This is a genomic window from Aliifodinibius sp. S!AR15-10 (assembly GCF_031569985.1).
Lineage (GTDB): Bacteria > Bacteroidota > Rhodothermia > Balneolales > Balneolaceae > JAMQKA01.
This window is the reverse complement of record NZ_JAMQKA010000015.1, coordinates 1-115,343: the sequence shown is the minus strand read 5'-3', so window position 1 is coordinate 115,343 and position 115,343 is coordinate 1. Positions and strand designations below refer to the sequence as shown.

The 115,343-nt window shown below is 46.3% G+C and carries 91 protein-coding genes, 1 tRNA gene and 1 riboswitch (1 of these 93 running past the window's edge); of the genes, 36 read left to right on the top strand and 56 right to left on the bottom strand.

Annotated elements, in window-relative coordinates; all coding sequences use genetic code 11:
- The 5 genes from NC796_RS12055 to NC796_RS12035 form a co-directional block, all read right to left on the bottom strand.
- Positions 1–957, bottom strand: partial view of a PVC-type heme-binding CxxCH protein gene (locus NC796_RS12055; RefSeq protein ID WP_310684695.1) — the beginning only. It extends 2,091 nt beyond the left edge of the window; the window shows 957 of its 3,048 coding nt (coding positions 1–957); it begins with the start codon at positions 955–957; its stop codon lies beyond the left edge, outside the window.
- A gap of 247 nt (positions 958–1,204) precedes the next feature.
- Positions 1,205–2,998, bottom strand: coding sequence for a RagB/SusD family nutrient uptake outer membrane protein (locus NC796_RS12050; RefSeq protein WP_310684693.1), 1,794 nt, complete (start codon positions 2,996–2,998; stop codon positions 1,205–1,207).
- Positions 2,999–3,010: 12 nt separating this feature from the next.
- The gene (locus NC796_RS12045) at positions 3,011–6,322 is read right to left on the bottom strand and encodes a TonB-dependent receptor (RefSeq protein ID WP_310684692.1); all 3,312 of its coding nucleotides are present in this window, start codon (positions 6,320–6,322) and stop codon (positions 3,011–3,013) included.
- A 149-nt stretch (positions 6,323–6,471) separates the two neighbouring features.
- Positions 6,472–7,527 carry a FecR domain-containing protein gene (locus NC796_RS12040; protein ID WP_310684691.1) on the bottom strand — a complete coding sequence of 352 codons (1,056 nt, stop codon included), beginning with the start codon at positions 7,525–7,527 and terminating at the stop codon, positions 6,472–6,474.
- Between the two features lie 201 nt (positions 7,528–7,728).
- Complete coding sequence (locus NC796_RS12035; RefSeq protein WP_310684689.1) at positions 7,729–8,316, bottom strand: sigma-70 family RNA polymerase sigma factor; 588 nt, start codon at positions 8,314–8,316, stop codon at positions 7,729–7,731.
- Positions 8,317–8,692: 376 nt separating this feature from the next.
- On the opposite strand from NC796_RS12035, the gene NC796_RS12030 reads away from it, so the two are divergent.
- From NC796_RS12030 to eboC, 3 genes are all read left to right on the top strand, one after another.
- Positions 8,693–9,598: an EboA family metabolite traffic protein gene (locus NC796_RS12030; protein WP_310684686.1), complete on the top strand. Its 906-nt coding sequence runs from the start codon at positions 8,693–8,695 to the stop codon at positions 9,596–9,598.
- A gap of 43 nt (positions 9,599–9,641) precedes the next feature.
- Positions 9,642–10,577 carry a TatD family hydrolase gene (locus tag NC796_RS12025; RefSeq protein ID WP_310684684.1) on the top strand — a complete coding sequence of 312 codons (936 nt, stop codon included), beginning with the start codon at positions 9,642–9,644 and terminating at the stop codon, positions 10,575–10,577.
- 79 nt (positions 10,578–10,656) lie between these two features.
- Positions 10,657–11,580, top strand: coding sequence for a UbiA-like protein EboC (gene eboC / locus NC796_RS12020; RefSeq protein WP_310684683.1), 924 nt, complete (start codon positions 10,657–10,659; stop codon positions 11,578–11,580).
- A 46-nt stretch (positions 11,581–11,626) separates the two neighbouring features.
- Here eboC and NC796_RS12015 read toward each other — a convergent pair whose 3' ends face one another.
- From NC796_RS12015 to NC796_RS11995, 5 genes are all read right to left on the bottom strand, one after another.
- Positions 11,627–13,654 (bottom strand): plastocyanin/azurin family copper-binding protein, encoded by a 2,028-nt coding sequence (locus NC796_RS12015; RefSeq protein WP_310684682.1) that lies wholly within the window; start codon positions 13,652–13,654, stop codon positions 11,627–11,629.
- 19 nt (positions 13,655–13,673) lie between these two features.
- The gene (locus NC796_RS12010; RefSeq protein WP_310684681.1) at positions 13,674–15,560 is read right to left on the bottom strand and encodes a family 16 glycoside hydrolase; all 1,887 of its coding nucleotides are present in this window, start codon (positions 15,558–15,560) and stop codon (positions 13,674–13,676) included.
- Positions 15,561–15,703: 143 nt separating this feature from the next.
- Positions 15,704–16,555, bottom strand: a complete 852-nt coding sequence (locus NC796_RS12005; protein WP_310684680.1) for an RnfABCDGE type electron transport complex subunit D — start codon at positions 16,553–16,555, stop codon at positions 15,704–15,706.
- Positions 16,556–18,364, bottom strand: coding sequence for a CRTAC1 family protein (locus tag NC796_RS12000; protein ID WP_310684679.1), 1,809 nt, complete (start codon positions 18,362–18,364; stop codon positions 16,556–16,558).
- 11 nt (positions 18,365–18,375) lie between these two features.
- Positions 18,376–21,807: an FG-GAP-like repeat-containing protein gene (locus NC796_RS11995; protein WP_310684678.1), complete on the bottom strand. Its 3,432-nt coding sequence runs from the start codon at positions 21,805–21,807 to the stop codon at positions 18,376–18,378.
- Between the two features lie 549 nt (positions 21,808–22,356).
- Here NC796_RS11995 and NC796_RS11990 point away from each other — a divergent pair.
- From NC796_RS11990 to NC796_RS11980, 3 genes are all read left to right on the top strand, one after another.
- Positions 22,357–23,361, top strand: a complete 1,005-nt coding sequence (locus NC796_RS11990; protein WP_310684677.1) for a LacI family DNA-binding transcriptional regulator — start codon at positions 22,357–22,359, stop codon at positions 23,359–23,361.
- Between the two features lie 226 nt (positions 23,362–23,587).
- Entirely contained in the window at positions 23,588–24,589 is a 1,002-nt protein-coding gene (locus tag NC796_RS11985) for a LacI family DNA-binding transcriptional regulator (protein WP_310684676.1), read from the top strand.
- Between the two features lie 118 nt (positions 24,590–24,707).
- On the top strand, positions 24,708–25,097 hold the full coding sequence (locus NC796_RS11980; RefSeq protein WP_310684675.1) for a hypothetical protein: 390 nt from the start codon (positions 24,708–24,710) through the stop codon (positions 25,095–25,097).
- A gap of 11 nt (positions 25,098–25,108) precedes the next feature.
- On the opposite strand, the gene NC796_RS11975 is transcribed toward NC796_RS11980, so the two are convergent.
- Positions 25,109–28,573 (bottom strand): methylmalonyl-CoA mutase family protein, encoded by a 3,465-nt coding sequence (locus NC796_RS11975; protein ID WP_310684674.1) that lies wholly within the window; start codon positions 28,571–28,573, stop codon positions 25,109–25,111.
- Positions 28,574–28,682: 109 nt separating this feature from the next.
- The gene (locus tag NC796_RS11970) at positions 28,683–30,302 is read right to left on the bottom strand and encodes an Ig-like domain-containing protein (protein ID WP_310684673.1); all 1,620 of its coding nucleotides are present in this window, start codon (positions 30,300–30,302) and stop codon (positions 28,683–28,685) included.
- A gap of 242 nt (positions 30,303–30,544) precedes the next feature.
- Here NC796_RS11970 and NC796_RS11965 point away from each other — a divergent pair, with 242 nt between their 5' ends.
- The 4 genes from NC796_RS11965 to NC796_RS11950 all read left to right on the top strand — a co-directional run bounded on the left by NC796_RS11965 (position 30,545) and on the right by NC796_RS11950 (position 34,653).
- On the top strand, positions 30,545–31,408 hold the full coding sequence (locus NC796_RS11965; RefSeq protein WP_310684672.1) for a uroporphyrinogen-III synthase: 864 nt from the start codon (positions 30,545–30,547) through the stop codon (positions 31,406–31,408).
- Positions 31,409–31,483: 75 nt separating this feature from the next.
- Positions 31,484–32,929 (top strand): nicotinate phosphoribosyltransferase, encoded by a 1,446-nt coding sequence (locus tag NC796_RS11960; protein ID WP_310684671.1) that lies wholly within the window; start codon positions 31,484–31,486, stop codon positions 32,927–32,929.
- 3 nt (positions 32,930–32,932) lie between these two features.
- Positions 32,933–33,544: a bifunctional nicotinamidase/pyrazinamidase gene (gene pncA / locus NC796_RS11955; RefSeq protein WP_310684670.1), complete on the top strand. Its 612-nt coding sequence runs from the start codon at positions 32,933–32,935 to the stop codon at positions 33,542–33,544.
- A gap of 14 nt (positions 33,545–33,558) precedes the next feature.
- Complete coding sequence (locus tag NC796_RS11950; protein WP_310684669.1) at positions 33,559–34,653, top strand: FAD-dependent oxidoreductase; 1,095 nt, start codon at positions 33,559–33,561, stop codon at positions 34,651–34,653.
- 40 nt (positions 34,654–34,693) lie between these two features.
- Here the strand turns inward: NC796_RS11950 and NC796_RS11945 are convergent, their stop codons facing one another.
- The 14 genes from NC796_RS11945 to NC796_RS11880 all read right to left on the bottom strand — a co-directional run bounded on the left by NC796_RS11945 (position 34,694) and on the right by NC796_RS11880 (position 49,490).
- Entirely contained in the window at positions 34,694–36,220 is a 1,527-nt protein-coding gene (locus NC796_RS11945) for a tryptophan 7-halogenase (RefSeq protein WP_310684668.1), read from the bottom strand.
- A 27-nt stretch (positions 36,221–36,247) separates the two neighbouring features.
- A complete protein-coding gene (locus NC796_RS11940) occupies positions 36,248–37,177 on the bottom strand; it encodes a hypothetical protein (RefSeq protein ID WP_310684667.1) in 930 nt (309 codons plus the stop codon).
- Positions 37,167–38,498 (bottom strand): asparagine synthase-related protein, encoded by a 1,332-nt coding sequence (locus NC796_RS11935; protein WP_310684666.1) that lies wholly within the window; start codon positions 38,496–38,498, stop codon positions 37,167–37,169. The genes NC796_RS11940 and NC796_RS11935 overlap by 11 nt, the downstream gene beginning before the upstream one ends.
- 126 nt (positions 38,499–38,624) lie before the next feature.
- Complete coding sequence (locus tag NC796_RS11930; protein ID WP_310684665.1) at positions 38,625–38,963, bottom strand: hypothetical protein; 339 nt, start codon at positions 38,961–38,963, stop codon at positions 38,625–38,627.
- A gap of 55 nt (positions 38,964–39,018) precedes the next feature.
- Positions 39,019–40,557, bottom strand: a complete 1,539-nt coding sequence (locus NC796_RS11925; RefSeq protein WP_310684664.1) for a DUF5723 family protein — start codon at positions 40,555–40,557, stop codon at positions 39,019–39,021.
- Between the two features lie 18 nt (positions 40,558–40,575).
- Positions 40,576–42,822 (bottom strand): hypothetical protein, encoded by a 2,247-nt coding sequence (locus tag NC796_RS11920; protein ID WP_310684663.1) that lies wholly within the window; start codon positions 42,820–42,822, stop codon positions 40,576–40,578.
- Between the two features lie 329 nt (positions 42,823–43,151).
- Positions 43,152–43,239, bottom strand: a tRNA-Ser gene (locus NC796_RS11915).
- Between the two features lie 100 nt (positions 43,240–43,339).
- Positions 43,340–43,939, bottom strand: a complete 600-nt coding sequence (locus tag NC796_RS11910; protein ID WP_310684662.1) for a hypothetical protein — start codon at positions 43,937–43,939, stop codon at positions 43,340–43,342.
- A 95-nt stretch (positions 43,940–44,034) separates the two neighbouring features.
- Complete coding sequence (locus NC796_RS11905; RefSeq protein WP_310684661.1) at positions 44,035–44,628, bottom strand: lysophospholipid acyltransferase family protein; 594 nt, start codon at positions 44,626–44,628, stop codon at positions 44,035–44,037.
- A 154-nt stretch (positions 44,629–44,782) separates the two neighbouring features.
- Positions 44,783–45,721, bottom strand: coding sequence for an N-acetylmuramic acid 6-phosphate etherase (gene murQ, locus NC796_RS11900; protein WP_310684660.1), 939 nt, complete (start codon positions 45,719–45,721; stop codon positions 44,783–44,785).
- An 86-nt stretch (positions 45,722–45,807) separates the two neighbouring features.
- Positions 45,808–46,176 carry a DUF4260 domain-containing protein gene (locus NC796_RS11895; RefSeq protein ID WP_310684659.1) on the bottom strand — a complete coding sequence of 123 codons (369 nt, stop codon included), beginning with the start codon at positions 46,174–46,176 and terminating at the stop codon, positions 45,808–45,810.
- Positions 46,177–46,203: 27 nt separating this feature from the next.
- Positions 46,204–47,715 carry an acetyl-CoA carboxylase biotin carboxylase subunit gene (gene accC / locus NC796_RS11890; RefSeq protein WP_310684658.1) on the bottom strand — a complete coding sequence of 504 codons (1,512 nt, stop codon included), beginning with the start codon at positions 47,713–47,715 and terminating at the stop codon, positions 46,204–46,206.
- Positions 47,716–47,720: 5 nt separating this feature from the next.
- Positions 47,721–48,434, bottom strand: a complete 714-nt coding sequence (locus NC796_RS11885; protein ID WP_310684657.1) for an alpha/beta hydrolase-fold protein — start codon at positions 48,432–48,434, stop codon at positions 47,721–47,723.
- Between the two features lie 78 nt (positions 48,435–48,512).
- Complete coding sequence (locus tag NC796_RS11880; RefSeq protein WP_310684656.1) at positions 48,513–49,490, bottom strand: squalene/phytoene synthase family protein; 978 nt, start codon at positions 49,488–49,490, stop codon at positions 48,513–48,515.
- Positions 49,491–49,675: 185 nt separating this feature from the next.
- Between NC796_RS11880 and NC796_RS11875 the strand changes: the two genes are divergently transcribed.
- On the top strand, positions 49,676–50,626 hold the full coding sequence (locus NC796_RS11875; protein WP_409070372.1) for a phosphoribosylaminoimidazolesuccinocarboxamide synthase: 951 nt from the start codon (positions 49,676–49,678) through the stop codon (positions 50,624–50,626).
- Positions 50,627–50,759: 133 nt separating this feature from the next.
- Here NC796_RS11875 and NC796_RS11870 read toward each other — a convergent pair whose 3' ends face one another.
- Complete coding sequence (locus NC796_RS11870) at positions 50,760–51,101, bottom strand: DUF971 domain-containing protein (RefSeq protein ID WP_310684654.1); 342 nt, start codon at positions 51,099–51,101, stop codon at positions 50,760–50,762.
- Positions 51,102–51,196: 95 nt separating this feature from the next.
- On the opposite strand from NC796_RS11870, the gene NC796_RS11865 reads away from it, so the two are divergent.
- Both NC796_RS11865 and NC796_RS11860 read left to right on the top strand, forming a co-directional pair.
- Positions 51,197–51,901, top strand: coding sequence for a hypothetical protein (locus NC796_RS11865; protein WP_310684653.1), 705 nt, complete (start codon positions 51,197–51,199; stop codon positions 51,899–51,901).
- Positions 51,902–51,961: 60 nt separating this feature from the next.
- Positions 51,962–52,450, top strand: coding sequence for a YajQ family cyclic di-GMP-binding protein (locus tag NC796_RS11860; RefSeq protein WP_310684652.1), 489 nt, complete (start codon positions 51,962–51,964; stop codon positions 52,448–52,450).
- A gap of 35 nt (positions 52,451–52,485) precedes the next feature.
- On the opposite strand, the gene NC796_RS11855 is transcribed toward NC796_RS11860, so the two are convergent.
- Positions 52,486–52,914: a CoA-binding protein gene (locus NC796_RS11855; RefSeq protein ID WP_310684651.1), complete on the bottom strand. Its 429-nt coding sequence runs from the start codon at positions 52,912–52,914 to the stop codon at positions 52,486–52,488.
- A 132-nt stretch (positions 52,915–53,046) separates the two neighbouring features.
- Between NC796_RS11855 and NC796_RS11850 the strand changes: the two genes are divergently transcribed.
- The 3 genes from NC796_RS11850 to NC796_RS11840 all read left to right on the top strand — a co-directional run bounded on the left by NC796_RS11850 (position 53,047) and on the right by NC796_RS11840 (position 56,160).
- A complete protein-coding gene (locus NC796_RS11850; protein ID WP_310684649.1) occupies positions 53,047–54,138 on the top strand; it encodes a DUF2914 domain-containing protein in 1,092 nt (363 codons plus the stop codon).
- 117 nt (positions 54,139–54,255) lie between these two features.
- The gene (locus NC796_RS11845; protein WP_310684648.1) at positions 54,256–54,690 is read left to right on the top strand and encodes a peptidylprolyl isomerase; all 435 of its coding nucleotides are present in this window, start codon (positions 54,256–54,258) and stop codon (positions 54,688–54,690) included.
- A gap of 186 nt (positions 54,691–54,876) precedes the next feature.
- Complete coding sequence (locus NC796_RS11840; RefSeq protein WP_310684646.1) at positions 54,877–56,160, top strand: serine hydrolase domain-containing protein; 1,284 nt, start codon at positions 54,877–54,879, stop codon at positions 56,158–56,160.
- 142 nt (positions 56,161–56,302) lie between these two features.
- Here NC796_RS11840 and NC796_RS11835 read toward each other — a convergent pair whose 3' ends face one another.
- A complete protein-coding gene (locus tag NC796_RS11835) occupies positions 56,303–56,935 on the bottom strand; it encodes a class I SAM-dependent methyltransferase (protein ID WP_310684645.1) in 633 nt (210 codons plus the stop codon).
- A gap of 85 nt (positions 56,936–57,020) precedes the next feature.
- Between NC796_RS11835 and NC796_RS11830 the strand changes: the two genes are divergently transcribed.
- Positions 57,021–57,689 carry a lysophospholipid acyltransferase family protein gene (locus NC796_RS11830; RefSeq protein ID WP_310684643.1) on the top strand — a complete coding sequence of 223 codons (669 nt, stop codon included), beginning with the start codon at positions 57,021–57,023 and terminating at the stop codon, positions 57,687–57,689.
- A gap of 3 nt (positions 57,690–57,692) precedes the next feature.
- On the opposite strand, the gene NC796_RS11825 is transcribed toward NC796_RS11830, so the two are convergent.
- Positions 57,693–58,790 (bottom strand): hypothetical protein, encoded by a 1,098-nt coding sequence (locus NC796_RS11825; RefSeq protein WP_310684641.1) that lies wholly within the window; start codon positions 58,788–58,790, stop codon positions 57,693–57,695.
- Between the two features lie 156 nt (positions 58,791–58,946).
- On the opposite strand from NC796_RS11825, the gene NC796_RS11820 reads away from it, so the two are divergent.
- The 7 genes from NC796_RS11820 to NC796_RS11790 all read left to right on the top strand — a co-directional run bounded on the left by NC796_RS11820 (position 58,947) and on the right by NC796_RS11790 (position 65,604).
- Entirely contained in the window at positions 58,947–60,062 is a 1,116-nt protein-coding gene (locus tag NC796_RS11820; RefSeq protein ID WP_310684640.1) for a glycosyltransferase family 2 protein, read from the top strand.
- Positions 60,063–60,191: 129 nt separating this feature from the next.
- Positions 60,192–61,109 (top strand): tyrosine recombinase XerC, encoded by a 918-nt coding sequence (gene xerC / locus NC796_RS11815; RefSeq protein ID WP_310684639.1) that lies wholly within the window; start codon positions 60,192–60,194, stop codon positions 61,107–61,109.
- 26 nt (positions 61,110–61,135) lie between these two features.
- Positions 61,136–61,435, top strand: a complete 300-nt coding sequence (hpf, locus tag NC796_RS11810; protein WP_310684638.1) for a ribosome hibernation-promoting factor, HPF/YfiA family — start codon at positions 61,136–61,138, stop codon at positions 61,433–61,435.
- A gap of 8 nt (positions 61,436–61,443) precedes the next feature.
- Positions 61,444–62,472: an HPr(Ser) kinase/phosphatase gene (gene hprK, locus NC796_RS11805; RefSeq protein ID WP_310684637.1), complete on the top strand. Its 1,029-nt coding sequence runs from the start codon at positions 61,444–61,446 to the stop codon at positions 62,470–62,472.
- A gap of 114 nt (positions 62,473–62,586) precedes the next feature.
- Positions 62,587–63,561 (top strand): M23 family metallopeptidase, encoded by a 975-nt coding sequence (locus NC796_RS11800; protein WP_310684636.1) that lies wholly within the window; start codon positions 62,587–62,589, stop codon positions 63,559–63,561.
- 116 nt (positions 63,562–63,677) lie between these two features.
- Positions 63,678–65,057 carry a M28 family metallopeptidase gene (locus NC796_RS11795; protein ID WP_310684635.1) on the top strand — a complete coding sequence of 460 codons (1,380 nt, stop codon included), beginning with the start codon at positions 63,678–63,680 and terminating at the stop codon, positions 65,055–65,057.
- A 109-nt stretch (positions 65,058–65,166) separates the two neighbouring features.
- The gene (locus NC796_RS11790) at positions 65,167–65,604 is read left to right on the top strand and encodes a CBS domain-containing protein (protein WP_310684633.1); all 438 of its coding nucleotides are present in this window, start codon (positions 65,167–65,169) and stop codon (positions 65,602–65,604) included.
- 8 nt (positions 65,605–65,612) lie between these two features.
- Here the strand turns inward: NC796_RS11790 and NC796_RS11785 are convergent, their stop codons facing one another.
- The 8 genes from NC796_RS11785 to NC796_RS11750 all read right to left on the bottom strand — a co-directional run bounded on the left by NC796_RS11785 (position 65,613) and on the right by NC796_RS11750 (position 75,161).
- Positions 65,613–66,293 (bottom strand): response regulator transcription factor, encoded by a 681-nt coding sequence (locus NC796_RS11785; protein WP_310684632.1) that lies wholly within the window; start codon positions 66,291–66,293, stop codon positions 65,613–65,615.
- A 116-nt stretch (positions 66,294–66,409) separates the two neighbouring features.
- Positions 66,410–67,114 (bottom strand): hypothetical protein, encoded by a 705-nt coding sequence (locus NC796_RS11780; protein ID WP_310684630.1) that lies wholly within the window; start codon positions 67,112–67,114, stop codon positions 66,410–66,412.
- A 4-nt stretch (positions 67,115–67,118) separates the two neighbouring features.
- A complete protein-coding gene (locus NC796_RS11775; RefSeq protein WP_310684628.1) occupies positions 67,119–67,823 on the bottom strand; it encodes a TrkA family potassium uptake protein in 705 nt (234 codons plus the stop codon).
- A gap of 36 nt (positions 67,824–67,859) precedes the next feature.
- The gene (locus NC796_RS11770) at positions 67,860–69,746 is read right to left on the bottom strand and encodes a potassium transporter TrkG (RefSeq protein WP_310684627.1); all 1,887 of its coding nucleotides are present in this window, start codon (positions 69,744–69,746) and stop codon (positions 67,860–67,862) included.
- 34 nt (positions 69,747–69,780) lie between these two features.
- On the bottom strand, positions 69,781–70,785 hold the full coding sequence (locus tag NC796_RS11765; RefSeq protein ID WP_310684626.1) for an ABC transporter ATP-binding protein: 1,005 nt from the start codon (positions 70,783–70,785) through the stop codon (positions 69,781–69,783).
- Positions 70,785–71,864 carry an iron ABC transporter permease gene (locus NC796_RS11760; protein WP_310684625.1) on the bottom strand — a complete coding sequence of 360 codons (1,080 nt, stop codon included), beginning with the start codon at positions 71,862–71,864 and terminating at the stop codon, positions 70,785–70,787. The genes NC796_RS11765 and NC796_RS11760 overlap by 1 nt, the downstream gene beginning before the upstream one ends.
- Positions 71,864–73,036, bottom strand: a complete 1,173-nt coding sequence (locus NC796_RS11755; protein ID WP_310684624.1) for an ABC transporter substrate-binding protein — start codon at positions 73,034–73,036, stop codon at positions 71,864–71,866. Before NC796_RS11755 ends, NC796_RS11760 begins: the two co-directional genes overlap by 1 nt.
- 23 nt (positions 73,037–73,059) lie before the next feature.
- A riboswitch (cobalamin riboswitch) is annotated at positions 73,060–73,264 on the bottom strand.
- Positions 73,265–73,346: 82 nt separating this feature from the next.
- Positions 73,347–75,161 carry an SLC13 family permease gene (locus NC796_RS11750; protein ID WP_310684623.1) on the bottom strand — a complete coding sequence of 605 codons (1,815 nt, stop codon included), beginning with the start codon at positions 75,159–75,161 and terminating at the stop codon, positions 73,347–73,349.
- 336 nt (positions 75,162–75,497) lie between these two features.
- Between NC796_RS11750 and NC796_RS11745 the strand changes: the two genes are divergently transcribed.
- The 5 genes from NC796_RS11745 to NC796_RS11725 all read left to right on the top strand — a co-directional run bounded on the left by NC796_RS11745 (position 75,498) and on the right by NC796_RS11725 (position 85,717).
- Entirely contained in the window at positions 75,498–77,165 is a 1,668-nt protein-coding gene (locus NC796_RS11745; protein ID WP_310684622.1) for an amidase, read from the top strand.
- 133 nt (positions 77,166–77,298) lie between these two features.
- Positions 77,299–78,351, top strand: a complete 1,053-nt coding sequence (locus tag NC796_RS11740) for an efflux RND transporter periplasmic adaptor subunit (protein ID WP_310684621.1) — start codon at positions 77,299–77,301, stop codon at positions 78,349–78,351.
- A gap of 129 nt (positions 78,352–78,480) precedes the next feature.
- Positions 78,481–81,771: an efflux RND transporter permease subunit gene (locus NC796_RS11735; protein WP_310684620.1), complete on the top strand. Its 3,291-nt coding sequence runs from the start codon at positions 78,481–78,483 to the stop codon at positions 81,769–81,771.
- Between the two features lie 11 nt (positions 81,772–81,782).
- On the top strand, positions 81,783–84,809 hold the full coding sequence (locus NC796_RS11730) for an efflux RND transporter permease subunit (RefSeq protein ID WP_310684618.1): 3,027 nt from the start codon (positions 81,783–81,785) through the stop codon (positions 84,807–84,809).
- 173 nt (positions 84,810–84,982) lie between these two features.
- Positions 84,983–85,717: an acyl-ACP thioesterase domain-containing protein gene (locus NC796_RS11725; RefSeq protein ID WP_310684615.1), complete on the top strand. Its 735-nt coding sequence runs from the start codon at positions 84,983–84,985 to the stop codon at positions 85,715–85,717.
- A 57-nt stretch (positions 85,718–85,774) separates the two neighbouring features.
- Here the strand turns inward: NC796_RS11725 and NC796_RS11720 are convergent, their stop codons facing one another.
- The 5 genes from NC796_RS11720 to NC796_RS11700 all read right to left on the bottom strand — a co-directional run bounded on the left by NC796_RS11720 (position 85,775) and on the right by NC796_RS11700 (position 92,531).
- Positions 85,775–86,590: an aldo/keto reductase gene (locus tag NC796_RS11720; protein WP_310684613.1), complete on the bottom strand. Its 816-nt coding sequence runs from the start codon at positions 86,588–86,590 to the stop codon at positions 85,775–85,777.
- A 339-nt stretch (positions 86,591–86,929) separates the two neighbouring features.
- Entirely contained in the window at positions 86,930–89,809 is a 2,880-nt protein-coding gene (locus tag NC796_RS11715) for a lamin tail domain-containing protein (protein WP_310684612.1), read from the bottom strand.
- Positions 89,810–90,150: 341 nt separating this feature from the next.
- Positions 90,151–91,455 (bottom strand): dicarboxylate/amino acid:cation symporter, encoded by a 1,305-nt coding sequence (locus NC796_RS11710; protein WP_310684611.1) that lies wholly within the window; start codon positions 91,453–91,455, stop codon positions 90,151–90,153.
- Positions 91,452–92,285 (bottom strand): DUF92 domain-containing protein, encoded by an 834-nt coding sequence (locus NC796_RS11705; protein ID WP_310684610.1) that lies wholly within the window; start codon positions 92,283–92,285, stop codon positions 91,452–91,454. The genes NC796_RS11710 and NC796_RS11705 overlap by 4 nt, the downstream gene beginning before the upstream one ends.
- Before the next feature lie 3 nt (positions 92,286–92,288).
- Positions 92,289–92,531: a hypothetical protein gene (locus NC796_RS11700; RefSeq protein ID WP_310684609.1), complete on the bottom strand. Its 243-nt coding sequence runs from the start codon at positions 92,529–92,531 to the stop codon at positions 92,289–92,291.
- A 324-nt stretch (positions 92,532–92,855) separates the two neighbouring features.
- Here NC796_RS11700 and NC796_RS11695 point away from each other — a divergent pair, with 324 nt between their 5' ends.
- From NC796_RS11695 to NC796_RS11675, 5 genes are all read left to right on the top strand, one after another.
- Positions 92,856–93,476, top strand: a complete 621-nt coding sequence (locus NC796_RS11695) for a Maf family protein (protein WP_310684608.1) — start codon at positions 92,856–92,858, stop codon at positions 93,474–93,476.
- Positions 93,473–95,398: a tetratricopeptide repeat protein gene (locus tag NC796_RS11690; protein ID WP_310684606.1), complete on the top strand. Its 1,926-nt coding sequence runs from the start codon at positions 93,473–93,475 to the stop codon at positions 95,396–95,398. The genes NC796_RS11695 and NC796_RS11690 overlap by 4 nt, the downstream gene beginning before the upstream one ends.
- A gap of 1 nt (position 95,399) precedes the next feature.
- Positions 95,400–96,668 (top strand): asparagine synthetase B, encoded by a 1,269-nt coding sequence (locus tag NC796_RS11685; RefSeq protein WP_310684604.1) that lies wholly within the window; start codon positions 95,400–95,402, stop codon positions 96,666–96,668.
- 145 nt (positions 96,669–96,813) lie between these two features.
- Positions 96,814–97,578 carry a nucleoside triphosphate pyrophosphohydrolase gene (gene mazG / locus NC796_RS11680; protein ID WP_310684603.1) on the top strand — a complete coding sequence of 255 codons (765 nt, stop codon included), beginning with the start codon at positions 96,814–96,816 and terminating at the stop codon, positions 97,576–97,578.
- A 189-nt stretch (positions 97,579–97,767) separates the two neighbouring features.
- On the top strand, positions 97,768–98,931 hold the full coding sequence (locus tag NC796_RS11675; protein WP_310684601.1) for a citrate synthase: 1,164 nt from the start codon (positions 97,768–97,770) through the stop codon (positions 98,929–98,931).
- Positions 98,932–99,111: 180 nt separating this feature from the next.
- Here the strand turns inward: NC796_RS11675 and NC796_RS11670 are convergent, their stop codons facing one another.
- The 10 genes from NC796_RS11670 to NC796_RS11625 all read right to left on the bottom strand — a co-directional run bounded on the left by NC796_RS11670 (position 99,112) and on the right by NC796_RS11625 (position 109,820).
- Complete coding sequence (locus NC796_RS11670; protein ID WP_310684600.1) at positions 99,112–99,762, bottom strand: 7-carboxy-7-deazaguanine synthase QueE; 651 nt, start codon at positions 99,760–99,762, stop codon at positions 99,112–99,114.
- Between the two features lie 2 nt (positions 99,763–99,764).
- Complete coding sequence (locus NC796_RS11665) at positions 99,765–100,145, bottom strand: 6-carboxytetrahydropterin synthase (RefSeq protein ID WP_310684598.1); 381 nt, start codon at positions 100,143–100,145, stop codon at positions 99,765–99,767.
- A 113-nt stretch (positions 100,146–100,258) separates the two neighbouring features.
- Complete coding sequence (locus NC796_RS11660; protein ID WP_310684596.1) at positions 100,259–100,891, bottom strand: thioredoxin family protein; 633 nt, start codon at positions 100,889–100,891, stop codon at positions 100,259–100,261.
- Between the two features lie 5 nt (positions 100,892–100,896).
- Positions 100,897–101,409, bottom strand: a complete 513-nt coding sequence (locus NC796_RS11655; RefSeq protein ID WP_310684595.1) for a TlpA disulfide reductase family protein — start codon at positions 101,407–101,409, stop codon at positions 100,897–100,899.
- A 7-nt stretch (positions 101,410–101,416) separates the two neighbouring features.
- A complete protein-coding gene (locus NC796_RS11650) occupies positions 101,417–101,761 on the bottom strand; it encodes an MGMT family protein (protein ID WP_310684593.1) in 345 nt (114 codons plus the stop codon).
- Positions 101,762–101,775: 14 nt separating this feature from the next.
- On the bottom strand, positions 101,776–102,639 hold the full coding sequence (locus NC796_RS11645; RefSeq protein WP_310684591.1) for a DUF2520 domain-containing protein: 864 nt from the start codon (positions 102,637–102,639) through the stop codon (positions 101,776–101,778).
- A 61-nt stretch (positions 102,640–102,700) separates the two neighbouring features.
- Positions 102,701–103,468: an AmmeMemoRadiSam system protein B gene (gene amrB / locus NC796_RS11640; RefSeq protein WP_310684588.1), complete on the bottom strand. Its 768-nt coding sequence runs from the start codon at positions 103,466–103,468 to the stop codon at positions 102,701–102,703.
- 20 nt (positions 103,469–103,488) lie between these two features.
- A complete protein-coding gene (locus tag NC796_RS11635) occupies positions 103,489–104,124 on the bottom strand; it encodes a 4'-phosphopantetheinyl transferase superfamily protein (protein ID WP_310684586.1) in 636 nt (211 codons plus the stop codon).
- Between the two features lie 60 nt (positions 104,125–104,184).
- Entirely contained in the window at positions 104,185–108,570 is a 4,386-nt protein-coding gene (locus NC796_RS11630; protein ID WP_310684584.1) for a tetratricopeptide repeat protein, read from the bottom strand.
- Between the two features lie 152 nt (positions 108,571–108,722).
- Positions 108,723–109,820, bottom strand: a complete 1,098-nt coding sequence (locus tag NC796_RS11625; protein WP_310684583.1) for an SIR2 family protein — start codon at positions 109,818–109,820, stop codon at positions 108,723–108,725.
- Between the two features lie 128 nt (positions 109,821–109,948).
- On the opposite strand from NC796_RS11625, the gene NC796_RS11620 reads away from it, so the two are divergent.
- Together NC796_RS11620 and NC796_RS11615 are read left to right on the top strand one after the other, a co-directional pair.
- Positions 109,949–110,542, top strand: a complete 594-nt coding sequence (locus NC796_RS11620) for a hypothetical protein (RefSeq protein WP_310684582.1) — start codon at positions 109,949–109,951, stop codon at positions 110,540–110,542.
- Positions 110,543–110,756: 214 nt separating this feature from the next.
- Positions 110,757–111,350 (top strand): 2OG-Fe(II) oxygenase, encoded by a 594-nt coding sequence (locus tag NC796_RS11615; RefSeq protein WP_310684581.1) that lies wholly within the window; start codon positions 110,757–110,759, stop codon positions 111,348–111,350.
- Positions 111,351–111,459: 109 nt separating this feature from the next.
- Here the strand turns inward: NC796_RS11615 and NC796_RS11610 are convergent, their stop codons facing one another.
- The 3 genes from NC796_RS11610 to NC796_RS11600 all read right to left on the bottom strand — a co-directional run bounded on the left by NC796_RS11610 (position 111,460) and on the right by NC796_RS11600 (position 114,963).
- Entirely contained in the window at positions 111,460–112,491 is a 1,032-nt protein-coding gene (locus NC796_RS11610) for a TIGR00341 family protein (protein ID WP_310684580.1), read from the bottom strand.
- Between the two features lie 81 nt (positions 112,492–112,572).
- On the bottom strand, positions 112,573–113,820 hold the full coding sequence (locus tag NC796_RS11605; RefSeq protein ID WP_310684579.1) for a hypothetical protein: 1,248 nt from the start codon (positions 113,818–113,820) through the stop codon (positions 112,573–112,575).
- Between the two features lie 12 nt (positions 113,821–113,832).
- Complete coding sequence (locus NC796_RS11600) at positions 113,833–114,963, bottom strand: hypothetical protein (RefSeq protein ID WP_310684578.1); 1,131 nt, start codon at positions 114,961–114,963, stop codon at positions 113,833–113,835.
- Between the last annotated feature and the right edge of the window lie 380 nt (positions 114,964–115,343).

Sequence of the window (115,343 nt, the reverse complement as noted above, 5' to 3'; positions counted from 1 at the left end):
ACCGGGATCGTTCTGGTACCAGTGTCGGGTCGGTATATCCTCGGCCATACCCGTGCGACGCGTTCGCCATCCGGCACCGGTTTTTTCGTCAGTATAGCCATAATTACCATACTCCATCACATAATTGATGCGTACCCCTTTGTTGCCGTCATCGTCATTATCGGACTGCCAGAGCGTGCCGTAGGAATCAACGGCTACTTCGTAGTTATTCCGGAAATTGTGAGCCAGCACTTCCACGTTACTACCGTCGCGGTCACTGCGGAACACCATCCCCTGGCGATATGGATTGCCTTCATCTGTTATCGGGTTGCCGAATTCATCGGTTACAATATTACCATCGGCATCTTTAAGTACCTGCCCTTCATTCCCAAAATTAAAATAGAACTTGCCATCAGGGCCAAACACAAACGCGTGGACGGCATGGTCGTGCTGCTCGCCCTGTATGCCACTGAACATTACTTCTTTCCGATCTGCCTTGTCGTCACCATCGTCATCATAAAACACGAATACGTGTGGACTTCGCGACACAATAACCCGATTATCCAGCACCATTATACCCAGCGCGGCATTGATGTCGTTGCCCTGGTAGAATACTTTGCTGGTGTCGGCTTTGCTGTCCCCATCGGTATCCTCTAAAATCACGATCCGGTCGCCATCCGTCTTGGTTGGGTTTTCCGGGTTCAGGCTCGGCCGGTAGTTATAGCCCTCGGTCACCCACACGCGGCCTTCCCCGTCAATATCCATATTCGTGGGATTGACCAACATATCTTCGGAGGCAAAAAGTGTGGTCTTAAGCCCGTCCCTCGTTTCAAGTCCGGCCAGTGCATGCTCGGCACTCCGTTTTTCCTGGTCGCTAAGCCGTTCGTAGTCCTGCTTGTTTTGCAAACATCCGCTTGCTACCAGCATCAGGCCTAAACAAACGCAAATGATGCCCCCTTTTATCTTTTTGTATCCCATAGTCGAAATAATATTATTCATTGGTTCTAGATCTGAACGTAGTTATTCTTGATAATTCCGATTTGTGTAAGTTCCCATCTTTTCCCCATCCTTCATTTTAATATCCGAGGTTAAAATAGTGATCAACCGTAACAGGTAAAAGTCTTTATTCTTTAATAAGAAACGAAGCAGGCATCTCAGTACCTGCTTCGTAGTAATTCATGACTTAGGGATTACTCCCTTATATGGGGAATGAAATCGAGTATCATTAATTGTAGCCTGGATTCTGTACTAGATTCTCATTTCTTTCCATTTCATACCTCGGTATTGGCAGGAAGTAGGCATTGTCATTCCATTGCCGCTGGTCAATCTCGATAATGTTGTATTCATAATCATATGAACCGTCATTATTGAGCCTTCCAATTATTCTTACTCCTTCGCCATTTTCGTATACGTCAGGTGCAATCATCCATCGGCGAACATCAAAGTAACGGTGGTTCTCATAGGCCAACTCGATTCGCCGCTCGTTTTGGTACCGTTCCACCAAGGCCTGGCCAGATTCACCTGAAGGTATATCAGGCATACCAGCTCGCTGGCGAATCATATTGAGGGCATTTCGGGCGTCTCCTTCCTCCCCAAGTTCAATTGAAGCTTCAGCATAATTCAACAGGATCTCAGCATACCTGATGAAAATCCAGGGGACCTCTTGCCGGTAAAACTGGTGATCTACATTGGGATCCAAGAACTTGCGCATGTAATAGCCCGTATAGGTACCGTTCCAGTCTTCAATCGGGCCGTCTCTTGTGTCAAGGCCTGGACGTAGATCGCTTTGCCCTTCCATCTCAAAATAGGCAGTCTCAACAATGCCCTCCGGATCCTGTTCAATCATATCGGCCGGACGGTCTCTCCATTCCGAGCCATTGTAAAAGATGGAGGCATAAAAGCGCGGATCACGGTTTTGATAGGGCGACTCTCCATAAATGGGGTCACCGTTTCTATACTCTTGCCAGCTGAACTTCGTGCCATCCTCCATTTCGTAGGCATCGACCATCTGTCCAAGCGGGGTATCTCCGCCCCAGTTATGCCAGCCGTTGGGTCCGTGAAACAGCCCCATATCGGCCTGGTTCCATGGATATGATTGATTTTGAAGAAAATAGCGGGCAAAGATTATCTCTTGGTGATCTTTTTGTAAAAATAGGTCACCATAATTTTTAGCTGTTGAATCACCCGGTGCAGGATTACCCATATAGAGGCTGTATCCAAGGTCCATCACAGCTTTAGCAGCATCTTTAGCTCTTCGCCAGCGTGCCATCTGGTCTCCCCCTGTATAACCTGTAACTGCCATGCCACCAGGATTCTGCGCATACAGATCACTGGCTGCATACGTCAGGATACGTGATTTCAATGCCAAAGCTGCTCCTTTGCTTGCATGTGCCTTGTCTCCCTCTATAACTGTAGGCAACAGCGAAGCAGCCTTATCCAGGTCTTCAACAATAAAGTTGATGCAGTCTTCAAATGAGTCCCGCTCCACCAGAAAATCATCATCCAGTCCATAAGCCTGTTTCACAATGGGAACACCACCGTGCAGTTTTACCAGGTTGTGATAAAAATAGGCTCTCAGGAAATGAACTTCTCCTGTCAGGCGGTCCTTGAGAGATTGCTCAACCGGTGATTCCTCAATCTCTTCCAAAAAAACATTTGCACTCCTGATGTTACTATACAGATCTTCCCAATGGAAATGATCAAACGGGACTACCACTCCATTGCCAAATAATCCCAAATCATCAGGCGTCAGATTGCTTTGCTTTACCGGTGCATCATTCCAACCGTGGGTAATGATAGTCTCATCAACTCCTGAGCTAACATTTACGGCAAAAAAACCGTGCCCTACACCCCTGTAAATATCATTTACGTAGGTTTCAACCAACGCCGGATCATTCCACAAGTCATCCTCAGATATTTGATCAAGAGGCTTTTTATTCAATATCTGATCATCACAAGATGTAATAACCAAGACAATGCAAATAACAAAAACTAGTTTGGTTAATATAAATTTCTTCATGACTGGCAAATTTTAAAAAGTTAACGAGATCCCTGCATTAAATACTCTTTTTTGCGGATAGTACTGCCCGGAACTACTTGAAGCTTCCGGGTCAAAAACTTTCAGTTTATCGATCGTAAACAGGTTATATCCACTCACATATACCCTCATATTTTGAAGGCCAATCCTATCTCCCAGGCTCGCAGGCAGATTGTAGCCTATCTCGACAGACTTAAGACGTAGGTAATCGGCACTTCTCAGGAAATAGGTATTTTGATTCGATGTCCAATATTCATCCGTACGATTATAGGTTCTCGGATGCTCGCTATCCGGATTGTCCGGCGTCCATCTGTCATCGGCATAAGTTTGCAGGAAGTTTCCGATTTCACCGGATTCAGTAAACACATACCGTACGGCGCCGGTTGCTCCCTGCAGCAGAGCAGAAAAATCGAAGTTCTTATACGCTGCATCGAGTGATAATCCGGCTGTTAACCTGGGCATGTTGTTTTTGTTGATCCGAACCCGGTCTAGGCCATTAATTGAGCCATCCCCATTGACATCAACAAATTTGATATCACCTGGTCGCGCTCCCGGCCAGCTTGGGTTATTATCGATTTCTGCCTGGTCGTTATACACTCCGTCCGCCTGGTAATAAAGTTCAGTATTCATAGGATTCCCGGTCGATTGTTGGTATTCCGGTACGCCGGGTGCTTCATCCCAGTACTTAATTTTGTTATAGGCATATCCCGCATTGCCTGAGATATCAAACGAAACATCTCCGATTTGATCAGAAAATGTGATTCGCCCATCTACACCGGTGTTTACCACTTCTCCAATATTTTCCCTTGGGAGTGAAAAGCCTGCCGTAGTTGGTATGGATGCATTGCGCCACCAAAGGATATCAGTACGCAGGTAATTGAAATAATCTGCTTCAATCACCAGGCGACCGTCCAGCATCTCTGCATCGATTCCAAAATCAAACTGATTGGCAACCTCCCAGGTTACACTGGAATTGGGAATTCTTTCCTGCTGGACACTTTTGACAAGTTCATCCTGATTGAAGATATATCCTTCTCCAAAACCGTAGGTGGTTAGATATTGGAAAGGTTCTATGCGGTCGTTACCGGTTTGTCCCCAGCTGGCTCGAATTTTGAAACCTTCCAAAAACGGGACATTTTCTTGCCAGAACGGTTCCTCGGAGAGACGCCATCCCACTGATATTCCAGGGAAGAAACCGTAACGCTGACCTTCGGGGAATATGTAGGAACCATCATAACGTCCTACAAACTCAACAAGGTACTTCTCCTTATAATTGTAATTGACACGGCCAAAGTAGTTTTGACGCGCCCCCTCAAAAGCACTGCCATTATTATCTTTTTGGTCTTCCGAACCAGCAAACAGCTGATCGATGGAACCCGACAAATACTGCTCGCGGTAGGCACTGAAAAAGTTGTCCCTGAACGTTTGACGCTCCACACCGGCCAGCAGATTTATCGTATGATCTCCAAAATCCTTTTGATAACGGCCAATAAGGTTAAGTGTAGCCTGGTAGTTATCACTCGCATCTTGCGTCAGCTGTGGAGAATTCAACCCTCTCTTGGCCCGAGTTAAAACCGGATCGCTCTCTGAATCATACGTTTGGTAATCCCAAGTGTACAAATACCAAGGGGTTTCCCACAGTTTATTAAACTGGTAATCCTTGTCGTATGAAACGTTACTTTCCAATTCAAGTCCTTCAACAAATGGCACATCAAATTCTACTTTTATATTGCTCTGGAGAACATCTCGTTTGTCACGGTTGTATCCCGTCGCCTGCGTACCGGTTACAACCGGGTTGTCACCATACTCAATATCGGGACCGGGCTGGCCATTGGGCCAGTATGCCGGTAGCGTTGGCTTCCCCCTCATAAGAGCACGGAATGTAGGTCCCACACCCCGTATGGGGGCTTCCTGCAGCTCCCTGCGTCCAGAAAGGTTCAATGAAATATTGAGGTTGTCGTTAATTTGCCCCTCAATATTACTTCTAAAATTATACTGATCATATTGAAAGCCACTGTTCTGGAAATATCCATTTTCACTTGCAGTCCCAAGAGACAAGTAATATGTAATAGTCTCGCTTCCACCGGAAACGGATGCATTAATTTTACTCTGTTTGGAAAGATCCTTGAACGCCGCATCAAACCAATCGGTATTGGGATGTGTCCATGGATTTGTACCACTCCTATATTTCTGAATATCCTCATCTGTATAGCGTGGTTCCCGCCCTCGGTACATATCAATTTCGTTTATCATCTGGGCATAGGTGGCAGCATCAGCCATTTCAGGAACCCGGGTGGGTTGGGTATATCCCTGGTTGTAAGAGATTGAGACGCGTGGTTTACCCTCTCTACCTTTTTTGGTTGTAACCAAAATAACACCGTTTGCTGCTTGTGACCCATAAATGGCGGCAGAAGCATCTTTGAGAACTGTTATGCTCTCAATATCATTGGGATTTAACCGAGACAAGCCACCGGTCCTGTTTGTAACACCATCAATAACAACCAAGGGGCTGTTATCTCCGAGTGTATTGCTACCTCTAATCCGTAAGGTTGACCCTGATTCCCCAGGTTGACCGGTATTGTTCATCGCCACTAAACCAGGGAGACGACCGACCAAACTATTTTCGGCATTTATTACGGGTGCTTTCTCAATTTGATCTCCCTGGACCGTCGAAATCGAACCCGTACTTGTTGCCTTTTGCTGGGTCTGGTATCCCACAACAATCAATTCGGACCCCTGGAATGTTTCGGGTGTCAGTTCAACATCAACCTGCGTTCTCCCTTCTATGGGAACGGTTTGGGATTCAAATCCTACAAATGAGAATATGAGCGTATCCTGTAAGCTTGGCACGTTCAATACATAACTACCCTCACCGTCGGTGGAGGTACCGGTTGTGGTCCCACTGACCACCACGTTTACACCAGGCAGAATGTCACCGCTCTGCGAATCGGTGACGGTTCCGGAAACTGTTTCTAAAACAGCCTCTTGTTCTTCCGGTTCCGGTTTGGGCATTATTACGTAGGTTCGGTCTGTCTCTTTCCGGTAGCTTAGCCCTTTCCTGATAAGCAGTTCGCTTAACATGTAGGCCAGACTGTCCGACTTTAAAATTGAACTTTCAACGAGCTTGCCTTCCAGCAGCTTTGAGTTATAGAGAAAGGAAACATCATAATCGTTTTCAATCTCTGATAAAGCATCGGATAATGAAATTATTCCCTGTACATCCAATACCGAATGGTTATCCATTGACGTATAAAGCGGGCTGTCGGTAGACTGACCCGAAGCACTGTTTTGGCCTATCCCAGCCATAAAAAACAGTAGCAATGTACTCACACATAATTTGGATATGGTACCTAATGGTCTCATGGCTAACTTTCTTTTTTAATATTTTGAGTTCCAGTTTTTATCCTCATCACTTTTATCTTCCCTTTTACTTCCCGTTTTTATTTAAATCAAATTCATTCGCCCAGGTATACCGTATCTTGCGTGATTTCAACCGAGGTATCCAGTGTCCTGGCCAGTGCTGAAGTAATAACTTCTAAACCCTCATTTTCTATTGACCCGGTAATTTTTTGCTTGAAAAGGTCAGGCTCTCGGACAATGACGTTCACTCCAAAGGTGTACTCAAGTCGATCCACAACTTCAGCGAGCGGGGTTTTATCAAAGACAAGTACCCGCGTCCTCCAGGAAGTGTACACTTCAGGATTGACGAGCTTGGTACGCACTGCATCCCAGGAACTGTCAAACTCGGCCATCTCCCCCGGTTTCAGTAATACCTGCTGTTGCGGTTTCAACGGGTCAACTGCCACACTGCCTTCTTTTAATATGACCCTGGTTCTGCTATTTCGCGCTGATACAACAAATTCTGTCCCAAGCACCTGTATCTGTCCTGCAGCCGTACGGACTCTGAATGGTGAAGCGTTATTCTCTTTTCTATCGGATACAGAAAAATAGGCTTCTCCCTCCAAGTACACCTCGATATCAAAGTTATCGACATTGCTGGTTTTGTAAATCAGGGTAGAATGGGCATTCAATGTTATCTGAGACCCGTCGGTCAAAGAGATCGTTTTCCGCTCCCCATATTGTGTCTTTACCTCATGTTGAACAACCTGCTCTTGCTTTACCGGCTCCTTTTCCTGGTAATAATAGACCGAAAGTCCCGTAATTCCCGCAATAAGTAGTGCTGCCGCCACGCGCCAAATCCATGCCAGCCCCTGGTTTCTCGGCCCTGGGGTTGCCTCCACCTTATGTAAGGTCGGCTTTTCCTCCAGGCTCGTCTCAATATCCTTCCAGCCCTTTTCTACATCTATTTTTTCGCTGGACTCGATGGAAAGACCTGCAATCCTGCGTTGGGCTTTTTGAGCTAATGTTCTGTTTTGAGAACTTGCTTTAACCCAATTATCCCAATATTCCTTCTCCTCATCATTTGCTTCGCCATGCACCCATTTTCGAAAAGAATCGTTTTTCAACAATTCTTCCAGGGTGTAATTTGGATGTAACCAATTCGTAGTCAAAATCCCGGTATTGATTTAAAATTCGCCTGTGTTGTGTGATTCATGTAATAGACGGGACGGGTTTCACGTTTGTACTGAAAAAAATCTGAATTAATTTAAAACACCCATTAGAAATGATCTAAGCAGGATTTTTAAACGAATTTGTGGTATAAAGAAAGGTCCAAAGTGTAAAAAAAACAGAAAAGAGTTCGGCCAAATGGATTATTTGAGCGTACTTTTCAAAGAGGAAAGTGCTTCGTGAATATAATTTCTGACTGTTTGATAACTGACCGACATTATTGTCTCGATTTCCTCATAGTTCATTCCGTCATAAAATTTCAGGTACAGCGCCTCTCGCTGGCGTGAGGATAACTGGTTCAGCGCCTTCTCCAGCTCTTCCCTGGTTTGAACGTCGATCTCCTGTTCTATGATAAGTTCTTCAACATTCAGTTTAACTTCGGGCTGAAGTTCTGCATTTTCCCTGCGTAGAATCTTCTTTCTTCGTTTAACTTTTCTCAACTTCGAGATAATGCCATTCCGCAAAGCCCGCCAAAGATATGTCTTTACAGCTTCCACATCATCTAGGTCCTTGCGATTTCTCCATAACATGAGGAAGAGGTCCTGGACAGAGTCTTCTGCAAGTTTTTTATTATCACAAAACTTAATAGCGTATCGTGAAAGATCTTCATAATGACGCCGCACTAATATCTCCAGGGCTTTCTTATCCCCTTTTTTAAGTTCCCTCCAGACCTCTGGGTCAGACAGTCCCTGCCCATCCACGGGATCAACAATCTCGGTTTGTTCTGGCATGTTTACGCTTTATACCCTAATGATTCCCTGTTTGCTTTAGCGAACTATCTTTCTAGAAAAATGTCCCTGATTTTTTTAAAGTCCTAATCCGCCGTTTTCTGAAAGACAGTGTATAAACTTTTTTATCCCCTTTTTATCAAAGTATTCATAAAATAATCGTATACACGACACTTGCAAAGAATATCATGCCACCAGGGTATAAAATTGGATTTTTTTGCAAATGATTCTTACAGTGCGACGGAATTTGGTTTAGCACTAGAAAAATGACTTTTTAAGTATAAATTTGAGTTATTGTTCATCATATATTTAAAATTTTTGAATACGTTTGGCTAACCAATTGTGATGAACATCAGCCTTTAATCATACGCGTAGTATAATGTCTGACACTCAGCTTAATGTTTCAGTATCCGATCTACGAAAAGAAATTATTACCTGGCTTAAAACACAGCTCGATTCGGATGGTTTTCAGTGGATATCTAATCAGCATAAAGAACTTTCTGAAGGCGCCGAGGATTGGCAGTTCTTTTCCTCCTTCAGTGCCGTCCCAAGGCATTCGGGAAAAGAGAACCTAAAGCTATCAACCAAAGAATTAGACAAAGCTGACCAAATCCGCTCCGGGTGGCGCCCCGATATTTTACGTGTCGATCAGCTTGGCCGCATCCTGCTGGTGCTGTCAATTGCTGAAATAGAGAAAGAAGAGTTCCTGGATAAGCTGGAAAAGACTTTTGTCTCAGCAGATATGGGAGAATCAGTGGCCCTGTACCAGGCACTCCCGATCCTGCCCTACCCTGAAGAATTGAAAGGTCGTGCTGCCGAGGGCATCCGCAGCAACATGACCTCGGTGTTCAACGCCGTGGCCCTGCACAACCCCTACCCGGCTGAATACTTTGATGAAGGTGCCTGGAACCAGCTGGTGCTCAAAGCCCTGTTCGTGCAGACTCCCCTGTACCAAATTCAGGGGTTGGATCAACGAGCTAACCAGAAGCTGGCCGACATGCTGGTCGACTATGCCCACGAGCGTTGGGCAGCCGGGCGGACGGTATCCCCGGAACTTTGGCGGCCGGTTGGACCTTTTGCTGAAGGGGATATGATAGAAGATCTCAAAAAAGTACTTGCCGACGAAGATCCATTGCAGAAGCAGGCTGCTGTGCTGGCACTCGCAGCTAGTGATGACAAAACGGCCAAGGCATTAGTGGAGGAACATCAACAACTGCTGGATGAAATCAACTCGAAAAATATTGACTGGAACGATATCGGGGAACGTGCCGAGAAGTATCGGTAACGGAATTCCCCTTGTGATAAATTGCAACTAAATCTTTTTTGCTATGTCTTTTGATGATATGATGTTTATTGACCCGCACGTGCACATGATCTCCCGTACTACTGACGATTACGAGGCGATGCGTCGAGGCGGAGTAGTAGCCGTTATTGAGCCGGCCTTCTGGATCGGTCAGCCGCGGACCAACCCCGGGGCGATGCTCGACTACTTCAGTATGATTGTCGGCTGGGAGCGGTTTCGGGCCCGCCAGTTTGGCATCCAGCACTACTGTACAATTGGGCTGAATGCCAAGGAGGCCAACAACGAGGAGCTGGCCGAACAGACGATGGAGCTGATTCCACGCTATGCTGCCAAAGAAGGCGTTGTGGCCATTGGGGAGATCGGCTATGATGACATGACGGAACTGGAGGAACACTACTTTCACGAGCAGCTGGAGCTGGCCAAGAAAATGGATATGCTGGTGCTGATCCACACCCCGCACCGTAACAAGAAGCAGGGCACCATTCGAAGCATGGACCTATGTGAAGAACACGGGCTGGACCCCAGTAAAGTGATTGTGGATCACAACAACGAGGAAACAGTCAAGGATGTGCTCGACCGCGGCTACTGGACCGCTTTCACCATCTATCCCGGCACCAAAATGGGCAATGAGCGGATGGTGGAGATTGTCAAGCAGTACGGCACTGAGCGTATCTTTATTGACAGCGCGGCCGACTGGGGTCGCAGTGATCCCCTGGGCGTTCCCAAGACTGCAAAGCTTATGCTACAACGCGGTATTTCTGAAGATGACGTCAAAAAAGTGTGTTATCAAAATGCCCTGGATGCCTACAAACAGAGTGGACAAATGAAGGAAGAAGACTGGCTGGATCGTCCCAAAATTGACCAGCGGGAAACATTCAGTGGCAACTCTGTGCTGCGCGGGGGCCGCGATCCTTTTGTCGAGGAGGAAGAGCCCTCAAAAGATGATCTTATCATTGAATAGAACCTGATTTTTCCTTGTGCGACGCACTTTCGAAGTGCGTCGCACATACTTTTTTTAATTTAAATACACCCCTCCCTTCGTGCCAAAATCCAGTATTTTATTTGTTACCAAAATACGCGCCTACCTCGAAGTCATGCGCCCGGCAAATATCGTCACGGCTTTTGCCGATGTATTGGCTGGTTTTGCTGTGGCTGGGGGAGCAATAGCTCTGCAATCTGGAGAGCTGCAGATTTCCCCGGAAGGACTGGTCTGGCTGCTTTTATCCACTTTTGGTTTGTATGGAGGCGGTGTAATATTCAACGATTACTTTGATGCCGATCTGGACGCTGAGGAACGACCGGAACGTCCCATTCCCAGTGGCAGACTTTCAAAAACCGAGGTAGCCATCCTGGGCATCCTTTTTTTTCTGATCGGGATTGGAGCGGCGTATCAAGTGAATGCCTACAGCATCGTTCTTGCAGTTTTGATCACAGTGGGTTCTCTGCTATATGACAGTTGGGGTAAGCATTCGGTTCTCTGGGGTCCACTTCTAATGGGATTGTGCCGAGGGTGGAATCTCCTCCTGGGATGCAGTATCGTCCCGATAACCCTTTTAATCGATTGGTACCTTCCGTTTATTCCTATCACCTATATTGCTTCAATAACTCTCATCAGCCAGGGAGAAGTACACGGCGGGTCCCAAAAATCTGGTTTTACAGCACTGGGCCTGGTTATATTGGTTACAGGGAGTTTACTTCTTTTGGGAGCTCAGTCAACTTATGAACTGATGATGGCCCTCCCGTTTATCATTATCTTTGGTGGAATGGTAATCCCCCCCTTTCTGAAAGCTGCCATCAATCCGAACCCTGACTTTATCAAAGATGCAGTCAAGCGCGGGGTATTGTCACTTGTGCTTCTCAATAGTGCATTGGCAGCGGGATTTGGAGGACTGATGCTTGGTCTTCTTGTCGTAGCCCTTCTGCCCATTTCTATAGGACTCGCAAAGCTTTTTGCGGTCACATAAAAAAGCTGCGACGCACTTCAAAAGTGCGTCGCAGCTGGGCTAAAATCTATTCCGTAACCGTCATTACACCCTGCATAGTTTGCCAGTGCCCCGGGAAGGTACAGACATAGGGATATTCGTCCGGTTGCTCAGGAGCGGTAAAAAAGATTGACTCCGACTCTCCCACCTCAAGAAGGCTTGTGTGGTAAAGCACCTCATCAGAATCAGGCACATAGCCTCGCTGTGGCCCCTGGAGTCCCATATTCAGGGCGTTTTGAGCAACACTTTCCAGTTGCCCCTGTTGGACAATAAGCAAGTTATGCAGCAAGTCCGTGGGATTGTTAAAAATAAGTCTGACCTTGCTTCCCGCCTCAACTTCAAAATTGGTAACATCAAAAGTCATAGCATCTTCAGCATTAATCGTGATAACTTTATCTGCGCCGCCATCCCATGAAGCTGGCTGGGTTGTCTGGTGTTTCTGACTATCGAAACCGGATTCATCCGCGTCTTCATCTTTGGAACCCGCCTGGGTTGATTCTGTTGATACGGCGAGTGGCTCACCTTCCGGTATATTCTTCATCGTGTAGTACCCGACCGAATGGACGAGTGGGTAGCCTGTTTCTGCTTCTGTTACGCCGTCAGCTTTAATTTCATGTATATATCCTTCCCGGATATTATCGACCACCAATCGGGCCGAGAGGCCGTCATCGGCTACCTCAACATGAGTAACAGGGGCATTTTCCTGGTTGATGATATCACTGCCATAGGTCGAGTGGTAGTGATAGGTAAACCCGGTAATTTCATAAGATGACGGGTCTCCTGCTGTTTCCGGGTTCACAGACTTGGTGAATGTCAACTCAAAGCCATCCGGTTGGGCGTGAACTTCCTTGATCTCGAATGGGATCTCACCGTTCCAAACCAGCTGCTGAAGCCCGTAAAGATCGGGACCGGTGGAGCTCCATCCGCGGCTGGTCATTCCAACGTACATCGAATTATCTTGTCCCCAGTTCATTCGGAGAACGCCTGATTCAAAGCCTTCTCTGAAAGGAAATACGACGCCCTGGTATTCTCCTTTGACTTTTTCCTGGAATACGCGCATCACCTTGCTTTGTCCCTGGTCCCCAACAAAAAGCTGGTTTTCAAATGGACCAAAATCGATCTCGGCATTATCCAACAGTATGCCTGAGGTTGAAATCCCCATGACACCGTGCGGAAACCAAACCGAAGGCGTTTTAAGCTCGGGCAGGTCCTTCGCTACTTCATGCATCGGAGCCCCGGTATCAGGGACATCTTCAATCTTTAAAGAAAGTGGCGACCCCGGTTCGCTACTCCATCGCAGGCCTCGTGGATTACCGGCAAAATCGCCTTTCTCCAAATGGGTAATGTTACCGGAACCGACCCAGTCGCCCTGGTTTTCGGCATAAAAAATTTCACCATCGGCATTGTAGGCAAATGCGGCGGGCGAACGCAGACCGGTTGCTATAGGTGTTACCTCTCCTTCAGGAGTGACCTCCAGCAGCCATCCATCCCACTTGGAGAGACTTTCTCCATATCCTATCCACGCAAGGTTAACGGTAACCAGCATGTTCCCTTCCGGGGTAAAAAGCGGACCATAAAAATACTCGTGATAATTCCCGGAAAGTGGACGGTCCCAAACCGTTTTATACTCATCTGCACGGCCGTCACCGTCGGTATCCTCCAGCCGGGTAATTTCCGGTCGTTGTGTCACGTAAATCGCGCCATCCCGGTACGTTAGTCCCAGTGGTTCGTGCAGGCCTTCTGCGAAGAGTCGATATTCAGGTTCTTCCCCGTTTACCTGAGAAGGATTTTCTATTATCCAGACTTCACCTCGACGAGTACAAACGGCGAGGCTCCCGTCCGGCATGACATCCATGCCGCCCACTTCCAGGAAAATATCCTCTGAAATGGGGATATCCACTATTTCATAATAATCTGCCTCGGTAGGGATATCATCTTGTGCCATACCCGGATTCGTTATTACTGCAACCATGAGTATCGTTGCTATAAATGACAGAATCCTGCCAGGTATTTTGTTCATTAGATCCAAAACGTTCGACTTATTATTCTTTTTCATATTGAAATCCATTTAGTACTTACCAGATAATTTCATATTTGATTTCCATCTCTGTTCCCTCGGTCAATACCGGAATTCGCAGGTCCTGCCCATTACCAGTGTCGACCAGCTCGGGCTCAACGCCACCCAGATCCAGCACATTCAGGTAGTAGCTCCGGTCATCGACAACATATTCGTCCTCATTTTGTGTAATCTCTTTTCCGGATGCCAACTGAAACCATAGTCCCTCTTGAGAATCAGGAGCACTAAACCGGACCGTTCGGACTAACCTGCGACCTTGATTCTGGCCTTCGAAATGATCCTCGACTGTAACCCCGCCGACGGTATATTTAAATACCGGCCATCCGCCGTCAGTAATACTATAGCCATCAACATCAAGCTGATCCCAGGAAATGGAGTCTGGCCATGCAGCAGTTCCGTTGTTCAGCTGTATGATGGCGGGTTTACCTTCAAATGCGATCGGCGGACCTGCAGGTTTTGCGATCTGCGGCTGCCCCCTGTCAATCCACATTTCATTTGTATTAACAAAAGGCCCTTCCCATGCATGCAACAAGGCTGCCTGACCCATATCATAATTATAGTTGATTCCATTTGGACCACCCGCATTCACCACATGCGTTCTTTTAGTCCCCTTATGCATTGCAAAAGAGCGCAGGAGCTTTACCCGGTCTCCGACCTCTAAAATTTGTTCGGGAAGTGCACGTCCACCACCCGGTACGGATGATGAAGCATGTAGATTCTGAAGTCGCAGCTGCGGTCCCTCAGCCTCCAGTGACAATCCAGAATACCAGTTATTGGGATGATCAACGTATTCAAAAATAAAGTCATGGCTCCCCCCTTCGAGCTCCACGGTTTTGGATTTCAGCTGATGCATCCGATGCACTTCATCCTGGTCAAAGACAGGGTTACCATCAATCAACATTCGAACAGTGCCGGCATTACGCAGTTTGAAAAGGTACGTGCCGGTGTTCGGGGTTTCAATTGTACCGGTGTAACGCAGGGCATAGCGATCGTCGCGACTTACTAAATTTCCAGAAAGTGAATCTGCCTGCCCTGTTTCATCAGGTTCCAGCGAGCTGAAATCAGGAAATTGATCGAACGCTTGTCCATAGTAACTATACGTCAGATTATTAAGAGAAATCCCATCCTTGTCATACCGTTTATACTCAATATTGCGTACAGCAACCGGTCCGTGGTCCCCCTGTTTCATCAGCGGACCTGTCGGTTGCTCATCAGTGAATGGAGCAGCCCGGGTTGGCCCCGTTACTTCCACATTTTTCTGAACCAATACCCCGTTTAGCCATACTTCCTCGAATTCGGCATTCGCTATCTTTTCGCCCTGCTCGTTAAATTCAGGTCCTTTGAATAAAATTCGGTAGTGTTGCCAGAGTCCGGGCGCTCTCGCAGCATTCATTTTCGGGGGATGCCCTTCATATCCTTTCTCTCCTTCTGGCCGACTTTCATCCCAGCGCTGGTAGATGCCGCCGACATCACTGAATTGGGGTTCTTCTACGCCCCAGCTGTCCAGCAATTGAACCTCATACCGCCCCATCAGGTAAACACCCGAATTTGAACCCCTCGGCATCAAGAAATCGAGCTCAAGTTCGAGATCGTTGTGCGTCCACTGGGTAAACAGGTGATCCTGGTTTCTTTCAGTGGGAATATTTGCCAAGATGCCTGTTCCTTCAGTCGCACTCAGGTCATGATCAATCTGGCGATTACTTTTTACAGCTCCCGCCAACTGCCAATTATCACCGACCTCCTGGAATGCATCCAAGTTACCCAGATCGATGGTTTTCATCGGCAACGTTTCCATCGGGGGCTCAGCCGTCTCACCGCTTCCGCAGGATTGTAATACCGGAAGTAATAATATGAACCCGAAAAGCCAGCGTTTTTTGAAAAACAAATGAATTGGAGATTTTATCTGCATAGATTTTCCTAGACTTTATGTATGTGTATACGAAATTAACTGACAAGAGAGCTGCTAACTGGACAACCCCTACTAAAAGTATTTCCCTGACTATTTATATATAAAAAATATTTTCGTGCTTAAACATTCTCTTTTTGTGTTTCAACAGGTGATTCTGATTCCACCTTTTCTTTCTTCTCTTTCCACCATCTTTCAATAATCATTGCAGTTGGTCCCACTACAAACAGTGCATAAAATGGTGCATATACAGCTTCATTCAGCCTGAAAAACATCTCGACAAATGCGATAAGGAACGCAACGAGGTACTGCCCTTTTTTGGATTTCACCGTTGTCACTGGATCTGTGATCATAAAGAGCACGAACAGCTGGTACATCGGCCCGGATATGGGGGCGATCTCAGCCAAGAAGGGATCACCCGAGATGGAGCTACGAATAAACGCGAATACCAGGAAAGAGACAACATAAGTACCACAAATATGGAACCGCTTTAATCGCCAAATAGAAACGAAACCGATAATCCAGATAACCAGCATCGGCCACATATTGTTGCCCCACTGGATACTAAGAATCGCAACATTGTCATAGGCTAGCAACAGGATCGCTACAATCCCAAAATTAGAAGGATTCCAAATATGGCGTCCCTTGTATCGCAGCACATATTTTGAGGCTATTGAGAGCATACTGCACAAGGCGTAGGGCCACATAAATGGAGATCGTATCAGAATACCAACGCTAATGCCTGAAATATAGGCACTATTCAGATTCCTCCACTCCCCTGTCAGCAAACGGTGCAATGCCAGCTCGGTGACCATGCTTGCCCCGATGGCTAACGCCAGCTTATTGTAATCCTCGAGGATTCCGAATGAAAGGTGAGCTGCAAGTAATATGCCCGTAATAAGAAGAGGCGGAGTATAGCCCCTGTTGTATTCAAAATTTTGAATAAAAGACTTCGCCTTATCAATCAGCTGCATCTACTTCTCCGGTTCGGTAATCGTGTGTTGGGTGTTCAGCTCCAGAGATTCGATAGTTTGCGTTATGCCGGAAGGCCACCGGATTTCTGCCTTCGAAACATCGGGGTTTGATCCCAGTCCAAAGTGCAAAGAACGCTGGTTTTGGGCACTAAAACCGCTTGCGCCGGCAACGGTTTGAACCTGGCTGCGTCCATCCCAGAACAATTCAACCTCTGCCCCTATGGCGCTGCTGTTACTTACAGTGCCTTTAAGATCAAACTCTATCCATGAGCGACCTTCTTTGACCTGTGTTTTGTAAACTTGTACTGGGCCCCCAAGGGTAGACACCAGGATGTCCAGAGACCCGTCTCTATTGAGATCGGCAAATGCAACTGCCCGGCTGTCCAGCTTCAAAGAGCCTCCAACAGCATTAGCTACTTCCTGGAACTTGCCTGCACCATCATTCAACCAGATGCGGTTCTCCTGGAAACCGGAAAGGCTTCGCCCTTCCATGGCCGGCCAGTTTGCAGCATCAGAGATAATATTTTTGTGTCCCCCCGCTACTTTTGAAAAATCATACCAGTAATCGCTGCCCGGGTCAGCCGATACGTATCCATTGGCCACGTAGAGATCGAGGAATCCGTCATTGTTTAGGTCGCCGAACTGTGCACCATAGCTCCAGCCTCCCAGCTCAACACCCAGATTGCCCGCCATATTCTGGAATTTAAGCTCTTGTTCTGAACTGCTGGTCACCGGCATCCAGAGATTGTTCCCCTGGATCAATACGCCCGGCTCAGAAATATTCGTAACATAGATTGCATATTTCCCCTGGTTCATGATATCCCCAAAAGAAACATTCATACCGCTTTTCGGTGAAAAGCCCATACCGGCCTGATTTCCCATCTCTTCGAACCGCTTGCCTTCCCTGTTGATATACAGCTCATCAACGCCGTAATCATTGGCGACCACCAGGTCGGGGTAGCCGGAATCATCGAGGTCCATGGCGGCTGCGGAAAAAGACCAGCGATTGCTTACCAAGCCCAATTCTTCGCTTACCTCTTCAAATTTCCCGTTACCCAGATTATGATACAAGTACTTCCGCCCGCCATTTTGAGCATATTCAAAACTCTCGGGCATAATTTTAGTTGTCTCCAGGTCCCACAGGTTAATTTCCTCATCGTAATATCCCCCTATAAAAAGATCCAGCTTTCCATCGCGGTCATAATCAAACCAGACGGCCGTATTTGCATTAACCCACTGCGGCAGATTGGCGGTTTCGGTAACCCTCGTAAATCCTTTGCCCTCATCATTGTGGAAGAGCTCGGGACGTCCCCACTTGAATACAAACAGATCTTCATATCCATCATTGTCATAGTCACCCCATATGGATCCCATGGAAGTGCCGAATTGTTTGGGCTGGTTATTAAGTGCACCAACCCCCATCTGTTCTGCTACATCAGTAAAGGTGCCGTCACCGTTATTCTTGTATAACGCATTGTTCTTGCCCTCAGCACTGTTTGTCAGGTACAGGTCGTGGTGGCCATCGTTATTAAAATCAGTCACGGAAACCGAAGCACCGACTGATCCCACCTGCGGCATGATATGATCCAGCCTGGAATCTAACTCTGGCGCTTGATGCGAAAAGTTTATCCCCATTTCAGCAGAAGCCTCCTGCATAAAAAAACCGTATCGCCGGAGAGCTTCCTCTTGTCCTTCTTTATTTGTTTCTTCCTGCTGCCATTGTTCCAGTTTATCGATCGCGGCCGGTGTAGCCAGCAAACCGATAAAAAACAGGACAATACCGATTTTAGCTGTTTTGTTATAATTCATCACTGAATTCTCTATTGCTTACCTTCATTTTCAAAACGCAATGCCGTTCGCAGTAATTTCGGGGTGATATACCGCGTATGGTACTGCGCCCAGTCCTTTTTATACTTCTGGTATACAGGATCATTTTCTAGCTTCCCCGGATTATAACCGTAGTCTTCCATACCGTGATATGGTAATGGAATAACTGTTTTGGAGTGCCCCGTATTGTAATCCCCATCTTTAACCCAGCCGTCGCCTACTAGCACAAAATCTCGCTTCCAGCCTTCAGGCGGCGCCGGCGGAGCTTTAAACTTAAACAAAAGTTCGTCTCCAGCATTCATGATAACATAGCGGTCGTCGATGTTTTGTACAAGTTCTTTAACGTCGCCAAACCGGGTATAATATCCAACCAGATCGATCCATTGCGGAGTGGTACTGGCGATGTTCTGGTAATCCGGAATTTCAGGTGCAAACCGGCTGGTTCTGTCTAGTTCAGAGAACCCTCGATATCGGAGTTCTGCCACTTCTGGGTGTAGCTTGGTGGTTTTGATTTCCGTTTCTGGCTTGCCACGCGACCATGACACCTGGTCCCAGTAGATCTCCATGTTGGTTGACAGGCGAACTTTTTGTGGAACGCGATCTATCGGCAGCTCACTGAGGTTGATCAGGACCGTCTTCTTTTTGCCCGCAGGGAAGCCGATGTCGTCACGAATTGTCTGCCACCCGCCCTTTCCATCGGGTACCTGGAGGTGGATGCCATGTGGTGCAGGCCTGTTGCCCTGGCTGATCGCAACATTGATCGAACTGTCCGTTGGGTAAACCCAGCCATTGGCCACGAGATATATTGGTTCTTCCGTCGTTTCCTGCTGACCAATATCTACTTCCAGGTAATGCTCTTTAGCCAACCCCTGGTATGCTGTGAGCTCAAACGAATCGACGTAGTTTCCATCTTTTTTGTTTACTTTTTCTGTTACATCATTCTGATCCTGGTCTACAGCTTTTGCCACCGGATTCAGTGCTTCCATTTTATACAGCTGCTGTTCCGGCGCCGGTAACACAAAGCGTTCATCCACCATCACTTCGGTATCCTTTGGCCGATCCACAACCATCAGTGAGACGTGGTCAAAGAAGTGACTTTCCCAGAGCTCAGCGGTAATGCGAATGTCGTAGTAGCCATTCTTGGGCTCGAGCTGATCGCCTTCAATTTTCACCCAGTCGATACTGTGAACGACACTGCCTTCGCCCTGCGCGTTGATCCGGAGTCCCAGTGCTGTGCGCCAGAGGAAATCGGTGACAAACTCCATCTCATCCCCGTTGTGCGTAAATATCCACGGGCAGGAACCTTTGAGTAGCTGTTCATTGAATATTTTTGATCCGTAACCCAGCTCGGCGAACTCCGCCTGAACCGAACCATTCGGCCAGATAATCCGCAACATTTCAGCTTCTTCATAGGTGCCAAGCCCAAAGTGAACCACCGGTGCCGTGATCGGTTGCTTGTGGTAGAGCACGCCCGATCGAATTTCAATCTCTCCGCCAATGCCAAATGAGTTGATACGCTGGTCCCCCACAGAGCCCGACGCCCGCGGACTAATCATTCGGCCGTTATATCCTTTGGTTCCGCTGTTCACCAGCTGAAATGAAGAGCCATCCCCGGAAACTCCCAGCAAATCCAACCGACTGTTGCCAGTCATGTCAGTTGTGGAATTGAGCCTGCCGGGTATCGTAGACTCATGTGGATTAAAACCAAGCTGTTGATCACTGAGCCAAAGCCGACTCTCGGAATCGGATGAGACAATTAGATCAAGTCCGCCGTTATTATCAAAATCCTGCACAAAAATCTTCTGGTGATTACTGTCAGTTATTGGTGCATTTACTTCGGCGACCGTTTCTGTCCCTGACTCACCTTCATCCGAAGTCAGGTAGATCCGTTCGACTGAATTGTCCGTCAGGGCGACAATGTCAAAATAGGAATCGCTGTTCAGGTCGGCAACCTGCATGGAGCGCACACCGGAAATTTCGGGCATATTCTCAACAAGGCTAAACTCTCCTATCCGCTCATTTTGATAGACAAGAAGATCTCCGTTTTCTGTAAGGAACAACGCATCGGCATCGCCGTCGGCATCGATATCGGCCCAGGCAAATTCGACGGGGTTTTCCACTTCTGGAAATTGCTCAGTTACAGCAAACGTGCCGTCGCCATTGTTTCGGAGTATGCGCGGAGTTTCCGTATGTCGTCCCAACACCAAGTCCAAATCTCCATCGAGATCGAAATCTGCTGTCCAGACACCGGAGTAGTTATCGTTAATAATGGAAGGTGCCAATCCAGCCTCTGAGGTAATTTCCACAAACTGTGCACCATCATCCTGTCGGTAAAGTTCGAGTCCCTCTGAACCCGCAAACGCCAGGTCATTCAGGAAATCGTAGTTATAGTCAAAGGTTTCGATGGATTTTCGTGTAACCGATGAGCCGGAAGCGACCGGTAGTTGAAACGTCTGTCCCTTCAGCGTAGCTTCATTTTCGGTAATGGTGATAAGGTCGGGAATGCTGTCTTCGGCCAGGGTGAGATGAAAAGCCAAATCCACCTCTTCCAAGGGCTGTTGATCAAATGTGATCCCTTCGTCCGGGGCCTCGTTTTGTTTCGTCGGTTCCGGCAGCCATAAAAAATCCGTCAGTAAAAAGCCGACCTGGTTCGGGGGCAATTCGATACGATCAAAGTCAGCTTCAAACTTTGGCAGCTTGTTTAAATTGTTGCGGAGATAGGCAATTTCAAACGTAAGATTTTCTATGGGCTGGCTGAGAATCTCCTCTTTAAGGTCCTCGAACTCATTCCTAACATCCTGTGGCCAGTTATCAGCGATTTCCGTCAAATCCCCCAACGATTTTTCCAACAAGTCCCTGTCATTCAATTTTGAGGCTAATCGCGTCATCTCCAGCATCACGGCCAGGTTATCGGGCTGTTGTTTCAATAGTTTATCCAGCAAATCACGAATTTGACCGGCGTTGCTCTGTGCGTCCTGCCGCTCCAATTCCGAAACAAGTGAGTAAATGATGCGCGGATTATCGGGGGTTATCTGCGCTGCTTTTTTTAGGTGATCGACAGCAGCCTGGATGTTGCCCCTTCGACTTTCAAGGATGCCAATCAAAAACTGTATCCGTGGATTTTCAGGTGCTCGTTCCTCTGCTTTCGACAACTGTTCGGCCGCCAGCTCAAAATTGCCTCTTCTCATGGAGAATACACCGAGATTAGCCCATACTACCGATTCCTGTGGATATTTCTCCGAAATTTCATTCATCTTCTCAGCAGCAAACACTGCCTGGTCCGATTCGATGGCAGCAAGACTCAGATAAAATGAAGAAACAGCTTGCTGGTATTCCTCCGAGGACTGATCAGGGGGAGTTTGTTCACTGCAAGCGATAAACAAAAAAAGAAAAATACAACTAACTAGTGTTAACTTTTCCGTCATACTGTATTTGCCAATCAAATCTACGATCTCATTAAATTACAATTATCAATAACTCCTTTTCGGACTAGGAAGATCAAAAATACTGATAATACCTACCGGTCTTTCTCAATGACCAAATCAATACCCTAATTATTTAAGTGTAGCTCACTATTATTTTGAGTTGAATATATGAATATGCTGAACTGTTTTCGACCCAGTTTGCCACGATTAACTTTTATTTGTGAGCCACATTCCAGAAGACGAGGCTAAACAGATCTCCCTTACCCCATCTTCAATATTCTGGACAAATTTATTCATGTTGGGACAGTCCATTATTGGCTTGTTAAACTACTCATTTTTAAGGGTATGACAGTATTTTTATGAATTAGAACATAAATTTCTGCATAATCAGGGCTAAATATGCAAATTTTTTGCAAAAAAATTCACCTTTTATCATTATGTCTGTTGATAAAAACTAAAATGAGTCGCTTATTAAGCTATAAGTGTTGCAAAAACACTGATTATGATATTGGAGTCGTATTGGCATTATAACCCATTAACAGAGATAAATTGAAAGTCACATTAAAAGATATTGCCGAAGAAACAGGATTCTCTATTTCCACTGTGTCAAGAGTCTTGAACGGGTCGGATAAAATAAGTCCCAAAACCAAGAGGGCAATTGTACATACAGCCAAGAAACTGAACTACCCGACCTACTACACTCAAAATGGAAATAATGTTCTGGATACTCTGAAAATATTTTTGGTTGTATCCGGCTTTCATGTTGGAGAGTTTTATTCCTCATTTTACGATGGCATCAACAAAGCCGCCGAAGAGAACAATATCAGTCTGGCTCTTATCAGTATCAACAAACCGCTGCCTGAAATGATAAAGCAGCTAAAAAGCCTTACCCAAAACGGATTATCAGACGGACTGATATTATTTACACCGGAACTTCGCAAAGAGGATTACCTGAAGATTAAAGATGAGCTACCGGACAAATTTCCGCTTATGTCTAACGGGTTGATCGAGAGTCCTGTGTTAACCACTGTTTCTTTTGACAGCTACAGTGGTGGCTACATGGCAGCCGAACATTTCCATCAAAAGGGCTACCAGGAATGTGGAATTCTGCAGGGTCCCTTCAAAAAGGCAGAAGCCCGCTATCGTGCAAACGGTTTCAGAGATTATATACTGCAGACCTCATGCATGGATATCATTTGGGAGTTCAATGGCAACTTTTCGTTTGAAGGGGGCGCAAAGGCATTTCATAATTTTCTTGAGTTTGATGAAAAGCCGAGGGCGATTTTTTCGTGTAGTGACGCCATGTGCCACGGATTTATGGAAGAAGCTCTTTTGAAGGGATATCAATTTCCTGATGATATCGCCATCATTGGTTTTGATGATCTGCCGATCTGCAAGCGGCACCGTCCTACAATATCATCGATTCACACAGACTACAAACAGCTTGGAAATGTGACGATGGAAAAGATGCGTGAGATTGTGACCAACCCAAATCAACAGGAAGGCGTGTTAAGCCTGGTACCTGTCGATCTTGTACCTCGCAAGTCTTCTTAACCGCTAAAAAATCATATTAACCATCTTTTCCCAGGAAATTACAAGCTCAAATTATTTCTAATCACGTTTCAATAAGACGGAATAAGTAGTTATTTTTTCGATGACAAAAAAACGATTCCACAGACAATATCCAGTAAGATATTTTTTGAATATTTCCCTATTTGTTTATCCCAATAGGACTTTATTGGCTAAGATATTTAATTAAATTTGTTGAAGAAATATAATTTTGAAAGTAACTCTTAAAGATATAGCAGAAAGCACCGGCTACTCAATATCAACTGTTTCGAGGGTGCTCAATGGTTCAGAGAAAATTGGCGAAGTGGCGCGGAAAAAAATCCTGGTCACTGCCAAAAATATGAATTATCCGATACCCGAGGAGGTCAATGATGATTCCTTATACGGTGAGTTAAAAATCTTCTTCATCATGACGGGTTTTCACCGTGGTGAATTTTATGCATCATTTTTTCATGGTATAAACCAGGCCGTTGAGAAAGGAAATATCCGACTTTCTCTTATCAGTATTCAAAAACCGTTTGACGAGCTGTTACTGACCATTAAAGATCTCAGTAACCAGAAGTATGACGGCCTTGTACTGTACACCCCCGGCTTTAAGCGGGAACAATATGAGCAGATCAAGGACGTACTTCCAAAAAACTACCCAGTCGTTTCCAATCACAACATTGAAAACCCGGTCTTCCCCACAATCACATTTGACAGCTACAGCGGTGGATACCTGGCGGCTCAACACTTTCATAAGCGGGGCTATAAAGAACTGGGAGTCATCGAGGGACCGATACAGCGCACAGGATCCAGGAACAGGGCCAACGGATTTAAGGATTACATTCGCAAGACCAAGGGCCTTGAACTGGTGTGGCGCTACAACGGGGAACTCAAACCGGAATCCGGTGTGAAAGCGTTTAAAGAGTTTGACAAGCTGGACAAACAACCGCGGGCTATCTTTTCCTGCAATGATGTGATGTGCCATGCTTTTATGCAGGAAGCCCTTGCCAAGGGATACAAATTCCCGGATGATATCGCCATTGTTGGCTATGATGACCTGCCGCTCTGTTCGCGTAATCGGCCGACAATCTCCTCCATTCACACAGATTACGAGCGATTGGGAGCAGTCACCATCGATCTAATGAAAGAGATGCTTTCCAATCCCGGTGCCCAGCAGGGCATTATCACTTTTGTGCCGGTGAGCCTTAGTGCTAGAGAATCTTCCTAGTGACAATCCAATAGGGAAGTGACTGGGTAAAGGCCCTCTACAAAGGGCATAGTTATACTGGTCTCTCGATGGGTATCCTAATACTACTGGTTTATTATGGATATCGGCACAGTTCGCAATGAAACAATCAATTTATTACCTGGGCTTTTTAATTCTTCTCAGCTGCAATAGCTCTGTTTCACCAGTAGTTCCAAAGATAGGAGAAAAGTTTGAGCTCGCTTTCAATCAAAAGGTGACAATCCCGAGTGAAGATATTGAAATCGAATTTTCCGATGTGCTGGAAGATTCAAGATGTCCCGAGGGCGCTGCCTGTTTTTGGGCCGGAAATGCAGAAATTGTAGCAGTGTTTAATGACAATGAGATTCACTTGAATACATATTTAGAGCCTAAGAAAGTGGATTTATCCGGTTACAATATTGCGCTTATCTCTCTGGTACCTTACCCAAAAATCAACCAGGAAATAAAGAAAGAAGAGTACACGGCAACTCTTTTGGTCACAAAAAATTAGTCCTCGCTCCGTCACATATTACGGCGATACTCCCCGCCTACCTCATAGAGTGCATGAGATATCTGTCCTAGGGAAGCAACTTTTACTGTCTCCATAAGTTCCTCGAAAATATTGTCCCCATTGCGAGCCGTTTCTTTCAAACGTTGAAGGGCCTTTTCAGACTCTGCACTATTTCGCTTATGGAAGGCTTCCAGGTTTGCAATCTGCTGCTCTTTTTCTTCCTTGGTAGATCGTATCAGCTCAACATCATGCTCTTCCTCTTCACCACTATCCCCACCCAAAAACGTATTTACCCCGATTATAGGTAGATCACCGCTGTGCTTTTTCGATTCGTAGTACAGGCTTTCATCCTGAATCTTACCTCGCTGATACATATTCTCCATCGCTCCCAGAACACCACCCCTCTCGGTAAGGCGGTCAAATTCTGAAAGAATCGCTTCTTCCACCAGGTCGGTTAGTTCCTCGATAAAGTACGATCCCTGGTTGATGTTCTCATTCTTGGCAGTTCCGAGCTCCTTGTTGATGATGAGCTGTATCGCTAACGCTCGGCGTACTGATTCCTCAGTCGGCGTAGTGATCGCCTCATCATAGGCGTTGGTATGCAGGGAGTTGCAGTTGTCATACACCGCCATCAGTGCCTGTAGTGTGGTGCGGATATCATTGAACTGTATCTCTTGAGCGTGCAGTGATCGTCCGCTGGTTTGGATGTGGTATTTAAGTTTCTGGGAGCGTTTATTTGCACCATACTTTTCGCGCATGGCTACTGCCCATATCCGGCGGGCCACGCGCCCAATTACGGCGTACTCAGGATCGAGTCCATTGCTAAAGAAAAACGACAGGTTGTGAGCAAATTCATCGATATCCATGCCGCGCGAAAGGTAGTATTCCACGTAGGTGAACCCGTTGGCCAGCGTGAATGCGGCCTGCGTAATGGGGTTGGCACCAGCTTCTGCAATATGGTAACCTGAAATGGAAACCGAGTAGTAATTGCGAACTTTGTGTTCGGTGAAATACTCCTGAATATCTCCCATCATACGCAGCGCAAATTCAGTGGAAAAGATACAGGTATTCTGGGCTTGATCCTCCTTCAGAATATCAGCCTGCACCGTTCCACGTACGACCTTGAGCGCGTCCTCTTTTATCTGCCCGTATGTTTCCTCATCGACGAGCTTATCTCCAGAAATTCCCAACAGTCCAAGTCCAAATCCGTCATTGGTTTCCGGCAGTTGCCCGTAATATTTCGGCTGTGAGACGCCCTTTTTATTAAAATGTTGCTTGATTTTTTGCTGGGCCTCTTCCCACTCGCCGTTTTCTTTCAGATACCGCTCTACTTCCTGGTCAACAGCGGTATTCATAAACATCGCCAGAATCATCGGGGCGGGTCCGTTGATCGTCATCGAAACGGAGGTTTTCCGGGAAGTAAGCTCAAACCCGGAGTACAGCTTTTTCATGTCATCCAGCGTGCAAATGCTAACCCCCGAGTTCCCAACTTTTCCATAAATATCGGGACGGTGATCGGGATCTTCGCCATAAAGCGTTACAGAATCGAAAGCAGTGGAGAGACGAGCAGCCGGCATCCCCTCGCTCACGTAGTGAAATCGCTTGTTGGTCCGTTCGGGTGTACCTTCCCCGGCAAACATCCGTGTGGGGTCTTCTCCCTCCCGTTTGAAAGGAAAAACACCGGCTGTAAATGGATAATAGCCAGGCAAATTTTCTTTCAGCGCATATCTCAGTTGTTCCCCTTTGTGCTTTGTCTTGGGAAGAGACACTCTCGGAATTTTTAGTCCACTGAGCGACTCCCGGTACATCTCATTCGAAAAAGTTCGCCCACGAATCTCAATATCCACCTGTTCCTGGCGATATTTTTCATACACTGCATCCCATTGTTCCAAAATCTTTTGGCAGCGGGAGTCCAGCTTGCTGCGCCAGTGTTCCCTCATCTGCTCCAGTGTATCCCCAATTTCTTCTTTACCCTCCGGGTCCCAGTTTTCTATTTGTAGGCTTGTGCCCTCCACCTGTTCAAGCTTGCTGGCGATCTCGGCTTGTTCTTCTGCCCACTGGTGATAATTGCGAATCGTTTCCGAAATCTCGGAAAGATAGCGTTGCCGCTGCCCGGGGATAATGGCCTGGGATTGTATATCCTCAGCGGGCTCGGGGTTCGTATAAATTCCTGACTCCCACTTCAGGTTATACGTGGAATTTATTTTTTTTACCAATGCCTTGAACAGCCGATTAACGCCCTCATCATTAAACTGGGCGGCAATCGTAGGATAAACGGGCATCTGCTCCGGTTTGGCATCCCAGGCGCCCCGGTTTCGTTTCATTTGCTTCCGTACATCCCGGAGCGCATCCCGGGAACCTTTCTTCTCAAACTTGTTAAGCACGACCAGCTCTGCAAGATCCAGCATATTAATTTTTTCCAGCTGTGTGGCAGCCCCATACTCACTCGTCATCACATAGAGCGGAATGTCCGCTACCTCCACAATCTCGGTATCGCTCTGACCGATGCCGCTTGTTTCAATAATTATCAGGTCAAAACCGGCCGTTTTGCAAATTTCAATGGCTCCCCTCACTGCTTTACTTGTCGTCCGATTGGTAGCTCTTGTGGCCATACTCCGCATAAACACACGATCGGTATCAATACTGTTCATACGGATGCGATCGCCCAGCAGGGCTCCGCCGGTACGAATCTTAGAGGGATCGATCGAGATGATCGCAATATTCAACTCCTTAAACTCTTCCAAAAAACGACGAACCAACTCATCGGTCAGCGAGCTCTTGCCAGCCCCTCCTGTACCGGTAATTCCAACCAGTGGAATCGGTTGTCCATTACTGGCTGGCTCAATAGTATTTTCGGAGCTATCCAGCAATTTATCCTCAGAAAACTTCAGGATTTTATCGTGCCCATTTTCCAATATTGAAATGCATCGTCCCAGGGTCTTGGAATCTCGTTCAAGTATTTTACGGGGAATTACTTCCTCCACTTCAGCCGTATCAAAGTCGCATACTTCAAGCATGCTATTGATCATCCCCTGCAGCCCCATCGTGCTACCATCATCAGGAGAAAAAATGCGGGTCACGCCATATGCTTCCAGTTCGTTGATCTCCTCATCAACGATGACACCGCCACCGCCACCAAAAACCTTGATATGCGAAGCACCGCGCTCCTCCAGCAGATCGACCATATACTTGAAATATTCCATATGTCCCCCCTGGTAGGAACTGACGGCAATACCCTGCACATCTTCCTGGATAGCACAGTCCACGATCTCTTTTACAGACCTATTATGCCCGAGATGAATCACTTCTGCACCACTGCTCTGCAAAATACGACGCATAATATTGATACTTGCATCATGGCCGTCAAAAAGACTGGCAGCCGTTACAAACCGGATTTTATATTCCGATTGGTATACTTCTGGCCCACCGGTGCTTTGGGACTTTGTTCTCTGTTTGGTTGTGGTTTCATCAGACATAATATGCGGTGACCTTTGGTTATTAAACCAACATGGGTTTTAGGAAATGTAACGAAATGGCAGACTAATTTGCAGTTTCTTCACATCGACAACGAACTTATCCGGCTGCTTATTCGAAAGAAACTGAAACCTCGGAGGCGAAGCCTTTTTTAACCGGGATATTTTGCTGGATAAAATAAGGTTCCGGTTCTCTGAACGGCTGCACCTGCCCGGCATCCCATCGTTGATTATTATTCCTGTCTCCATAAATAATCACCTTGTATTGCAATGGAGGAAGATCTTTAATCTCAACGGAATCGGTAAATGTTGTATCTATCATGTTGCCCCTTTCCTCGGTTGTCAGAGAGAGGTGGTAGGGCTGATGGTCGGTGGTATCGGTCATGGCAAAAGCGATGCTTCCGTAATCGGCGGGATGCCACACATTCAGGGGATATGATTTACGGCTGGCAGTAATGGGATTCCATACCTGTATTTCATAATCCAGTCCCTGCTCCCAATTGCCCCCCGCTCTCACTCGCAGCCTGTTTTGATCGGTTTCCAGATGCTCCCACTTTTGGATCAGGGAGTCACCGCGTACCACGTAAAGCGAATCCCGGATAGCCTGCTCCGTTATCGGCTTGGCATAGACAATCTCAAGGGGTTCATCCGGGTAGATGCCATCTTGATTTTCTTGGCTGATAATACGCTGCTGAGTGGTATCTTCCTGTGCAGACCCCTCAAAACGATAGCTCGCCTTCGATCTCACGTTGTCTGCCAAATCCCTGATGTTGCGGGCTACAAGCTGATAGGTTTCTTGTGGATTGAGATTCTTGCCACTGCGGGCAAACAGCACATACCGCTCATTTGGTTGAATATACAGCGTGGCGGCCTCGGCATAGCTGTTCCCCAATGTATCATTGATTGCAATTGCACTGCTGTCGGTAAGCTCGATGTTTTCACTGAATCGAAGGCGCAGCCTACGGGAAGAAAACAATCCCACACCCTGTATTTTCGGTTTGGTAGTATCCGATCCCGCTTTATAGATCGTACCCAGTGAGTCTTTTCCCGCCTTTTCAAGCATAATCGTTTCCCGGTAAAATGGTTGGGCCCGTTCACGTTCCTGCTCCCAAATCTTACTCCGGTTCTGATCGGCCACCCAGAATACCTTGTAATTTCCGGGACTCAGATAGGTAAAATTAAACCGGCCACTCGTATCTGTTTGAGCCAGGTAATCAGCCTTCTGTGTGAGATCCACCGGTGTCTGGTACAACAGCACCCGGTCTCCGGAGGTCCCTTTACCCGTCTGGGCATCCACGACTCTTCCCTTTATCTCTCCTTCGTCAATTTCCGGGCCGGTAGACACCGCTATTCGCCGGGGCTCGGTCATCTCGTTTCCATTTGTGTCGGAGAGTTCTGTGCCAATGGTGACGATTATGGTGGTAGAGTCCGGCAGCTCCCGGTCGAATTCTATGGCCACCGATTTTCGTCCCCAGTCCAGCGAATAATCCAACCCGATATCAGGCTCTATAATAACGGCCTGACCAAGAGAACTGCGCTCTACAAATTCAGAGAAGGAGAGCTCAATTTGGGATTCGGAAAAATTCGTCGTTCCAGATTCCGGAACTATATTTATGATTTTAGGTCCCTCCTCATCTCGCGGGCCACCAGAGGGACTTGTAGGGGTTGCGCAACCGGAAACCAACACCAGTAGACCGCAAATCAGTAAAATCTCAGTAGAAAAGAAATTCAATGTAACAAACTCCTCATTAAAATTAACTGGAGGGAATATAATAGTTACGAGCTTAAATATGAGAATTCAGTTTTTACTTGTAAACGCCCAGGAAAGTAGATTATGTGGTATACCCTTATATAATTGCAAGGCAACTGCTTGAACTCAGTGAGGGAAATTTCCCTGTTCATCAACTACAATAAAACACGTGATATCCTTATGTTGTAAAGCATTGATATTCAATTAATTAGTAATGATTCTTTATGTCTACTAGATCTAGCTCAGACCCGCTACAGGGAACGTCTGTAATTGCATTTGAAAGCCGCATGGCCGATGCTACGCTGAACCTTTTGCAAAAATATGGTGCTACAGCTGTTAGTGCACCCTCCATGCAGGAAGTACCGCTCGACAACCACAGCAAAGTGTTTAAATTTGCTGATCACCTTTTCGATGAGCAGCAACGAGCAGTAGATGTTATGATCTACAATACCGGTGTGGGCACTAAAATGCTGATCAAAACCCTTAAGACCCGGTATGATGAGGAGGAAATTTTGGAAGCCTTGTCCAAGATTACGACCGTTTCCCGGGGACCAAAGCCAAAGCGGGTCCTGAAGAAACATTCCCTCTCGGTGGATATATCTGTTCCCGAGCCAAATACCTGGAAAGAGATCCTAGAGGCTCTCGACCGTTCAGAGGAAACGAGTGACCTCAATGACAAACTCGTGGCAGTACAGGAATATGGTGTGCCGAATGAAAAGTTAAATGATGGACTTCGTAAGCGAAATGCGGAACTGCTCAGGGTACCGATTTATCGGTGGGCACTGCCAGATGATACAGATCCCTTAAAAAAAGGAATTCATGCGGTATTGCAGGGGGAGATCGATGTAGCTGTGTTTACCAGTAAAACACAAACCCGCCACGTTATGAAAATGGCGGAGCGGGAGGATGTGGCTGATCGCTTTCGAGGGGCACTGAATGACATGATGGTAGCCTCTATCGGGCCGGTGTGCAGCAGTGGCCTGAAGAGCCTGGGCATCGACGTAGATTTTGAACCTTCAAGATCAAAACTCGGAATCTTTATCAGAGAGCTCGCTGAGCATGCCTCCACGACCCTCTCTCCTGCCTGATCTTAGCACATGTATTATGCGATCCTCGATGTTTTAGCCATTTTAGTTCATATATTATCGTTTTGATCCAACATCATGAAGAATACAGAAACAGCACATACCACCCGTCAAACGCTGACTCGTCCCGCTCTGTATACCGATTATTATGAGCTCGCCATGGCACAGGGGTACTTCCTGGCCGGACGACATGAGGAGACTGCAGTTTTCGATTATTTCTTTCGTTCCAATCCTTTTGAAGGCGGTTATGTGATTTTTGCCGGGCTTTCTGATCTGGTGGAGATACTGTCGGATTTTCGCTTTCACGATGACGAGATCAGGTACCTGGAAGAGGAAGGGTTTCACCCGGAATTCCTGGATTATCTCCGCGATTTTGAACTCAACCTTACGATTCACGCAGTTCGTGAAGGAGAAGTGGTCTTCCCCCTTGAACCGGTTGTCCGCGTAGAAGGCAACCTCGTTGAAACACAGCTGCTGGAAACGCTCCTTCTGAATATCCTTAATTTTGAGTCTTTGATCGCTACTAAAGCTGCCCGGCTGAAATATGCGGCAGGTGAACGCGTCGTGCTCGATTTTGGGCTTCGGCGGGCGCAAGGACTGGGTGGTATCCAGGCCAGCAAAGCTGCGGTCATTGGGGGTGTTGACGGGACCTCAAATGTTTATGCGGCGCACCGCCATGGTCTTTCGGCAAGCGGCACCATGGCACACTCCTGGATTCAGTCTTTTGACAGTGAACTGGAAGCATTCCGTAAGTTTGCCGAGTTGTATCCCAAAAATGCAGTACTATTAGTTGACACTTATGATACCCTCGAAAGCGGTCTGCCAAATGCTATAAAAGTAGCGGAGGAGATGGAAGAGCGGGATGAACAATTGAAAGGCATACGGCTGGACAGTGGTGACCTGGCTTATTTTGCCCGTAAGTCACGACAAATGCTTGATAACGCTGGGCTGGAATATGTGAAAATTGCAGCCTCTAACCAGCTGGATGAACGCCTGGTTAAAAGTCTCATTAGTCAAAACGCTCCGATAGATCTGTTTGGCGTAGGAACCCGGCTGGTCACAGGCCAGGATTCACCCGCTCTGGATGGCGTATACAAGCTATCGCAGATCAACGATGAACCCAAGCTTAAGATTTCTGAAAATATTGAGAAAGTTACACTGCCCGGCCGAAAGAAAATCTGTCGATACCTCTATGATGATGGCAGCTTCTATGGTGATGGCATTGTGATGGAAAGCGAAGAAAATCCTGAAACCATTTACCACCCCTATTTCCCGGGAAGACACAGTAAGATTGCAAAGTATCAAAAAGAAGAATTGCTACACACTGTTATTAAAAATGGAGCATCACTCCATGAACTGCCCAGTGTGGAAGAATGTGCTAAGTATGCAAACCAACGGCTTGGTCAACTGAATCCTGAACACAAGAGATTCGAAAACCCACACATTTACAAAGTGGGAATCAGTAAGGAACTGATGCAGTTGCGAGATCAATTAACTGATAATTATAAAAGAAAAAACCAATAGGCTATGAAAGCGTTACTTATAGTCGACGTACAGAATGATTTTTGTCCCGGTGGTGCTCTTGAAGTCCCGAACGGGGATGAGGTGGTGCCGGTGATCAATCACCTGTCTCAAACCTTTGAGACCGTTATCCAAACCCAGGATTGGCATCCCAGGGGACATTCTTCGTTTGCTTCTTCCCATAATGGGAAAGAGCCATTTGAGACTATCGAAATGCCGTACGGAGAGCAAACCCTTTGGCCTGATCACTGTGTCCAGGGTACCAAAGGAGCTGATTTCCATCCAGATCTGGATACTGAAAAAACCCAGTTGATTATTAGGAAAGGATTCCGAACCGAGATTGATTCCTATTCTGCTTTTTATGAGAATGATGACGAGACAACGACCGGGTTGGCTGGATACCTCCGCGAACGCAATATCGATACCCTGTATGCGGTGGGGCTCGCCACCGACTTTTGTGTAAAATGGTCGGTTCTGGATGGCTTGAAAGAGGATTTCAATGTTTTTGTCATTGAGGATGCCATTCGTGGTATTGACATCGAAGGCTCCGTCGAGCAGGCCTGGAATGAAATGGAAGAAGCCGGGGCCAAACGAATAACTTCAAGTGAACTTTTATAAGTATTAATCAACCATTGTCTGATTCATCTTTTGACTACTGTATTCTCGGTGCCGGACTTGCCGGCCTGTCACTTGCAGATGCACTAACCGAACGTGGGCGCACTGTCTGTGTCATCGAAAAAAATGAAATTGCCTCGGGGGCTTCAGGTACACCGCTTGGTATGGTGAATCCAGCTACCGGTCGCCGGGCGACCAAAACCTGGCGAGCAGAGCAGTGCTACAGGGCGATTTACGAAAATCTCTGGAAAGTAAACTCTTACTCGGAGAAACCATTTTTCAAGCGTAACGGTGTTCTCCGACCTGCTCTTACCGAAAAGATAGCTCGCAAAATGAGCGATCAGCTCAAAAAAACGGAGTGGGCGGACGGCTGGTGCCAATGGCTTTCTAAAAAAGAGATACAGGAAAAGCATCCCGGCATAACATGCGTGGACGGGGGACTCTGGCTGCCGATTGGGCTTACGGTTGATGTGGCGGGATACCTAAGTGCACTTGCACGCTATATCGAATCAGAAGGTGCAACAGTCATTGAATATGCTGAATATGAATTTCAAGAAAACGGTTCGGGCTGGGAAATTACGCTCGAAAACGCTGGGTTTGGCTGCCGAAACTTAATTTTCGCAACCGGTTTTGGAATGACCACAGACCTGATGTGGGAATTTCTACCCCTGCATCCCATCAAGGGACAAATGGCGATCTTTCGCCCCGAGGAACCGCTATCATTCGAGCACTCGATCTCGAGCCTTGGTTATATCGCACATATCGGCAATAACGAGTACGCCCAAGGAAGCACGTACGAACATGATTTCGAGGAGCTTGAACCTGATGAATTTGGAGAAGAATACTTGCGTAACAGGCTGAAGCGCACCCTGCCCCAACTGGAAAAAACATCTACATTGGTTGGACAATGGGCTGGCGCCCGAATCTCAACACCCAACAGGAAGCCTGTCCTGGGGCGCCATCCTGAACGAAACAACTTGTATGCATACACCGGGTTGGGATCCAAAGGACTGATGTACGGTAAATACCTGGCAAATCACTATGCTGAACACCTGCTGGATGGGAAACCACTGTTTAAAGAAGTGGATATAAAGCGATTTGACAATAATTAACTTTAACGGCCACAATTTTCTGGATAAGCCCCCTCAACGATCAAAGCTCAGCCACAGTATGGTGATACATGTTCCTGGCTTCAGGGTCCAGTAATCCCGCAATATTATAAGGCGCAATCCTTTGTTTAATTTGATCCCTGAACTTTTGCACCTCACTCCCACCAGGGGGACCGGCTACAAATAAATTTTGCAGATCAGCATAGGATTCATGCACAATCTCCCGTATCGCCGGGTTGCCGGCTGATAAAAATGAATCGGGTCGTATTCCTTTTAGTCGCTTCTGTTCATAACTGATTGCAGCAATAAAATAAAGCATTGTCCATGTACTAAACAGCTCAAAATCATCCCCCGCTTGATAACATCCAGCGATAAGATGGTCAATGAATTCCAGTTCTTTAAATACGCTATCTTCATAAGCTCTGATTCCCTCAGTAAGCTGCTCTCGACTTTGCCAGTGTTTAGCCAACAGTTCCACCACCTCTTCAACTCCAGACAGCGTGTGGGCAATCCCGGTGCTGTGCAATGGATCAACAAAACCCGCGGTATGCGGAAGAGCCGCCCAGTGATCTCCAACTGCGTTAGAAAGCTTCCGCTGCATCCGACCGGTGCTGATTAATTTACCCGGTTCTGCAGAGATGTAGGAGAAATTTAATAACTGCCGGATCGAGGGGTAGGAAGAGATTACCGTTTCCCACTCTTCTTCTGGCGACTTATCTCCCGTATTAGTATTCCTGTTTTGATCAAACACAATGCCCATGCTGGTACGCTCATTATTAAACCGAAGCATCCAGAGCCACCCTTCCGAAATAAGCTGATGAAGTGCTGAATGGTCCGGATTATACGGGTATTCCCTATTGGAAACTCCTAGGTTCAGTAGTTGCTCAGACCATCGTTTAACGCCTTCAAAATGGGAATATATAGCCCTGGAATTAGTTAAAAACTCATCGTTTTTGCTACTGATACCGAATAGCTCTCCCAGGAGCGCCGAACTTCCTGTGGCGTCAATAAAGAAATCTGCATAAATCTTCAGCTTTGCCTTTTCAGTACTAGCCCTAAACGACCAATGGTTGTCATTCCATTCTACGCTTTTAATCTCTGTTTGGTCAAAATATAGAATGTCATATTCCCGTACTTTTTCGACAAGGAAAGCATCGAAATCAGAGCGCAGCCAGTTGGTGTCGGAATTTTCATCACTGGAACTTGCTGCCACGAGAAGCTCATTCTCATGATTGTGGTCGGTAGAAAACGGATTTCCCTTTTGATGTTTGTAGTAACTGAAACCCCGTTTTAGACCACACGTAATTTCTGGATAGTGATTTTGCCAGCTTCCATACCTTGAAAACGTACGCAGCCACGGCAGTGAATACCGATCCGCCAAATCACGAAGAATCATATCAGCTATGGGGGTAGAAGATTCCCCTATGGCAAACCTGGGATGGCGATCTCGTTCCACCAGGCACACATCGAACCCGCACTGTTGCAGACACAGGGCTGTGAGTGATCCTGCAAAACCGGCGCCGGCTACGAGGATTTCTGAGTTTACTGCATTTTTCTCTTTAGAATCCATGCCAACTTTGGTTACTAATGATCACTGTTAACCGCAATACTTACATGAAACCGCGGGCAATAGCTGCTGTTTCATATTCATCTGTTTCATACGCCGTTTCCTGGCTTCAAAGCAGTTAGAACAATTGGAAAACTGCTGCAGATCCCATAAATCTGCAAAAATACGTCCCCCCACCGATGTCATTGCCTGCTGAAAAGCCTCTTCCAGCGCATCTATTGCAGGTGGCACATAATCGCCCTGCTGCTGCAGTTTCTCCATTATGCCGTTCCCCGGTCGCGTTGGAATAATTGTTGAACATCCAGAGCCATGCTGATAGGCAAACTTCGCGGATTTCAAGGCCCATTCTATGCCTTCCTCCCTGTCAGTGAGATATGGCGGATTTAACAGCAGGAACGTTCGTATATCTATGCCGTTATCTTTTAAAAAACCAGCTGCGTTGACAAAATCCAGTTTTGAGAACTGCTTGTTGAGTTTTGGAAGAACCTCAGGGTGAATCGTCTCAAGGCCAATTGCTATCTCAAGCTGGCCACTAATCATTTCACTGAACTTTACGCAATTTGGACCGCATAACTTGGGATGGTTTTCCACAATCACTCGTTCATAAGATTGCAGTAGGTTTGCAATCTGCTGGTAATCTTCAACAGGCACCGCTTTGGTATCAAAAAAATTACCGCTGTTATACAGCTTGACCACCGAGGCCTCCGGCAGCCTGTCCAGCGCATATGCAATTTGTTGTGGTGTGGCCCCCTTTGGCGTCGGCTCGTCGAGCGTATTTTTCCAGAGATCACACATCAGGCAGCGAAACGGGCACTCGCTGTTGGTCAGAAAAATTGTGTTTACTTCACGGATCTTACCACCAGCATCAGGCTCCTGCTCATGCAGGAAATGGTATGGCACCGAGGGATCGACCTGGTTTTTGGATGGTCTCAGTTGTTCAATCCGGGCACTATCGGGCATAGAGTGATGAGAAGTAGGATCGGTATTCCGTCTCGTTTTCAGGGAACAGCTCATTGAATGTCTCGCTAGTCACGGTTCCATGCTGAAATCGTCGTTTTGGAAACACCGGCATATCAATACCGGTAATCTGTTTCACCCCGCGTTGGACGATCTCTCCCTTAAGGGCGTAAAGCTCCTCTTCGCTCCAGTCGGTAAGCTGGATAAAAGGAATCCCCTCGGAGACTTCAATCACATTTGGCAGTGCATAGGGACTAAATCCCTTGAAATTATATTTCCGCGCCGGGGCGTATGTTCGAACATGTCCCCTGCTCTGCCCGCCGGAATAGGTCAGCGAGTGCTTCATCTTGTCAACGCCCCAGCCCTCGTGGTAAAGCAGCGGGTTGTTGAGCACACTTCGAATCGTAAGTTCATCGTTGGCGTCAATTGGATAGTCTTTGAGATTCTCATCGCCTCCGTCGCCATCAGCCAGATAGGTCCAATCCGGATACTTTTGTCGAATCTGTTTGCACAGCGCCAGTGTCATAGCTGCCGCCTGCACGTCAAGGGGTTTATAGTCCTCTATAACTTCAATTGCTTCCCGGAAATCAATTTTTGATTTAGATGTTTCCATCACTTCCAGGAACAGCGACATATCGAGCTGATCAAGAAATTCATGTGCCTGTTCCACATCGGGCCCACCGTCAACAGAAAGAGTAAATGCTTTGAGTCGCTGCGGAGACAAACCCATCTCTAGCATAAGGTGATGTAGCACAAGAAACACCGAACCACTGTCGATTCCCCCGGAGAACAACACCCCTATCGGCTCCTCACTGTGTATGCGCTTGAGCCATTTCTGGCACTCATCGGCCAGGGCCCCGATGTAAGCACGACCTATTTCATCCAGGTCTTCATTAAGCCTGTTTTGCTCGGGTTCAAAGTAACGCTTATAGGTGGGACTCGGATCCGGACAGCCCACAACATCCAAACGCACAACATAGTGAGCGGGAACCATCCGGGTATAAGACGGGTGAAACTGCCCGGCCATTCCTTGTTCCTCCAGGTAATTGTGAATTTCATCTATTCGCTCCGCAACGATAAGAAGTGGTCCCGATTCCTGCTTGGCCAGAAAATAACGCATTGGCCGCCCGATGGAACGAGCCAGGAATACCTGATTCCCCTCCTTCTGCACTATGGCAAACTGCCCTTCAATCTCCCGCACCTTCTCCGGGTTGCCTGAAGCTACCGCTTTTTCAGCCTCCTCTTCAGACATATTAAAAATTTGATTCAATTCCGGACTTATAAGATTTACAAAATCACTGACATAAGTTGTTTGGTTTGCCACGGCTGATATACCTTAGATTGTAATTGCGGTTTTAAGGAAAGAAAGGGAATATAAAACTCGCTTGGACCTATTGCCAAATTGAAATAAATATTAACAAATCATGCCAGGGTTGAGAGCTCCCAACAATTACTCTTTGGCAAACTCAGTGTGTTTCGTTACCAGATTTCCTGAAGGATCAACTTGTAGATCACTGTGTAGTAACCTGTTATCTAGTTGCATAATTTTGAGGTCGACACGGGTTGCTTTTCCCTGCTCGCGTTTCCCGTGCCGTTGCTTTAACACACTGCGCACTTTATACCACGCATAGATTTTGTCTTCAGGCGTGCCATCCCAAAACCAACGGAACATCTGATCCAGCTCAGTTTCGACCTGTGATTTAAGGTAAAATCCATAGAACCGGGTACAGAGATAACGCACGATAAGCAATGCTATAGCAAGGATCAAAATTGGGAGCGCTACACTCATGATATCCTCGACCGTTCAATTGTGGATGGTTTTGAAACCTACAACATAAGTTTACTTAAAACCGGAAAACTAATCCACTCCAGGCTGCACCAACATTCGTTCCATTAGACATTGAGTCAGAGACAGAGGCTGCTGCAACATTAAATTCGAAGAAGTTGAAATTAAGTCCTACACCAGCCGTGTACGTCGTAGAGCTGTAGCCACCGGTTCTCATTCCAACACGGAGGGGTAGAAATCCAAGCAGACGATATTCAAGACCGGTCGCCAGTGAAACCCGTTTACTGTTGATTCCCTGATCATCAAAGCCCTTACCGAGATCCATAGAGAAGCTGAGTTTGCCCATGGTCAGCTGGGCCCCTAGGTTAATCATGGAAGGCAATGATTTGGAAACGCTTTGATCCCCGGCAGGATCAAATCCCCCATAGATACCTGAACCAATGCTATCGGCTAGCACGTCATTGTAATACTCGCCCTCATCGCCGTTGTACTCGTTATCAATTTTTTCCTGATCGATTTTGAACCCATCCCAAACAACCACATCATCAGCAGTAAAACGACCATATTTTTGGTCAAAATTAATAGATCCTATGTCTGTTATCGAGACGCCCACACGCAGTCGTTCTTCTCCCTTTGAAATAGCACCGAGAATGGGCAGATTAAGTTTCATCTGCGCTGTAACACCAAGATCCAAACCAAAACCGGTTCCTTTAATTCCGATGAAATCGGCCGCTTCTGGATCCACATAGTCATCAAGACTGGGATTTTCTGAAGAATTTTGCCGGTCGTTGTAATATTGGTTTAGCTGGTCGGAAATTTCTCCCGTTGTTTCGAGTGTATAGTTAAAATCGTGACGGAGTTCATCAATGTAATTGTCACTCCGTTGTATTTGCAGCGTTGACTTGAAGTCAAAACGGGAGTAGTTAGTGCCAAGCAACAGTTTTGGAGCCGCACCCACAAAAATTTCAATATCCCGAAATACCCCGAGGATATTGGGAATTTCGATGATTTTTGTTGAATACCCGGCTGAAACCTCGGCAAATGACATGCCCTCCACACTCATGTTCACGGGACGTTCGGGCGAAAATATTTCACCATCCAGACCATAAATGTAGAGCTCAGCAAGTCCCCTGTTTGCCCCTATATTTGTCATAGTGCGACTACGCAGGGCAAGGCTGGCGCTCCAGTTTTCACCGCGTGACGATATGCCGATCGGTATGGCATCAAGCTGAAAACCTGCTGTTTTCATATTCTGGGGATTCCCGAACCATTTGTCGAGAGCCTCAACCGCAACCTCATCAGTTATTGACAGGCCTTTGGTAAAATATTCATTATAGACAGCAATGTTTGCCAAAGATCCACCGCCTGAAGTACTTATTCCCCCAAGCAATCCGATTGTAAAATTATTCTCGGTATTATTCTGAAGCATCAGGTTGGCGGGATTCACAAAATTGGCGTGATACCCGTTCAGGTATGCTGTGCCACCACCCCCGAGGCCGAGACTAGTGCCCGAGACATGCCGGGACTGGGCAAATACCGACCCGGAAATCATTACAAAAGCGAGAAGAAGTGCTGAAAAATTGGTAAAGCGTTTCATGTCTATTCCTGAAATTTTTTAGTTGACGGTTGATTCAACGGCGGTACTCAAGCTAACTTTCAGCGAAATGGTATCTTCCGCCTTGATCCTAACCGCGCTTTCATTACTGGTATTCAGCGTAATTTCGAACTCCAAGTCCGAGGTTCTGTTTAGCCTGTTAAGCTGATCTTCATTCAGCGTAATGGTCAGGTTCCCGTTTGCAGCTTCATTTACAAACAAGCTACTATTGTCTACAGAAGCCGCCTCTAACACCAGCCCATCTTCATCCGCAGAAGGTACCCTTGTGACCTCATCACCATTGGAGTCCAACATGATCATCTTCAATTTCGCACCCAACGGTAGATTGTTCGTATAATTGACATATATGGTCCCTTCGGTAAGTCGCCGATCATCTTGTTCGGGATCAGGGAGATCACTAAGATCAGCTGCCACCGTATCGCGGTATACAGCGGCACTGGCTGTTAAATTGAGCGGAATATCCACGCTCATTGCCGGGTTAAACTCAACCGGATCAGTGATGGTACCCTCTTCGCTCGATTCATTAACCGCAGCCAAGCTGATCAGGCGAATATCGGACGGCAGGTTATTCAAAAACTCATCAACATTCGTTTCAGATTTGTTGAACGTCACGAGGTTGGGAGTACCATTTTGTGTGGCGTTTATCTCAAATTTGATCAGCTGATCGCTGGATACCGGGGTTCCGTCGGTCCGCAGCTGGTTAAGCGTACTTGCCTTGGTGGAACTAACATAATAAGAACCACTCTGTTTACCCTTGAGATACACCCGGTTACCCGAAGCATCCGTACCCATGATACTGGCATAAATAGTGGTCGGAACGCCAATATTTGTCAGGTAACTGATCGACAGTTCTGGATTGTTAAACTCAATGCCATCCAGCTGGTCGGAAATATCCGACAATGCATTAATGGATATCGTCTGGGCCTCATCATTATTGAAAAGATCAACAATATCTGTTCCGTTGGAAGCCACATCATCGTTCACAATTACCTCGCGCGGCATTACTACTCCGCTGGCTTCTTTTACAGCAAGGTTGTTAATTCCAACTTCTGCTGAAAAACCATCCGACTCATTTAGGGTTCTTACCTCATCTGCAGTACCCTTGGTTTGTTCGGTAACCCCTTTGATGTTGTAATCGATGGCGTTACCATTGGCAAAAATCCGCAGCCCACTCAGCGACCGATTCTTTGACGGCTGGGGATCAGTACTGGAAGAACGTTGTATTTGTGAACTACCTTCAAATTTAATTACGAGACTGTCTGCCGGATTGTATGGACTCGTCCTAATATCGGGAAATGAAATCTGCAGGGTATCCAGCGTCAGGTCAATTTGATTAACAATCTGGTCTATTGTTAATTGACCGGATTCCAACTCAATATAATGGTCGGATTTGGTAAACTGGAAGTTTGAATCGTCGATATCCACGGTACCCGACGCGTAAAAATCCTGTGAATCAAGAGCCGCTTCCACTTGTGAAGCCACCAGGTTTTCACCGCCCACTTCCTCAACAATGAGGGTATTGCTATTATCCTTTAAGTCTTGTTTAGACCAAGAAGCAGAGACCTCAACATTAAGATTCTGGAGAACTGTTCCAGATGGAATGGCGACACTTACCGTGCCCTCATTAGTATCATTTACGGGCCCTGAAGTGCCGGAGGCGACAAACGTACTGCCTGAAAAAAGATCAACAGTAACATCATCCAGGTCGAGACCCAAATCATTCTGAAAAACCAAAACCAAGTTCCCGTTTTTAATTGTAGCACTAACGAAATAATCGGTGCCTGAAATTGATATTTCAGCCGGATCTGATGAGGGGGTTTCACCTTCAGGTATCTCTGTGCCAGCGGGTGGTGCCGGATATCCTGTCATATCCTGGAAGCTTGTTGAACCAAGGTTCGCATCGTCACCCTGGGAGGAAAAATCGCCAAGCGCCAACTCACCAACCTGGGAGCTTACCTGTTTAGAGTTAACATCCACTTCAGGAATAGCATCGTCAAGATTACCAAAGTTAAAATCCTCATCCTTCGTCAGCCTCACCAAGCCGTTATCATCTGATGAGAAAAAATCTTCAAAATCAGGGTCAGTTGAATCCACAAGGGCATCACTCCCACCCAGAAATTGGTAGGTCTTTTCAGACATCAATGGCGTCTGAATCTTTTGATTGACCTTAAAGTCAGGACTGTTGGGTTGTTCGCACGCTGCAAGGAAAAGCACAGAAATAATAAATGTAAAATATAGGGGTTTCATAGCCGATTTGATCATTAATGAATTGTGATATTGTTGCACCCAAAAGCTTTAATTCGATGTGGAAACTAATGAGATATTTTGTCAATATTCAACCTAAAGTTACTTCAATAAGTATAATTTAATATTAAGGAAAACATACATCTATTTAGTTATACCCAATATAAACAGTGATTTAATCACCTTTAAAACATTGCCTGATAAGTGTAAAAAATGAATTTCAAATAGACGTTTCAGCGGATAGAATTACGAAACCAATGGATGGGGGGGCAAAATGCACAGAAAGGCTTACACGTTGAATTGCCGAATATCAGCACAAGAAAAGAAATGAGCGGAGAGGGAGGGATTCGAACCCTCGGTACGCGCTAGACGCACACACGCTTTCCAAGCGTGCGCCTTCGACCGCTCGGCCACCTCTCCGAGAAGTGCGCAAAGATAGAGCAAAATTGGACCTATCGCAAAAGTTATTTGGCAGACAGGTGCGACGTACTTTGGAAGTGCGTCGCACCTTAAGCTTTTACTAAAATCCGAATGAAAAAATATGTTCTGTAAATGCTCTTACGGGTTTTCCCTCTACTTTGGCCGGTCGGAATTTCCACCGTAAAGCTGCATCAATTGTTGCCTCAGCCAGACCGTAGTTTATGCTTTGTACTATTTCGAAAGACTCTCCTTTTTTATCGTACAGTTTAATGTGTGATATCGAAGCCTCTTCAACATTGCCTTCAGTATTAACAAGAAAACTGACCCATATTTCAGCTTTAACATCAGCTTTTTTTGCAGCTTCGGGCACGGTGGGTTCTACAATGCGGACAAGACTTGGTGATTGGTCCGGATTGGCAGCGACCTGGTTGGAATCTCCCCCGGGTCCTCTTCCTGTTTCATTCAGAGGATTCGGCAAATTCTGAATGTTCAGATCTTCGAGCACAATCGGATCCTCTTCAATAACCTGATCATTCGGCACCGGCACCGGCACCTGGGGTGTGGGAGGCGGTGGAGGTGAGCTTCTCTGGGTCGTGATCTGTACATCCTCTATCGCAATGGCATCCTCGATAGGATCGATATCCTGGAACGCGCCCCCCTGTTTCTGCTGAACCGGCCAAAAATAAAAAAGCGAAAGCATTATCACCTCCGCTAGAATGATACAACCCATGATCTTGAGCCGATACGGTTGCGCAGCCAGTATTTCTTTTATATCACTTTTCAATAGGTATCAGGTTAAGTAGATGATGGTTGTTTGGACCGCCCTCTTAGTAACTCCAGTTCATTCTTTAGCTGTTCCTGCACATGTTCACGAAATTCTGCAACAGTATCGAAATCGCCAGGGTTCACTGGCTCAAGCACAGAGACATAAAATTGCTGCCTTAAGTTGAATTTCCAGGTACCGGCCGGCATGGCTTGGTGCCCTCCTTCTAAAACGAGGGGTTGCAACTGGAAATTATACTGGCGCGCCAATGTAAAGGCTCCATCCTTAAAATTCCCGATCTCTCCCGTTATAGTTCTTGTACCTTCCGGGAAAAGCATTGCGGGAATTCCATCCTGAATCGGTTCCACAAGTTTATCTAACAATTTAACAGATCGCAGGCTTTTCCTGTCAATGCCAAGGTGACCGGTCATATAAATGATCCATCCGAACACCGGAATTTTAAACAGACTCTTTTTGGATACCCACTTCATGGTCCATGGCAAAAGATAAGTCAGCGGCATATCCATGAAGCTTTGGTGATTGGCCACAAAAATGGTTGGCTTTCCATGTTCGTAATGTTCAGTACCCTTGATCGTGACGTCCCACCCCGGATTGGCTTTCATCATACAAAACGCAAGCCCTTTCAAAACCCGGTTTGGCCATTGACGATGCTCATCAAAAGGAAACGTCACTAAGAAAGTGATGGTCACCAGCAGAAAAAAAGAAATTATGCACAGAGCCCACCATATCCAGTAAATAACACTCCAAAAAGTGCGCATCTTACTGTTGATTTTCCTTTAAACTTATGAATGCTTTTCGAATAAAACCGTTATGGATTTGCAGAAGTTTCTGAGCCTTCTCCCTCGAAATATTGCCCAAGGCCATCAAGAGGGCGGTTTTCACGTGTCCCCCCGCCTGTTCCAGTTTGTCAGAGGCCTGCTGGTAATTGAGGTCAGTAAAATTCATGATAATGCGCTTAGCCCGTTCATGCAGTTTTTTATTGGACAGCATCAGGTCGACCATCACATTTTCATATACCTTGCCCTGTCGAATCATGGCACCGGTTGTAATCATGTTGAGCACCATTTTCTGAGCGGTGGCACTTTTCATGCGTGTGCTTCCCATAATGACTTCCGGACCCACCGGCACATCGATCAGCACGTCAACCTCAAGGTCCAACTGGTCGCGTGGTACGGTGGTGACAAAAATTGTTTTGCAACCCCGCTTGCGGGCTTCTTTTATGGCGCCATGCACATACGGTGTTCGGCCACTTGCTGCTAATCCACAAAGCACGTCGGGCAGTGAAAGGTTGATCTCATCCATCGCATCTACGCCATTACTCTCATGATCCTCGGCTCCCTCCTGGGCTACAAACATTGCCTCTTTTCCACCTGCTATCAGGCCTACCACCTGTTCAGGATCGGAACCAAACGTTGGCGGGCACTCCGCAGCATCCAAGACCCCGAGGCGCCCACTGGTACCCGCTCCTGCATAGATAAGACGCCCACCGTCCTGTAACGCCTCTTTCACTATTTCAATAGCTTCTGCAATCTGATCAAGCCTTAATTCCACCTGGTCGGCCACTTTTTTATCTTCCTCGTTAATGAGACGAGCGATTTCACGGGCATCTGCCAGATCAATCTCCTGGGTGGCAGGATTCCGCTGTTCGGTGTCAAGTTTCTTGAGCTGATTAAAAAGATCTTGGTTCTGTTTCGCCAAAATTTTCTTCCTTCAATTGCGATTTTCTCAAACTTAAACTATAAAAAACTTGTGAGGTATCATGTTCAGAATAGACGTTTTTCCCGCTAGTTCTCCCCGTTCGGTCTTTTCCCAATCCACCCCAGGTGAGTATGGTGAAATGAGTCTGAATATTTAAGTCCGTAGCCAAATATGCGGTCCATAGAAGAGTGTGCAAACAGGATTATCCCGATCATCTGTGTTAGTGGACTAATGTAATAGAATCCCAGCAAATAGATCAGGATCGCCACTCCTTTGTGGTGAATTACATTGTAGAGAAATGCACCCGTTTTTGCGTTTACAAGATAACCTGCCATTGAAATATCAGGGGTAAGAATAAGCAGCAGAAACCACCACCAGGCGTAACCAGTTGTTGAAAAAAGCACAATAGAAAGCAGAACCATGCCCAACTCTTCCAGGCGAACCAATGTTTTCATTTTGGACAGATTTTGAGTTACCAGCAATTAACGGTTTTGTCGTTTCTTCCACCACAGGGAGTGAGAGTTTTGAGATACTGCCGTTCTTTTAAAGGACGATTGATTGTTTTCTTCACTTTGTTCTCTTTTCAGCAAGGCAGCTGCGACAGACCGGATATCAGCCAACCTGGCATCGCCGTTATCGAGTGCGGTGGGATCAAAAATATCCGGTACGAAATGGGTGTCATATTCGGCTGAGCGGAAATCATTGTGCTGTAGCACGTACCGGCAGAATGGGATCGTCGTGCGGCACCCCCCTATTTCATACTCTTCAAGTGCGCGCAGCATCCGTTGGATCGCCTCCTCCCTGTTCTTTCCATAGCTGCAGAGTTTGGATATCATCGGGTCATAATTGATCGTTATGCTCTGCCCTTCTTCTACCCCGGCATCCACCCTGATACCATTTCCGGAAGGGATGCGATGCTTTGTTAATCTTCCCGTGCTGGGTAAGAAATTGTCCCGGGGATCCTCAGCATAAATACGGCATTCAACGGCATGCCCCTGTTTTTTGATATCTTCTTGCTTCAAAGGCAGCTCACAACCCTGGGCCACCAAGATCTGCAGTTGTACCAAGTCCAGGCCTGTAATCAGCTCGGTGACCGGATGCTCCACCTGCAGGCGCGTGTTCATCTCCAGGAAGTAAAAATTCCGGTTCCTATCCACTAAAAACTCAATCGTTCCGGCGTTTTCATAATCGCATGCTTTGGCAACTGCAATGGCCGCTTCCGCCATCTCGGCCCTCAATTCCGGGGTAAGAATAGCGCACGGGGCCTCTTCAATTACTTTTTGATGGCGTCGCTGAATCGAACATTCACGATCAAAAACGTGCAACACATTGCCGTGCTTGTCAGCTATAATCTGGAACTCTACGTGACGGGGCTCCTCAAGATACTTTTCGATGTAGACGCGATCATCCCCGAATGCATTTCGTGCTTCAGAACGCGCCGCTTTTATGCCTGACTGAAAATCTTCTTTATTGTGAATTATGCGCATCCCCTTTCCTCCGCCACCGGCAGCAGCTTTCACCAGTACGGGATAGCCAATATCCTCAGCGATCTTTTCTGCTTCTTCGGGATCCTTGAGCGCATCTTTGGTGCCGGGCGGGTACGGGATGTCAGCCTTGCTCATGAGTTCCCGCGCCGCCGTTTTATCCCCCATAAGCCGGATGGATTCGGGTTTTGGCCCGATAAAAATAAGATCTTCATTCCGGCATCGCTCAGCAAAATTACCATTTTCGCTCAGGAAACCGTATCCCGGGTGAATAGCATCGGCCCCGGTTTGTTTGGCTGCGTTGATGATTTTATCAAACACCAGATAACTCTCAGAGGATGCTGCCGGCCCTATATGCACCGACTCATCAGCATGTAGAACGTGTGGCGCGTGAGCATCCGGATCGGAATAAACCGCGACCGTCTGAATACCCATATCGCGGCAGGTACGGATAACACGAAGTGCAATTTCGCCCCTGTTAGCGATCAGAACCTTCTGTATTTCAGCCATAAATACTAAACGATATGGATTTTGAACATCTGCTTCCAGATGTCCCATTCATCATCGGATTCCATTTGCCAGACATCCAGCTCATGGTGCAGCATCTTGCTTTTAAAAATATTATCCAGCCGGTAGGCCACATCTTTGCGGGGATCATTGGCATAGCTGACCAGCCTGAAATCAACTCCCCGGATTTTGTCAAGCAGTTTCTCATTTGTCAAATTCGGCAAGTAATCCACGGGGTTGTTGTAATAGATATTTTCATCATAATAATTATCCATGAATGGAAGTATGTCATAGACGCCGCTGATTCCGATCGCTTTCCCAAAACTGTTGGGATGCTTAAGGCCAAGGTTGATGGCATGATAGCCCCCGGTGTCCACACCACATACAATCAGAAAATCGATCGCACTATTTTCTTGGATAAGCGGAACAACCTCTTCGATCACAAATGATTCATACTGAATGTGACGGATAATGCGCTGTGCCGGTGTGATATCATCGTTGAAAAACGTTTCATTGTCGGCCGATTCGATGCAAAAAAGCTGGTTATAGCCGTTTTCCAACTGGAACGAGATGGAATCAACCATTCCCTTTTTTTCCCATTGGTCTGCTCCCTTTTCTCTTGTTGGAATTGCCAGCAACGGTGTTCCCGATTCGCCATAAATGCGGAGTTCCACATTTTTTCCCAAACTAGGACTCCGCCACTTTTTCACTTCTTTTTCCATTCAACCGACCTTTCTCTTGTGTTGTTTATGTTTAAAATCAATATAAAAGATCGAAACCTAATGTGATAGGATCATTTGTCAGGAGGTAAAATATTTCATTCGGTAAAAGACACGGGGCAGAATGGATATTTTTTCAGTTGCATTGAGGTAGGCACGCTTCTCAAAGACGTTATAACCGTTCTCCTCAATCTTGTCCAGGATCCTGCCATAATTAAAACTGGCAAGATACACCGGTAGCCGGCTATCCTTTTCGAGCATTTCAATTCCGTTATCAGTGCTTCGATAATATTTGCGGGCGCGCTCAATTTGAAACTGCATAAAAGCGATAAAGGAATCATCAATACGATGATCGAATAGGGCTTCTTCGGTGATCCCAAACTGTTCCAGCTCCTCTTTGGGAAGGTAAATTCGATTTTTCTTCAGGTCTTCCCCTACATCACGTAAAATATTGGTTAGTTGCATTGCTATACCCAGATCGATGGCATGCTGCAATGCTTTCTCTGAGCTGTAACCAAACACTTCGCTGGTCATAAGGCCCACCGTTGAAGCCACTTTGTAGGAATAGTCCCATAGCTCATCGAAGGTCTCATATCGATTTTTATAGAGATCCATACAGACCCCCTCCATCAGCTCAAATGGCAACTCAATTGGAATCTCATAATTACGCAATACATCAGAAAACGCCAGCAAGATTGGATCATCAAAGCGTTTTCCCTGGTAGGTATCCTGCAGTTTTTGTTTCCAACTTTCAATTTTGTATTGAATGTCCGGGTAGGTGATTTTTTCCCGAATGATCAAATCCTCGGCTTCATCCACGAGGTCATCCACATAGCGGCAAAGCGCGTAAATAGCAAAAATTCCCCGCTGCTTTTTGTTGGGCAAAAACCGGGTGGCCATGTAAAACGTCTTGGCATGGTGACGGGTCATCTCCCGGCAACGTGCGTATGCTTCCTGTAGTTGCTCATTTTCCACCTCCTCCACAACCGATCGGTGTATCGAGGTACGCTCATACAGCGGGCGAATCAGGTTAAATGGAATCCGAAAAAGATCAGTCATTGATGCGATTTTATTCTTGATAATTTATTTAATTGAATGCAACAACCTGATAGAATAGTTCCCGGTTCAATCAAAGCTTAATAACATATTACGAAAATTACTCTAAATCGGATTTCAGATTATGCCGATATTTTTGGATTTTCTCTTGACCATTAAATCGAGAATAATTGGCATTTTCATATTCCATGGACCGAGAAGAAGCGTTACAACACTGCATCACCGAAACGACTGTTGCCAGTTTACCTGACCCATACCGGGGGAAAGTACGCGAAGTGTATGAACTGAACGAAGAGACCCTCGGCATTGTGGTTAGCGACCGAATCTCAGCGTTTGATCATATCATGCGGCAGGCAATTCCTTATAAGGGACAAATCCTGAATCAGCTTGCGGCTTTTGGATTTAAAAAAGTGAGTGATTTGGTAGATACCCATGTGCTGGATGTGCCGCATGCCAATGTAACCATAGCAAAAAAATGTGAACCGGTGCCGGTGGAAGTGGTCATCCGTGCCTGCCTTACGGGCCATGCCTGGCGTGTGTACGATTCGGGCAAACGGGAACTTTGCGGCGTATCCCTGCCTGACGGAATGGTTGAAAACCAAAAATTCGAGCAGCCGATCCTAACGCCCGCGACCAAAGCAAAAGAGGGCCACGATGAGGATATCTCGGAACAGGAGATTCTGGATCAGGGTATTGTCGATGAGGAGACCTGGTCAGAAATCCGCGAAAAGGCATTCAAGGTTTTTGAGCGCGGTCAACAGGTGGCGGCGGACCATCGACTGATTTTAGTTGATACGAAATATGAGTTCGGACTTCACAACGGGGACGTCACCCTGATCGATGAGGTCCACACGGCCGACTCCTCCCGTTATTTTTATGCGGATGAATATGATGAGCGACTGGAAAAAGGTCAGCGGCAGAAGCAGCTTTCCAAGGAATTTCTGCGCGAGTGGCTGATGGCCCACGACTTCCAGGGGCTGGAGGGGCAAACATTGCCCGACCTGCCGGATGAGTTCCGCTGGGAGGTATATGAGCGATATGTGGAGCTTTTTGAGAAGCTCACCGGCCAGGATTTTGAGCCGACGCCTGTGAAGAACTTCAATCAAACACTGGAAGAGGTTTTTGCGGATTACATTTGAGTTACGGGCATCCGGGTTTCGTGTTTTCGTGTTGAGGGTTATAGGTTTTATAATCCAAATATCTACCCTAGCTCGTTAAATACAATTCGGGTAGTTTTCTAACCAATGCGTAATACGCAGTACGCAAAAATTACTACTCTTGCTCGGCGTGGCACTCTTCACACGGGCACAGTTTCCGGAGTGTTTCCCACTGGAACATGCCGTCGCTGTGGCCGTCACTCCAAAATATGCGGATAGCATGATTTCCAACCTGCTTGATATTCTTGACCGTTACTTTTCGTGGCGGGTCTACAAAAAAGTATGACATGTCATAGTTGCCCATCTCCCCATGTCCCCCACGGCATTTCACACAAGGGCAGTTTTTTCGTAATCCATAGAGCGTATATACCGAGGTATGCCCGTCGGCCCACTGCACTTCCAGCTCCTGCTCAGAATTTCGTACTTCAACCCCTTTGGGTTGATATTGCTTATCCATAAAAATCTTATTTATTAATTATGACCCTGTAAAGAGTTCTTGAATGATAACCATTCAACTTCTAATTTTTCGGAAACTTTTACGTAATTTATTGCATGATTTTACTGATCTCAATATTGACTGCACTTTTTATCCTGTCCGGATGGTTTGGATACCGGCAGTACCTACGGCTGGAGCATCTAAACCAGAGAAACGTCAGTAATACCCTTTTGATTGCGATGATCATTTTAACCTTGCTATCTGCGGCTCACTGGATCGGCATTTTCACGCAGGCTGTGGCAGCACAAATAACCATGGGACTTTATACCATGGCCACCGGGTTTTTCCTGGGAATCGGAATAAAGCTGATTGTTAAAAAAACCCGGGCTGGTGCTATCGGCTACATGCACCGCTCTTTCTGGATTGATATCGCTCCCAACCTAATTGCGGTTTTATTGGTTGCCTACGGGATCTACCGAACCGGCATCTTAACATTTGGACCTTTCAGCGGCATCGGAATCACCTCTGGCCTGTCGCTCATTGGATTCGGGTTCTTTGGCTGGACCGTCCGTATTGTGCCGGAATTTCGTGCTCGGGGTATCCTTATACTCGACCAATTTATTGAGTGGAAGCTGGTCCTTGCATTAGAATGGTATTCGGAGGATGTGATCACCATCGATTACATGACGGAAGAGGGCAAGATTTGCGAGTTCAATACATCTATCCCCCCGGAAGATCGCAAATTGGTAGAGCAGCTGTTAAGCCGGCGTATCAAAGAGCACGAGCGAGAGCGAAAAAAAGTGCTCGACAAAGCGGGCTAATCTGCAGGGAATTCACTACTTTACCTGCCATATACTTCCCTTAATTATTACGTACTCCCGATGGCATCGTTCGATATTGTAAACAAAATTAATTCCCAGGAAATCGATAATACGGTCAACAACACTATTAAAGAGGTCAACAGCCGGTACGATTTCCGCGGCCTGCATACCGAAGTTATCTTTAATAAAAAGGATAACACCATTCACCTTGTTGCAGGCGACAATATGAAAATGAATGCCCTGAAAGAGATGCTAACACGTAATGCCATCAAGCGGGGGCTAAGTCCCAAAGTACTGGATTTCAAGCCCTTGGAAGGAACCTCGAAGGGGCATGTCAAGATGGAAATAATAGTTAAAGAGGGGATTGATCGTGATACTGCAAAAGGGATTGTTAAAGAGATAAAAGAACTTAAGCTAAAAGTCCAACCTGCAATCCAGGATAACCAGGTGCGGGTTACCGGAAAAAAGATTGACGACCTGCAGGCCGTGATCAACCACCTGAAAAGCCTGGACTTGGACGTGCCGTTGCAATTCGTAAATATGAAGTAATACAAAGGCCGGAACAAGTCCAGATCTCATCATTTTTAATTCTTTACCCCCAATTCTCTCTGGTGATCCACCATCATGCAGCGTTCCTCGATGTATTGCAGCCCAGCATCTTCAGCCTTGGCTTTGGCCTCTGCTGAGGAAACCCCGAGCTGGGTCCAAACCACAGGCTTGTGGCCCGTTTTTTCAACGCGTTCAATAACAGTATCCACCATCTCAGCAGTGTACCTCGCATTCCGAAAAATATCCACCACATCTATCTGTATCTCTCCAGGGATATCTGTGATTGAATTGTAGCACTTCTCTCCCAGTACTTCCTCATATTCGGGGTTAACCGGTATAATCCGGTATCCCTCGTTCTTTAGATACTTAGCTATGTGGTGGCTCGTCCTGTAAGGATCTGCTGAACACCCGATAACGGCAATGACCTTGGCCGATTCCAAAATTTCTTTTCTAGATCGATTCATATACCCTTGTTGCCTTTCTTCTAACTTTGGAAACAAAATAGAAATCCTTTTTGATAATCCATTCTTTTATTTGGTTGTTGGTCCAGAATTTCGATTTATTACGATTCGTTTGAAACAACTTTTGATAATGGCATGATGCAAAGGGCTAAGAACGTACTTGAGCGACACAAAAAGTATCTACCCGTTCTCTTCTTTATGGGTGGCTTCATTTGGGATTCTCTTACGCTTGGGCGGGTTGATAGCCTGTACAGCAATTTTGTCCTCTGCACGTACCTTACTTCGCTCACTGTTTGTCTCTATCTTTTCAACCTCGCGGATGACGGTGCATGGAAGGATACTTTTTTGGAAGCCTGCGAAGAATATTTGCCACTGGCTATCCAGTTTTTTCTTGGTGGGTTATGCAGTGCCTACGTTATTTTCTACTCCCGGAGTGTGTCACTGACCAAAACAATGGCTTTCTTTGTAATATTAGTGATTCTGCTCTTTGCAAACGAACTGCTTAAGCACCGCATTTCCAACAAGTATCTGCAGTTCGGGGCCTACTTTTTTGTAAATTTTACGTTCTTCACCTTTTTCCTGCCGATTCTCCTCAACTCCATGAACACGTTTGTTTTCCTGGTTTCTGGTGCTGTCAGCGTCGGTACTACGCTCTTCCTTATTCTATACCTTTATGTGCGAAGTCCTTCTACCCGCAAAGAGATCGGCGGTCTAAAGATAACCGGGCTCATTGTCGGACTCTATCTGCTTATTAACTTTTTCTACTTTTTTAACCTTATTCCCCCAGTGCCGCTGGCCCTTGAAAATGGTATTGTAGCACAGCATGTCCAAAAGGATGACAATCGCTTTACCGTAACATATAGCCCAAGCGAAAAATATACTTTCTGGTGCCCCCACTCCCCAAACATCGCCTGGCAGCAGGGAGACAGCGTGTTTGTGTATACCTCAATATTTGCTCCGGCTGACCTGCAAAAATCAGTATTTCACCTTTGGAACTGGTATAGTCCGCATACACAACGCTGGGAAGTAACCGATAAAATTGGCTATGAAATTACTGGTGGGCGCACGGGCGGATACCGTGGATATACCTACAAGGAAAAGTTGATGCCGGGCAATTGGAAAGTAGACGTCGTTACTCAGGAAGGCTTGGTGCTGGGAAGCATAAATTTTCAAGTTTCAGTGGACTCTACACTCCGCTCAAATAATTTAATCAAGGAAACATTCTGATTTAAATTATTTATCTGGTCGATAAAAAATAACTTGCTTTTAAAAATAAATATTCTATTGGATTATAGTTATATTGTCGGACGAATTTAAATAACTGCAATAAAAGAAAGGTACATTTTGTCCACAGTAAAAGAAGGAGACAAAGTTAAAGTTCATTATACCGGATCCCTGGAAGATGGTACGGTATTCGATTCATCCCGCGACCGGGAGCCGCTGGAGTTTACACTCGGCGAAGGTCAACTGATTCCCGGCTTTGAAAAAGCAGTAATTGGAATGGCTGAAGGCGATTCCACATCTGTTGATATCCCATCCGATGAAGCATATGGCGAACGTCGCGATGATCTGGAAATTGAAGTTACCAAAGAAGAGCTGCCTGAAGAAGTTGATCCTGAAGTAGGCGTTCAACTGCAGGTAAAACAAAATGAATCAGGTCGAAGTATCCCCGTAACCATTACAAAAGTAGAAGAAAATCAGGTTACGCTGGATGCCAACCATCCGTTAGCAGGAAAAGACCTGAAATTTGATATTGAGCTGGTAGAAATTAGCTCTTAATTATTTCCGGGGGGGAGAATACAATCTCCCCCCTTTTTTCTCCCCCTCTTCTGAAGTCCTTTTTGTAACTTCCCTCCCAATTTCCACAAATTGCTATACCATCCTTGCATTAATTTATTATCCTGCTACATTTTAGGCTGAAATGACCAAATGGATAGCTGAACTCACAACATAAATGAAATGCACATGCTCAAAAAAAGAATCCTATATAACGATTTGCGCACCATTTTCCTGATATTAATCCTGTCCCTGGTCCCTCTTGTTGGAATGGGTCAATTTCAACAGGTTCAGCCTGAAGCGGTTGGTTTGTCACCAGATAGACTGGAGAGACTTGATCAGCTCATTCGAAAACAGATAGACGAACAGAAAATGGCGGGCGTAAACACACTCATCCTGCGCGACGGGAAAGCAGCATATTTCAAGTCGCACGGCATGATGAATATTGAGGAACGACAACCGATGCAAAAAGATGCTATTTTCAGAATCGCTTCAATGTCCAAGGCGGTAACCTCAGTTGCGGTGATGATTCTTTATGAAGAGGGACATTTTATGCTCAGTGATCCGGTATCGGACTATATTCCCGCCTTCAAAGATCCAGTAGTTGCCGTGTCGGACTCTACCAACGGAAAAGGTTATCGCACAGTCCCTGCCAAACGACCGATCACCATCCAGCATCTGCTCACGCACACTTCCGGTTTGACCTATGGTAATGGCGTGGCGCACGAAGCCTATGAAGAAGCAGATTTGAGCGATTGGTATTTCGCTGATGAAGAAGAAGTGTCGATAGGAGAAAAAATTAAGAAGCTCGCTACACTTCCCCTGCACTCGCAGCCCGGTGAGCAGTGGCAATACGGCTACTCAACTGATGTGTTGGGATATTTTGTAGAAGTGGTTTCTGGCATGCCCCTGGATGAATTCTTTAACAAACGCATTTTTGAACCCCTTGGAATGAATGACACCCATTTCTTTCTCCCACCAGAAAAGGCCGACCGACTGGCGCCTGTTTACGGTATAAACGACGATGGTGACCTCGAACTGATGGAACCGACCAGCAGTACCGACTACATCCACGGACCACGAACCTGCTTTTCCGGTGGAGCCGGACTGATGTCCACGATAACGGATTATGGCGTTTTTATGCAGATGCTCCTCAATGGCGGAGAGTTTAACGGCACCCGTATCCTGAGTCCCAGCACCGTTAAGCTGATGCATGCCAATCATACCGGGGATATGTACGCCTGGGGTGATCTCGGGTTCGGACTGGGATTTAAAGTTGTTGAAGATCTCGGCGAGTTTGGTGAGATCGGTACCGAAGGAGCTTATGGTTGGGGTAGTGCTTACTATCCTGTCTACTGGATTGATCCCCAAAAAGATATGGCATTCCTGTTCCTAACCCAGCTGATGCCCGCCAACGGTCTGCCGTTCCGGGATCTTTTCCCAAATATGGTATATCAGGCTGTGGTTGAATGACTGAAGTGAGGAAGGATTAAGGATTGAAAAGATTGAAGGGTAGAAATAACTAATACCTTTCCCTTGGAATTGGGAATTGTACTCCCGAACAAGCATTGATGTGAGTGCAACTCCCTCCCAACCCTCAATTCTTACAATAAGATTACAGTTTACGCACAATCATTAGGCCGTCGCGTTCGGTTAACATCACCTGTTCTACCCTGTCGTCATCGGCAATAAGTTTATTTAACTCGTCTACCGCCTCCGCCTTCTCATCCTGCGGATCAAGCACATTCTCTGCTAAAAACACGTTGTCAACCACCATCACGCCACCGCTTTTAAGCTTGGGCAGTGCCTGTCGGTAGTAGTTGGGATAATTTCCCTTATCCGCATCAATAAATATCATATCAAATGGTCCTTCAAGCTTTTCAAGGCTCTCCAGGGCTTCCCCCATGTTGACATGGATCTTATGGCCGTTCTTACTTCTCTCAAAAAATGAGCGTGCTATTGACGCATACTTTTCATTGAGATCACAGGTTTGCAGTTCACCGTCCTCCGGCAGTGCTTCAGCCATCATAAGGGCTGAATAGCCGGTAAACATGCCAATTTCCAGCACCCGGCGCGCCCCCGTAATTTTCACCAGCATATTCAGCAAACGCCCCACTACTCGTCCACTCAGCATGTCGATATATTCTAACTCACGGTCGGAGGTCTCAATTAACTCCTGGATCAACTCCGGTTCGGGCGTCGTATGTTGGTGGGCATATTCCTGGATATCGGGATTTAGCTTCAGCATCAGTATTATCTTAAGTTAGAGTGGATTCTTTATCAGTCGCTAAAGATATTCACATTCGTTTTGTTCAACAAAATCTTTCTTGCCAGTGGAATTTATTCCTGCCAAAGAATCTACATGGTTTATCAGAATCTTTAAATGGTATACCTGGCTGCTGTTCAAACGGCGCTTTAGCAGGGTGTGGCTGCGCCAGGATTACAAGCCGGGCAAAAAAAGCAAAACGATCTATTTCCTGAACCACAATTCCTGGTGGGATGGACTTATTCCCCTCCTCTTGAATGAGTTTCGTTTAAAACAGCAGGCACGGGCCCTGATGGAAGACAGGCAGATGGAGCAGTACCGCTTTTTCCAAAAAATCGGGGCATTTTCTATCAACCGAAATTACCCGAGGAAAGCTGTCACTTCTATGCGTTATGCCGTCCAGTCGATGCAGCGCAACAACGCCTGCCTGTTTGTCTATCCCGAAGGAAAAATAACTCCGGTCGGATCTAAACTGCAATTTGAAGGTGGACTGGCATGGATCTATTCAAAAGTTAGGGATTTGGATGTTGATATCGTTCCAATTGCTATTCACATACAAACAATAAGAAAAGATAAACCCGAACTTCACCTGCATGTCGGGGAAGCTGTTGAGGTGCCCGGAACTCTCAACAACAAAAAGAGGACACAGCTTTTGCAAGAAAAACTCCAATCTTTACTGAATGATTTGCGATCAACCGCCGGCTTCGATGATTCGGGTTATGAGCGTTTTTTGTGAGTTCTACCATATCCATCGGTAGAGTCGTTTTGAGCGCTGTACCCAGTGGGGTGATTCATCTTCATACCGAATGCGCATATTCACGAACGGCCAGAACGTCCGCCAATAAATTCGGTCCGGGCGAATGAACTCCGATATACCCTCGGCGACCTGCATGATATCCTCATCCGGAATATTTATGAAAGAATCACTGCTGAACCGCTGGTAAAAAGGCCCGTTGTCTAATATCCTTGCCTGTTGTATAGTGATATGCGCCTTATCATTGTTGAGCATCAGTTTTCTGGCGGTGTGGAGACCAAAAGGCGACCAGCTTTCATCCTGAAGGTCAATATTGGGATAGGTGGCAATTAGTTCGTTATTGTCCGGGCTCAGCAGCCATGCCTGGTGCTGTTGCTCGTTCTTTCGGTCCATCATGTAATACACGAGCGTGCCCATCTCAAAATGGAAGCGCCCCCAATACCACTCATTGAACTCATTCCGCATCGGCTCATTACCCATATTATGGTCGTGATATCCCTTCCCTTCGAACACAACTTCTTTGGCTTTTTCCGCCCGGGCTGAAATCTCAAGGTTCGCCTCTACATCTGCTCTTGGCTGCACCAAATTCCACAAGTGTCCCTCTTTGTGGAACTCCTGAACGCTTTCCAACAATTTCTCAGGAGTTTTTGAACTCTTGAACGTGACCGTCCCTTTAATGGCATCACCGGATGGCAATTCTTCATTTAACATCAGGCGGTATGAAATACTTTCATCAGAAGACTCAGCCTCCATTGTATGGTCACCCACAACAATATAGGGTACGTTGGAATCGAAAAAACAATCCTCCTGTTTGAACTCGGTAAAACTATAATAGATCGGGGTTTGATTTTTATAGACGGAAATGCTAACGGCAGGATGCTCTTCCGGGAACACGCTATCTGAACGATTCCAGTTCTTTAATCGCTGTATATAGCGTGTTGAGAAAGGATTTCCCTCATAAAAAATAATCACTAAACTATAATCACCGGTATTGTCAACACCGTCAAAATACCACCATTCATATGCTCCCGGTTTGAATTTTTGGGTTCGTACATCTTTTGCGTAATCAGAGAGTATCTGCATAAGCTACCATCAGCTATGGATGTAATTTATTTACTTTGCCTATAGTATAACCTAATATTTGCAGTTTCTAGTTTCACTAAGAGCTTTTGAGTTCGGGCCATGATTTACCTGCTATATTTTGCTACCTGTTATTTATTGCTAACCTCGCTTATTTTAATGCGAAATAGGCTAAACTTCACCTCATTAAGTCCCGCTGGAGAAACCAGATTTACGGATGATTCTCCCAAGGTAAGCATTTGTGTGCCTGCACGGAATGAAGAACAAAATATTGAACGGTCTATTCGCTCGGCACTAAACCAGAAGTATGAAAAAGTTGAAGTGTTGGTACTGGATGATCACTCCACAGATGATACAGGAGAAATTCTTGCTTCACTTAAGCAGGACCAATCCATCAGTGACAGGCTAGTACTGCTCCGGGGAAAACCCAAGCCCGACGACTGGCTGGGAAAACCCTGGGCCTGCCAGCAACTGGGAGAAGCGGCAGATGGCGATATCATTATCTTTGCAGATGCCGATACCTGGTTTGACAGTGATACTGCGGGAAGGGTTGTACGAACGATGGGGCGCGATGTCTTGGATATGCTGACTGTTTGGCCACGACAGGTATTGGGCACTTTCTGGGAAAAAATGCTTATCCCGCTGGTATATTATGCCCTGTTGAGCCTTCTTCCTGTTCATTATGTCTTTCGGTCGCCCCGCTGGATGCCCCCGTTTTTGTGGGATAAATTTTCTCCCCTGTTTGCGGCTGCCTGTGGACAGTTCATAGCGTTTAAACGAGCGGCATACCAAGAAGTTGGAGGCCATCAATCAGTAAAACAAAAAGTTGTAGATGATGTTGAACTGGCAAAGAAAATTAAATTAAAAAGTTATTCCATGCGCATGTACTACGGCAGCCAGGCGATTAGTTGTCGCATGTACCGTTCCAATAGTGAAATATGGCAGGGATTCAGGAAAAATTTCCTGGCAGGTTTTGGAAACAACCTGTTCCTCTTTGGGTTAATGGGGCTTATTCATCTGATCGTGTATATCATCCCTCCTGTTTTATTTATTGGAGCCCTTTTTTCCGCAGCTACTGGTATTTTGGCCTGGTCTGCCAGTGCCATCTTTTTGGCTTTCTCTCATCGCTTTTTAATGGCCCGATGGTTTGCCTGGAGCTATTGGTATGGATTTCTACATCCGTTCAGTGTGCTTTGGTTTCAGGTTTTGGGAATAACCGCAGTTAAAGATTATCTTACAAAAACAAAAACAGAATGGAAGGGGCGCCCGGTTTGATGGATTATTCGACAAGTGGAGACTTCTGCCGAAGCTGCTTACTTCGGGCATGAAGATTGTATTTTTTTAAGTCGAAATTCTATAAATCACTCCTTTACTTATAGTTTCTAAGTACCCATATTAAGGTAGATGAAAGAAGCTATTACCAAATATTTACGATATCTGAAGGTTGAGCGGAACGCATCGCCCCACACCATAACCTCGTATGAGAATGATCTGACCCAATTCCTGGAATTCTGTGCCCAATATTTTGATTCTTCAGACAGTGAAGTCGATTTACAGGCTGTTGAACGTCTCACCATCCGTTTGTGGCTGGGCGAACTTTCAGAGGAAGGAATGGCTAAAAGTTCCATTGCCCGAAAAGTGGCGGCAGTTCGCTCCTTTTTTAAGTACAGTTTTAAACGGGGAATGGTAGAGCAAAACCCTGCACACCTGCTAATTGTGCCCAAAAAAGATCAGCCACTGCCGAAAACCGTCAATAGCGAGGATCTTTCCCGGATGATGGAACTGGCTCCCGGCGACAATCCTCAAAGTGCGCAGGATCGCGCAATTTTAGAACTTTTTTACAGCACGGGCATCAGGCTGAGCGAGTTGGTATCGCTGGATATTGATGAAGTGAATTTTGATCTGAAACAGGTGAAAGTGATGGGCAAAGGAGCGAAACAACGGATTGTGCCCCTGGGCAGCAGTTCGGTAACAGCCTTGAAACGTCATCTTCAAACACGGAAGGAATTATACGGAACTCGTACGGATCGTGATGCACGCAGTGCCCTGTTTCTGGCTGCCCATGGTCAGCGTATCTATCCACGGGCGGTGCAGCGCCTGGTGAACGATTATTTGACCCGGGCCAGTGAGGTCACGCAGAAAAGTCCCCACGTGCTGCGCCATAGTTTTGCCACTCATCTGCTGGATCGGGGTGCCGATATCCGGGTAATTAAAGAACTTTTGGGCCATTCGAACCTGGCCTCGACACAAGTTTACACTCATACGAGTGTAGAACGACTTAAAAATGTATATGAATTAGCACATCCCAGAGCAAAAAGTTAAACGATAACTGATAGGAGGATAAGCTTATGAAAACAACATTCACCGCACGTCATTTTGATGCTAGTCAACAACTGAAGCAATATAGTGTGGATGCTGTTCAGAAACTGGATCAGTTTTACGATCGAATTGTCACTTGCGATATTATTCTGGAACCAACCCCAGATGATGAAGAACCGCAACAAGCCGAACTGAATGTCAAAATTCCTCAAAAATTGTTAAATGCTAAAGAAAAAGCCCCTACCTATGAACAGGCGATGAATCGTGTAGTTGACAACATCACACGACAGCTAAAAAAATATAAGAACAAGCATTTCACCAACCACTGAATTCATATATGCCCTTTGGAGATCTGGAACCGATACCCAGGAAAGACAAAATAAGTGTAGCCTATTTAGTTGAAAAACTGCAAGAGCGGGTCAATATTGACCTACGACCGCTTGCTGGTGAAGAGTTCACCAGTAAGCGATATGTCACCGAGGCCGACCTTCACCGGCCGGGGCTCGCTCTTGCGGGCTATGTTAAGCTCTTCACCTATCAACGTATCCAGGTGATCGGCAATACTGAAAGCCAGTATCTTGATAACATGAGCGAAGAGGAGCGAAAGAAATCGTTCCAGAAGCTTGTAGAGTTCAACATCCCGATCATTTTCCTGACCGACAGCAATAACCTGCCTGAATACCTGCTTGAGATGGCAAATGATGCAGAAATCCCGATCTATAATACCCCTATCGAGACCACTCGGTTCATGTACCTGATCAGGGACTTCCTGGAAGACCAATTTGCGGTCCAGACGCTGGTTCACGGCTCTATGGTAGATGTTTACGGTATCGGGATACTGATTGCCGGTAAATCGGGCATTGGAAAAAGCGAGGTGGCACTGGACTTGGTCGAGCGCGGTCACCGGCTGGTGGCTGACGATGTGGTCATGCTTACCAAAAAGAATAACATCCTGATGACCTCGGCCACTGAAATGAACCAGCATTTTATGGAAATACGCGGGCTCGGTATCGTTGACGTGATGTCGATGTTCGGCATTCGTGCCATAAGGTATCAAAAACGTCTTGAAGTGGTACTGGAACTCTCCTTGTGGGATGAATCCAAAGATATCGAACGGACCGGTCTCGACCAGGATTCCACAAACATCCTTGGTGTTGAAGTTCCCCTTATCCATCTGCCGATAACCCCGGGCAAAAACATTACGGTTATCGCAGAGGTAATAGCCATGAACTACCTGCTTCGGCACTACGGATACGACGCTGCAGAAGTGCTGCAGGATAAGATAAAACAACACATTGCAAAGAAATCCAGTTCGGGGGATATGCCCAAACGGGCTATTGACTATTTTGAAGGGGATGTTGAGTAGTTATTAAAAAATATTATATTAGAGGTATCTTTATTCGCTTTATGTCGGGGAACAGTTTTTCCATTTAAAAAATTTATCTGCGGCAATTGCTCTCATGGAATTAAAGAAGGAGTTATGGCTCTAAAAAACTATTTTTTCTACGACGAGCGTAATTGTGATTTTGTACCGGTCAAGTACAATACGTTCGAGAGAGTCGTTTATACGGCTTGTTCATACATTTTATTTGGCGTTGTATTTGCGGGCTTGGGTATTTCCATTCTTTCAACCACTGTAGGTACTCCTGCTGAAATTGCACTCAAAGCTGAAAATCAAGCCCTGCTACACCACCTTGAAGAAACCAAAACCACGATTAAGGATCTTGATAGCGAGTTAAACCAGCTGGCACAAACCGATAATGAAATGTACCGGTCGGTGCTCGGTATGGAGCCTATCCCCTATGATGAACGGGAAGCCGGTATGGGAGGAGCCGATGTTTACTCTGATTATGACGTATACAGCCAGGAAACCGCCGAAATTCTGAAATGGACTTCCGAAAAGCTTGAAATGTTGGAGCGGGGAATTAATATCCAAAAAGCGAGTTTTACGGAGATCAAGAAATATTACAACGGCAACCAGGAAAAGATGGAGCACATTCCTGCCATAAAGCCTGTTCAGGGTATACTATTGAGTGGCTATGGCATGCGATTTCATCCGGTACTAAAATATCGGCGTATGCACGAAGGCCTTGATTTCCGGGCTAACGTAGGCGATGACGTGTATGCCACTGGGGACGGCACCATTAAGTACGCTAGCAGGAAAGGCACATACGGCCGGTTGGTAATTGTTGATCACGGGTACGGGTATGAAACCCGTTATGCCCATCTTTCCTCTTTTGCGGATGGTATTAAACCCGGTGCCAAAATTTCGCGCGGCGACCTGGTGGGTTATTCGGGGCACTCGGGCATGGTTGAAGGACCTCATCTCCATTACGAAGTCTATCGCGATGGGAAACCGATTGATCCAATAAACTATCTATTTGCTGATATAACACCTGACGAATTCCTGATGTACCAAGAAATTGCGGAGAACAATCAGAAATCCATGGACTAACCTCACTTATTTTCAACGTTAAAGGGCCCGGAGCACCGGGCCTTTTTTTATTGTTCTTATTTTTTGTAATTAATCTCAAGCATCAAAATATACTACCCAAAAAGGCCAGCCGCTTTATGACTCGTATAGGAATACTGCTTACAACACTTCTTGTTTTCTGCATATCACCCCTGTTAGCACAAAATAAATTTCCCCTGGAAAACCACCGGGCAGATGCTCAAAAATTGATTAATGCGGCCCTGTCAGATGAAACCTCATTTGATGAGCTCACTTATTTTGTGGATACCTTTGGGCATCGCTTTAGCGGTTCTAAAAGTCTGGAACGCTCTATCGACTGGATTATGGAAGAGCTAAAAAAGGGTGAGCTGGAAAATGTACATACGCAAGAGGTCATGGTCCCGCGCTGGGTACGGGGAAGTGAATATGCAGCGATGACCGCCCCCAGGAAAAAAGAACTACCCATGCTGGGGCTTGGTAGCAGCATTGGCACTCCGCAAAAAGGGGTCGAAGCCGAGGTCCTGGTGGTTAATAGTTTTAAGGATCTAAAGGCCAAAGCCAAACAAGCCAAGGGCAAAATTGTGCTGTATGATGTTCCCTTTACCACGTACGGGGAAACTGTGCAATACCGGGTTTCAGGAGCTGTAGAAGCAGCGAAAGTGGGCGCAGTGGCAAGCCTCATCCGCTCGGTGGGGCCTTTTTCGATGAAAACACCGCACACCGGTAACTCTCGTTACCAGCAAGGTGTAAAGAAGATACCGCATGCCGCTATTACGGGTGAAGATGCCTCCCTCCTTCACCGGCTGCAAAAACGCGGCGAAACAGTGAGGGTTCAGCTCTATATGGAAGCAAGGACTCTTCCAGATACAAAATCAAGAAACATCGTGGCTGAAATACGAGGCAGTGAGAAACCGGAAGAGATTGTCGTCCTTGGTGGACATATCGATTCTTGGGATCTCGGGCAGGGAGCGATGGATGACGCCGGCGGCTGTTTTGCGGCATGGGAAGCGCTGAAACTGATGAATGAGCTCGGTCTCCGACCCCGGAGAACAGTGCGACTTGTAATGTGGACAAATGAAGAAAATGGACTTCGGGGGGCGAAAAAATACCGCGACCTGGTCAAAGAAAACGGTACGTTACACAATCATATACTGGCAATGGAGTCGGACGGTGGTGTATTTACGCCCAAGGGCTTTGGATTTTCCGGATCTGATGAGGCGTACAAAATAATTAAAAAAATCGGATCACTGCTGAAACCGATCGGTGCCGACGAAATAACACGCGGCGGCGGAGGGGCTGACATTAGTCCCCTTATGAAGGAAGGCATTCCCGGTATGGGACTTCGGGTAGACGGGAGCCGCTATTTTTGGTACCACCACACCGCTGCCGACACCATAGACAAGTTAAGCGCCGAAGAATACAAAAAATGTGTCGCTACAATGGCAGTAATGGCATATTCTGTGGCAAATATGGATCAAACACTTCCCAAGCAGCATTAACGCCAATAAGAGGCTATTTAAATACTTATCAATAACTTGCGCTCATGTTATAAATATTACTGAAATTTATTATACTACACTTAGCCTGTCTAATCTAAAAGGAGAACATATGCTGGTAAGCAATATTTTAAAAGAAAAGGGAAGTACTGTCTACCATATAGCACCTGAAAGCTCAGTTTTTGAGGCGATTAAACTGATGTCAGAAAAACGTATCGGTGCACTCGTGGTGTTAGAGGATGAATCTTTATGCGGAATCATTTCTGAGCGAGATTATCGCGACAAAGTGATACTGAAGGGAAGGACGTCGAAAAACACGAGAGTTAAAGAGATTATGACATCAGATGTCTACTGGGTGCCACCAGATGCAACCATCAAAAAATGCATGGCCCTGATGACTGAGAAAAAGTTTCGGCATCTGCCTGTCATGGAAAATGATAAAGTAGTGGGGGTTATCTCTATTGGGGACTTGGTAAAACAGATAATTTCGGACCAAAAAGTAGAGATTAACCATCTGAAAAATTATATCGTAGGATCATATCCCAGATAATTCATCATTTATCCGTCTCCGCAGCGAAGTACAAAACCTTTTTTACGGACGGTTTCGATATAATCATTTTCAGCGTTTTCGCGTATCTTTTTACGAAGATAACTTATATAAACGTTGATGTAATTGGTCTGCGTATCGAAGTGGATATCCCATACCTTCTTTGCAATCTCTTCCTGTGTGACAATTTTGTTCTTGTTCTTCATCAAAAACACAAGCAGGTTAAACTCGTTATTTGTCAGATCTACAGAGGTACCGTCAACCAAAAATTCCCGTTCAAGTAGTTTCACAGTAAGTTCACCACACTCCAACACTTGGTCATTGGCAGACTCTCCGGATCGACGAGTTATGGCTTCAATTCTTGCCATCAGTTCCTCGGTATTAAAGGGCTTGGTCAGGTAATCGTCGGCACCAACTTTCAGACACTTTATTTTAACATCAGTCTCTTGCTCTGCGGAGAGGACTAAAATTGGAGTGGTTATATCTTGATCACGGATGTCTTTGGCAATATCAAATCCATCTCCATCGGGCAATCCAAGATCAAGGATTATTATATCATAGTCATTTGTTGTGGCAAGATCCCTGCCTTTGCTGGCGTTGTCTGCCTGGAAAACATCATTGCCTTTGTGCTCCAACACTGCTTTTACCAGTGTGCGAACTGACGGATCATCTTCAATAACTAAAACTTCCATAAATTATAGGATTTAGAGGTATTGCCTTTTGCCCCTTTTTAATTACAGAGTAAATTCTAATCTAAAGATAATAAACAGATAACTTGCATCTTTTCAAAGATAATTTTTTACAAATATTAAAGTGACTTATATCCAAGTGGAACCAGCCATTTAGAGGTAGTTGTAGTGTAAGACCTGACTAATTTGTGTCCCTCATTCAACTCCTTAAACAAAACATTTGCGCCCCACTCTTCGACCTTTTTTATGCTACTTTTCTGAGGTATTGCCTTGACAGTTTCATCATTTTTGCCATGTAATGCAAGTATATTCAGGTGTCCATAGTTATGCTCCCCGTTTTCAAAGAGTTCGGTTTTCAAACGGCCGCCCACCATGACTAGCTCATTCACATGCTTCCACCGGGAGAGTGCAAAATAGCCCGCCTGGTATGCTCCCATTGAATATCCAAAAAGGCAGAGCCGGGAAGCGCTGATGTGGTTCAACATATTATCAATCAGATCCTGGATAAATTCAGCTGTAAGTTCCAGCGACTTCGCAAATTGCCCCTGGTCTCCATCATAAAGGTACCATGCCCGGCCCCAATCCTCCACCTTTCGTTTGTCTGACTGCTCGTAGATGGGATAGGGTCCCTGGATAAACAAATGATAAGCCTCAATTTGCAGTAAATCTGAAACCAGGTCTTGAAATCGGTTAATATGCTGACGAAAACCGTGTAAATAAACAATAAGCGGCTTTTCCTTCTTTTCTCCTGTTTCAATTAACTTGTATGGCACCTCTATTTTAAAAGACGCTTTACCCGAGGTAAGCACTTCTCGCTTCATCATGAAGTTAGTTTATATTTAAAAGTTTATCGATGTCGTCTTGCTTACCCATTAGAACCAGCTTGTCATCTTTACGTATTTTCATATCCGGTTCAATTACCCCCAAGACTTCAAATGATTTTTTTGTTGCCCCTTCCACCTGAATCAATTTTTCAATCGGACGTTTTATTGTCAACAGATTTACATGATATCGCTGGCGCATCTTTAGATCAGCGATGGAATACCCAATCATATCAGAAGGGGCATCAATCTCGTAAATCCCAATATCTTCACTCAGTTCAAAGAAATCACTGATGGAAGACCGTACAAGTGAGCGAGCCATCCGTTCTCCTTCATCTTTTTCGGGGTGGATAACCTCCTGGATTCCGATCTTGTTCAAAATCGTTTCCTGCGTGTCGCTGCCGGCCCGGGCAATAATCCGCGGCAAATCTGCTTTTAGCAACTCCATCGCAATCAAAACAACGGGCTCAAAGGCTTCCCCAATTGCCACAATCACAATATCAGCATTAAAGACGCCATGCTCCGCCAGCAGGTTGGGATCAGTGGCATCAAACTGGATCGCCTCTGAAATATACTGTTTGATCTCCTCCACCCTGTCCAGGTCGTGATCAATGGCCATCACAAACGCGCCGTGTTCCGCCAGGGATTTGGCCAGTGAAAACCCGTACGCCCCCAACCCAATTACACAAAATTGATTGGTTGTATCATTCATAACAGTCTGAATATTGGTTACAATGTGATAACATTACTAGGCAACAATAACACTTTCTTCGGGATATCTGTATTTTTTGGGCCGGTCTCGCTGGGCAAAGGCAACTGCGAGTGTAACACTGCCCACCCTGCCTATAAACATCGAAAGCGTTACGATTACCTTTCCCCAGTCGGAAAGTGATGACGTGATCCCCCGCGAGAGTCCCACTGTGGCAAAAGCAGAAAATTCTTCAAACAACAGGTCTATAAACGGAAGATTCTCGGTAATCGTCAACAGGAAAGTAAATACAAAAAGACCTACAGCTGCAAGTGTAAAGGCCGTGAGCGCCGTAAAAACTGTACGATAGGGAATCGTCCGCTTGGAAAACTCAACGCGATCCTTACCGCGAATATTCGCCCAAACGGATAGAAGCAGCACGGTTATCGTCGTTGTCTTTATACCCCCTCCTGTTGATGCCGGTGACGCCCCAATTGCCATAAGTGTCAGGAACATAATTGTAGTGCTGATATGCATAGCTCCAATATCCACCGTATTAAATCCCGCAGTACGAGTGGTCACACTCTGGAAAACAGAAATCATAATTTTCTCACCCCAGCCGTAGGCATCCAGGGTCTGGTTCCATTCCAGTGCAATGAAGCCGATTGTGCCACTTATGATCAAAAAGGCGGTGGCATATATCACAAATTTGGTGTGTAACGAAAGCTGGCGATTCTGAATCTTTTTCCGGGGGTTACCTCTCACAAGCTCCCAAAGCGTTGTAAAACCCAAACCGCCAATAATTATCAGCAAAATTGTCGTAATATTTACGCCCCAGTTCAGGGTATTAACCTCATCGGCGAGACTATTGGTAAAAAGGGAGAAGCCGGCATTACAAAAAGCCGATATGGCGTGGAAAATCGAAAACCACAGCCGGTTTGCCGCATCGGGCAGCAGGTGTGTCCAGCTGATATAGTAGCCGATGACACCCAAAAGTTCGATAAAGAGGGTAATCCCAACAATCTTTTTTATGGTGGAAAACGTCTCATGCGCCCGGTCTTCGCTGATCACATCCTTGAGGAAGGTCATCTGTCCCACCCCAAGCCCGCTGCTGATGTAGAGTGCAAACAACGTTGCAAAAGTAATGATCCCGATTCCCCCGATCTGAATTAGTGACAGGATAATGGCCTGTCCCATCAAGGTAAAGTGTGTTGCGGTGTCCACAACAATCAGGCCCGTGACACAAACAGCGCTTGTCGAAGTAAATAGCGCATTAACAAAGGTAAGCCCCTGACCGTCGACGGTGGTTTTGGGCAGCATCAGTAATAAAGAACCAATAAGTATGATCCCCAAAAAACTACCAACAATGACCTGTGTGGGGTGTCGCTGAAGCGAAATGAGTAGCGGTGAAGCCTGGATCAACTTTATAATAACAAACAGTACCAGGTAAATTTTGGTAAACAGCACCAAAAGTTCATAATTGGTCGGAACCCCAAGCAAATTTTCTACAAATTTTAGAGTTTCCGGTTCCCCGGTTGCATAAAACAGGGTCGTAAGAAGCAACAGAAGGTACAAAACCGTCTCAAGAATCCTGTCCTTGACCAAGTCTAAACGGCGAGAGGTCAACACCAAACGACCGGTGTATACCAATATAAATCCAACAACAATGAAAATATCGAGGATCTGATTCCAGTAATCATAAGGATAGGCCAACTCAAAACCGATCGAATATATCAAGCTGACAAAAGCCAGGAGAACAAGGAAAATGCTGAATCTGCTGAACCACGGATGTAGTGCTTTGTTAACATCGTAAAGCTCAAGCTCTACATCCTTGAATTCATTGCGAAATCGCTTATAGAATTGACGACCCCGAACGACAGCCGTGATGTAGATTTTTTTCCAGAACTTCGGCAATCTCATGATGGCAAATATAGAAAATATTCGCATACATGTAATTAATACTTAGGGTTGCTTTAGAACACTACGTTTTCACCCTAAGGTATTCAATAAGTGCACTGACAGAGGTCACAGGAGATGAACTTTCTACTTTCCAGACCATCTTTCCTTTCTCATCTAATGCCTGGACCTCACCTTTGCTTTCGACAACCTCCACAACATACCCTTCCCGTTCCAGTGCCCTGGTCGTCCAGTATGTTGGCACTTTATCACCACTCAGGGTAATATGCTTATCCTGGTTCTGGTGGATTTTGAACGATCCCGTCTCTCGGTCAAAATCAAAGCTGTCGCGCTGGAATACTTTCTCAAATGTACCATTCAGCACCAGGTCTTCTGGAGTACCGGAACAGAGATCTTTCTGCATATTCATCAGCCAGACGCGGTCTGAGGCTTTCAGGGCAAGGTCCAGCTCGTGGGTCGACATCAGTATCGCCTTGCCGGTATCGTGGGCTAATTTTCGAAGCAGTCGCACAATCTCCACCCGGTTGGGGAGGTCCAGGTGAGCGGTGGGTTCATCAAGCAGAATTACCGGGGTATCCTGGGCCAGCGCACGTGCAATCATCACTTTTTGGCGCTCACCATCGCTAAGCTTCAGGATGTCACGATCCACAAACTCGGTAAGCCCCACCGACTCAACCGCCCAATTCACAATCTCGCGGTCCTTCTGCCTCAGCCGCCCCATCATTCCGGTATATGGTGACCGGCCAAAGGCAATCAGGTTGTAGACGGTCAGGTTTCCGATCCTGATACGGTCGGTGAGGACAGTACTCACTTTCTTGGCCACGTCTTTTACAGGCAATGTCACAATATCTTCATCTTCCAGATGGATACTACCCGACAGCGGTTTTTGCATTCGTGCCAGTGTCCTTATAAGGGTTGATTTACCAGAGCCATTCGGACCAAGCAAGCCAATGAGTTCGCCTTTCTGCAGGTTCAGATCCAGATTTTCGGCCACTACTGTTGCTCTTTTGCGACCATTGTAGCCGATCTTCAGGTTCTCTGTCTGCAGTATGTTTCTGTTCTTTACCATCAAGAGAATGAAGCCTGTAAATTTTTGCGTTGCACGATAACCCAGACTACGACCGGTGATCCCACCAGCGAAGTCACGGCACTGATCGGCAGCGTGGTCGTGCTTCCCGGCACCTGTGCAATAATATCACAGCCGAGCATCAGAAGAGCCCCCATCAGAAAAGTGCTGGGAATGAGGATGCGGTGATCGTTGGTACCCAGCAGGGAACGCGTCAGATGAGGAACTGCTACACCCACGAACCCGATTGGTCCACAAAACGCGGTAATACTGCCCGCTAGCAGACTCGTGCTGATAATTACCCATATTCGCGCCTTCTGTACCGAAAAGCCCATGCTGCGGGCATAATTCTCACCCAACAGAAGTCCATTTAATGGCTTTGACAACAGGAACGCAATCCCGGAACCAATAAGAATTATGATGACGAGAATCGAAATCTGGTTCATTGTCACCCCGCCCAAGCTGCCAAAAGTCCAGATCAGGTAATCCTGTATCTGCTCCGGCTTGCTGAAATATTGCCAGATGCTAACAAGGGCGATCGTTATGTTGGCAATCATCAGTCCGATGATGAGCAGCGTTACGTTATCCCGAATGCGTACTGAAATTGCCAGGATGAGCAGGAGCACCAGGAACGAACCGATGCTGGCGGCAATCACAATAATCCAGCTTCCAAAACTACTGAGCTGCTGAATAGCAAAAATACTGGTAATTGTGCCAGTGGTCAGCATTACTACAGCAACCCCGAGGCTTGCTCCGGCGGTAATGCCCAATACTGACGGTCCCGCCAAGGGATTACGAAAAAGGGTCTGCATCTGGAGTCCCCCGATAGAAAGGGCACTGCCGGCTAATATGGCGGTAAAAGCTCTCGGCAGTCGAATGTTGGTTACAATTTTGGTCCAGGCCTCATGGGTAGAACCGTCACCCAGTAATATGCTGACAATCTCACCAATGGGAATATCCACCGAACCCAAGGCTAAATTCACAACAAACAACAGCACAGTGCCCGCGAGCAATGCAATGAAATACCACCGGATGCTCATTGAAGTACGTTCAAGTTTATTATCTGCTTGGGATTCCGACATCAGTCCAGCTTTTGGTAGTAATACAGCTCGTGATCCGGCAACAGGGTTGGGTGTATAATCTTGATTAAATCCGCCAAAATTCGTTCAGGGTGTACCACGCCGGTCTCCCAAAAATCGTTTCCCCCCGATTCGCTCAGCCTCCGGTTATTATTGAAAACCTGCCTAGTTTTAAAGGACTTAAAATCTTTAAACCGGCTGTCTTGGGCTAATATATCCTGCAGGGATTTCGCGCTCCCGGGGTTTATCCAAATATCCGCTTTCAACCCCACTTCATAAACCGCCTCAAAACCCAGTCTCAATCCGCCTGTGGAGTGGGTGTCGTACCAGGAATAGTCCGCTCCGGCATCTTTAAGGAATTGGGCGGTAAAACTATCTCCGCCCGACACGAACCACGCCCCCTTATACGGCATATTGTTGATCACAAGCGGTTTTTCCGCCACATTTTCCACTTTGTTCTTAAGCTGCTGATATCGTTCTATAACTTCATTGAATCGCCGGTTGGCCAGCGACTCTTTATTCAGCAATGCGCCCATCATCTTTACCCACTCTGCCTTGCCCAGCGGCGTCTGTTCCAGCCACTCTGAATTGACCAACAAATTAATACCCGAATCCAGTAACACCCGGTAATTATCAAATTGTGAGGCTTGTCCACCCGACACCATAATTAGCTGGGGATTCAGTGCCAGCGCCTGTTCTTTGTTAAACTCGCTACCTGAAAACCCCTCCACTTCCCCCTGCTCCAAACGCCGGCGTATCTCTTTATTATAAACATATTCGGGCTGTGTGATACCCTTGATCACCGAATTTTCCTCTAACATATTGGTAAGTCCTACATGCGTTGTGGATGTGGCGATCATACTGCGAACGGGAGTCTCAATAACCTGGGCCTGAACATCATATTCGGGCAGATTTGCTCCCCTTGGAATAAGGATGTAGTGCAGGGTATCCGTTTGATCCTGGTAGGGATTCAGAATATCCAGCCGTTTGTATCCCTCGTGATAGCTGATATCAAATCCTGTGGCAAAGTTGACCTCAACTTTTTGAGCAGGGTAATAATCGGCATGGGTAACTGGCTGTGCTTTTCTATTTGACTGGCGATTGGTATTGCTACAACAAACCAGTAGCGAGGCGGTAAGTAGTAAATAAGAGAGACGGTGAATGAATGAAATCATAGGTCCGCTTTTCTTCCCGAAAGCTTTTCCTTCATCAGGATGGCAGGTCTTCTGGCTTATCCCGGCCCAGGTTCCTTCCCGCCCGCAACAGCGGACAGTGGTTATCGCCTGAGCTTTGACAGGATTTACAGCAGCGGGGACTGCTCCGGACTCCCAAGCTTGCGCTCAGTCACCGGATTCCCTTTTCACATCCGCAGCCGGCGGATGACCAAAACTGAATCAGTATGTTAACATTAGCGTGCTAATTATACGGGTCTTCCGACTTTTAACCTAATTGCTGTATTAAAAGCATCGAACATGGTTGAAATTATCACAGTGGCCATATGATGGGAGTTACCAAAATAACCACGAGCCATAATACCAGCGCCAGTGGAAATCCTACTTTAAAAAAATCTGTAAACCGGTAATTACCGGGTCCATACACCATCAGGTTGGTCTGGTATCCGATCGGGGTTAAAAGTGACATTGAGGCCGCCAGTGTCATGGCGACAAACAATCCACGCGCTTCAAAACTCTGGGATTCCGCCACCGACAACACAATGGGGAACATTAAGGCAACCGCCCCGTTGTTGGTAATGATCTCAGTTAACACAGCCGTTACAATCACAATGCCGGCCAATACGGCACGGGGACCATAGGCACTGGTCATCTCTACCATCCAGTTCCCAATCATCTCCGCGGCCCCGCTAACCTCCATTGCCTTACCCAATCCAAGGGCAGCCCCGATGACAATTAAAACGGTCCAGTCAACCGACTTCCGTGCCTCCCCCGGCTCAATGACGCTGAACGTCAGCAATACAGCAACCCCCAGAATCCCCGCCAGTGCAATATGAAGAACACCGGCAGCTACAAATCCAACGATACCCACGAGCACTGCAACCGATATATAAAGATCTTTCCCTCCCGGACGGCTTTCTTTGATCTCGACGGGCTCTCCAGGCGCTTCTCCCCCGGCCTCACTGGTCAGGAAAAAATCCTCCGTATCTTCGTAAGCCCCCCTGAATCCACGCCCGGTATCCAAAAGCAGTACATCCCCGGGATGCAACACAAATTCGCCGAGAGGCTCATCAATCCGTTTTCCCCGTCTTCGGACCCCTGTTACAGCTGCACCAAAACGCTCCAGGAGCTGCGCTTGCTCAATAGTAGATCCCACGAGTCGCGAACCTTCCTTGATCACCACCTGGTGGAGTTCCCGGTCCTTCTTTTCATCCCTCCTGATGTCACGGGGCGGTTGAAGGGCAAGCTGCAACCCCGGGTAACCAGAAAGCTCGGGTGCTTTTGCTGCAATACCTCCCTGGGCGGCATAAAAAAGATGGTCTCCTGCACGAAGTTTTTCATCCTCCGGAACTGGTGCTATTTCCCTTTCAAAACGATTTAATCGAGACAGATAGAATCCGGGTAGATGGTCAAGTCCCACCTCCTCAACAGTTTTACCGATAACATCTGCGCCTTCTGTTATTTCAATCTCTACCAACAGCTCCCGTTGCTTTTCTTCCTCATAACGAATATCACGACGTGCTGGTGTCAACCTCGGCGAAATAAATATCAGGTATATCAGGCCTGCTATGGCACAGGGAACACCCAGCCATGCGAGTTCAAAGAAAGCCAATCCCTGGTATCCGTGGCTCTGCAGCAATCCATGTGTAATAAGGTTCGTACTGGTGCCTATCAGGGTGCAAAGGCCACCCAGGATTGCGGCAAATGACAACGGCATCAGCAATTTTGATACAGGCACCCGGTTCTTCTGCGACCAGCTTCGAATTGCGGGAATTCCCATCGCAACAACCGGAGTATTATTCAGGAATGCAGAGTATGTTGAAACACTGGGGCACAGACGCATCAATATTTTCTGGATATTCTTGGTCCCCCTGCCCAGTATAAATTCACTGGCGCGGTCCAGTGCCCCACTTTCTCTTAATGCCGCAGCTACAACATATAAGCTCCCCAAAGCAACTAACGTGGTATTACCAAAGCCCAATACCGCCTCTTCTATCGTAATTACGCCACTGAGCGTCACTACGGCAAGAGCCGTTAAAAGCACTGCATCAGGACTCCACAGATCTACCGCAAGCCCGATAAAAGCAAGAAATAATATTACAAAAATTACCAGCTGGTCAAATCCCATGTATAGCTATTAGATATTATTAAGTTCTTATTTTTACTAAGTATACAGTTTTACAATAGAATAATATCACAATCCAGTAATAAGCCCTAATAATATTATTAAATATAAAAGTGCCATAAATCCATTTTCTATTTCTATTCGTATCAGAGATATCGAGAATAGGTTAATTAGCAGGTGAATATTACAACGCAAAAGTTATCTTTATGCTCTTTTTTCGGGATAAAAACAGGAAAAATATCTACCCGTTTCTCATAATTCTTTGAATTTGAGTGAAAGCAAGGAATATTTACTCCTTGCTTTTATATTACACGAAAACTTCTATTCAATCTTCCGGTTATGGATAAAAAAACACTGAACCTGCTACTCGGAATTGCAATTGGATTTTTTCTTGCATTTACCTCTGCTTCCCTGTTAAAAAAAGATATCACGAAAGAAACACTGGCGCATGCTTCCCGGTTGATTGGGCTTGAGTTCACCGAGAGTGAAAAAGACTCTATGATTACCGAGCTGGAAGATTTTCGGGAAAGTTATGGGGAAATTCGCAATTTGAAGATTGGGAATGAGGTCCCGCCTGCTCTCAATTTCAACCCGATCCCTGTTGGTAAAAAATTTGATAATGCCCAGCAAACCCTTGAGTGGGATATTCCCACAAATATTTCGCTGCCTGACAACCGTTCAGAACTCGCGTTTTATACAGTAGCGGAGCTTTCATCACTTATCAAGAATCGGAAAATATCTGTGGTTGAGTTAACCAATTTTTTCCTTGAACGGCTCAAAACCTATGGAGATACACTTGAAGCAGTGGTTACACTTACAGAAAAACGGGCACTACAACAGGCAAAGAAACTTGACCAGGAAATTGCAAATGGGAAATACCGAGGGCCACTGCACGGTATCCCCTATGGTCTTAAAGATCTTTTTGCTCTTGAGGACTACAAGACAACCTGGGGCGCCGAACCGTACAAAAATCAACAGATTGAGCAGACAGCGACCGTCGTAGAGAAGCTGGATGAAGCCGGGGCCGTACTGGTTGCAAAAACCACGCTCGGAGCCCTTGCCTACGGCGATGTTTGGTTTGGTGGAAAGACTCGGAATCCCTGGAACCTGGAACAGGGTTCAAGCGGGTCATCGGCAGGATCAGCAGCCACGACTTCCGCGGGGCTGGTCCCGTTTGCCATCGGGACTGAAACCTGGGGTTCTATCGTCTCCCCTTCCACTCGTACAGGTACCACAGGACTACGACCTACGTTCGGTCGCGTAAGCCGACATGGAGCGATGGCACTAAGTTGGAGCATGGATAAGGTGGGGCCCCTGACACGCAGTGTTGAGGATGCCGCGATCGTTTTCAATGCGATCTACGGACCGGACGGCAAGGACCAAAGCGTTGTGGATCTTCCGTTCAATTATGATCAGGAACTTAACCTGGGGGACTTGACGGTAGGATACCTGGAATCTGCATTCAAAAGTGAATATTCAAATCGCAGTCGTGATAGTCTCACCCTGGCTACTCTTCGAAGCAAAGGCGTCAATTTGAAGCCCATTGAACTCCCGGAATTCCCCACCTCCTCCCTGAGCTTCATCCTGTTTGCCGAAGCTGCCACTGCCTTTGATCAGCTAACCCGTTTAAACCAAGATGACCAGATGGTTCGCCAAGGTAAAGAGGCGTGGCCCAACCTGTTCCGGGCATCGCGTTTTATTCCAGCTGTTGAATATATCCAGGCCAACCGGGCCCGCTGGCAACTCATCCAAAAAATGGATTCTCTCATGCAACAAGTTGATCTATACATAAGCCCTACATTCGGTGCCGATAACCTGTTGCTAACCAATCTTACCGGTCACCCATCCGTAGTGCTGCCCAATGGGTTTACCGATGAAGGACAACCTACCAGCATTACATTTATTGGTGACCTTTACGATGAGGGTACATTGCTTGAATTTGCAAAGCTTTACCAACAGGCTACAGAACATCACAAACGGCACCCAAAGCTTTTTATGGATCAGTAATCAGGCTCTCTAATCAAAAAAATTTTTACCACCCTCGAAACATCTCATGCTCAGCCCCGTAACGTGATTCGAAATAATCAGTCGGAATTTTCATTCCAGTCACCAATAATTTCGGACACCAAGTTAGGGAGCTATGAAAAATTTAAAGTCGTTACTGTTACTCCTCTCCGTTTGCAGCCTGGCGCTGTTTAATAACTGTACGAGCGAAACCCAGTCTAAAAATACAGGTGATAAAGACTCCACCGCTGCCATCCCAGTGGAAATTTCAGGAGTCACTCGCGGTTCCATCTCCGCTTATTACTCAACTACGACTACCCTCGAAGCAGAAGAAGAAGCGATGGTAGTAGCTAAAGTTCGGGGAATTGTAGAAAGTCTGCAGGTTGAAGAAGGTGACTACGTCCAAAAAGGTCAGGTTTTAGCAAAACTGGAGGATGAACAGCTTAAAATAGAAGCTCAGCGCGCCAAGGCCACCATGGACCGACTGTATAATGATTACCAGCGAAACCAGGAATTGTATGAGAAACAGCTCATTAGTGCGGAACAGTTTGAAAACGCGAAATTTGAGTATGCTTCTCAGCAGGCTGCTTACGAGCTAGCCCAACTCAACCTGGAGTACTCCACGATTAAAGCACCTATTAGCGGAGTCATTTCCCAGCGTATGATCAAAGTGGGCAATATGGTGAATACAGACGAGGAGGTCTTTAAAATCACTGATTTTAATCCCCTGTTGGCCATTTTGCATGTCCCTGAACACGAGATGAGCAAACTCAATAAGAACCAGGTCGCTTACCTCCAGGTAGATGCCATCCAGGGTCAGTCGTTCCAGGGAAAAGTGCTCCGGATTAGCCCGGTGGTAAATCCTGAGACGGGCACGTTTAAAGTAACAGTGGCAGTCAATGACAATACGAAGCAGCTTAAACCCGGTATGTTTGGGCGGATTCGCATTGTCTATGACACCCATGATAACGCGCTGATGATCCCCAAAAATGCGGTGATTTCGGAGGATGGATATAACAGCGTTTACGAGATAAAAGATAAGCTTGCCTACCGAAAGAACATTGAAACCGGCTATATCAATGGCAATAATATCGAGGTGATATCCGGATTAAATGAGGGAGATCAAGTCGTAACCATCGGGCAGAGCAGCCTGCAGGACAGTGCACTCGTGGAAGTCGTGTCCTATTAGAAAAACAGAGTAAATTCAATCCAGCTGGAAGAAAGTTGCACTCCCGACTCCAGGTTTCAAAGTCAAAAAATTAATAGGCAACATGGGATTAAAGAAGCATTTCTATACTAACTTTTTGATCTGATCACTATGAAAATCATCGATCTTTCCATCCGGCGCAAAGTGACTATCGCGATGTTTACCATCGGGATCCTGATGTTCGGTTTTGTCTCCCTTTCGCGGCTTAAGGTCAATCTGTTGCCCGAGCTCAACTACCCTACGCTCACGATTCGAACTGAGTATGAAGGAGCTGCCCCCGCCGAGGTGGAAAACCTGATCAGCAAACCGGTGGAAGAGGCGCTTGGCGTTGTCAAGGATGTGCAGCAGGTTCGCTCAATCTCCCGCTCTGGGCAATCGGATGTGACGCTCGAATTCGCCTGGGGCACCAATATGGATTTCGCCAGCATCGACGTTCGCGAAAAGCTCGATGCCCTTCAACTGCCACTTGAGGCCGAACGGCCCGTAATCCTGCGGTTTGATCCCACCCTCGATCCTATCATGCGGTATGCGCTTTATACAGAAAATGCTCAGCCAGAGTCTCCTGGTGTTGATTTTGTAGCCGATCAAAGTAACAGGGACGATAACTTTGATATTAACAACCTGAAACGGATTCGGCGCTTTGCTGACGAGCAGATCAAAAAAGAGCTGGAGTCGGTCCCAGGCGTCGCATCGGTGAAAGTGAGTGGGGGACTCGAAGAAGAGATCCAGGTTTCTATAGATCAACAGCGCCTTTCACATCTCAAGATTCCCATTGAAGAAGTCACACAGATATTGAGTGCTGAAAATGTCAACCTGTCCGGCGGGCGACTTGAGGAAGGAACTCAGCAGTACCTTGTGCGAACCCTTAACCAGTTTCAGACGATTGATCAAATCCGCAACGTCGTGGTTACCATACAGGATGGGACGCCGGTCTACCTGAAAGATATTGCAGATGTATCGCAAGGATACAAAGAGAGGGAAGCGATTACACGCCTCGATGGCAAAGAAGCTGTTGAAATAGCGATCTACAAGGAGGGGGATGCCAACACAGTTGCTGTAGCTAACAATGTAAAGAGCCGACTTTCGGGCTACCAGGACAATTTGCCGGCCGGCATGCAGATGGCAGACGTCTATGATCAATCGACGTTTATCTCCTCCGCCGTAAGTGAAGTGGTAGATGCCGGTATCATCGGTGGGATTCTGGCGGTGATCATCCTCTATCTTTTTCTCAGGAATTTCTGGGCTACTGTTATTATCTCGCTGTCCATCCCGGTCTCCATTATCGCCACCTTCAACCTGATGTATGGCAATGACATCACGCTCAATATTATGTCGCTGGGTGGCATTGCGCTCGGCATTGGGCTGCTGGTCGACAACTCCATTGTGGTGCTCGAAAACATATCGCGCCACCGGGATATGGGCAAAAGTGCCCTCCAAGCTGCCAAAGATGGTGCGGGAGAAGTGGGTACCGCTGTCATAGCCTCCACCCTGACGACCATCGCCGTATTTTTCCCCTTGGTGTTTGTTCAGGGCATCGCGGGCCAGCTTTTTAGTGATCAGGCCATTACGGTCACCTTCTCACTGCTGGCTTCCCTGGTGGTAGCTATCACCCTTATCCCGATGCTCTCTTCCCTTGCGGGCCGCGAAAAGGAATCGATCCCTGAACCGGAGCTTACCGAACCAAAGACAAAAGTAGGCCGCTGGTTGCGAGCCGCGCGACTCTTTGTCTTTGTCACCGTGCCCAAATTCATCATCAAAACCGGTGCAAAAGCAGTTCGTAGCGTCACCAGTGGGATTATGTTCGTACTAAATCCGCTGCTCAATGGCTTTGAGAAGGGATATAACAGTATTGAAAGCCAGTATCCCGCTGTCATTGGCTGGGCGCTGCGCAGAAAATACCTGGTCGTTGTCATGGCCTTTGGACTGCTTATCGCTACGCTGAGCCTGGTACCACAATTGGGCGTGGAACTGATTCCCTCTCTCTCGCAGGGTGAATTTCGAGTAGAGTTCAAAATGCCACCTGGAACCCCGATTGAGAAAACAGACGCAGCTTTAAAAGGTGTACAACAAGCCGCAAGCTCCGTTCAGCGCGTAAATACGACATTTGCAGTGGCCGGCACCGGTAATAAAATGGATGCCAACCCCGAGGAAGGGGGCGAAAACTGGGGTGAACTTAATGTCGTGCTAGCTGACGGCGCTGACCGAACGATGGAAGAACAGACAATGGAGGAATTACGAACCGACCTACAGCGCATCCCCGGACTCCAATACAAATTTTCCCGCCCTGCCCTTTTTACCTTTAGAACACCCGTGGAGGTTGAAATATCGGGATATGACCTGGAGAAGCTAAAACAGGTCAGCGCTGCCTTGGCGCGCGAAATGAGTGAAAACGGCCGCTTTGCCGATGTGAAGTCAACCATGGAACAGGGTAGCCCGGAAATCCAGATTCTTTTTGACCGTCCCAAAGCAGCTGCACTTGGCCTGCAGGTTCATGAAGTTGCAGATCTTGTCGTCAGCAAGGTGCGCGGCGACGTAGCCACCCGCTACTCCTGGCGCGACCGCAAGATCGATATCCTTGTTCGGGCACGGGAGCAGGATCGTTCCTCGGTGGATGATATTCGTGGACTTATCATTAATCCCAACAGTGCACAGCCGGTGCCCCTTGAATCGATCGCCGACATCCGTGTGGCTACCGGACCCAGTGAAATACGTCGCGTAGCCCAGCAGCGTGTGGCCCTGGTGACTGCCAACCTGAATTATGGTGATTTAGGTACTGCAGCAGAAGAAATTCAACAAATTATTAATCAGACTGCCATTCCACCGGGACTCACAGCACACATAGCCGGACAGAACGAGGAGATGTCGGCCTCATTCCAATCGCTGTTATTCGCCCTGATACTCGCGGTTTTCCTGGTGTATCTGGTGATGGCATCCCAGTTTGAATCGCTGATGCACCCGTTCATCATTCTCTTCACTATCCCCCTGGCCCTGATAGGTGCCATAATCGGACTCTGGGTAACCGGCTCCACTATCAGTGTGGTTGTCTTTATCGGGTTGATCCTGTTGGTCGGTATCGTGGTGAACAATGCCATCGTGCTCATTGATCTTATCAATCAGCTCCGGGAGCGCGGTATGGAGAAATTAGAGGCGATCGTGGAAGGCGGCCGCTCTAGACTACGTCCGATCCTGATGACGACGCTGACTACCACGCTTGGCCTGTTTCCGCTGGCCCTGGGCTTTGGGGATGGCGCTGAGCTGCGCGCTCCCATGGCGATAACCGTGATCGGTGGATTGATTATCTCGACCCTGCTTACGCTGGTTGTGATCCCCTCGATGTATGCCATCATGGATCGCAAGAATTATAGCATGGCGGCTGAAAATTCCGATAAAGATAACTCCTAGGAGATTTCACTATGCATGCAACAGAACTCTCACTTCGTCGGCCTATTACCACCATTATGGTGTTTATCAGCTTTGTGGTGATCGGGATTATTGCCAGCCGTCTTGTGCCCCTGGAGTATTTTCCGGACATCTCCTTCCCGGGTGCCTACATCAGTGTCCCCTACCAGAATTCTACTCCAAAAGAGATTGAACGAAACATCACCCGTCCCATCGAAGAGGCTATCGCAACCATCAGCGGATTGGAGGAGATCAGCTCTACCTCAAGTGAAAACCAGGCCGGCATTTTTGTGCGATTCAAAATGGGTACCGACATCGGCCTGAAGGCGATGGAAGTGAAGGAAAAGATTGACGGCATACGCAATCAGCTACCTGACGACATGGAGCGGTTTTACATCAACAAGTTCTCCGCCCAGGACAACCCGATGCTCAACTTGCGCATCTCAAGCGAGCGCGATCTATCCGATGCCTATGACCTGCTGGATCGAAACCTAAAGCAGCGCATTGAGCGTATTAACGGGGTAGCGAAAGTGGATCTGTATGGCGTTGACAAAAAGCAGATCCGCATTGAACTAATTCCCGACCGATTGGAGGCGCTGAATGTCAACATCGGGGAGCTGGCAAACACGCTTCGGGAGACCAATTTCTCAGTAACGGCCGGTAAAATTCAGGATGCCGGAAAACGCTTTATGGTCCGCCCTATTGGGGAAATTACCGAGACTGAAGAATTTGAGAATCTCGTCATTGGCCCCAATAATCTGCGACTCGGTGATATCGCCGAAATAAATTATGAAAGTCCTGAGCGGGAATATGGTAGGCATCTCGACCAAAAATATGCCATCGGGCTGGATGTTTTTAAGGAATCCGGGGCTAATACGGTATCCGTTTCCAACCTCGTGATGGCTGAAATTGACCAGATCAACCAACTGCCAAAGATGAGGGGTATCAATATTTACGAGATGCATAACCAGGCCTCAGGTATTATCAGCTCGCTGCTGGACCTTCTGAATGCCGGTCTGTTGGGTGGACTCTTTTCCATCATGGTGCTGTACCTTTTCCTTCGGCAAATAAGCACGACGCTCATTGTGGCTCTGGCTGTACCCTTCTCCCTGATTGTAACCCTTGGCTTACTCTACTTTTTGGATCTCTCTCTGAATATCCTCTCCATGATGGGCCTGATGCTGGCGATCGGGATGCTGGTGGATAACGCCGTGGTGGTCACGGAGAACATCCATAGAAATCAGAATTTGATGCCTGATCGCGGTAAAGCCACCGTACTGGGTGTAAAACAGGTAGCCCTGGCCGTTACGGCAGGCACGTTCACTAGTATCATTGTATTCCTGCCGAATATTGTCAGTGAAACGAGTATGATCGCCATCCAGATGTACCATGTTGCCATCTCGATTATCATCGCCCTACTGGCTTCGCTTTTTATTTCACTTACGATTATCCCCCTTTTAACCTCTCACATCAAACCACCGGAGCGATCCAAAAAATCACGGTTTATCGACCAAATGATCAGCTGGTATGGGGGGATGCTGCACTGGCTGATGAACCGGCGTTATCTTTCTGTTGCCATGATACTTGGCACGCTGGTGAGCGTGGCCATTCCACTCAATATCGTAAAGGTTGATATGTTTCCTCCACAAGCTTCACGAGAACTCTACCTCCAATATAATCTCAATGATTCCTACACGCTGGAACGGGTAGAGCAGGCCGTAGATCGCGTTGAAAAGTATCTATATGACAACAAAAATAAGTTCGAAATAGAATCGGTATATAGCTTCTTTGAACCCAACTATGCCCAGTCCACCATTATCCTGACGGAAGATGACAGTGCGGAAAAGGATGTGATGATGATACGGGATGAAATTGCTACAAATCTCCCGAAGATTTCGATCGGATCTCCCTCCTTCGACTACAATGACCAGAGTGGTGGGGAGCAGCTGCGAGTGTATGTGATCGGGGAATCCTCGGAAGTACTAGAGGAGCTCTCCGGGGAAGTTATACGTCGACTGGAAATTGAGGAAGGCATTGCCGATGTACGTTCTGAAGCGGAAGCGGGATCGGAGGAAGTACAGCTGGTCGTAGACCGGGAACGAGCGCGCAGCTATGGACTCTCCACGCAGCAGATCGCGAGCATGGTCTCGAATTCGATGAGAGGCATAAATCTGCGCCGTGTGCGTGGCAAAGAGGGTGAGATAGATGTGGTGCTGGCATTTCGTGATGCCGACCGACAATCGATTAGCGACCTGATGTCGCTGCCCGTAAATGTTGCCGGAGATCAGACTGTGAAGCTGGCTTCGCTGGCCGACTACGAGGTCAACAATGGTCCGCAGGCTATTCAGCGCCAGGACCGGCAAACATCGCTCGGCATCGTTGTGAATCTTGATGATATAACAACGGATGAAGCCCGCGCTACCATTGCAAATGTGCTCGACCAAATCAATTATCCCACCGGCTATGGATGGAGCTATGGACGCAGTTTCCAGGAAGACCAGGAGGCGATGGACGAGATGATCATAAATATGCTTATGGCGATGGTGCTTATCTACCTGGTCATGGCTTCCTTGTTCGAATCGGTCCTCTTCCCTTCCAGTATCATTACCTCTATTTTCTACGGAATTATTGGCGTATTCTGGTTCTTTTTCCTAACCAGCACCACGTTCTCTTTTATGGCCATGATCGGTATCCTGATTTTGATGGGGATTGTGGTCAATAACGGCATTGTGCTCATCGATCACATCACCCAGCTGCGCAACGAAGGGATGTCGCGGGAGGAGGCGATCATCAAAGGTGGCAAAGATCGGATGCGTCCCATCCTGATGACGGCCGGTACGACGATCCTGGGCCTTTTGCCACTCTGCTTTGGCAACACCCAGATCGGTGGTGACGGCCCCGCCTACTTCCCGATGGCTCGTGCTATTGTCGGGGGACTGGCATTTTCTACGGTTATAACGCTGGTTATTCTCCCCAGCATCTACATCATCCTAGATGATATCAAACGCTGGGGCCAGCGTATCTTGAGCGCTGCAAGATAAATGGAACGCGGATGACTCCGGTAAAAATTAACAATCATTTGTCTTAGTCAAATGAGCTGCGATTATCCATGTAGTCCGCGTCATCTGTGTTCCAAATAAGAGTTCTGACTTGGTTTTGAGAGGTCACAAAATCCATTACATTGCACATCCATTTTGAATTACCGATCAAAATCATGGTTCAAGAAAAACAAGTTTTTAGCGAACCTTTTAAAATTCGCTCTTCCGAAATTCGACCTGATGGGAAAGCCAAATTGCAGACAATCTGTGATCTGCTTCAAGAGATAGCTGGAAATCACGCACTTCAACTAAATTTTGATGTCACCCAACTCAATGAAAAGAATTTGACGTGGGTGCTGCACCGCCTGGATGTGCAAATTGAGCGCTATCCTGAATGGAGGGAAACAGTTGAAGTAGAGACCTGGCCTGCAGGTGGAGACAAGCTCCGGGCTCACCGCGATTTCCAGGTGTGGGATGAGCAGGGTAATATCATTATTCGCGCCTTGAGCTACTGGCTGATGATCGACCGCTCCAACCGCCGCCCGGTTCGTATACCGGATGAAGTGCTAAATATGGCATCGAAAGATATCAATCACGTAATACCGGTAAAGAAGACACGTCCTTCGTCTCCAAAGTCAACAGAGAGTGAAAAGCAATTTTCCGTTCGTTATAGCGATCTGGATGTAAATAGACACGTCAACAACATCAAATACGTGGAGTGGGTTACGGAAACGTTACCGAAATATCGGCTTACAAAAACGATGGATATTGAATTTAAAGCGGAGTGCAATCACGGCGATACAATCAAAGTGGCAACGGGACCAGTGAAAGACAATAATACCCAGTCCGATGTTATGATACAGGGTGAAGGTAACGTGCTGGCGACAGCTAATTTAGAGCTCTTTGACTAAAAAAGGTGCGACGCACTTCGAAAGTGCGTCGCACCTACACTTCTTATATGGATGTTACTACCATTTGGGAGCGAAACTGGGATTGACCAGACGCTTAGATTTATTCAGGTTATCAATCCGGTCAAAGTCATCATCCTCGAGGAAAAAATCGAAGATATCGATATTAGCCTCAAGATGCTCGCGGCTGGATGCCTTGGGAATAGCAACGACATTTTCCTGCTCAATCAGCCAGCGAAGTGCAATCTGAGAAGGACTTTTTCCATATTTTTCACTGATCTCAATAAGATCTTCATCCTCGGCCACTTTGCCCTGTGCAAGCGGGCTATATGCTGTTAAGAGAATACCTTTCTCAATCATATAATCCAGAAGGTCCAACTGATCCAGGAACGGATGGTATTCTACCTGGTTACAAAATATGGGAGCACGAATTTCATCGTTCACTTTCTTTAACAGATGCAGAGGAAAGTTGCAAACACCAATGTTTAACGCTTTTCCCTGATCTCGCAAGATCAACATCGACTCTATTGTTTTTCTCAAGTCGTACTGATCATTCGGCCAGTGGATAAGCAACTGATCGACGTACGGAGTGTCCAAATTACGAAGACTTTGCTCTGTAGTCTGGAGAACGTCTTCCGCATCAAGATTGGTATGCCAAATTTTTGTTGTTAGAAAAATATCGTCACGAGGTACATTTGATATTTTTAGCGCTTCACCAACTTCGCGCTCATTCTTGTACATCTGTGCAGTATCGATATGCCTGTACCCCAAATCAAGAGCCGTCCTGACAACTTTGGCACATTCTCTGTCATGAAGTTTATAAGTGCCTAACCCTATTTCCGGGACATCTATACCCTGAATAGTTTTGTATTGCATATGTTCGTTAGTAATAATCTCCTACGTTTTATTCTTAAAAATGTATCTATTAAACAGTCAAATTCACAGAAGGGTTTCAAGTAAAATATTTTTTTCGCTAATAAAAAAGAAAAGTTACATTTTTTGACAGCCTCTTATGCTATATCTGTATCAGTGCATATGTTCTTACTCCTGTAGTCAAAATATCGAATCCCACCTTATACAGAACTTAATCGGATTTGTGGGGCGTCCAGGTTGGTGATTTTTCTGATCCCTTCATAGGCACAAAAATTGTGGACTTAGCTATACTGAATATGATTAGCCTATTCATCTGAGTATGCGGTATGGATAAAAATCTCTCTACTTGATAAGTGTCATCTTTCGTATATAAACTTTGCCCTGCACCTCCAACTGGGCGATGTAGATGCCACTGGGCATATCTGCTGCATTCCAGCTTTCGGTGTGTTCCCCGACATCCCTGACTTCATCTACCAGTGTAGCGACTTTTTGCCCCACAATGGTATACACATTCAGGTTGACATGTGCTTGCTCAGTCAGTTCAAATGAAATTGTAGTAGAAGGGTTAAAAGGGTTCGGATAATTGGGATTCAACTTCACAGATTCCGGAATCTCATTGGACTCAGTGTTCCTTCTACTGTCGGGAGCGGATGTTTTGAGAGTGAATCTCGGCTTTTGATCACGTTTCGATTTCAATACTGCAGCTGTCGGCAGAGAACGCCTGGGCGCACTCTCTTCTGAAGTTGTTTGTACCTTATCCCGCTCCGTAAATGTAAAACTATACGAGGTGTTGGTATTCATATCTACCTGGTCACCGGTAACGTTGTCAATCAGAGTGAAACTCCACTCTTCTGGCAGATCTTTTTTGTCCCAGCTCAGTTCAAAACTACCCTCCATCTCTTTCGTCATCATTTGCAGGTCAACGGACAACTCCCCTTCAAAATCGAAAGGACGTGATTCCTGTGCTTTAAGTTCTGTCCCCAAACCGCTCCCACCCTGTGCACCGGTGCTAAACCCGATCAGTGCATACCGATTGCTAAGAGGTACCAATTTAGTAGCATCATAGGCATCCTGCTCATGGGTGGCTTGTTCATGGAAATAGAGAACGGCGGCTTTGTCAGTTGTTTCCACTTCCTCGGAATGGTGTTCTCCGCGAAGAGTCAACGCAAGATACCCAGCATCGCCCCTTTCCTTGTAAAATTGTGTACCTGACGTTTTGGAAGACTGTGGAAACTCCACTGAAGTGGCATCACTGTTTTCAATAAAAAAACCTTGCCAGGCAGCCACTTTTCCACCGGTCGTAGAGGTAGTGATATAACTGCCGGTTTCATGATCCCAAATTTGACCGACTTTATTTATCAAACTACCGTCATTTACCACCATATCATTAATGTTAACGGCGGTCTCAAACGGATTACCCAGCAGATTCCATCCATCCGATAACGACACGCTCACATCTCCGGTATGTATCGATCCAGAGGGGGCAGTTAAGGTGACCGGCAGATCAGTACTTCCGGCCTGATCATTATTAAAAAAGTACAGTAGAAAGCCTTTGCCGTTTTCCAGTTTCCCGTTAATATCATCTGCTTTGGTAAATGTATCCGTAGCGTCATCATACCCAACATAAAAATTCTCATCAAATCCATCATTGTACCCGGGATAGCCTTGTATTGCGGTTGCGCTGGCAATATCAGAGATCTCCATTCCGTCAACAGGAGATGAAAGCATACGCCAACCTGCTGTACCCTCAATAGTAACAGAATTTGTGAAGTTCGAGCCGTCTATCTTTGTGCCGGGTGAAAAAGGAGAGTTATCATCGGTGTCGGCGGTAGTGTGCCTCGTAAATGTCCCCACGCCGTCTGGATTACGGACGAGGGACTCATTACTTGCATCGGGTTCACCTGCTCCTCCATACGAAATCATATCTATGGTACTGTTGCCCCCACCGGAATCCAAAGTGATTGTATCACCAGAATTGTTCAAACTCAGATCCTCGGTGGACTGAACCACCACCGAACCACCAAAGCTACCCTGTGGTGCACCACTCCCGTCAAATACCACGACAGCTTCATTAGCTTTTAAAACCGTCCCCTGAGCGAAGGTGTGGATTATCCCGTCAGCATCAGACAAAGTCCAATTACTTAAATCGATCGATACAGCCTCGTTGTTTACGATTTCAATAAACTCATCTGAATCAGTATCTACTTTACCGTCACCGTTGGCGTCGCCGTCGGGGTCGGCCAGAATTTCATTTACTACCACATCCGGCTGGTCATTGTCATTGATAGTGAGTTCATGCATATCCGGTGATGCAAGGCTGGCACTGCCACTGGTTGTTACGTTGGTGAGCTTGAATATTGCTGTTTCTGTGCCCTCATACTCAGAATCATCATTAATACTAAAAATTACCTGTTGGGTATCCCCGTCATCTGAACTTGCGGGAAAAGTGACCGTCTTGGTTGTAGCACCGGTAAAGTCCCCAGCCACAACCGAGCTTTCTTCCGTCTGCAACAGTACATCCACCTCCACCTGCGTACCATCGGGATCCTCCAATAAAACTGATATCGAGGCAGTGTCATCGCCCTCCGAGGTTGTAGACTGTTCAGACAGGAAACGTACTGTAGGAGCTTCCGACATGCTTGTAATCCCTTTTTGTCCCGGCGATCCTTTGTCTCCATTTCCAATATTGTTTTCAGATACCTGGAACTCACTACTGGCGATTTCACCACTACCATCTGCACCTTTAATATCATCCAAAACAGCAGAAACACCAGAAGAGCCGATATTGTCCATGTATTCAATACGTGCTATTTGCGTATTTTCAGGATCGCTCAGGATAATCTCATCTCCTGAATTGCTGAGAGAGAAACCATCAAAAACATATTCAGGAGCTTCAGAAAGTCCTGGATTGCTACTCCTTGCCAAAACGATAAAATCTTCACCGGGTATTGTCAGGGAGCCGCCGTTATCAATCGTATGTGAGTCGCTGTCATTGTCAGAAAGGGTAAATCCATTAATATTTATCGCAACTGAACGCCTGTTGTATAGCTCAATATACTCCCCATTATCATCTGACACGGCATCAGGATTAGCCATAAATTCTGTGATAATGATATCGCCCGGCTGGTATGACTGGGCAGCCGAAAAGAGCGGATTGAACACCACAAGCAGCGTCAACAAAAAAAATTTAATATAAATTTTTCTTCGTATCTGTGACGACATAGGCACTAACTTCTCTTTTTCATAGTATTTTTGCTCTCCACGTTTATAACAAAGCCATTTTGGGAATTAAATCAAAGAATTTTAGGCTTATCAAATTATGATGATTTAACCCCGAACGCAATGAGCTCTGCACCATTCGTGTTTTGCAAAAAACTTTAAAAGTTATTGGGACATCCCAGCTTAACTCCCGGCCCAGATGTTCCTCCCATCATTATCGATTTACAACTTTTATACAGAGAACACAACTTATTGTTCTACAATAATTTAATCAGAAATGGCTTTAAATGCTTTAACCAAAAGGATTTACTGTATTTTTTTACAATTCCATCTGTCTTTGACTGTTAGTCGTCAAAATGCATATCTCCCAACAGCCCCTCGGTATGCGCAACTGCCACTGATACGGCGGCATCACCGGTTATGTTGACCGCTGTTCGACACATATCGAGGATGCGATCGACGCCGAGTATCAGAGCAATGCCCTCTACCGGTACTTCGATAGCCTGCAAGACTATCACAAGCATAATGATGCCCGCTCCGGGAACGCCGGCCGATCCGATCGAAGCCAATGTAGCTGTTAGAACAATAGTGAGCTGCTGTGCGATGGAGAGATCGAGTCCCAGTGCCTGTGCGATAAAAACGGCAGCAATCGCTTGGTACAAGCTCGTCCCATCCATATTAATAGTGGCGCCCACCGGTAGCACAAAACTGGAAACCTCTTCATCCACCCCCACATTCTTTTCTACCCGCTCCATAGTTACTGGAAGGGTTGCGGAGCTGGAACTGGTGCTGAATCCCAAAAGCATGGCGGGACGGATGGCACGGAAAAAATCGGTAAGCTTCATATTGCTAAAAAGTTTGAAGAGGCTCGCATATACCAGGGTGAGATGCAGGAATAACCCAAGCAACACCGCAACGCAATACCATCCCAGTGCACCAAGCAGGTCAAGCGCACGCGTCAGGTCATCGCCGGCCAGATCCACAATAACTCCTGCCATCAGTGCAAACACACCATAGGGCGCCGCCAGCATGATAAAATCGACAATCTTTATGATGACCTCGTTCAGGGAATCAAAAAAATTGATCAGAATCTCCCCTTTCTGAATCGGCAGCTGGATAATGCCTATGCCGAAAAGTATTGCCAAAAACACCACCTGCAACATGTTGGAGTTGTCGGAGGTGGCAGCGAAAAAATTTTGAGGTACAATATCTACAAAAAAGGCTAGCGGGCTCCGATCCATAACTTCCTGGGCCGATTCGCTTGATCCCTCCAGGTTCTGTTTGTATCCCTCCATCAGCTCCACCTGTGTTTCTTTTGGCAGGAATGTGCCGGGCTGAATGACATTTACAACCGTTAAACCGATGGTAATGGCGAGCACTGTAGTCACCATATAAAAAGCAATCGTCTTCCCCCCCATCCGCGAAAGCTTGGCGATATCATTGAGACTGGTTACTCCCACAATAAGTGATGCCAAGACCAAGGGCACAGCTATGAGCTTGAGCAAATTTATGAATATGGTTCCAATGGGACTTATGTAGTCAGTCGTAAATTCAGTAAGTCCGGTAAGACTGGCGGCCAATCCCCAAAACAGGCCCAGCACCAACCCGATGATAATTTGCCAGTGCAGTTGTTTATACCATGGTTTCATAATAGGAACAGGTTTATGATTATGGCAGTCAGTGAACCGAAGCCGGTAGCTGCCCAATTAACAAAATTATTATTGAGCTTAATATTCAGACGGGAATCATCCGATCCAAGATTAACGATGTGATCATCCCGCTGGAAAGTCGCTCCAAAATAGGAATCAGCAATACAACCCAAAAATCCCGACAGGAACACCGCTGACAGGCTGGTAGTCCATGATATTGAGAAAAGCATCACAGAAGCAAAAGCTATCATCAGGCTACCGCAGAGTGCAGCCAATGTACCATACAAGCTTACACCTCCCTCTTCGCCCGCTTTTACGGTTTTAAAGTTGGTGATCAGGTAGGTTTTACCACCAAACCTGTTACTGCCCATTTCAGTGGCCCAGGTGTCGGCGGTGGCGGTCGATATGGCAGCAGCCGCTCCAATAGTAAATAAGTCCATTTCAAATACAAAGCCCGCGATGATACAAAGGGCCATCCAAAAACCATTCGCCCAGACCTGTATGCCATCTCTGCGTTTTCGCTCTGAAAAGGCTTGAGCTGTTTCTTCAATAATGACCACTGATTTTAAAGAGAGTAGCGTGCTGGTTATAAAAAACAGTAGTATCAGGGCCGCAATTTCCCATCCCCCGACACCAAAAGCAATTCCACCAAAAACGGTTGCCGCTATTGCCCCATCCAGTGTGAGCCAATTCATAATAAAAACGAGTAGACTAAAAAAAAGTGCTGCCAGCAGGGCGATCCCTATGCGTGGCCTCACGTCGGCACCGGCTTCCAATACAAACAGAAAAATTAACAGCAGAAGAAAGGCATAGTTAATTAATCGATCCAAATCTTACTCAGCGTTGTCGTCATTCCTTTTATCATGTTTGATGATAGCAAAAATTACAGTAATGTAGCCGGCCATAATCATAATTGGTGAGACATACAGAGAGATAAAACCCTGCACCTCATTCTCGATATACATCGCTGTAAAGCCAACAATAACCAATACCAATCCCAGTATTAGTGTTTTATAATTCCAGGAAGAGAATAACATCGCATCGCTGCCGGATCGTGTTCTTTGCTTTGCAACCATATAAGCTTTTCAATCTTTTGTAATTTATTGAACCTAGAAAGTATCTAAATATGAGGAATTCCAAAAACGCTTAGTTCATTCCCTTGAGATAACAACTACTGTTTATTAAATAAATTTTATTTTGATTCTAAAATATTTGACTTCTTAGTCTTGTCCTTGGAAAATTGACTCACCAAAGATAGCGTTACATTCCAGATTCAAAGAAATGACTTGCTTTTTCTTGATCTTTCCTTATCCTGAACTTGTTTGCAAGAAATTGCTTTTATTAGACATGTGTAGGATATTTTTAAAAATTTCGTTAAATAATTGAGCTTGAATAGTACAGTGAAAATCATCCTTGCTTCCGGAAGTCCCAGGCGCAAACAACTTCTTAAGCAGATCAATGTCGATTTTACAGTACAGGTTAGTAATGCCGATGAACAATACGATGCTACAAAAGAACCGGCCGATATCGTCCAGATGCTTGCCATGAGAAAAGCTGAGCAGGTAGCTGATGAGAATGATTCAGCAGATGTGCTGGTCATCGGAGCAGATACAATCGTTGTTAAAGGGCAAGCCATTTTAGAAAAACCGGAAACTACCACCGATGCTGAAGAGATGTTGCTTGACCTCAGCGATACAACGCACCAGGTTTTAACCGGTGTTGCGATTGTTAAAAGTTTTACTGCTGGTAACAAACGTGAAGTATTGACGTTTTTCGAGAGTACAGACGTAACATTCGGAAAGCTGGATAAGTTTGAAATTCGTGAATATGTAGCATCCGGTAGCCCGATGGACAAAGCGGGCGCTTATGGCATTCAAGATGACTGGGGTGCTCTGTTTGTGAAGCATATAAAGGGCGACTTTTACAATGTCGTCGGTTTGCCGTTGCACTCGCTGTATCAGAAGCTTAAAATATTTGCACCAGAACTGGTATCTATCAGTATAAATAGTTCCACTCCATGATTAACAAATTGCTAGCATACGGAGTCTCTTTGCTTTTTTTGCTGTGCCTGGCTGTGCTACCTTTGCGTGCACAGAACGACCAACAATATCATGTTGGCAATCAGCTGATGCAGCAGCAACAGTATGAACAGGCGTTCCGGGTTTTCAACAGATTGCACCAACAAAACCCCGGCAACTACCTTTTTCTGCAAAAAGCGACCGAATGTCTTGTCAATTTGAAGAGGTATGATGAAGCTATCGCGATGACACAAAAGGCGTCAGAAGAAGGTAATTTTGGGGGACAGGCCAACATCCGGCTCGGTGAGATCTATCACATCCAGGGTGATACCGCAGAAGCTTATTCCATATGGAATCAAACCCTGAACCGGTATAGCAATTTTCAAACTTACCTCGAGGTGGCCCGTGCCATGAGTGACCGACGCGATTTCAGCAGAGCGGTCGAAGTCTATGAACGTGCCCGCCAAAGATTTAGAAACTCCACCCTCCTTGCTACCGAGCTGGCCAACACCTATATGCAAGCCGGACAATATGAAGCGGCAATCAATGAGTTTCTTGAACTTGTTCGGGAAGAGCCCGATCGCATTGATTACGTGCAGCGCAGCCTGATCCGCTATGGAGATCAGTATCTGCACGACATCGCCATCCTTGAAATTGAGGAGTTCCTGGATGAGCTCTCCCTCAACCACCCTGCGCATCGGCGCCTGCACCAGCTGCACCAATGGCTACTGCTGGAACGCAACCTGTACGAACGCGCCGTGGCTACGGCAAAAGGCTATGAAGAAAAAACCAATGAAGTAACGTATAGCCTGCTTGGACTCGGAAATAAACTTCTTTCTGAACAGGAATATGAGTTGGCGGAACAGGCTTATGGATATTATATCGAAAATGACATTATCTCCGCCAAATTCCAGAGCATGGAGCAGCTCTCACGGGTGTACGCTGAGTGGGCAGACTATCTCTCAGACTATAACCTGGCTTATGCTCAACGGCGGGACTCCCTTTACCAGCAGGCATTCGATATTTTATCGCAACTGCGGCGTGAGGCGCCGTATTATGACCAGATGGGTAAAGTGCTGCTTCGCCAGGCTGAACTAGCCATTGACTATCTCCATGATGTCGATCTGGCCACAGACTACCTCGAGAAGCTTCGATCCCGGAACAACGAGGCCAGCGTGGCGCAACAATTTTATGTAGAGGGCAGAATCAAGCTTTATCAGGGCGACTATGCCCGGGCCAGGATCGCGTTTACCAAAAGCAACAAGCAGGAAAAAATCGGTGCACTGGCAGAAAAAACGCGCTACTACCTGGCGCTGACCGATTTTTATGCCGGTGATTACGAATTTGCCAAAATACAGCTCAATGCGCTCGAAAAGCAGACAACCTCCTATTACGCCAACGATGCTGTGCAACTTCGCATTTGGATTCAAAAAGGACTGAGCGCAGACAGTACCGGTTCTATAATTGAACCTTTCGCCAACGGGCTGGAGCATTTCAACCAGGGTGATGAAGAAGCAGCGATCAAAGCGTTGAGACCGATTCTAGGAGGTAAGGCCTACCATCCCTTGATGGATGAGGCTCTGCTGGAGCTGAGCAAACATATTACCCCGGAACTAACCCAGATTACCTACAGTGCCATCAGTGACTACCTAGAGCGCTGGGGACAAGCCTCCGCCCTGCGCGAGCGCCTGATGTGGGAAAAAGCCCGAATCGCCGACCAGGTTGTATCGAATGACATTAAAATTGAATCCCAAAAGACACGCGAGACCTTATTTGGCGAATCGCCCCCACCCCCTGCTGATCTACCAGCAAATCAGCAGCAGGTCCAAACCCTGTATGAAAATATATTGTTAGAGTTTCCAAACGGTTTCTATGCATCATATGCACGCGATAGAATTCAAGAATTCAAAAATCCCCAAACCTGATATGAAACGTGTTTCGTTATTGATACTTGCCTTTATCTTCGGCTTAAGTGCTGCGACATTTGCCCAGCAGAAAGTGTTCATCCCGATGGATGCCTCGCAGACCAATCACCTCAAAGCCTATGGCATCGTATTCAACTACCTAAAGGATGGCAATTCGGTACAATGGCTTCTCAATTACAAAGGAGGAAGTTTCCTTGCCCCCTACTCCGATGCCCTGCTCCAGGAAACGCGCCTTAAAAATGTGAAAGCCCGTACCATTGGAGCAGCTGAAGCTTCCCAGATTATCTCGGAAGTAGAGCAGCCGCAGTCAAATACTTCCGTCGTTCAGCTAGACAAAGCACCGAAAATTGCGGTGTATACGCCCAAACAGGCACTTCCCTGGGATGATGCCGTTACGCTGGCCTTGACCTATGCAGAAGTGGAATACGACAAGGTTTGGGATCCGGAAGTACTGAACGGCAAACTTTCGGAGTATGACTGGCTGCACCTGCACCACGAGGATTTCACAGGCCAATACGGAAAGTTCTGGGTCTCCTACCGGAATCACCCGTGGTATATCACCCAGGTTAACCAGATGGAGGCGATGGCCGACGAGATGGGCTACAACAAAGTAAGCAATGAAAAAAAGGCTGTGGCCCGCGAAATTAAAGAATACGTTGGTAACGGCGGATTCCTCTTTTCGATGTGCTCCGGTACCGACACTTTTGACATCGCGCTAAGTGCAGAAGGAGTCGATATCGCTCCCACTCCTTTTGACGGCGACCCGGCCGATCCCAATGCCCAGCAGAAACTGGACTATTCCAAAACACTGGCCTTTACGGATTTCAATATCAGCCTGGATCCCACCGAATATGAGCACGCCGATATTGATGTGCCGGTGCAGCTGAACCAAGTAGATCAAAAACTGGACTTTTTTACACTGTTTGAATTCTCTGCCAAGTGGGACCCCGTACCCACGATGCTGACCCAAAACCATGTGAGCAGCATAAAGGGATTTTACGGGCAGACAACGGCCTTCCAGAAAGAGAAAGTCAAGGAGTCGGTAGTGATTCTCGGGGAGAGCCCGGGCCGAAACATGGTGAAGTATATCCACGGTAATTACGGCCGGGGCACGTTCACTTTCTATGCTGGTCATGATCCGGAAGATTACACGCACCGGGTAGACGATCCGCCGACCGACTTGAGTCTTCATCCCAACAGCCCCGGATACCGGCTTATTCTGAACAACATCCTCTTCCCGGCGGCCAAAAAGAAAAAGCGAAAAACGTAATCAGTATACAGTTATCAGAAGACAGTGAACAGATACTTGCCCAACATTAAACTGGAGCTATGATTCACTTTCGTGCAAAATTACGTTATCATTTCGGATAACTTGTTGATCACTGTTAACTGACACACTGTTATTTTATTTACAAATGGAAGCTACGACCGAATTTGAAGATTTAGTTGAGATTATAAAAAGACTTCGCAAGGAATGTCCATGGGATCGCAAGCAGACGCATCAAAGTATCAAGGACAATCTCATTGAAGAGGCGTATGAGGCCGTTGATGCTATCGACCAAGACAATTTTGAGGAGCTGAAGAAAGAGCTTGGAGATCTGCTGCTTCACGTCGTGTTCCACAGCACAATGGCTTCAGAGACGGGATCTTTCAGTATCGAAGATGTCATTCTTTCCATCCAGGAAAAACTTATCCGGCGCCACCCACATGTTTTTGGGAATAAAGTTGCTGAAGATGAACAGCAAGTCGCCGAAAACTGGGAGTCTATCAAAATGAAAGAGGGTAAAAACTCGGTGCTAGATGGAATTCCAATCCATATGCCCGCGCTCATCAAAGCTCAACGAATGCAGGAGAAAGCGGCAAATGTGGGGTTCGACTGGCCTGAATCTTCCCAGGTTTTGGATAAAGTCAAAGAAGAACTCAATGAATTGCGAGAGGCTCTCGAAAAAAAAGACAAAGAAGAGAGCAGCAAAGAGTTTGGCGACCTTCTTTTCTCTCTCGTTAATCTGGGCCGATTTTACGATATTAATGCTGAAGACGCACTGCGAATGACGAACCGTAAATTTGAAGATCGGTTTCGGTTTGTGGAGGAGAGCCTTGCAAAAGAGGGACTGGAGATCAATAACGCGACCCTGGAACAGATGGATGGGTACTGGGAAGAGGCAAAATCAAATCAATAGCATTCACATGGTCTTCAATTTTGTTCGCTAGATTACAAACGTTCATTTCTCTATGAATGTTAGTTAATATCGGTAAGTGAAGGCATCTTAACGTTTTATCCAAGTTAGTACCTGAATTTTTATCACTTCCGTATTATATTTGACCCGAATTTCGAAACTGATAAAACAAATTTAAACCGGAGAACAGGCATGGCCGAGAGCGTAAAAACAGACATTGATCTAAGTCAATATCCTCATATCAATAAGGGATTAGACGGAATTGTCGCATTCAGCACTCACAAAAGTTTTATTGACGGACAAAAGGGAGAGTTGATTTATGATGGTTACAGTATTGAAACCCTCGCTGAAAATGCAACTTTTGAAGAGGTCTGTTTTCTCCTTTGGTATGACCGGTTACCGAACCCAGATGAACTGGAAGACCTGAACAAAAAGATGCAGGAAGCACGGTCCCTTCCCGAACCTGTTCTCGAATACATCAGTAGCACTTCAAAATCAGCGGAACCGATGTCAGTGCTCCGCACTGGCGTTTCCATGCTGGGTGATTTCTTTGAAACAGGCGAAAAAGAGGGAAAAGAAGCCTGGGTTGAGAAGGCGATTAAAATTACCGCTAAAATGCCGACGATCATTGCAGCTTTTGATCGCATCAGGAACGGAAAAGAGCCGGTGGATCCGCTTTCAGATCAGAGCACGGCACATAATTTCCTTTATATGCTCAATGGCGAACATCCAGGAGAGCAGGCGGAAAAAACGATGGATCTCTGCCTCATCCTGCACGCCGAGCACGGCATGAACGCTTCCACATTCACCAGCCGTACCATTTGTGCAACCGAATCAGATATGTTTTCATCTATTACCGGTGCAATCGGGTGCCTCAAGGGTCCACTCCACGGCGGTGCCAACCAAGCGGTGATGAACATGCTGCTTGAAATTGAAGAGGAAGACGCTGATCCTGTTGAGTTTGTAAAAGATCGACTGGCCAACAAAGAAAAAATCATGGGCTTCGGTCACCGCGTGTACAAAACAATGGATCCCCGTGCCAAGATCCTGCGCAGTATGTCCAAGCAACTTTCTGAAGAGACCGGTCACATTGAGCTTTACAACTGGTCGGAAGCGATCCTTGAGACTATGAAAGGTGAAAAAAACATTGATCCAAACGTCGACTTCTTCTCAGCAACTGTCTACTACTCTATGGGAATAAAGCCCGACCTTTACACGTGTATTTTTGCCATGAGTCGTGTTTCCGGGTGGACGGGCCATTACATTGAGCAGGCTGAAAACAACCGCTTGATTCGACCCCGTGCGCTCTATGTTGGTGAGAAAAACCTGGATTGGGTTCCCGTTGAGGAACGGTAAATAATGATCTATCCTATTTCAAAAAAGCTCATGCCTATCTTTGGTATGGGCTTTTTTCTTTATGCGTAATACGTGATTCGTAACAGGAGCTAAAATTACGCGTTACGGATCACGTATCACGCAAGTTGTTATTACTCAAAGTTGCTCAAAGGTGTCACAAGCTACGCAGAGATTAAGCGCTCACCGAACGCCCAGAAACTTATGAGTCTGCAGGCTGATGCCCCACTCCGGATTCTTCTTTACGTATTCTACAATGAGATCCATAGAGGAAGGCGTATCCCATTCCGGCTGTAGAAGAAGCTTGGTTCCCTCAGGACATTTCGCTGCATTCTCCTCTGCCCATTCGAGATCCTTCTTTTTCAACACCACAATTTTCAGCTCATCTACGTGAGGAAAAATCTCATCCAGGGGTTCTTTAAAGCGTTTCGGGGAAAGGGTTATCCAGTCAAGATTCCCACTGAGTTTTGAAGAACCACTCGTTTCGATATGAACCCTTAGTCCCTCTTCTTTGAGACGGTGAGTCAATGGATACAGATCGTGCAGCAACGGCTCACCGCCGGTAATCACGGCGATCTGTGCGCCACTTTCTTTGGCACGGGCCACAATCTCATCCACCTTCACTTTTGGGTGCTCCTCCTCATCCCAACTCTCTTTGACATCGCACCACCAACAATTGACATCACACCCCGCAGTTCGGATAAAATATGCGGCCTTGCCAGTGTGTGCTCCTTCGCCCTGGATAGTATAGAAATCCTCCATCAGGGGATATTCCACCTCCCCAAAGGTATTGGCGTCAAGGACATTATGTTGCAGTTCAGAGGAATTAAACATGATTAATCGGTGTATTCAACCCAGCAATCTTCCGTCTCCCAAACGGTCACGGTGAGATCAATATTGTCAGGTATGCGTTTGCTCGTCTCTTTGTGAATGAATTCGGCGATCCGCTCGGCAGTGGTAGAGCAGTCCATTTTCTCGTTTAGCAGGCTGTGATCCAGTCCTCCTTTTTCGGAATCTTTGGCGGCCCATTTGAGCTCCCGGAAATCACAAACCATATCAGGACTGTCCAAATATTCTGAGGGATTAAGCTCGCTGGATTCCGCTTTCATCAGCACGCGGTAGGAATGGCCGTGCATGCGTCCACATTTGCCGTCGTATCCTTCAATAAAGTGAGCGGCATCAAATCTGAATTCGGTGTGTAGTTTCCATTTTGGCATAACCACTAAAAATAAAATAAAAAAGAGGTTTGCCCAATGGACAAACCTCAAAAATATTAAAACGCGCAGTAATCATGTGCGACGCACTTTGGAAGTGCGTCGCACATCAAAGCTTACCGCGCTCGTTTAATCGTGCAACCCAGTGATTTTGATGTCTTGGTTGATATCTCCTCCCCTGCTGTAAGCTGGTTAATGGCATCGCGCAGGTAATGCTGATCCACATTTTCAGCTGATTTTGCATTGTCATCGATAGCGCCGCGGTATACCAGCTTCAAATCGGAATTGAACAGGAAGATGTGGGGCGTGCGCGTGGCACCGAATGCATCGGCCAGCTTGTTATTTGCATCCACTGCATATGGAAATTGGTAATTCTTTTCCTGGGCACGCTGCTTCATATCCTCAAAACCATCACCGCGATCGCGGTAGGTCGTGTTGGGATTAAGGGCAATCATGCCGATCCCCTTCTCTTTGGCAAGGTTAGCAATCGGGTTGTAGCGGTCTTCCCACTGGTGAACCCATGGACAGGTATTACAGCTAAATATCACCAAGAGTCCATTTTCTCTTGCAACTTCAGAGAGCGTAAGCATCTCTCCAGATACATCCTTCACTTCCACATCGGTCATGGGAGCCGTACTGCCAAGCTCTAACTCATCCACCAGTTTGGTTTCCGCGGGATAAAACGCCCACGCTGCTATTCCTACAATCAGAGTCAAAAATACAGAAATTTTAAAGGCTTGTTTCTTCATGATTTTTAAGGATTTAGGGCCTGTTTAACATTAGTTTCAAAAGTAGAAAAATCCGCTTTGTTTTCCCAACTTGCTACGAGGTTACCCTCGGGATTGAGAATCTTTGTAAACGGCATCGCGCCAGTCCATTTGTCGGATAGTGAATTGATAAACACTTCGTCCTTTCCGGTTTTAAAAAATGTTTGCCAGTCTACCTCCTGCTCTCGTAAAAATTCGAGTGCCGCCTGCTTGTCAAAATCTGCAGAGACAAAAACAACCTGAAGTTGATCTTCATACTTGCGTTGCAGTTTCACAATATGGGGAAATTCTTCAACACAGGGTCCACACCAAGTAGCCCACATGTTCACCAGCACTGCTTTTTCGCCTTCATAAGAATCGATTATCTCCTGCAGTTCCTCACTATTTACATCCTTCATCAGTTCCGAATCCGAAAGTTGTTGTGCATACGACACCCCGTTAAAAAGGATCAAAAATATCAGGAAAACCGGGATAATTATGGCGTTTAATCTCTTACTCATATACGATCTAGTTTGTTCCAATTTTAGCTTCACTGGGATCCCAAAAATGTTGTTCTATATCTACTGTATACTCCGCAACAAATGTAATGTTCTCCTGTTGAAGGCGTTCCCGCATGGTATCATCGGGGAAATGGGCACGGCCTGTCAACTCTCCCAGGCGATTCAATACGCGGTGAGCCGGTATCTCAGTTTCAACGGCTTTGTTCAGGGCGTATCCCACCATACGAGCACCCGAGACCACCCCAAGGTAAGATGCAATGGCTCCGTAAGTGGTCACCTTTCCTTTCGGGATTTGGGCTACCACCTCATAGACCCGTTTGTAAAAATCTTTTCGATTAAATCCATCCGGCATCTCTACGCCTTCACCTACTTCAGCAGATTCTGCATCTGTATTACCTGTTCTACGGAAAGTGTTCCTTTTCTTTCTGCCACTTTCACCGTTTCAAATCCCAACAGCTTGTATAACGAACTAATCTGTTTATTTTGTTCCAGTAAATCCAGATGTTTTACAATAGTTTGCAGGTCCCCCCTCGCAATGGGACCACTCAGTACATCGGATAGATTCTCTGCAGTTCCGTTTTCCGCGGTCGTCTTGACCAGTGTCTGCAATGCTTTTCGGGCCTCTTGGTGATCCATACCGCCCATCTCTGCAATATTGCCCGCAAGCTGCATCAGCGTAATGAGGTAGTTTGAAGCCATAACAGCGGCAGCGTGCAAATGAGCTTTGGCTTTTGGCGTGACATGCAGGTAATGAGCTCCAAGGCGTTTGGCTACAAGTTCAAGCTGACTGACGGCACCCTCCTGACCTTCCAGGGTAATATAAATATCCTGAAAAATCCTGGGGTTTGAATTTAAATTAAAGGTTTGCAGCGGATGAAAAGCAGCGATTTCTACGCCGGTTTCCGTTAGTGGTTCCAGTAGTTCAGAAGTTTCATTGCCGGAACAGTGGGCTACTGTTTTACCGGAAAGGTCCCATAGCTCCTCAGCGAGATTCTCAGCCACCCCGGCGATCGCATCATCACTCACCGTTATAAAAATGAATTCCCCCAGTTCTTCTTCAGACTTTGGAAGCGAGCCGCTCACTTTAACATTGAGTTCATCTGCCAGCGCTTCTGCTTTAGAGACCGTGCGGTTAAACAGGCTGTAAATTTCATACCCTTGCAGATCCATTGCATAGGCCAGCGTTCTCCCCAACGCCCCCAGCCCGATTATAGAAACAGTTTTCCCCATGTCTATTTATTCTAATGTTATCATAATAATTGGAACCGAGGATATTGCTGACAAAGCACAATCAAACATTCCGAATAATCGATTCCCTGTCGGCATAGCCGGTCAGCAAGCTGCCGTCATACTCTTCATATTCGCCATTCAGGAAACTAAGTTTCAGATCCCATGCAAAAGCCACAAGTACCCCGGCAATAAACGAGGTAGTCCCGGTAATTTTGGATTCTCCACTATTCAGATAGTTCATCAATCGCGATTCATTTTCACTTTCCACAATCTCCTTCACTTTTTGAAACTCGTGCTTCCGGCTATTCTCCAGGTCGCAACAAAAGACAAGCAGAGCGTTGTGCGAGGCCAGCACCTCCTCCAGCACATACGCCAATTCCTTTATTATTGCCGGATCATTATCTGCAATCTGGATGCTAAGAACAGAAAAATCACTACACACACATTGCAAAATCATCAGCTGCTGATAGAGACTCATATCCCGGCTGTAGCCTTCATCGTTGATATAAAAATCATCGTCTTCATCGCAGAGCTCATTCCGCAAAAAATCATTTACCGGCACCCTGCCCAGAGGGGTTTCAAAGAACTTGTTTGAGGGCATCGGGAGCTTTTTGTCCAGAACCTTTGGAAAAGATTCTATCACAACAACGGTATCATAATTCTCGGGTTCTATGTGGCTATAGATATCACAGGCCCGTTCAAAGTTATCATGGTTGATGCGCGTGGGTGCAAAAATGAGACGAATATGGTCGTTTGTTTCCCGGTGTTTTGTCCGAGCGTGGGCTAATTCCTCTTGAATTTGTTCGCGGGAATAGGAAATAATATTCATGTGCTGTGTAGTACTGACCTTTAATTTTCCTGGTAAAAGGCTACGGCAATCCAGTGATTGCAATGCTTAAAACTACAAATTTTGGCTCTTTTCTCATTATCAAAGATGCCGGTGAAAACCTGTTTGTCCAACGGTGTGAGCTTAATTTGATTCAGGTTGGTTCTCAATCCTTTTCCCTGCAGCTTGACCAGTGCTTCCTTCAAGGTCCAGAGCCTGAGCAGCGATTCTTCCTTTAGTTCCTTCTTCTCAACGGGATGCATTATGCGATCTCTCAAGCGTTCGTTCACGTTGCGATCGGTCGGTTCAATATCCACTCCCAATGGAATGCTCTGTGAAAGGCCACAGATTACTTTTTGCCCGGTATGAGCCAGGCTCAGGTTATACCGCCGATTCTGGTACATTCCAAACGGCTTGCCGAGGTCATCTTTTTCAATCTCAAAAATGGCTTCATCAAGTCCCAGATCCGCAACAAATTCCTTGATGAGCCCGCGGGTAGAAAGAAATTCATTCCTTCGGCGCCGATGACTAAACGTATTATATTCCTCGCGCTCTACCGGGGAAAGAATGTCAACAGGAAACGCCGGCCCAATTTCGCCCAAAGCAAGAAATAGGTTATCCGGCAACAGGGCTCTGTACTGATCGGTAATATTTTCCAAGCTTCAATCTGTTTTTTTAAGATTGCTGGAAAATAAGACCAAAATAGCCGATATAAAACCTTAGCGGATGTTTGTTCTCTTTTCTGAAAGTAGACTTCGGATGCGGGTCACATCCGGATGGGTTACGCCGGCTGCCTCCAGATCTTCGAGATCTTTCAGAAAAGCATTTCGGAAGGTTTCGTAACCGGTGTCAAAGGGATACTCTTTATCCATCCATTCCAGGTAAACTTTCTCAGCTTCATTGTATTGGCCGTTGAAAAGGTATCCCAAGGCAAGGTTGGTATACACGCCGGTCTGCGTTGAATCCATGTTGACAACTTTTCGTGAATTGACAATAGCATCCTGGAAACGGCCCGCAAAAAGTTGATACCAGCTCAAGTTCCACAATTCGTTGGTATCATGAGGATTATATTCCACTGCGCGCTCCTGGAATTCCACCGCTTCCTGGTAACGCCGCTCAGAGTAGTATGTGCTGGCGATTGTCGAGTAATTTGAAGGTGCAAGCTGTACCGCCCTTTCAAATGATGATCGGGCCATTTCAAGCCCCTGTTCTCCCTGTCCCAGGAAGTTAGTGCCCAGCTCAATCCAGTCGTAGGCTTTGGGATAACTGAAATCACTGGAAATTTGGAGAAACTCACGGTATGCCTCATTTAGCTGCTTGTTCCTGACATACACTTTTGCTCTGCAGTATTTAATCCAGTTGCTTTCTCCCAAAAGCTCTGCAAATCCGGATTCTGCGGCGTAGCCAGCTTCGTAGGCATCGATCATCCCGACCACGGCGTCAGAATATTGTGGATCGGCATCGAGGGCCTTTTTAAAGTTGAGGTATGAGTTATAGTAATTTTCCCGGGCAAATTCTACATTGCCCAAGTTGTAGAGCGCCCATTTATATCCGGGATCCACCCTCACGGCATTTTGGTAACTCAAAAGTGCACGATCATAATTCTTCTCTTCATAAAATCCATTTCCCAACTGGTTCCATTCCAGGGCAATGTTGTAGGCAGGGTCTATCTCCAATACCTCAGCCAGGCTCTCATACGCTTCATCATACCGGCCTTCGTAATACAGAGCCATCCCGAGATTGCGCCATGACCATTTATAAAGGGGATCTGATTCGACTGACTTTTGGTAATACGGAATCGACTCCTTGTACTTTTTCTGCTCATAATACACATTCCCAAGACCATTCAACGAGGCGGTAAAAAGCGGGTCTATAGCAAGGGCCTTCTTGTGATATTCAATAGCCAGTTCATCTTCCTTCAAATTATTATAGACCAGTCCCAGGTTTCCAAGTGCCCACTTGTAATCGGGATCTATCTCCAGGGCGCGTTCGTAATGCGGAATCGCCTGCTGGTATTTTCCAACCCCGTAATAGCTGTTACCCAACTCGTTATAGACTTCAATGCTCAACTCATCTACTTCAGAGATATCGATTACTTTATTGTAAAATTCGATCGCCATTTCATATTTCTCGGCATCATAATAGTTCCGGGCCAGGTTTAGCAACTCCTCTCGTTCTCCGGCCAACAGGCTGTCTGTACTGACGATGTTGTAGGCAATTTTCTGAGATTCGTTTAGCTCCGTAATGTTGTAGCGGGCGTAAAACGCATCGCGCTGCTGTTTTTGACGATGGATCAGCACATATGGGGTTTCCCAGATGTATATTTGATTTCCTGAACGCGTCAAAAATTGTTCTCCCGACTCGCTAAAGATAACCGGGGGTGGCGACGTCATCCGGAAATTGACATTATTCAGACTGGAGGAATCAGCTGCCGATGTTTCTGCAATGTTGGTGGAATATGTTGAAAAATAAGGATCTTGCGAGCCTGTATTGAGCTGCTTGACCGGTTTTTGGGTAAGTTTCACATCCCAGATATGAAAACGACCGCTTCGGCCCTCCGCAATGACATAGCGATTACCCGGTGAAAAGGCGGCATAACTCACCGGTTCATTGTGATTAAATTCCTTCACGCTATCCGGGTCAGCATCCACATGTTCTACACGGACCTGGTTATCAATCACCGAAACGAGATAGTTGTTGCCATGTCCAAATGTGAATTGTGAGCGATCAGCCCGCCACTGCTTCGTAATGCGCTGGTTTTCTATGTTATAAGCGGCTGCAACTGAATTGGGAGCAAATATAAGCAGGAACTTGCTGTCCGGCGAAAACCTGAGGTGTGGAGCAGTTACTCCCAGCTTGGTGAGATCCCGCAGATTTATTTGATCAAACGCTTCATCTTCCAGGTTTATGCAGATCAAATTCCCGTCATTGTGGGAGACCGCTACATAGTTTCCTGTATTGGAGATCGCCAAATTTGATATGCGGTTGTAGTCCAAACGCCAACCCTGGGAGAGTGTCTGTACCCGCCTGAAGCCGTTATCCTGCCCCTCCCAAATTTCAAGCTTATTGCTAACCGTATCGATTGTTACGACCCGGTGGCCACTCCTGGTGACGTCGGCAAAATGTTTTCGCTCACTCCCAAAAACCCCTGAGTTATCAAATTCATGGTCCCTCCAACCGGGCAGCGAACGCGTGCTGGTGTTAACAAACGAATTCGCTTGCTCCTGGATTTCGAGTAGTTCTATGTCTGCCGGTGTCACTTTGACGACCTCTCCTTCATCACGAAACCCGAGGGCCAGCAGCACTTCATTGTTGACCTCAAATGACTGCAGATTGAAGTTGGTCCTGGCCAACACCTCATCCAAAACGGCCTGTGTTATGATATTGTCGTTAAGTTCAATGGCACCTCGCGCCAGCTGTATTGCCAGATTTTTGTCCCACGAGAGCTCTTCCAGGGCCTGGTTGGCAATATTCAGCGACATCAACTGGGGCTGATTCTTCAAAGTCCCCTCTTCTATCAACCGTTCATTCTGCAGACCAATATCAAGCACCTCAGAGAGTAACGAAGCCGACTCCTCGGTACTTCGAATGTAGATCTCTTTCTGTGTATCATTATCAAAATTCAGTACCAGGTTTCGATACCAATCTTCGGTATCGACCAAAAACTCCATGCGACGCAGATCCTGCTGTGCTTCCCGATAGCTCTGCGACATCACGAAGAAAATAACAACGAGAATAGCTGCAACAATAGCCGCTGCACCGCCATAAATAAACCGGCGCCTGATTTTTTTTGTCTTTTTGAGAAGACGCTCTTTGTATGCTTCATATTCTTCCTGACGGCGCTTTTCCTCTAACGCCCGCTCTTCTTCATCCCGCCGTTTGTGGTAGGCTCGCAAGATAGGTTTAACCAGTGAATCATGACTCAATTCATACGAAAAACCACCGGCGGTATTGGGCTCGGGACGAATGATATGGGTATCCACAAGTTTTTGAAGTAACTCTTTACTGATCCCGTAGGTCTTGTGTATTTGTCCTTCATACAAGCTAAGACGGCGTTCCTCCTCTTCAAAAATGAGTCCCTCTTCCAAGAATCTACGAACACTCAGTTGTTCGCTCTCCGGCAGCCGTGATATCAGCTTATCGTAATACGTTTCAAAGATATCCCTCAGATCGCCTACATCTTCATATTTCACATAGGTATCGTTCCCCTCTAACACTATGCTTTCTTCGATATACTGGCACAAAATCTGCAACTGGAATGACTCAATATCTTGGGCACCATCTTTTGTCAAGAAGCTTACAATTTTATCAATCGCCTCTTCAGAGTAGTCGAAGGGCGGGGAAATAAAATCGGAATCTTGCAGGTAGGCCGGGCTCAGTATCGCTTCTTCCGCCTGGGTAACGGTCAACGGAGAGAGTTGATAGGTATTGACCAAGATATCAGGAATATAGTCTTTTAACTGGTCGACCAGGCTCAGACGGTCGGAACGGATGGCACACAACACTTTCAGGCGAACCGGTTTGTACAGCAGCTCCAGTTCCTCATCTGTCAATACATGCTGGTCCTCTTTAAAACTCTCTTCAAGAGCCGACTGGTAGTACTTTGGAACAGAGCTGTACAGGGCCTCGGAAAGGGCTCGCTTGAACTCCAGGATCTGTACCCCCGGATAGGTAAAAAGCTCCTCAAACTGGTCAAAAATGAGGAGATGCTCAGGGGGGATCTCTTCTCCGGAATTGAGCTGCTCGCTCTTCAGGTGATACCAAAGCGATTCGTCCGGTACGGCAAGCTTATCCAGCAGCGTTTTTTTTCTTTCCCCGGTGGATATTTTGGACTTTAACGCGGTAAGTGGCGGGGTGGCCTGCCCTTCCCGGTATCCTCCAAACCGGACAATGATCGGTTTGTAATTTGTTTCATTTTTAATTTTTGGCAACAAGCCGGCATTGATAAGCGAACTTTTTCCCAACCCGGATTTGGAGTACAGCACCACAAGCTGCTTCACATTCACCAATTTGAACAGCCTGTTTATATCCCACTCGCGCCCAAAAAACAGGTTGCTTTCTGTAACCGAAAATGGCTTTACGCCCGGGTACCTGTGTTTTTTCATGGCTACAACATCTTTACCGATTTAATTTTACCCCATTCAAAGTCTGTATTTATCGGGATAGATATATGAAGCGAAAATCCTCACATAGCATATTCTGCAGCTTAGCTGCAAAATCCTATCCAATAATCATCCCTCCGCAACTATTACTTGACCTACATTCTTACCGCGTCTTCCATAGATTTCACTTCCTCAATGACATCCAGCAGGGCGTTGTCGATTTTTGCCAATTCGATACTCGATTCTTTGTGATCTATTACTCCTTCACTAAACTTTCGCTTAATCCTGATGTAACGGGCGGAAATACCGGCAATACGATCATATTTATCCTGGTCAAAATCCTCCAGGTAATCGAACAGCAGCTCGATCGCCTCTTCAATGTTATCCTGTTGCACCAGCCGGTGGGCACGTTTGGATACCAATTCCTCTTTCTTGCCCACCTTTCGTAACATATTGGCTTTTTCGCAACGGGTGTACAGTGCATCCACAAATTCCCTGATATGCGATTCAACAAAATGGATGTTGAACTGCCGGGAGCATATCTCATCCGCTTCGAGAGGCAGATTTATGGCTGGTGCCAGTCCCTCGTTATTTTCCCGCTGGATCTCATCATAAAGCAGGGCCAGCAAAAGCTGGACATACCATTTCTCGAACTTGAATCCCAGGAAAATAAAGCGCGATCCACTTTTTAATTCGTTAAGCAAAACTGTGGGAAGTGGCTTGTTCCCCAAAATCGCTTTTAAATAACTATACAAGTCTTTGTACGTGATAACCAAAGAAGAGGAATCTTCGGTGCTCCCCGTCATATTATAGATCAATGGATTGCTGCTGGATGGTTCCGGGATATCCTCCGGTCTCTTATCGCTGAAGCTGTAATAATGAAAATCCTGGAGAAGATTATTTTTCTCGAATGCTTTTTTCAGGAACAGGTCGGGCGAAGTGGAAACAACGAGGTGAAATGGAATAAAGGCAAGCTTGTCATACAGCTCTTCATCAAAAGAGCTCTCCAGAAACTTGTCGATTTTACTGAGGATCGTGATCCGGTACTTGTGATCAATAACGAACAGGTCGTCCCGTGAAAAATAGTAGTTGTTATCCTTGTAGTCCTCACTCAGCAACTCATACAATGCCTTGTTAAAATAACTGCCCTCTTTGGTTTGTGCCAGTTCCGACCCAATAAACAATACACACTTCTCATTTTTGATGGCAAATAGCAGCGTATCCCAGTCAATTTTTTTGTTATCTATCGACATTTCGAGAAGGGTTTTATGACAAGTATTTTATAATTTACTAATAAATCTATAAAAATCATGTTTTTATAGCTTGTATTTGAAATAAATTCAGGTTTATTTACGAAATAAATCCAATCAAATAAGCGATTATGAATACCAAAGAGATCCGGGGGATGGTTGCGAAGGGACGGCTTGAGCCCGCCATTAAAGAAGCGGTGCTACTCACTAAAGATACCGAGTTGGCCAATTTGGGTATTGGTGTTTCCAACGGGTATCGAAAGTACAAAAAGGACTCAATCGCCGGCATCATGGACTCAAATGAGGACAGTAAACGATATGCGGTCCTCACCCACCAGCTGCTGAACCTGCTGAATGAATATGAACTCTATGAACTGAAGGAGCTAAAACAGAATGTAGAGAAGCTTACGGATGAGCTGAGGGCACAAAAAGAACCAGCGGTCGAGACAGCAGAGGTTCAAAAAGAATTGGAAGAGATCAGCGAAGAGATGCAGCAAATAGAAATGGCAGAGTCAAAAGATGATGTTAAACCTGGTTTCCTCGAACGCATCAAAACATTTATTGAAAAAGCACAGGAACCCGATTCCTCTTACAATAAGGCTCTGAAAACAGTTAAAAATGGGTATAATATTCTGCAGGATATCGCTTCGGGATATAATTCGGTGGCCGAGTGGTTTGCCCTGCCACAGGTCCCCCGGTTATTCCTCAAGAAAGAGGATCGCTAAAAAGAGGTCGTCTTACGACACCAACAACATCTCCGCTGAGTGAACGCATGAAGATCGAGAGTCAAAGACTGGATAGTGATTGGGGGACGAATAAAGGGGTTTAGGATAGATCTACTCATCGTTTTATATTGTAAGTATTATATTGTAGGTAAAAAAGGAAACTATAAGTTCACAAGAGGTCATGAACTATTCCACCGAACAATGGTCAGTTTGGATGGACAAATTAGCCACAGATGACTACCTGGTGATCGACGACTTCATTTCCGACCGGCTGTACCAAAATATACAGCATTATTTCCAGGTGCTTTTAGACGAAAGTGAATTTGACAAGGCTGCCATCGGTTCGTCAGATCAACGAAAGGTTGAGTCGGAAATCAGGGGCGACTTTATTTACTGGCTTGATCCCGAAAAAGATGCTGAGTTATCTGAACTGTTTTCCCTGTTGGACAGTGTGGTGATCAACCTTAAAGAACACCTTTTTCTAAGCATATCTGATTACGAATTCCACTTTGCCCTTTACCCCCCAAATACCAGGTATGAAAAGCATGTCGATCAGTTCCAGGGACAGTCCAACCGCGTTATATCAATGTTAATCTACCTCAATGAAGATTGGAAGCCAGGTGATGGCGGAGAACTCAAAATATACCGCCCAGACGGCGATGAACAGCTTATTGAACCGCTGGCCAAACGAATGGTGATGTTCAAAAGTGATACGGTAGAGCACGAGGTGATGCTTACCAAAACCTCACGCAGAAGCATTACGGGCTGGCTGTTGCACCGATTTTCATCACTTAAATATTTATTCTGACACATTTAATGGTCAAAAGACCTTATCTCATCTGCACCAACTCTTCTGTCCGATGCTGGATCTTACTGGGAAGCGTAGCATTGGCAAGAAGTGAAGTAAACGCGTCATTTTAATTTAATACGTTTCCCAGGAGTGTATCAGAAACCAGATTCCAATACCAAATAATGATGGACAATACCATAAGCAGAACAAACCATACGGCAATGGCGATGCGCACGTTTTTTTGTGCTTTCTTTGCTTCCCACCAGGTACGAGGCCGAACCCCTTGAAACAGGAAAGTGAGAATACCTGCCAGGTTAATGCAGATTAGATTTGTCAACGTAAGAATAATGGATCCCACGGCCAAACCTGTATAGCCACTCCCGAGCAACAATCCCACATTAACCAGTGGTGGAAGCAACGCCACCGCCACCATCACACCTACAATCGTCGCAGGCACACCACGCGTAAATGCCAGCACGCCCGCACTCCCGGCAGCCAGCGCAATGGCAATGTCCCCCAAACCTACGTTTGTCTTGTTGATAAGCTGTTGTGAGTCCAAATCAACCTGTATCAGCAATCCCATTAAAAGCGCAACGGCAAGTGATGCAAACAATCCGGCCGCATTTGCCTTCAGGGAACGCCACCCCAGCTCCAGGTCACCCAGTGTTGCTGCAAGCGCCATCGAAACATTGGGCCCCAGCAGCGGTGCAATCACCATGGCGCCAATTATGACTGCAACATCATCCCGGATCAGTCCAACCCCTGCCACCACGGTTGAAAGCACCACCATGCCTACATAAACCCAGTTCAGTTCACTACCGCTGGTTACATCAGCATATAACTCCTCCCTGCTAATTCGACCGATATTGCGTTCGGGCTCCTCCTCATCGGGTTCCTTCTCCTCTTCCACTTCCGGTTGTGGCAGCGTCGCCTCTACCGAAAAAAGCATAATCCGGAAACCGTCGACATTCGAAAACTTTTCAGTGAGCTGGTCAGAAAGCGATTCCGTTCGGTCCGTGTTTACCAGCACTCGCAAAATTGAACAACTGTCGTCCAGGTTATCTGTCCAGACGCCGAGGGGTTCTTCCTGCTTTACGATCTCGCGCGCCTCCATGATGGTCTCCGGCGGGGCCATCAGCTCCAGCATTCGATAATCCATACATGATAAATCTTGGTGGCTGTTTTGAGACAGGGTACAAAGGAATGGATAAAGACAAAAGTTTTTATACGTGTTCCCGCTTTATCCCGGCACCTGAATGGTAAAATGTTTCCGCACGTTTGATTCACTCTCAACCACTTTTTCCACCCCGTTTGAATCTGCGGCTAATTCTACATCAAAAACGTTTATCAGGTTATTACCTGCAAGGTCTTCCAGTATAGGTTCAATTTCCAGTGTATATCTTCCGGGTGACCATGGTTTATCTGGGATAAAATTCCAAGTCTGCTCTGCATTGCTCAATTCCACATTTCCCTGAATTCTTTCCTCTTCCCTTTTTACCGTGATCAAACGCTTTAGAAGAGCATGGTCGAGCGGTTCAACGAGCATCAATTTCAGCGGTTTCCGTGTTTCAACCGGCGGTGTTTGGATGGTCCACTTTTTATGATCTGGCATTTCACGGTCGGGTTCGCCGATAAAGAACGATTTACGATATTGCTGTTCCATTCTGAGTCCATTGCCATCAGCCAGCGTGCTGTCGATCACCAACTCATATCTTTTTCCGGGTTGAAAAGCGACACCCATCAGATTGTATCGATCGAGTCCCCGTTTAATGCGTCCCGGATCAAAAAGGATTGTCAGTCTCGTCATTCCGGGATCCCATAATTCTTGAGGAAGTTCCAGGAAGGCATCGGGAACAACCTCTCCCTTTTCATTCAGGATGTAAATATGGTCGTAAACATCACCTCGGGACATCGATCCGGAAAAATGAATATAGAATTTCAACAAATTTTGCGGAAGTGTATCAGACGAAGGATAAACACTCGTAACTCTTTCCGGCTTTATATTCTGTGGAGGCGTAATTGTAAAGATGGTATCGATAATCCCATCACCGCCATCCTTGCCCATTAATGCGTTCAATTTCTGTTCGTCCACCCGAACGTAGTACGTCACTCCCGGCAGCCAGGCGTGACATGAGGTAAATGCAATCTTCCTGTCCGTAATATCCCACTCCCCGTCCATCGCCATGGATTCCTCGCTCCATTGCTCTTTTGGAATTGCATACACCCCAAAGAGTTGCTTTACATTGCCCGAGTTTAGATCGAGATAAGTAAGAGCATTGGGTGTTAGTCCAAATAGTTCAATCCTGCTTTGTTCGGGTACCACCTCAATATTTACACGCTCTTTGCCGGACAGATAGACCTTTTCCGGGACTGGCACATACGGCTCCATTCCCTGCCCCAAATACCAAAGGCCCGCTGCAACTGCAATAAACAGCAGCAGGGGCCCTTTAAGATTATCGGCCAACCGGGAGTACTTGTTAATATCCATGGAGCAGGATAATTATTTGCTGATGGAACGAAGGTCAATGGTACCGTCATCCATCTGCTGCAGCATCACAACATATTTACCATTCAGGTTGTCCATATGGCGAACGTTCTCATACTCCAGCGATTCAAATGTTACGCCCGAAGTCTTTTCCCCATCGTTCAAAGGCTTATCCAAGTGAGACTGGCGTTTAATATCGGCAGGACTGACACGCATTACGGAATAGCTGCTGTTGGCAATCATAAGTGATTCGTTTCCATTGGTATCAGTATAGGAAATAATATCCAGCGGGCGATTCCGATTGCCTAGCTCGGCTACCGTCTTTCCTCGCACATGCTGACCATCTTTCAGATCATCAGCCGAAAAGAGAACCAACGGCGTGCAAGTATACCCCGCCACAATATAGCTGCTTCCATCCATGCTGTAAGGCAGGAAAGTACGAATCGGGGCGTTGGTCTCATACTGCCCATGGGACACGTGGTAGATCTCCAACGTACTTAAGGATTCTTTGCCCTTGAAGGGAAAGGCGATCTGGCGGAATCCTGAAGCAAATTCTTCATTGGAAATGCCTGCGACATATACCTGCCCATCGGCGTATGAGAGATCAGTTATTGAAGCGCTTCGCAGGCTGTTCCCCCGTCGGTCAGTCGCTTCCGGTGAAGGAACATTGTTTAATTCAAATTGTGAGAATCGAACATTACTCAAACCTACTTCTTCAATCGTACTTTCATTGGATACCGTCAGGAGGTGATAGGAAGCGTTGTTCCCCTGTCCTCTTCTCAACGAAATGTAGACCTTGTGGGAGAAAGGATTCACCGCCATATCCTGGATTGAGATATCATCCGGTCCGGCGCCCAACTTCTGCGCTATCTTACCATGGATATCATTAATATTAATTGCATCACTACTCAAGCTGCCTTGTTTGTCTTCCGTGTCAAGTGCATAAATAGAAGCACCTGGGCCATCTCCATAAAAGAGAATGCCCTCAGGACCGAAAGCAAGCTCCCCGATAGACATATGCCCCGGAGTGCCTGTTTCAAAGTTAGCGGTGTATTCATTTATTTCGCTGCTGCTTGTAAATCCTGCTGTAAATGCTAACCCTGCTACGATAACTACTGCCAGAGAGAGGAAAAGTGTTCTTTTCATAACATCGGTTGTTTAGGTGAGGAGGTTAGACTGAAACAGCAGATTAACATTTGTTATCGTAAAAGGAAAATAAACAATCACTTACAGCATGATATTAAATGTTAAAAATTATAAAAAGGGATGAATATGTATTTGATTAGGCCGCTGTTTCTTCCCGCAAATAGATATCTGCCAAGCTGTTTTTGATATAGATGAATCGTTGATCTAAAATGAGGCGTTATGCAACTCCCGATCCTTACGAGATCCTGAAACGAGTTCAGGCTTTATGTTAAAAAAAGGGGACCATCCCCTGGATTCGTCTTACATTCTTTCCTGTAATCCTGTTTAACAAATCAGAGGAGGTCCTCATGTCTCGCCTGCAATCTACGAAACTTGATTTT

What these genes read in the sequence shown, in the direction of transcription:
- NC796_RS12050 (WP_310684693.1), bottom strand. Translation starts at nt 2,998, where the DNA reads ATGAAGAAATTTATATTAACCAAACTAGTTTTTGTTATTTGCATTGTC.
- NC796_RS12045 (WP_310684692.1), bottom strand. Translation starts at nt 6,322, where the DNA reads ATGGCTGGGATAGGCCAAAACAGTGCTTCGGGTCAGTCTACCGACAGC.
- NC796_RS12035 (WP_310684689.1), bottom strand. Translation starts at nt 8,316, where the DNA reads ATGCCAGAACAAACCGAGATTGTTGATCCCGTGGATGGGCAGGGACTG.
- NC796_RS12030 (WP_310684686.1), top strand. Translation starts at nt 8,693, where the DNA reads ATGTCTGACACTCAGCTTAATGTTTCAGTATCCGATCTACGAAAAGAA.
- NC796_RS12025 (WP_310684684.1), top strand. Translation starts at nt 9,642, where the DNA reads ATGTCTTTTGATGATATGATGTTTATTGACCCGCACGTGCACATGATC.
- NC796_RS12015 (WP_310684682.1), bottom strand. Translation starts at nt 13,654, where the DNA reads ATGAAAAAGAATAATAAGTCGAACGTTTTGGATCTAATGAACAAAATA.
- NC796_RS12005 (WP_310684680.1), bottom strand. Translation starts at nt 16,555, where the DNA reads ATGCAGCTGATTGATAAGGCGAAGTCTTTTATTCAAAATTTTGAATAC.
- NC796_RS12000 (WP_310684679.1), bottom strand. Translation starts at nt 18,364, where the DNA reads ATGAATTATAACAAAACAGCTAAAATCGGTATTGTCCTGTTTTTTATC.
- NC796_RS11995 (WP_310684678.1), bottom strand. Translation starts at nt 21,807, where the DNA reads ATGACGGAAAAGTTAACACTAGTTAGTTGTATTTTTCTTTTTTTGTTT.
- NC796_RS11980 (WP_310684675.1), top strand. Translation starts at nt 24,708, where the DNA reads ATGAAACAATCAATTTATTACCTGGGCTTTTTAATTCTTCTCAGCTGC.
- NC796_RS11975 (WP_310684674.1), bottom strand. Translation starts at nt 28,573, where the DNA reads ATGTCTGATGAAACCACAACCAAACAGAGAACAAAGTCCCAAAGCACC.
- NC796_RS11965 (WP_310684672.1), top strand. Translation starts at nt 30,545, where the DNA reads ATGTCTACTAGATCTAGCTCAGACCCGCTACAGGGAACGTCTGTAATT.
- NC796_RS11960 (WP_310684671.1), top strand. Translation starts at nt 31,484, where the DNA reads ATGAAGAATACAGAAACAGCACATACCACCCGTCAAACGCTGACTCGT.
- pncA (WP_310684670.1), top strand. Translation starts at nt 32,933, where the DNA reads ATGAAAGCGTTACTTATAGTCGACGTACAGAATGATTTTTGTCCCGGT.
- NC796_RS11945 (WP_310684668.1), bottom strand. Translation starts at nt 36,220, where the DNA reads ATGGATTCTAAAGAGAAAAATGCAGTAAACTCAGAAATCCTCGTAGCC.
- NC796_RS11940 (WP_310684667.1), bottom strand. Translation starts at nt 37,177, where the DNA reads ATGCCCGATAGTGCCCGGATTGAACAACTGAGACCATCCAAAAACCAG.
- NC796_RS11930 (WP_310684665.1), bottom strand. Translation starts at nt 38,963, where the DNA reads ATGAGTGTAGCGCTCCCAATTTTGATCCTTGCTATAGCATTGCTTATC.
- NC796_RS11925 (WP_310684664.1), bottom strand. Translation starts at nt 40,557, where the DNA reads ATGAAACGCTTTACCAATTTTTCAGCACTTCTTCTCGCTTTTGTAATG.
- NC796_RS11920 (WP_310684663.1), bottom strand. Translation starts at nt 42,822, where the DNA reads ATGAAACCCCTATATTTTACATTTATTATTTCTGTGCTTTTCCTTGCA.
- NC796_RS11910 (WP_310684662.1), bottom strand. Translation starts at nt 43,939, where the DNA reads ATGCTTTCGCTTTTTTATTTTTGGCCGGTTCAGCAGAAACAGGGGGGC.
- NC796_RS11905 (WP_310684661.1), bottom strand. Translation starts at nt 44,628, where the DNA reads ATGATGAAAGCCAATCCGGGGTGGGACGTCACGATCAAGGGTACTGAA.
- NC796_RS11895 (WP_310684659.1), bottom strand. Translation starts at nt 46,176, where the DNA reads ATGAAAACATTGGTTCGCCTGGAAGAGTTGGGCATGGTTCTGCTTTCT.
- accC (WP_310684658.1), bottom strand. Translation starts at nt 47,715, where the DNA reads ATGGCTGAAATACAGAAGGTTCTGATCGCTAACAGGGGCGAAATTGCA.
- NC796_RS11885 (WP_310684657.1), bottom strand. Translation starts at nt 48,434, where the DNA reads ATGGAAAAAGAAGTGAAAAAGTGGCGGAGTCCTAGTTTGGGAAAAAAT.
- NC796_RS11880 (WP_310684656.1), bottom strand. Translation starts at nt 49,490, where the DNA reads ATGACTGATCTTTTTCGGATTCCATTTAACCTGATTCGCCCGCTGTAT.
- NC796_RS11875 (WP_409070372.1), top strand. Translation starts at nt 49,676, where the DNA reads ATGGACCGAGAAGAAGCGTTACAACACTGCATCACCGAAACGACTGTT.
- NC796_RS11870 (WP_310684654.1), bottom strand. Translation starts at nt 51,101, where the DNA reads ATGGATAAGCAATATCAACCCAAAGGGGTTGAAGTACGAAATTCTGAG.
- NC796_RS11865 (WP_310684653.1), top strand. Translation starts at nt 51,197, where the DNA reads ATGATTTTACTGATCTCAATATTGACTGCACTTTTTATCCTGTCCGGA.
- NC796_RS11860 (WP_310684652.1), top strand. Translation starts at nt 51,962, where the DNA reads ATGGCATCGTTCGATATTGTAAACAAAATTAATTCCCAGGAAATCGAT.
- NC796_RS11855 (WP_310684651.1), bottom strand. Translation starts at nt 52,914, where the DNA reads ATGAATCGATCTAGAAAAGAAATTTTGGAATCGGCCAAGGTCATTGCC.
- NC796_RS11850 (WP_310684649.1), top strand. Translation starts at nt 53,047, where the DNA reads ATGATGCAAAGGGCTAAGAACGTACTTGAGCGACACAAAAAGTATCTA.
- NC796_RS11840 (WP_310684646.1), top strand. Translation starts at nt 54,877, where the DNA reads ATGCTCAAAAAAAGAATCCTATATAACGATTTGCGCACCATTTTCCTG.
- NC796_RS11835 (WP_310684645.1), bottom strand. Translation starts at nt 56,935, where the DNA reads ATGCTGAAGCTAAATCCCGATATCCAGGAATATGCCCACCAACATACG.
- NC796_RS11825 (WP_310684641.1), bottom strand. Translation starts at nt 58,790, where the DNA reads ATGCAGATACTCTCTGATTACGCAAAAGATGTACGAACCCAAAAATTC.
- NC796_RS11820 (WP_310684640.1), top strand. Translation starts at nt 58,947, where the DNA reads ATGCGAAATAGGCTAAACTTCACCTCATTAAGTCCCGCTGGAGAAACC.
- xerC (WP_310684639.1), top strand. Translation starts at nt 60,192, where the DNA reads ATGAAAGAAGCTATTACCAAATATTTACGATATCTGAAGGTTGAGCGG.
- hpf (WP_310684638.1), top strand. Translation starts at nt 61,136, where the DNA reads ATGAAAACAACATTCACCGCACGTCATTTTGATGCTAGTCAACAACTG.
- hprK (WP_310684637.1), top strand. Translation starts at nt 61,444, where the DNA reads ATGCCCTTTGGAGATCTGGAACCGATACCCAGGAAAGACAAAATAAGT.
- NC796_RS11800 (WP_310684636.1), top strand. Translation starts at nt 62,587, where the DNA reads ATGGCTCTAAAAAACTATTTTTTCTACGACGAGCGTAATTGTGATTTT.
- NC796_RS11795 (WP_310684635.1), top strand. Translation starts at nt 63,678, where the DNA reads ATGACTCGTATAGGAATACTGCTTACAACACTTCTTGTTTTCTGCATA.
- NC796_RS11790 (WP_310684633.1), top strand. Translation starts at nt 65,167, where the DNA reads ATGCTGGTAAGCAATATTTTAAAAGAAAAGGGAAGTACTGTCTACCAT.
- NC796_RS11785 (WP_310684632.1), bottom strand. Translation starts at nt 66,293, where the DNA reads ATGGAAGTTTTAGTTATTGAAGATGATCCGTCAGTTCGCACACTGGTA.
- NC796_RS11780 (WP_310684630.1), bottom strand. Translation starts at nt 67,114, where the DNA reads ATGATGAAGCGAGAAGTGCTTACCTCGGGTAAAGCGTCTTTTAAAATA.
- NC796_RS11775 (WP_310684628.1), bottom strand. Translation starts at nt 67,823, where the DNA reads ATGAATGATACAACCAATCAATTTTGTGTAATTGGGTTGGGGGCGTAC.
- NC796_RS11770 (WP_310684627.1), bottom strand. Translation starts at nt 69,746, where the DNA reads ATGCGAATATTTTCTATATTTGCCATCATGAGATTGCCGAAGTTCTGG.
- NC796_RS11765 (WP_310684626.1), bottom strand. Translation starts at nt 70,785, where the DNA reads ATGGTAAAGAACAGAAACATACTGCAGACAGAGAACCTGAAGATCGGC.
- NC796_RS11760 (WP_310684625.1), bottom strand. Translation starts at nt 71,864, where the DNA reads ATGTCGGAATCCCAAGCAGATAATAAACTTGAACGTACTTCAATGAGC.
- NC796_RS11755 (WP_310684624.1), bottom strand. Translation starts at nt 73,036, where the DNA reads ATGATTTCATTCATTCACCGTCTCTCTTATTTACTACTTACCGCCTCG.
- NC796_RS11750 (WP_310684623.1), bottom strand. Translation starts at nt 75,161, where the DNA reads ATGGGATTTGACCAGCTGGTAATTTTTGTAATATTATTTCTTGCTTTT.
- NC796_RS11745 (WP_310684622.1), top strand. Translation starts at nt 75,498, where the DNA reads ATGGATAAAAAAACACTGAACCTGCTACTCGGAATTGCAATTGGATTT.
- NC796_RS11740 (WP_310684621.1), top strand. Translation starts at nt 77,299, where the DNA reads ATGAAAAATTTAAAGTCGTTACTGTTACTCCTCTCCGTTTGCAGCCTG.
- NC796_RS11735 (WP_310684620.1), top strand. Translation starts at nt 78,481, where the DNA reads ATGAAAATCATCGATCTTTCCATCCGGCGCAAAGTGACTATCGCGATG.
- NC796_RS11730 (WP_310684618.1), top strand. Translation starts at nt 81,783, where the DNA reads ATGCATGCAACAGAACTCTCACTTCGTCGGCCTATTACCACCATTATG.
- NC796_RS11725 (WP_310684615.1), top strand. Translation starts at nt 84,983, where the DNA reads ATGGTTCAAGAAAAACAAGTTTTTAGCGAACCTTTTAAAATTCGCTCT.
- NC796_RS11720 (WP_310684613.1), bottom strand. Translation starts at nt 86,590, where the DNA reads ATGCAATACAAAACTATTCAGGGTATAGATGTCCCGGAAATAGGGTTA.
- NC796_RS11715 (WP_310684612.1), bottom strand. Translation starts at nt 89,809, where the DNA reads ATGTCGTCACAGATACGAAGAAAAATTTATATTAAATTTTTTTTGTTG.
- NC796_RS11710 (WP_310684611.1), bottom strand. Translation starts at nt 91,455, where the DNA reads ATGAAACCATGGTATAAACAACTGCACTGGCAAATTATCATCGGGTTG.
- NC796_RS11700 (WP_310684609.1), bottom strand. Translation starts at nt 92,531, where the DNA reads ATGGTTGCAAAGCAAAGAACACGATCCGGCAGCGATGCGATGTTATTC.
- NC796_RS11690 (WP_310684606.1), top strand. Translation starts at nt 93,473, where the DNA reads ATGATTAACAAATTGCTAGCATACGGAGTCTCTTTGCTTTTTTTGCTG.
- NC796_RS11685 (WP_310684604.1), top strand. Translation starts at nt 95,400, where the DNA reads ATGAAACGTGTTTCGTTATTGATACTTGCCTTTATCTTCGGCTTAAGT.
- mazG (WP_310684603.1), top strand. Translation starts at nt 96,814, where the DNA reads ATGGAAGCTACGACCGAATTTGAAGATTTAGTTGAGATTATAAAAAGA.
- NC796_RS11675 (WP_310684601.1), top strand. Translation starts at nt 97,768, where the DNA reads ATGGCCGAGAGCGTAAAAACAGACATTGATCTAAGTCAATATCCTCAT.
- NC796_RS11670 (WP_310684600.1), bottom strand. Translation starts at nt 99,762, where the DNA reads ATGTTTAATTCCTCTGAACTGCAACATAATGTCCTTGACGCCAATACC.
- NC796_RS11665 (WP_310684598.1), bottom strand. Translation starts at nt 100,145, where the DNA reads ATGCCAAAATGGAAACTACACACCGAATTCAGATTTGATGCCGCTCAC.
- NC796_RS11660 (WP_310684596.1), bottom strand. Translation starts at nt 100,891, where the DNA reads ATGAAGAAACAAGCCTTTAAAATTTCTGTATTTTTGACTCTGATTGTA.
- NC796_RS11655 (WP_310684595.1), bottom strand. Translation starts at nt 101,409, where the DNA reads ATGAGTAAGAGATTAAACGCCATAATTATCCCGGTTTTCCTGATATTT.
- NC796_RS11650 (WP_310684593.1), bottom strand. Translation starts at nt 101,761, where the DNA reads ATGCCGGATGGATTTAATCGAAAAGATTTTTACAAACGGGTCTATGAG.
- NC796_RS11645 (WP_310684591.1), bottom strand. Translation starts at nt 102,639, where the DNA reads ATGGGGAAAACTGTTTCTATAATCGGGCTGGGGGCGTTGGGGAGAACG.
- amrB (WP_310684588.1), bottom strand. Translation starts at nt 103,468, where the DNA reads ATGAATATTATTTCCTATTCCCGCGAACAAATTCAAGAGGAATTAGCC.
- NC796_RS11630 (WP_310684584.1), bottom strand. Translation starts at nt 108,570, where the DNA reads ATGAAAAAACACAGGTACCCGGGCGTAAAGCCATTTTCGGTTACAGAA.
- NC796_RS11625 (WP_310684583.1), bottom strand. Translation starts at nt 109,820, where the DNA reads ATGTCGATAGATAACAAAAAAATTGACTGGGATACGCTGCTATTTGCC.
- NC796_RS11620 (WP_310684582.1), top strand. Translation starts at nt 109,949, where the DNA reads ATGAATACCAAAGAGATCCGGGGGATGGTTGCGAAGGGACGGCTTGAG.
- NC796_RS11615 (WP_310684581.1), top strand. Translation starts at nt 110,757, where the DNA reads ATGGACAAATTAGCCACAGATGACTACCTGGTGATCGACGACTTCATT.
- NC796_RS11610 (WP_310684580.1), bottom strand. Translation starts at nt 112,491, where the DNA reads ATGGATTATCGAATGCTGGAGCTGATGGCCCCGCCGGAGACCATCATG.
- NC796_RS11605 (WP_310684579.1), bottom strand. Translation starts at nt 113,820, where the DNA reads ATGGATATTAACAAGTACTCCCGGTTGGCCGATAATCTTAAAGGGCCC.
- NC796_RS11600 (WP_310684578.1), bottom strand. Translation starts at nt 114,963, where the DNA reads ATGAAAAGAACACTTTTCCTCTCTCTGGCAGTAGTTATCGTAGCAGGG.